The sequence below is a fragment of the Janthinobacterium sp. GW821-FHT03C10 genome, assembly GCF_059420865.1.
Genome location: NZ_JBWKUN010000005.1, coordinates 512,292 through 603,015, shown reverse-complemented (window position 1 = coordinate 603,015; position 90,724 = coordinate 512,292). Strand labels below are relative to the sequence as shown.

The following is a 90,724-nucleotide window of genomic DNA, read 5'->3' as shown; positions in this document are numbered from 1 at the left end:
TGGATCGCCAGCGGCGGCAGCGGATCGGCCTGGCCAGCGCTGAAGGCGGCGTACAGCGTGCTGATCTCGCGCACCAGCACGCCGATCGACCAGCCGTCGGAGACGATATGATGCTGCGTCAACAGCAATACATGTTCATCCTCGGCCAGGTGCAGCAACTGGCAGCGTATCAGCGGGCCGGCGGCCAAGTCGAAAGGCCGCACCGCTTCCTCGTCCGAGAAGCGCTGTACGGCGATCTCGCGTTCGCGCGGCGGCAGATGGCGCAGGTCACGCTGTTCCAGCGCCATGCCGGCACCGGCTGCGGCGATGCGCTGCACCGGCGCGCCATCGACATTCACAAAGGTCGTGCGCAGGCTTTCGTGGCGCGCCACGATGCGGTCGAGCGTATCCTTCAGCGCCGTCTGGTTCAAACTTCCCTTGAGCCGCAATTGCGCCGGGATATGGTAGGCGATGCTGGCGGCGCGATCGAGTTCGGTCAGGAACCACAGCCGCTGTTGGGCGTACGACAGCAGCAACGGCTGCTGCCGATCCGCGAATTCGATGCGCGTCTGCTCGCGCGTGGCGGATTGCTTGATGCGTTTTTGCAAACGCTGCATCAGGATAGCCTGCTGCAACTGCTGCAGATCGGTATGTGGCTTATTCATCTGTGGAGGTCTCTTTATTCAGAATTTCCAGCAATTGGCTTTCGGATAAATTGCCAAGGTCGTTTTTCATGCGTTCCATTTCCTCACCCAGGAAAAGCGAAAACTGCAGGGTGGTGATCACCTCGGCCAGCTGGCTCAGCACCGGGCTGCCGAACAAATCCGTCAGGGAAATCTCGATCTGGAAGACCGCGCGCACGCGCCCCATCAACTGCACCGCCATCAGCGAATGGCCGCCCAGCTCGAAGAAGTTGTCCTGGCGTCCCACGCGTTCCAGTCCCAGCAGCTCCTGCCAGATCAGTGCCAGCTCGCATTCGGCATCGGTGACCGGGGCTTCGTGATCGCGCAACGCACTGGCCGCGACATCCGGCAGCGGCAGCGCCTTGCGGTCAATCTTGCCGTTCGCATTGAGCGGAAAAACATCGAGCACGACAAAGCAGCTCGGCACCATGTATTCGGCCAGATGCACACTCAACGCGTGGCGCAGATCGCCTGGTGACGGCAGTGCGCCCGGCTGGGCAGTGAGATAGGCCACCAGCCGCTTCTCTCCCGGCAGGTCTTCACGCAGCATGACCAGCGCTTCGCGCACGCCATCGCAGGCCATCAGCCGCGCCTCGACCTCGCCCAGCTCGATGCGGAAGCCGCGGATCTTGACCTGGAAGTCGTTGCGGCCGATGAATTCGATAGTCCCGTCCGGCAACCAGCGGGCGACATCGCCGGTCTTGTACAGGCGCGCGCCTTCGCGGTCGCTGAACGGATCGGTGACGAAGCGCTCTGCCGTCAAGTCCGGGCGATTCAGGTAGCCCCGCGCGAGCCCGGCGCCGCCGATGTACATTTCGCCCGCCACGCCGACCGGCACGGGCTGCAGGTAGGAATCAACGATGTACACCTGGGCGTTGGCCAGCGGGCCGCCAATCGGCAGGGTGTGGGCGTCATCGGCGATGCCCGGGATATCGAAGGCGGTGGCGAAGGTCGTGGTTTCGGTTGGTCCGTAGCAGTGCACGAAATGCTCTGGCGGGCCGCTGCGCAGGGCACCCTTGATACGGCTCAGGTCAGTCCTCTCGCCGCCGAACAGTACGTATCGCATGCGCGGCAGCAGCTCGCTCATCGCCTCGGCGTACTGGTTGAACAGCGCGATGGTCATAAAGGCTGCGGTAGCACCTTCAGCCAGCAGCAGGTTCGTGAACCGCACCGGGTCGAGCAGCACGGTCTGCGGCACGATCAGCACCCGCGCACCGTTGAGCAGGCCGCCCCAGACTTCCCAGGTCGAGGCGTCGAAGGCGGGATTGGCGCAGTGAACAATCACATCATCGCGGCCGATCTCGGCAAATGAATTGTTTATTACCAGCTGCACTACATTGCGGTGCTCCACCATCACGCCCTTGGGCATGCCAGTCGAACCGGAGGTATAGATCACATAGGCAAGATGGTGCGCAGCCAGGCCAGCCGCCGCCGCGTCCGGATCGCCTTGGGCTTGGCTGGCGATGGCGTGGGCGTCTGCTTCGCCATCGACGATGATCGCGCGCACGCCAGTCGGCGGCATGCGTTCCGCCAGCGATGCCTGCGTCAGCAACGCCACCGGTCCGCTGTCGGCCAACATGGCCGACAGCCGGTCGGCCGGATAGTTCGATTCAAGCGGCACATAGGCGGCGCCAGCCTTGAGGATGCCGAGCCAGCCGATGACCATGGCGCTGCCGCGCTCCATGCAGATGGCGACCCGGTCATCCGGCTGCACACCCAGCGCAAGCAGATAATGCGCCAGCTGGTTGGCACGCCGATTGAGTTCATCGTAGCTCATGCTCGCGCCTTCGCAGACCAGCGCAATCGCCGCCGGATGCTCCTGTACCCGCTCCTCGAACAACTGGTGCATCAGCTTGTGCTGCGGATACTCGCGGGCGGTATCGTTGAACGACTCCAGCACCTGGATGCGCTGGGCGGCGGTGAGAATCGGCAGGCGGCGCACCGTCGCGCCGTCATTGACCGTCATGGCGAACAGCAGCGTTTCCAGATGCATGGCCAGGCGCTGGATCGTCGACACGTCGAACAGATCGCTGGCATATTCGATGGCACCGCTGATGGTATCGCCGTCATCCCTCAGCATCAGGCTGAGATCGAAGCGGCTGGTCACATGGGCTTGCGCCATATTGCTCACTGTCAGGCCGGGCAGCGCCAGCGTGCCCTCCTGGTCGCCACTGTCCAGATTGATCGCGACCTGGAACAGCGGGCTGTAGCCCATGCTGCGCGCCGGCTGCACTATTTCCACCACTTGCTCAAACGGCAGATCCTGATGATCGTAGGCAGCCATCGTGTGGGCCTTGACCTGAGCCAGCAGTTGCGCCACGCTCGGCTCGCCATCCAGCTTGACGCGCATTGCCAGCGTATTGACGAAGAAGCCGATCAAGTCCTCGACCTCGGTGCGCTGACGATTGGCGACCGGGGTGCCGATCACCACGTCGTCTTGTCCCGACAGGCGCGCCAACAGCGCGGCCCAGCCGGCCAGCAGCGTCATGAACAGCGTGGTCTGATGCTTCTGGCTCAGCGCTTTCAAAGCCGCCGTGACGTCGGCGTCAAGGCGCAGCGGCACGCTGCCGCCGGCATAGCTTTTCCGCGCCGGACGCGGATGATCGGTCGGCAGTTCCAGCAGCGCTGGCGCGTCGCTCAGTTGTTCCTTCCAGAACGCTGTCTGCGCCCGCAACGCCTCGCCACGCAGCCAGCCGCGTTGCCAGACTGCGTAGTCGGCATACTGTATCGCCAGCGGCGGCAGCGGATCGTCGCGGCCCTGGGTAAAAGCAGCGTACAGGGTGCTGATTTCGCGCACCAGCACACCCATCGACCAGCCATCGGAAACGATGTGGTGCTGGGTAATCAGTAGGGCGTGCTCATCTTCGGACAAGCGCAGCAACTGGCCGCGGATGAGCGGGCCAGCAGACAGGTCGAACGGCCGCGCCACTTCCATGCTGCTGATGTCGGCCAGCGCAGCATCACGGGCGCGGCCGGACAGGTGGCTCAGGTCATGCTCGCCCAAGGTGAAGCCCGCTGCCGGCGCGGCGATCACCTGCACCGTCTGGCCATCGATCTCGGCAAAGGTGGTACGCAGGCTTTCGTGGCGCGCCACGATGCGGTTCAGCGCGGCTTTCAGCGCGGCCTTATCCAGCGCACCGCGCAGGTGCAGCGCGCCCGGCATATGGTAGGCGGCGCCGGCAGCGTGATCGAGCTGGTCGAGGAACCACAGGCGCTGCTGGGCGAACGACAGCGGCGGAGGCTGGTGCCGGTCGACCGGTGCGATACTGGCGGCGGCGGCGCCGGCATTTTCAGCAGCGGCGGCGAAGTCGCACAAGGTCGGGTGCAGAAACAGCTCCCGCAGGCCCAGCTCGCGGCCAAGCTCCTGGCGCAGGCGCGCCATCATTTGCACGGCCAGCAGCGAGTGTCCGCCCAGTTCGAAGAAATGGTCCAGGCGGCCGATGCGTTCAAGCTTGAGCAGCGCCTGCCAGATGCGGGCCACGCTTTCCTCCATCGCGCCGCGCGGCGCTTCGTAGTCGCGCACCACCACGGCGGAACGGTCCGGCGCCGGTAGCGCCTTGCGGTCAACTTTGCCGTTCGGGGTGAGCGTGAAGGTATCGAGCACCACGAAGGCGGCCGGGAGCATGAAGTCGGCCAGGTGCCGCGCCAGCTCGGCGCGCAAGGCGGCCACATCCAGCGTCACGCCTTCCTGCGCGGTCAGGTAAGCGACCAGCCGCTTGTCGCCGGCAACGTCGTCGCGGGCCATGACCAGCGCCTGCCTGACGCCAGCGCAAGCCGCGAGCCGCGTCTCGATCTCGCCCAGCTCGATACGGAAGCCGCGCAGCTTAACCTGGAAGTCGTTGCGGCCGATGAACTCGATATTGCCGTCTGGCAACCAACGTGCCAGGTCGCCGGTCTTGTACAGGCGCGCGTCCGTCTGATCGGAAAACGGATCGGCGACAAAGCGTTCGGCCGTCAGTTCAACGCGGTTCAGGTAGCCGCGGGCAACGCCTGCACCGCCGATATACATCTCGCCCGCCACACCGACCGGCACCGGCTGCAGGTGACGGTCCAGGATGTAGACCCGCGTATTGGCGATCGGGCGGCCGATCGGCAGCACATGAGCATCGATCACCGATTCGTCGACTTCGAAGGTAACGGTGAAGGCGATCGTCTCGGTCGGACCGTAGGTGTGCACGAGATGGCGTGGCCGGCTGTTGCGAAACACTTGCGCCACCGTCGTCAGGTTGACCTTGTCGCCGCCGAACAGCAGGTAATTGAGACGCGAGAATGACGTCGCCAGCGCCTCCGCGTACTGGTGGAACAGGCCGGCGGTCAATTGCACGATGCTGGCCGCCTCCCTGTCGAGCAGCGCGCCGAAGGCGGCAGGATCGAGCAGATCCTGCTGGCACACCACCAGCAGTTTTGCGCCGTTGAGCAGGGCGCCCCAGACTTCCCAGGTCGATGCGTCGAAGGCGGGATTGGCGCAATAGGCCATGCAATCGGCCGGCGTGATCTCCACGCAAGGTTCGTTGATCACCAGTTGCACCACATTGCGGTGCTCGACCATGACGCCCTTCGGCATGCCGGTGGAACCGGAGGTGTACACCACGTAGGCGAGGTGGCTGGCGCGCAGGCCGATGGCGGCGGCATCGAGATCCGTGTCCGGCTGCGCGGCCAGCACCTGCGCGATGGCCGGTTCATCAGTTGCCAGGATCGGGATAGAGGTGGCTGGCAGCACCGGCGTCAGCGCGGCCTGAACAAGGATGGCCACGGGCGCGCAATCGTCAAGCATGAAGGACAGGCGCTCGGCCGGGTAGCCGGGATCCAGCGGCACATAGGCGGCGCCCGCCTTGAGGATGGCCAGCCAGCCGATCAGCATGGCGCTGCCGCGCTCCATGCAGATAGCGATGCGGTCATCCGGCTGGACACCCTGGGCGCGCAGGTAATGCGCCAACTGGTTGGCCTGGCGATTCAGCGCGCCGTAGCTCAGGGTGACACCCTGATCCACCAGCGCTGGCGCCTGGGGCCGGGCCAAGGCCTGCGCTTCGAACAATTCGTGGATCAGCTGGTGCTCGGGATAGGCCCGCGCCGTATCGTTGAACGCCAACAGCAACTGGTCGCGCTGGACCTCGGTGGTCAGCGTCAAGCGGCTGACAGGGCTGGCGTCGTCGGCCACCATGGCGCGCAGCAAGGTGTCCAGGTGCGCAGCCATGCGCTGAATCGTCGACGGGTCGAACAGGTCGCTGGCATATTCAAGGTAGCCGACGAGCGTGGCGCCAGCGGCGCTTTCCTCGTGCGCCAATGCCAGGCTCAGGTCGAAGTGCGTGGTGATGTGGGCCGGATCGAGCATCTCGATCGCCAGATCGGGCAGGTGCAGGGTGCGTTCGCCCGGTGCGTTGTCCAGATTGAGCAGCACCTGGAACAGCTGGCTATGGCTCATGCTGCGCACAGGCTGCACCACTTCCACCACTTGTTCGAACGGTATATCCTGATGGTCATAGGCAGCCAGCGTGTCGGCACTCACCCGGGCCAGCAGCTGCGCCACGCTCAGGTCATCGTCCACCTGGACGCGCAGCGCCAGCGTGTTGACGAAGAAACCGATCAGGCCTTCGACCTCGGCGCGCTGGCGATTGGCGATCGGCGTGCCCACCACCACATCGTGCTGACCCGACAGACGCGCCAGCAGGATCGACCAGCCCGTCAGCAGGGTCATGAACAGGGTGGCGCCATGTTTCTGGCTCAGCGCTTTCAGGCCGGACGTCAGTTCCGCATCCAGTCTCAGGGGCACTGCGCCGCCGGCGTAACTTTGCTGCGCCGGACGCGGACGGTCGGTCGGCAGCTCCAGCAGTGCCGGCGCGCCCGCCAGTTGTTCCTTCCAGAAGGCGCTTTGCGTCCGCAGAGGTCCATCGCGCAGCCAGTCGCGCTGCCAGGCCGCGTAGTCGGCGTACTGGATTGCCAGCGGCGGCAGCGGATCGGCCGCGCCCCGTTTGAAGGCCGTATAGAGGGCGCTGACTTCGCGCACCAGCACACCGAGCGACCAGCCGTCAGAGATGATGTGGTGCTGGGTGATCAGCAACACGTGTTCGTCCTCGGCCAGGCGCAACAGCTGCCCACGGATCAAGGGGCCGTTGACCAGGTCGAAGGCCCCGATCGCTTCGGCGTCGGAGCGACGCTGCACGGCGTACTCGCGCTCGTGGCCGGACATCTGGCTCAGATCGCACTCGTGCAGGGTGAAGCCGCTGTCCGCGGCGGCGATCGTCTGCACAGTCTGCCCTTCGAAGTCCGCAAAGGTGGTGCGCAGGCTCTCGTGGCGCGCCACGACGCGATCCAGCGCGGCTTTCAGGGCCGGCTTGTCCAGTTTGCCATGCAGGCGCAACGCGGCCGGCATGTGATAGGCCGCGCCGGCGGCCTGATCAAGCTGATCGAGGAACCACAGGCGTTGCTGTGCATAGGACAAGGCCAGCGGCTGGCTGCGGTCGACCGTGGTGATGAGGTCGGCTACGCTGCGTGGAGCATCGGCCACCACGGCGGCGAATGCCGCCAGCACGGGATGCTGGAACAGCGTGCGCAGGGTCACTTCGCGTCCCAATACCTGACGCACGCGCGCCGCCAGTTGCGCCGCCTGCAAGGAATGCCCGCCCAGTTCAAAGAACTGGTCGTGGCGGCCGATACGCTCAAGCTTGAGCAGTTCGCGCCAGATGCGGGCCACGGCCTCCTCGACGGCGCCTTGCGGCGCCTGATAGGCACGCGTCGCCACCGCCGACTGATCGGGAGCCGGCAGGGCTTTGCGGTCGATTTTGCCATTCGGGGTGAGCGGAAAGGCCTCCAGCACCACAAAGGCAGCCGGCAGCATGTGTTCGGCCAGATCCCGCGCCAGCGCGGCGCGCAGGTCCGCCGCTCCCGGCACGACGCCGGGTCTCGCCGTCAGGTAGGCAACCAGGCGCGGCTCGCCCGCCGCGTCCTCACGCGCCACGACGAGCGCTTCCTGTACCCCCGGGCAAGCGGCCAAGCGCGCTTCGATTTCGCCCGGCTCGATGCGAAAGCCGCGAATCTTGACCTGAAAGTCGTTGCGGCCAATGAAATCGATATTGCCGTCCGGTAGCCAGCGCGCCAGGTCGCCGGTCTGGTACATACGTGCCTCAGGAAGGCCGGAAAACTCATCCGCGACAAAGCGTTCCGCTGTCAGCTCCGGACGATTGAGGTAGCCGCGCGCGACACCGGCACCGCCGATGTAGATCTGACCCGCCACGCCCACCGGCACCGGCCGCAGATGACGGTCCAGGATATAAATGCGGGTGTTGGCCAGCGGACGGCCGATCGGAATCGCGTCGCAGTGGCGGCCGGCAACGTGGCGATAGGCTGTCGTGCACACGGTGGCTTCGGTAGGTCCATAGGCGTTGAACAGACGGTACTTGCCACCCCAGTGGTCAGCTAGCGCCGGCGGCAGGGCTTCGCCGCCGACGATCAGGGCCTGCAGGCTGCCCAGATCGGCGTCGCGCGGCAGGGCCGCCAGTGCGGCCATCGGCATGCTGACGTGGGTGATGTCGCTTTCCTGCAGGGTGCGCGCCAGCGCTTCTCCCGGCAGCAGCGCATCCGGCGAAGCCAGGCATAGCGTGGCGCCGCTGCCCAGCGCCATCACGATTTCGGAGACGCAGACGTCAAAGCTGAACGAGACAAACTGCAATACGCGGCTGTCCGGTCCCACGCCGAAGTCGGCAATGAGGGTGTGCGCCAGGTTGCACAGGCCGGCATGCTGGTTCATCACGCCTTTCGGCTTGCCGGTGGAACCGGAGGTGTAAATGACATACGCCAGGTGCTCGGCGCGCAGGCCGCTGGCGGCAGGATCGGGGTTGGTGTCCGGCAAGGCCGCCAACGTGTCGTCCAGCGCATCGAGCAGCACCACCTGCGCTGCGGGCGCCGGCACCAGCGCCCGCAGCGCCTGTTGCGTCAGCACCACCACGGGCGCGGCATCCTCGACCATGTAAGCCAGGCGCTCGCCTGGATAGGCGGGATCGAGCGGCACATAGGCGGCGCCCGCCTTCCAGGTCGCCAGCACGGCGACGATCATGTCGATGCCGCGTTCGACGCAAATGGCGACGCGGTCATCCGGCCGTACGCCGAGGCCACGCAACTGGTGCGCGAGGCGGTTGGCGCGGCGATTCAGCTGATCGTAGCTCACGCTGACGCCTTCCCATGCCAGGGCGGCCGCATGCGGACGGGCGAGGGCCTGCGCTTCGAACAGTTGCTGTATCAGTTCACCTTGCGGGCGGGCCGCCGCATTGGCGTTGAAATCGACCAGCAATTGCCGGCTCTCCCGCGCATCCAGCAGCGGCAGGCGGCTCACCGCCATGCCCTCATCGGCCAGTGCGGCCTCCATCAGCAGCGCAACGCGCGCCTGCATCCGCACCACTTCGTCGTGCGCGAACAGCTGCGAGTTGTAGTTGAAATCGATAATCACCTCCTCGCCGGGATGGTGGTCGCGGATGAGGATGGCCAGCGGCGCATGCTCGTAGCCGTTGTCCATCGGTACCAGCCGCGCCGGCGCGCCGCCGAGCTGGCCGACGGCGTCGAAACCCATATTGGACAAGGTGATGTCGAATAACTGCCGGCGCCCCTGCTGCCCTACTCGCAGGTGGCGGTTGATTTCGGCAATGGGAAAGCGCTGGTGGCGGTAGCAGCGCCGCAATTCGGCGGCCACCTCGTTCATCAGGTCCACGAACGAGCCATTTGGATCGACGCGGATGCCGACCGGGCTGGCTGACGAGAACATACCGACGGTCTTCTTCTGGCGCGCCGATCCCCGGTTGTGCACGGTAACACCGATCACCACCTCCTCGACCTCGTGGACGCGGGCGAAGTAGGCGCCGAGGGCGGCCAGTATCACGTGAGTAATCGCATGGCCATGGCCGGCGGCGAAGGCAGTGTAGCGGTCGAACTGCGCGCGCGGCAATGTCCAGCGCACCTGTTCGCTTGTGGCGAGATCGACCGTGATCTCGGTCTCGTGGCGCGCGAACAGCGGTTCCGGCAGGCGCGCATAACGTCCGCACCAGAACTGGCGGTCGCGGTCATAACGGGGCGAGTCCAGATAGGCGCAGTCGTCAGCGATAAATTCACTGTAGGACGGGGCCGGGCCGGCTGCCGCCAGCGGGTCCACCAGCAGGCGGTTGTAAACATCGGCTACGGCGTGCAGGAAATTGATCAAACCAGTACCGTCGGTAACCAGGTGATGGTAGCGCTTGAGCCAGTAACAGCAGTCGTCTGTGCGCACCAGTTCCACCTCCCACAGCGCGCCGCGCGCCAGGTCGAATGGGCGGCGGAATGCCTGCGCCAGATAGACGCGTGCCCGGGCATCGGCATCCGGCTGGCCGGAGAAATCGATGACCGGCAGCGCCACATCGACCGTGTCACGGAAGCGCTGTACCGGCAAGCCGTCTTCGTCGTCCAGCACCATGCGCAACGCGTCATTGGCATTGGCGACCTGATTGATCGCCTGGCGCAGCAATGCGGCATCCACCGCACCGCGGATTTGCCATGCCATACCGACGTTATAGATCGGCAAATCCGGATGCAGCGCCTGGTCCAGCCAGATCACCTTCTGCACCGACGAAAGAGGAAACGTTTGTTGGAAATCATTGGGCATGATGCAAACCTTTTCTAAGAGGACCTGTGCCCGGCATGGCCGGCGGCGCAATCCAAATACCTGTATCTGTTGAGATTGGAGGCGCCGCGACTAGCGCGCCAATGAGATGCATTAACGCAAAATAACGGGAAAATTTTTACTAGCAAGTTTGCTAGTGCCGCGCTCACTGAGGGGCGGTGGAAGGCAATGCATGGATTCGGGCTCTTGTCGCTAGAAGTTCTGCTAGGCCGTTGCGGCCGTTTCACTAGCTGGATCGCTAGTTATTTGATTTAGCCAATTTGCATAAAGTAGCTACATCAAACGCAGCAATTTGACAACCGCAGTCAACGTACTAGTGAAATTCAACCATACAGGGGAATGACCATGAGCTCGATGATTCAAATAGGACAGCGCGATAAATTCAGCCGCGTGGAACTGCGCGCCATCCATGTACTGCGCGCCAAAGTGTTCCGTGATCGCATGGGCTGGGCAGTGCCGATCCTGGGTGGCATGGAGATCGACGGCTATGATGCGCTGGAACCTCATTACATGGTCATCCGCGGCGGCGACCAGCGCATCTGCGGCTGCTGGCGCATGCTGCCCACCCTGGGCCCATACATGCTGAAGGACACCTTCCCCGAACTGGTGCAAGGCGCAGCCCTGCCGGAAGAAGAGAACATCTGGGAGCTGAGCCGCTTTGCGATCGAGACCGACGGCGACAACCGCTTTGGCTTTGCCGAGCGCGCCAAAGAAGCGATGCGCGGCATCGTCAACTTTGCCGATACGCAGGGCATCAGCAAATATGTGACAGTAACCACCACCGCCGTCGAGCGCCTGCTGCGTCACAGCGGAGTGGAAACCACGCGCATGGGTCCCCCCCTACAGATCGGTGTAGAAAAGGCAGTTGCTCTGGAGATTCATCTAGGCGCCAAGACACGCACCGCACTGTTTGGACCCGACCATTGATGACATCGACCCATGCGACGGCAACCTGCCACCGCTTAACCAGCAGAGTACGATTATGAGCAAGCTTTCCTCGGTGCGCCGCACGGCCGGCGCACCGATCCAGGCCAGACGCGTTGTCCTGTCGTCGCGCAGCGCCACGCCAGACGATGGTGGCGACGAGCTGCACTGGATCACCACGCGTGATAAATATCTGATCCGTGACTTTCGCCAGATCATGCGCGAAAATCAGACCGCCTTCTGGCGCCGCTTCGGCGTTTCCCAGACTCGCGGCAGTCGCTTCGAGCGCGGCAAGTCGATGCCGCTGCCGGTGCTCATACTGATGCGACTGTACTTGCTGCGCGTGATCGACGACGCCGACCTGCTGGCGGTGCGCTCGGGCGACGACGATGCCAGCGGTGGCCGACTCTAACCGGGAATATTGACGAGACCAAGGCGAATTGCCTTGATCACCACGTCATTGCGACGGGTAACGCCGAATTTGGTACGAAGATTTCCGATATGAAAATTTACTCCCGCCTCCGAAATGCTCAGAATGCGTCCGATTTCCCACGCCGTTTTGCCAGCCACCATCCATTGCAGACAATCGAGCTCGCGCGCGGTCAGTACCGGCGCCTCCTGCGCTACCGGCGCAGCATGCATGTAGCGACGCATGGAGTCGAAAGCGATGTCGCGCAACAGGGTCAGGTTAGCGAGTTGTTGGCTGAGGTCATTCGTGAAACCGGCCCCCGGTGCCTGATCCCGGACACAAGTCAGCATGCCGACTTCGCCGCCGATACCGTGAACCGGCAGGGTCACGCCGGCCTTGAGGCCGTGGCCAGCCGCCTCCTCGTACAACGCGCTTTCCTCGGTGGTCTTGAACGAGTCCGGCACCCAGACGAAGGGCGACATCGATTGAAAACAGTGTCCGACCGTGGGATCGGCGGCGCGCAGATTCTGGCGGTCGTACTCTTCCCGCCATTTGCCAGGGTAATTGCTACGCAGATAGACATTGCCCTGGCTGACCTTGGGCTGGGGGATAACCGCGAACAGGACCTTGTCGAAACCAAGGTTCTGGACCCCGGCCTGCAGCTTCAACACGGCATCGGCCTCACAAGAAGCTCCAGCCAGCCCCTCGTAGAAGCCGGCAAACCCGTTCAACATACCATCGCGCATGTGCGCCTCCCTGAGCAGACATTTATTATTAAAATAATTTTTACTCTCTTTTAACTTTACCATGATACAAATTTCTTAAGTTAAAAAATCAACATAAGTAGACTTACAAACTACACTCACCTTGCCCCCTCGCCGCCAGCATCCTGTACCTGAAGGCCGGCGAAGCGCGGCCGACACACGGAAATCGCTATTTCAGGAATAAAGCATGTCCTTGGCCGGCGTCCCGGACTTTGCCTGCCAATTCCAGCCAAAAGGGTCAACTTCAGGCTCCTACTTATCAGAACTACTAGTTACGCCCGGCTTGCCTGCGCTAGATAATGTGGCCATTGTTGTTGCCAATAAGTTGACGCCCCATGTCCCAATCCATTCTGTGGCCTGACACCGCCCTCATCGATATCCGTGCCAACCCGGTGCGGGACGCGATCGCAATCTACCTGCTCGAACTGGATATTCCGGCGCCAATAGCCTTGCTGCCGCGTTATTTGTCCTATCTGGGCGATGCTGAAGGCGAGTGCAAGCGCGCCATGCGCCCAACGCAAAGCCAATGGCAATATCTGCAAAGCCGCGTGCTGCGACGGGTGGTGCTGGGTGCGTATACCGGGCGGGAGCCCGGACAACTCCGTTTCGCGCGCGACAAATGGGGCCGAGCCCGCCTGACCGACCAAGACACGCTACATTTCAGCCTCGCCCAATGCGCCAGCCACGTGGCCCTGGCGGTGGGCAGCGGATCTGTGCTCGGCATCGACGTCGAAACCGTATTCCCGATGCATCCCAACTTCATGCACACGGCCCGTACCCATTTCAGCGCCACCGACCTCGAGCAGCTGGAGGCCTGTCCGGAAGCGCGGCGCTACCACCACTTCCTGGAGTTGTGGACGCTGAAGCAAGCGTATCTGAAGGCGGTCGGCCTGGGCATACACAGACCGATGGCGCCTTGCACTTTCTCACGCACCAGTTCGGGCCTGCTGGTATGCCAGGACCGCGAGCCTCTATCCGACCGCGAGCAGCCCAGCGCCTTTCTCAGCCAGCAATGGATGAGTATTTGTCAGCTGGGACTGGCATATAGCACCGGCCTGCCTGTCAGTTTCCGTTACCTCAACGGCAGCAACCTGGCACAAATCTGGCCACACATGCAGCATGGCAACGGTAACGCGTTCTCCCCTGGGAACAGCGCGCCCCCCTTGTCATCGTAATCCTTACATGAGGTATATATGAAACGCCTTTCTCAGATTGCCGGTCTGTTCGTGCCGTGCCTGCTGCTGTGTCCCGTATCCGGCGCAGCCGACCAGAGCGATGCCGGCATGGCTGCGGTAGTCGTCAGCAGCACCAAGGACCCGGACTGGAAAACCTACCGCGCATTCACGGCCGGACTGGACATCTTCGACGAACAACGCCAGCTGGCACCGGACGCCACGCTGCGTTTCGTGCTGCTGCCCAAGGCCGCCAACGCCTCGCTCAAGGACATCAAGCTGCGCATCGCCGGCGACGAGTTAAGCATTCCGGTGCCGGTCGCGGCCGACGGCACGTTCACCGTGCCGCGCAGCGAAGCGGCCACCAGGGAGGACGCCGAATTGCTACTCAACCGCAAACCGGGTACCTTCCGATGGCGGCCAGACGTGCGCACACCCGGCGTGGCGGACAACGCCCGCCGCCTCGGCGACCTGCGGCTCGAATGCGCGGTGCGCTGGGCAGTCGAACAGTACGAGACGCCCTATATGATCCGCAAGCTCATGTACGCTGCCGGCCAGCCCTGCCTGACTTCGCGCATCAAGGTCGACTACTTCGCCCCACGTCGTATCGCCGCCATGTATCTGACCGCGGACGGGCGCCGTACCCAACTACCGCAGAACCTGCTGGAAAACGACGGCAAAGTGTTCGTGCCGCCAGTGCATGACAAGAGCTGGCCTGACGACGCGCTGCTGGAGTTCGAGTACTCTCCGCCGGAGCAGGCGGCAAAGTAGGCCGGCGCCATACGACTGGGGAGATTTGTTGCATGAAGCAGCTTCCAATAATTCAGCAGGAGATCGTGCGCCGCGCGTGGGACAAGCTGGACGAAACGTCTTTCGGCTATGTCCCGCTCGGCGAGGCGCCGGATGGCTTCCACGCCTATGCGAAAATGGCGTGCGGCGACGAGTGGTCGCTGATCGCCGCGATGAGGGCACGCGGAACGCAGGAAGCCAAGCGCCAAACGGACCGTTGATGCCCGAGGCCGGAATCCTCGGCCTTGGGCGCGTTCTATCGACGTCTTGCCGCACGCATCGGCAACGCAAAGACCGTGACGGCGACGGCGCGCAAAATCGCCGTGCTGTTCTATAACGCTATGCACTTCGGGATGAACTACACCGATCCAGGGGCGGATCAATACGAGCAAGAATACAGAGCACGGGTTAGCAAGCAACTGCATCGCCGTGCTGCGCAATTTGGATATCCCTTGCAGGCCCAAGACACGCCGGATTCCGTTGGTGTTTCCTAGGAAGCAGCGGCGTACTGCGCGCGGGATGTGCTGTGAAATACGCCTGGCTTGACCATCATGCGTCAGCATATCGAGGCAAGAGTTAGGGCTTACTCATCATATACACTTTTTTACACCTGCCCAAAATCATAGACACCAGCGTATCCACTTTTCCTTTGTAATGCATTGCAATCTTTCGCAACATCCAGAAATGAAAATGCCCTCATAACAGAGGGCACATGTGGCATTTCCGGGCGAATCAGCAACGTCCTGAAATCGCCGGCAATCGCTGAAACAGCTTAGACGTTGAACAGGAAGTTCAGCACGTCGCCATCCTTGACCACGTATTCCTTGCCCTCGGCGCGCATCTTGCCCGCTTCCTTCGCGCCCGCCTCGCCCTTGTAAGCGATGAAGTCGTCATAGGCGATGGTTTGGGCACGGATGAAGCCGCGCTCGAAGTCGGTGTGGATCACGCCGGCCGCCTGTGGCGCCGTAGCGCCCACGGGGATGGTCCAGGCGCGCACTTCCTTCACGCCCGCCGTGAAGTAGGTTTGCAGGCCCAGCAGCTTGTAGCCGGCGCGGATCAGACGGTCCAGGCCCGGCTCTTCCATGCCCATGTCGGCCAGGAAGGCGCCCTTGTCGGCGTCGTCCAGGTCGGCGATTTCCGCTTCCAGCGCCGCGCAGATGGCGACGATGGGGGCGTTCTGCGATTGCGCATAGGCCGTCAGCTGGTCCAGCAGCGGGTTATTCGTGAAGCCCGAGTCGGAGACGTTGGCCACGAACATGGCCGGCTTGGCCGTGATCAGGCACAAAGGCTTGATCAGTTCCATTTCGTCGGCGTCCAGGCCCATGGCGCGCACCGGCTTGGCGTCGTTCAGGTACGGCATCATGCGTTCCATGATGGCCAGCAGCTTGGCCGCATCCTTGTCGCCCGAGCGGGCTTTCTTGTTTTCGCGGTGGATGGCTTTTTCCACGGTGCCCATGTCGGCCAGCGCCAGTTCGGTCTGGATGACTTCGATATCGTCGAGCGGGTTGATCTTGCCGGCCACGTGGATGACATTGTCATCTTCGAAGCAGCGCACGACGTTGACGATGGCGTCCGTTTCGCGGATGTGCGACAGGAACTGGTTGCCCAGGCCCTCGCCCTTCGATGCGCCAGCCACCAGGCCGGCGATGTCGACGAATTCCACGATGGCGTTGACCATGCGTTCCGGCTTGACGATGGCGGCCAGCGCATCCATGCGCGGATCCGGCACTTCGACGACGCCGACGTTCGGCTCGATGGTGCAGAACGGATAGTTTTCAGCCGGGATGCCGGCTTTCGTCAGTGCATTGAACAGGGTGGACTTGCCGACGTTCGGCAAGCCGACGATACCGCATTGGAGACTCATGGAAAACCTTTAAATAATCAATATTGCCGGCAAGCGGCTGGTGCAAAACGGCCGTTGCGGGCGTTTTCTGGATAATCTTGCTGTATTCATGCTCTAAGGGTCAATTGTACCTCTATGCACCCTACTCTTCAAAAAAACCGCCCCGGCGACGCTAACTGTCGCCATCCCCGTCGTCCGGCTGCGACGCATCGAATTCCAGGATGTCGCCAGGCTGGCATTCGAGCATCTCGCAAATTTTCGACAAGGTATCGAAGCGCACGCCGCGCACCTTGCCCGATTTTAAGAGGGACAGGTTCTGCTCCGTGATGCCGATAAAGGCGGCCAGTTCCTTGGATTTCACTTTTTTCCTGGCCAGTACCAGATCGAGGCGCACGACGATACCCATCAGATGAACCCGCTGTTTTCATCGGCCAATCTCTGGCCTTCATGCAGGATTTGCGCCAGCGCAAAGAATACCGAGCACAGCAGCAAGGTCCACAGGTCGCCGCCCGTGATGTCGATAACCAGGCGCAACTGGCGCGTTCCCTCTTCCAGCAAGCCAAACAGCATGCCGCGCACGGTCGGTTCCAGCAAAGTCAGCACCGTTCCCAGCAGCAAGCCGCCGGCGAAGCGGCGAAAGTGCCGCGCCACCTGCGGCGTGAAATATACGCCCTGTTCGAACTGGCGCAACACCAGGGCCAGCTGGCGCACGGCATCGCCCAGCACGCACAAGGCTGGCAAGGCCAGCGCCAGACCGAGTCCCCGCTGCCACAGGGGCATGGCGGCCAGGCGCTCGAATGGCTGGCTCTGCAATTGCAGCAACAGTTCATACATGCCGGCGCCGCCCAGGCTGCCTTGCGCGGCCGGCGCGGGCGCCAGCCAGCCCAGCACCGTCAGCAGCAGGTACAGCAGAAAGAATCCCGAAACGCCGTAGCGCACGCGCCGGCTCAGTAGGGCCGGTCCCGTCTGATTTTTTTTCATATTTAAAAGTATACGAAAGCGTCAAGTGTCGCTAGAATAAATTATCGTAAAACAATAATTAAATCATGTTTTGCGACCATTTTAACATGTTCACCCTACCCTATCGACTGGAGACACCATGAAAACCCTGCTTGCCGCACTCGTTTGCAGCACCGCCTTTTTGCTCAGCGGCGCCGCCCGCGCCCATGACTTGAACGCCATGCTGCAACAGGCGCTGGCCGACAAGAGCGTGCCGGCCATGGCCATACTCGTGATCCGCGACGGCAAGATCGAGGCGCAGGCGCAGGCGGGCGTACGGGCCAATGACGGCCACGACGCCGTGCGTGCCGACGACGTGTGGAATATCGGCTCCGACGGCAAGGCCATGACGGTGACCCTGATCGCGCGGCTGGTGGAACGGGGCCTGCTGTCGTGGGACGCGCCGCTGTCAAGCATGCTGCCCGCGCTGAGTGCCGGCATGCGCGCCGAGTACCGCGACGTCAACCTGATGGATCTGCTGTCGCACCGCGCCGGCCTGCCGCCCAATCCGGACGAGACATGGATCAATGCCACCTACACGGACGCGCGCCCCTTGCCGCTGCTGCGGCTGGAGTACGCGCAGCGCGCGCTGGCGGACGCGCCCGTGGCCGCGCCGCGCGGCGAATCGCATTACTCGAACAGCGGCGCCATGATCGCCGCCGCCATCGCGGAGCGTGTCACGGGCAAGACGTACGAGGAGTTGATGCAGGCGGAAGTGTTCGGCCCGCTGGGCATGCGGGCCGCCTTCGGCCCCACCGTGCGCGGACAGAACCTGGGCCACAAGAAAGGCAAGCCGATCGCCGGCTTGATGGCCAGCAATCCGCTGATGATGGCGCCCGATGGAGAAATTCACCTGAGCATGCAAGACTGGGCCAAGTTTGCGCTCGATCAACTGCATGGCGAGCAGGGCAAGGGCAGGCTGCTGAAACAGGAAACGTATGTCTTGCTGCACACGGCGCAGGGCGACACGCATGCGGCCTTGGGCTGGGGCGTGATGCACTTTCCACCGCAAGCGCCGCAGCGAGTGCTCACTCACCTTGGCTCGAACGGCTACTGGCACGCACTGATCGCGCTGGCGCCCGGCAGCGGCGACGGCCTGCTGATCGCCGCCAACGCGGGCGACGGCAGCAGCGCCCAGGCCAGCCAGCAGCAGATGGCGAAAACCATCATGGCCGGCTTCGGCAAGGCGGGGAAATAATTACGCGGTGTGCAGCTTCATCGTCGCCGCCTCGAACTTGCCGTCGACGATCAGCGGCATGACCTGCAAGGATTTGTCGATCGCCTGCTCGATCAGTTCCTGGTCTTCGCGGCGCGGGCGGTGCAGCACGAAATCGGCCACCTGCTGCTGCAGGCTCAGGGTGCGCGGGTGGCCGATGCCCAGGCGCAAGCGCCAGTAATCCTGCGTGCCCAGCGCGGCCGTGATGTCTTTCAAGCCATTGTGGCCGCCGGCCGAGCCGCCCTTTTTCAGGCGCGCGATGCCGGGCATCAAGTCGAGTTCGTCGTGCACGACGAGCACTTCATCGGCGGCGATCTTGAAAAAGCGCGCCAGCGCGCCCACGGACTGGCCCGAGCGGTTCATGAAGGTCAGCGGTTCGAGCAGCCAGACTTCGTTGCCGCCGATGGACGTTTTCGCCAGCATGGCGTTATAGCGCGAATCGCGCTGCAAACGCGTGCCGGGCAAGCTGTTGGCAAGGTTGTCCACCAGCCAGAAGCCGGCATTGTGGCGGGTTTGTTCGTATTCGGGTCCCGGGTTGCCGAGGCCGACGATCAGGCGTATGGGCATGGCTGTGTCTGCAATGTAAAAGAAAGCATTATCGGTGAAAACAGGCGGAAAAAAACCCGCGCGGCGAACCTGGCGGGTTTTTCCTTGCGACTACCGCATTGCTGCGGCGGCAGAATTACTTCTTGTCAGCAACAACTTCAGCAGCAGCGGCTTCAGCAGCAACGTGGCCAGCCGGTACCGAAGCGGTAGCGATGGTCAGGTTGGCGCCGTGGGTGACAGCGGTCACGCCAGCTGGCAGGACCAGGTCGCCAACGTGCAGCGAGTGGCCGACGTCGATGTTCGACAGGTCAACGTTGATGAATTCTGGCAGTTGGCCTGGCAGGCACGAAACTTCGATTTCGTTGGCTACGTGGCTGATGGTCGCGCCGTGCAGTTTGACTGCCGGGGAAACGTCAGCGTTGATGAAGTGCAGCGCCACTTTCACGTGGATAGCTTGCTTAGCGTCAACGCGCTGGAAGTCAGCGTGCAGAACCAGTTGTTTGTATGCGTGGACTTGGAAGTCGCGCAGCAGAACTTGCTGGGAAACGCCGTCGATTTCCAGATCCAGGATCGACGAGTGGAACACTTCTTTTTTCAACGCGTGGTACAGGGCGTTGTGATCCAGCGAGATCAGCACAGGGGCTTCAGCGCCGCCGTAGACGATACCAGGGGTTTGGCCGGAAATGCGCAGGCGGCGGCTCGCTCCGGAACCTTGCAATTCGCGTTTAAATGCGATAACTTTCATGTGAAACTCCAAGAAGAACAAGGCTTGCGCCTTGTGTTATGAGGACTCCCGCGACCAGGAACCCTCGAAAATGGGTGCAAAACACCCCGAAAACTAAAACACTGCGGCGCAACAGGCAAAAGCCGGTCGCGCCGCAGGCATTACGTCTGTTGCTGCTCTTGCCGAATTAATCGATGAACAGCGAGATGACCGAGTCACCCTTGATGATGCGCTTGAACGTCTCGGCCAGCAGCGGCGCGCACGTCAATTGACGGATCTTGCCGCAGGCCAGGGCCGCTTCGGACAGGGGGATCGTGTCGGTCACGACCAGCTCATCGAGCGGCGAGGCCGAAATACGGTCGATCGCCGGGCCCGACAGCACCGCGTGCGTGCAATACGCCACGACTTTTTTCGCGCCGCGTTCCTTGAGCACTTCGGCGGCCTTGGTCAGGGTGCCTGCCGTGTCGACCATGTCATCCATGATCACGCAGTTGCGGCCTTCGACTTCACCGATGATGTTCATCACTTCGGACACGTTCGCTTTTGGACGACGCTTGTCGATGATGGCCAGGTCGCAGCCCAGGCGTTTTGCCAGGGCGCGCGCACGTACCACACCGCCGACGTCCGGCGACACCACCAGCAGATCCTGGTAGTTTTTCTTTTGCAGGTCGCCCAGCAAAATTGGCGAAGCGTAGATATTGTCGACTGGGATATCGAAGAAACCTTGAATCTGGTCAGCGTGCAAGTCCATGATCAGGACGCGCTCGACACCGGCTTCTTCCAGCATGTTCGCCACCACCTTGGCCGAAATCGCCACACGCGCGGAGCGTGGACGACGGTCTTGGCGGGCGTAGCCGAAGTAAGGAATCGCGGCGGTGATGCGGCCAGCGGAAGCACGTTTCAAGGCATCAACCATCAGCATGATTTCCATCAGGCTGTCGTTGGTTGGAGCACAGGTGGATTGCAAAACAAAAACATCCTTGCCGCGTACGTTTTCGTTAATCTCGACCATTACTTCGCCGTCGGAGAATTTCGAAACGTTTGCTTTACCGAGAGGGATGCCGAGGTTTTTTGCGACCCCCTCTGCCAACGCTGGATTCGCGTTGCCGGTAAAAACCATCAGGTTTTCGTAAGCCATGGGAGTCCCAAGAGGTGATATAGAAGTCTTGAAAAGCACTAACCGGGCATAGGCCCGGTCAGTCATTGTTTAGAATATGCCGCGTGGCGGCACATCTGCTTTTTCCCGTACTGGACGCCAACTTCGCATCGACAGACTACGGTGAAATGGTGGCAGGGGAAGAAGGATTCGAACCTTCGCATGCTGGAATCAAAATCCAGTGCCTTAACCAGCTTGGCGATTCCCCTACGTTACTGACTGCTTGCCGTCATGTTGGCCAGTATTATACCGACTATTTGACGCTAAGCAAAATCTTTTTTTGCTCTCTACAACATGGTGAGCATCGGGTGGCGATTCAGCGCTTTTGCCTTCCAGGCGTTCCAGACTGGTGGCACATTGCTGAGCACCGCATCCGCTTCTTCCTGACTGCCAAACGCACTAAACACACAAGCACCGGAACCAGTCATCCTGGCTTCACCGTAAGCACCCAGCCATTCTACCGCATCTGCTACCGGCTTGAAAAGACTGCATGCCACTTGCTGTAAATCATTCTTTCCGAACCCGCCCGCATCGTTTCCTTCTGCGAGGTACCTGGAAAAGTCCGCTATTGTGACGGGTTCGGTATTTCTCGTCAAGCCTTCCGCGCAAAAAATTGCGGCGGTCGGCACTTGCACGCCCGGCTCGATCACCACATACCAGCATGCGGGCGTGGCGACGGGCTGCAAGGCTTCGCCCACGCCTTCGGCAAAGGCGTTTTCGCCAAAGATGAAAAACGGGATATCGGCGCCCAGCGGCAAGCCGAGCGCCATCAATTCCTCGCGCGTCAAACCGGCCTGCCACAGGCGGTTCAGCGCCATCAGCGCCGTGGCCGCGTCGGACGAGCCGCCGCCGAGGCCGCCGCCCATGGGCAGCACCTTGTCGATGGCGATATCGACGCCGCGCGGCAAGGCGCCCGTGCGGCGCAATACTTCCGCCTGCAGCAATGTCGCGGCGCGGATGATCAGGTCCTGCTCCTGCGGCACGCCGGCCAGCTCCGTCACGCGGACAATCGCCGTGTCGTCGCGCAGCGCGAAGTGCAGGGTGTCGCCATGGTCGAGCAACTGGAACACCGTCTGCAGCAGATGGTAGCCGTCGGCGCGGCGGCCGTTGACGTGCAAAAAAAGGTTCAGCTTGGCGGGAGCCGGGCAGTTATTCAGGGTCGTCAACGTCATTGTGCTTGAGCCGATGGGGCGGGATCGAGGACGATGCGCAGCGAGACGGCATCGGCCTGCGCGCTGGCATTGCGTTCGGCATCGATACGCCGCGGTTGGGGCAAGGCGCCCGGTGTGTTGCCGGCCGCATTTTGCCCTATTTCTTGCCACGACACATAGCGCAAGCGCCAGCCATCTTTGGTCGTCACGCTGTCGTTGGCCGGCGAAGCGATGAAACGCTTGCCGTCGGCGCCCACGGCATAGCCTTGCAGCCAGTCGCGCAAGCCCGACACGGGCAGGGACCAGCCCAGCAGCTGCGCGCTCAGGGTGTCGACGTCGGGCGCGCTGCGCGGCGCCTTGCCGCTTTGCGTCAACACGGCCTCTTGCGGCGTGACGGCGATCGTCGCCAGCGTGCTGCCGACGGGAGAATACAGGGTCACGTCCGTGCGCTGCGCCGTCTGCTGCCAGTTGAAATTGACGGTGGCCGATTCGGGCTTGTCATCCTTCTGGTACACGACGTTCAGGCGGCCCGTCAGCTCCACCTGTTCGCGGTAGGGCGCGACGGTGTTGGCGGATGGCGCGGCGCCGGACGAGAATGGGGAACTCAGGGTCGAGCAGGCCGAGAGGGACAGGCAGACGAGAGCGAGGGGAAGCAGTTTTTTTAACATGGGCACAAGGAAAAACCAGCGCCATGGCGCTGGTTTTTTATAGTTGAGTTAATCGATTCAATCACAGACTGACATTCAGGCGCGCCAAGGTGCTTTTCAGCGCATCGTTTTTCGGGTCCTTGCCTTGCGCCTCGCGCCACAGCTTTTGCGCTTCGGCCTTGTCGCCCTTCTGCCACAGCACTTCGCCCAGGTGGACGGCGATTTCCGGATCGCTGCGCACGGCATAGGCGCGGCGCAGCGCGTTTTCCGCGGCGGCCAGGTTGCCCATGCGGAATTGCACCCAGCCCATGCTGTCCATGATGAACGGGTCGCCCGGCGCCATCTGCAGGGCTTTGTCGATCAGCGCATGGGCTTCCTCGAGGCGCAGGCCCCGTTCGGCCAGAGAATAACCGAGCGCGTTGTACGCATGCTGGTTGTCGGGCGCCAGCGCCATCACGCGGCGCAGGCTCGCTTCCATCAGCTCGAATTTGTCCAGGCGCTCGGCCAGCAAGGCGTAGTCGTACAGCAGTTCCGGATTGTCGGGGAAGCGCAGCAAGGCGTTTTCCAGCACCGTGTAGGCGCTTTGCACATAGCCGGCGTCGCGCAGGAATTGCGCGTCGACCAGCAGCACCTGCGCCTGGCTTGCAGGATCGTCCGTTTCGATTTCCGTCAGCGCCTTGCGCGCCGCATCGAGATTGCCGCCGCGGGCGATCAGCTGGGCGCGGCGCAAGCGCGCCTCGACATAGCCGGCCGACGCACTGTTGTCGACCTTGTCCAGCCAGGCGATGGCGCCCGCCGTGTCGCCGCGCGTCTCGGCGATCTGCGACAGGATCATCAGGGCCTTGAACGGATCGCGCGTGTCGCCGGGGGATTTTTCGAGCACGCCCAGGAAGCGCTTGAAGTACTGCTCCGCACCCTTGGTGTCTTCCAGCTGCAGCGCCACGATGCCAAGCGCATACAGGGCGCCCACGTTATCGGGCGCGCTTTTCAGCAGCAGCAGGAACTGCTCGCGCGCCGGTTCCAGCTGCTTCTGTTCAACCAGCAGGCGCGCGTATGCGCCGCGCACTTCGACGGCGTCCGGGTTCTTTTGCAGGAACGCGGCCAGCACCTTGCCCGCCGCCTCCGGTTCGCCCGTCACCTGCGCCAGGGTCAGCACGGCCAGCTCGGAGTTCGGCTTGATGGCCAGCGCCTTGTTCGCTTCGCCGATGGCGCGCTCACGCTCGCCGATCGACAGGGCGCCCTGCGCCAGCACCAGGTGCGCTTCGAACATGTCCAGGTAGGGCTGCACCAGGCGCGTCACCATCGAATAGGCGTACAGCTTGTCATTCGAGCGCGACAAAATCTGCTGCATCTGGAACAGGGCCACGCCCCGTGCGCCTTGCGGCGCATTGGCCAGGCGTTCGGCGAAGATCGGTTCCGCTTCCTCGATCTTGTCCGTCAATACGACAAAGCCGAGGAAGAACTGCGTCGCCTCGTCCGAGTCGGGCGCCAGCTCGCGCCACAGCCGGATGGCCGCCAGCGCCTCGCTGCCCTGCTTGGCGGCCAGCGCCATTTCGGAAGCGCGGCGCGCCAGGCGCGGATCGCGCGTCTGCTGCGCCGCCACCATCATCGTCACGTACGGCCCCTGCCACTGGCCGCTCTTGAATTCCATTTCGGCCTTGGTCAGCTTGTACAGCAAATCGCTGCTCAACTCGACCTTGGGCAAACCGTCCGCCTTGGCGTCCGCGCCCTCTTCCTGCGGCGCGGGCGCGGACGCAGGGGGGCTGGCCGCGGCATCGGCGGGGACGGCAGGCGTCTGTGCCATGGCATGCGTGGCCATCAGGGCGGACAAGGTTACAATGGCGAAAGCGTTTTTCAAAGGCTGATCCTGGCTAAACGGCAAAGTTTGATTCTACGCCCAACGCGGCTATCGCGTACTTCACGTATGTAACGAAATATATACGTCGCGGCGGCGTGGCCTGCCAAAGCCAGCCCTCGGCCCGCAAGCCGCCTGTTTTTTACCCGGTTTTCAACCATTCGAGCCCTATGCCAGAATTGCCAGAAGTCGAAGTCACACGGCGCGGTGTCGCGCCCCACCTCGAAGGGCGCGCCGTGCGCTCCGTCGTGCTGCGCCGCGACGGCCTGCGCTGGCCCTTCCCCCCTGCCCTGGGCGAACAATTGTCGGGGCAAACCATCGGCCTGACGGGGCGGCGCGGCAAATACCTGCTGATCCACTTCCGCCACGGCACCCTGATCATCCACCTGGGCATGTCCGGCCATTTGCGCGTGCTGCCGACGGGGACGGAAGCGCAAAAGCACGACCATTTCGACCTCGTCGTGGAGGATGAGGACGGCGGCAGCCAGGTGCTGCGCATGACGGACCCGCGCCGCTTCGGCGCCGTGCTGTGGCACGACGAGGCCGACGGCCCGCTGGACGGCCACGCGCTGCTGCGCGGCCTGGGCACGGAGCCGCTCGAAGGCGGCTTCACGGGCCAGTTGCTGTTCGAGAAAACGCGCAACAAGGGCACCAATATCAAGCAGGTGCTGATGGCGGGCGACATCGTCGTCGGCGTGGGCAATATCTATTGTTCCGAAAGCCTGTTCCGCGCGGGGATCAACCCGAAGACGCCGGCCCGGCGCATCGGTCTGGCCCGCTATGAAAAACTGGCGCAGGCGATCCGCGACGTGCTGGCCGAAGCCATCGTGCAAGGCGGCAGCACCCTGCGCGACTTCATCGGAGTGAACGGCCAGTCCGGCTACTTCCAGCAGACGTATTTCACGTACAACCGCGCGGGCAAGCCCTGCCGCGTCTGCGGCGCGCCTATCCGGCAAATCGTGCAGGGACAGCGTTCCACGTTCTACTGCGTGCATTGTCAAAAGTAAGCACACTCACAGAGGGAGCCAGATGGTCAGAGACCTGGAACAATACAGCGCATGGCGCCAGGACGTGCAGGCCGCCTTGCAGGCATACCGGCAAGCCGCCGGCGCGGCGGGCCTGGTCGACGGCGCCTCCGCGCTGCGCCTGGCGCGCTGTGGCTCCCGTCTGCTCGATGACCGTCTATCCGTCGCCTTCGTGGCGGAATTCTCGCGCGGCAAATCCGAGCTGATCAACGCCATCTTCTTTGCCGGCTACGGCCAGCGCATCCTGCCCTCGGGCGCGGGCCGCACCACCATGTGCCCCACCGAACTGCTGTACGACGCGGCCTGGCCGCCATCGATCCGCCTGCTGCCCATCGAGACGCGCGCGCAGAACCTGTCGACCAGCGACTACCGCGAACTCCCCGCCGCCTGGACCGTCCTGCCCCTGAATATCGAGGCGGGCGGCGACATGCAGGAAGCCATCCGCCAGGTCAGCCTGACGAAAAAAGTCGGCGTGGAAGAGGCGGCGCGCTACGGCCTGTATGACGCCGGCGATGCGGACGCGCCGGCCATGCTCGACGAGCACGGCCAGGTGGAAATCTCGATGTGGCGCCACGCCATCATCAACTTCCCCCATCCGCTGCTGAAACAGGGTCTGGTCATCCTCGACACGCCGGGCTTGAACGCCATCGGCACGGAGCCGGAACTGACATTGAACCTGATCCCGAATGCGCACGCGGTGCTGTTCATCCTGGCGGCCGACACGGGCGTCACGCGCAGCGACATCGAGGTGTGGCGCAACCATATCGGCGCCGGCGCGGGACGCCTGGTGGTGCTCAACAAGATCGACAGCATGTGGGACGAATTGCGCGGCGATGCCGAGATCGCGCAGGCGATCGAACGCCAGCAGGCCAGCGTGGCCCACTTGCTGACGCTGGACGCGGGCCAGGTGTTTCCCGTCTCGGCGCAGAAGGCCCTGGTGGGCAAGATCAACCACGATGCGGCGCTGCTGGAAAAAAGCCGCCTGCAGGCGCTGGAGACGGCCCTGTTCGAGGAGCTGATCCCCGCGCGCAAGGACATCATCCGGCGCCAGCTGGCGTTCGACCTGGACGCCATCGAAGCGGCGCAGCAGGTGCAGGCGGCGGCCCGCGCGCGCGGCATCGCCGAACAGCTGCACGAGCTGCACAGCCTGCGCGGCAAGAACCAGAGCGTGATCGCCCACATGATGCGGCGCGTCGACATCGAGAAGAAGGAATTCGACAGCAGCCTGTTCAAGCTGCAAGCCACGCGCGCCGTGTTTACCCGCCTGTCGACGGAACTGTACACAAGCCTGGGCATGGACATCGTGCGCGACGATATCGACGGCGTGCGCGCCGCCATGCAGCGCAGCCGCTTTTTCACGGGCTTGCGCGAGGCCGTGCGCCAGTATTTCGAGCGCATCGGCCAGAACCTCGACCGCTCGGAAGGCAAGACGGCCGAGATCACGGAGATGATGAACGTGATGTACCGCAAATTCGCTTCCGAACATGGCCTGGCGCTGGCCTTGCCGATGCCGTTTTCGCTGGCCCGCTACCGCCAGGAGATCGCCGACATCGAGGCCGTCTACCATAAACAGTTCGGCACGGCGACCCTGCTGACCACCAGCCGGGTCGTGCTGATGGAAAAATTCTTCGACACCATCGCCTCGCGCGTGCGCCGCAGTTTCACCAACGCCAATGACGATGCCAGCGCCTGGCTGAAAGTCATCATGGCGCCCCTTGAGGCGCAGATCGTCGAGTACAAGGAACAGCTGAAACTGCGCTTTGCCTCGATCCAGCGCATCCACGACGCCACGGGCAGCCTGGAACAGAAAATCGCCGGCTTCGAGGCGAGCCTGGCGGCGCTCGAACGCGACAAGGCGCAACTGGCGCAATTGCTGGCGGCCTTGCGCGCAGCCAGCGCCGCATGAACCCTACGCACTGAATACAACACTGGAATCCTGCATGAAACGTCTGCTGCATCCGCTCTCGCCCGCCACGGGCGCGGCCCCCTTGGAAGACTATATCGACCCGACTTTTTCCGCCACCGTCATTGCCTGGCAAAAGCAGCATGGCCGCCACGCGCTGCCGTGGCAAAACACGCGCGACGCCTACCTGATCTGGCTGTCCGAAATCATGCTGCAGCAAACGCAGGTCACCGCCGTACTCGCTTACTACGCGCGCTTCCTCGAACGCTTTCCCACCCTGCGCGAACTCGCTAGCGCGCCCGTCGAAGACGTGATGGCGCAGTGGAGCGGCCTCGGTTACTACACGCGGGCGCGCAACCTGCACAAGTGCGCGCAGCGCGTGGTGGCCGAATACGACGGCGTTTTCCCCAGCGACCCGCTGCTACTGGCCGAGCTGCCCGGCATCGGCCGCTCGACGGCGGCCGCCATCTCCGCGTTTTCCAGCGGCACGCGCGCGGCCATCATGGACGGCAACGTCAAGCGCGTGTTTGCGCGCACCTTCGGCATCGACGCCTATCCCGGCGAAAAGCGGGTCGAGGAAGCCATGTGGCGCCGCGCCGAAGCGCTGCTGCCTGAAACAGGTATCGAAGCCTACACGCAGGGCCTGATGGACTTCGGCGCCACACTGTGCACGCGCAGCAGCCCCGATTGCGGCCGCTGCCCGCTGCAGCCGCGCTGCGTGGCCTACGCTACCCATCGGGTCAAAGACTTACCTGTACGCAAGCCGAAGAAAACCAGCCCGGAAAAACACGCCGTCATGCTGGCCATCATCGACGATGGCCAGGTGCTGCTGGAGCAGCGCCCCGGCTCGGGCATCTGGGGCGGCCTGCTGTCGCTGCCCGAACTCGATGGCCACGTGCTGGCCGATGCTGACGCACCGCGCGAGATAAGCCAGGAGGCGCTGGCGCGCGCCGTGGCGCCGTTCGGCGCCATCGAAACGCAGGAACGGCTGCTGCCCATCGTGCACGTGTTTACCCACTACAAGCTGCACATCGTCCCCTGCCGCATCACCCTGGCGCGCCGTTTGGCGCTGGCCGGGGAAGCGACGCACGTCTGGTACGACGGCGCGAGGATCGCCGACGCGCCGCTGCCCGCACCGATCAAGAAACTGCTGCTCGACCTGTTCGGCGATGCGCGCACGGCGCAGCGCAGCATGTTCTAGTGCGGCGTTTATTACTGTTCGCGCTGGCGGCGCTGTGTTTGCACGGCACTCAAGCGGCTGACGAGCTGCCGGAGGTACGCATCGGCGTGCTCGCCTACAAGGGCGGCGACGCCGTGCAGCAGGACTGGTCGTACGTGACGCGCCACCTGCAGGCGAACATTCCCGGCATCCGTTTTACATTGGCCGACTATGACCAGGCGGGATTGACGCGCGCCGTACAGGCGCAGGCCATCGCCTTTGCCATCACCAGCAGCGGCCACTACGTGGCGCTCGAACACAGCGACGGCGCCAGCCGCATCGCCACGCTCGAATCGCCGTGGACGGACTCGCCGCGCCAGGCCATCGGCTCGGCCATCGTCGTGCGCAGCGCGTCGCCGCTGCACGACCTGGCCGACCTGGCGGGCAAGAACGTGATGGCCGTGGCGCCCGACGCGTTTGGCGGCTACCAGATCGCCGCGCGCGAACTGCAGGAAGCGGGCATCGATCCCACGCACGATTTTGCCAGCCTGCGCTACAGCGGCTTTCCCTCGCAGCAGATCGTCGAGGCCGTGCGCGCGGGCCGCATGGATGCCGGCATCGTGCGCACCTGTCTGCTGGAACAGATGGTGGCAAGCGGCGAAGTACGGGCCGAGGAACTGCGCGTCATCACCACGCGTCCGATTCCCGGTTTTCGCTGCGCCAGCTCGTCGCGGCTGTATCCGGACTGGCCCTTCGTGGCCCTGCGCCAGACGCCGCCCGCGCTGGCGAAAAAAGTGGCGCAGGCCCTGCTGGCCATGCCGCGCACCGGCGAGGGCTACAGCTGGACGGTGCCCAGCGATTACCAGATCGTCGACGAACTGTTCCGCGAACTGCGCATCGGCCCCTACGCCTACCTGAACAAGCTGACGTTCGAGACGGCCCTGCGCCGCTACTGGGGCTGGATGCTGCTGGTGCTGGCCTTGCTGGTGGCGTGGGCAGTGCACACGGTGCGCGTGGAATACCTGGTCAGCCGGCGCACGGAACAATTGCGCGCGGCCCAGCACCAGCAGCGCGCGCTGGAAGAACAGGCGCGCCAGCGCCAGGCCACGCTCGACCACACGGCGCGCCTGGCCATCCTGGGCGAGATGGCCAGCGCCATCGCGCACGAATTGAACCAGCCGCTGGCGGCCATCGGCAATTTCGCGCGCGGCATGGCGCGCCGCATCACGGCGGGACGGCTGGACGCGGCGCCCTTGCTCGACGGCGCGCAGGAAATCGCCACGCAAAGCGAGCGCGCGGGCGCCATCATCCGGCACATCCGCGCGATGGCGCAAAAGCGTCCCGCGCACAGCACGGCCTTCGCCCTGGCCGACGCTGTGGAGCAAGCGGTATCGCTGTTCCGCGCGGCCCATCCGCAAGCGAGCATCAGCTGGCGTCACGAGGCGGTCAGCGCTGCACCGCGCGTGCTGGCCGACCCGCAGCAGGTGCAGCAGGTGCTGCTCAATTTATTGAAAAATGCGCTCGACGCGCAGGTGGAAAACGACCATCCGCAGCATCCGATCGGCGTGCTGCTGCACCGGGAAAACGGCGCCTGCACGGTGGCCGTGCGCGACGCCGGCTGCGGCCTCGATGCGGCGCAGATGGCGCGCCTGTTCGAACCCTTCTTTACCACCAAGGCCGAAGGCCTGGGACTGGGCATGTCGCTCAGCAAAAGCATCATCGAGTCGTTCGGCGGCAGCCTGTCGGCCCATGCCAACGCCGATGCGCCAGGCTTGACGGTCTGGTTCCGCCTGCCCGAAGATACGCATATGGAAGCAGATAAGGAAACACCATGAATGAAAGCGATGCGATCATCTTTGTCGTCGACGACGACGCCGCCATGCGCCGCTCGCTGGCCTATCTGTTCGATTCGGCCGGCTGGCAAGTGCAGACGTTCGAATCGGCGCGCGACTTCCTGCAGCGCTACGAGGGCCATGTGCCCGGCTGCCTGCTGCTCGACGTGCGCATGCCGCTGATGAGCGGGCTGGAACTGCAGCAGGAGTTGAATAACAGGACCGGACACGCCATATCGCTGCCCGTGATTTTCCTCAGCGGCCACGGCGACCTGGCCATGGCCGTGCAGACGATGAAGGCGGGCGCCTGCGATTTTCTGGAAAAGCCGTGCAAGGACCAGGTGCTGCTCGATGCCGTCAGCCGGGCCGTGGCCCGCAGCGTGGAAGAAAGCCGCAGCGCCGCCAGCGCGACTACGGCGCAAACGGCGCTGGCCAGGCTCACCGCGCGCGAGCGCGAAGTGGCGCTGCTGATGGCCGAAGGCAAGGCTTCGAAAGTCATCGCCCGCGAACTCGGCATCAGCGACAAGACGGTGCAGGTGCACCGCCATAACGCGATGGAAAAACTGGGCCTGCATTCAGCAGCCGAGGTGGCCCGGCTGCTGATGGCCGGCGGCGCAATTTAAGCCCGCACGATGCGCGCCGGCAGCCCCTGCCGCACCGACGTGCCCGAGACGGGATCGACGAACACGTTCTTGTCGCCGCGGCTCGGGTCCGTCAATCCCAGGTCGTTCAGGTTGATGCCCGCGCCGATGGCCGGTTCGTCGGGCTGGCGCAGCTTGCCGATGCGGTGGGCGCGCGCGCCGTGCTCCTTGTGGCCGAAACCGTGTTCGACGGCGATCACGCCGCGCTGCACGCCATGGCGCAGCATCACCGTGGCCCTGGCCCTGCCGCCCGGCGTCTCCAGATAAATCTGGTCGCCATTCTCCAGCTTCAGGCGCGCCGCATCGTCGGGATGCACGGCGACGGGGTTGTCCGGATGGATGCCGCGCAAGCGCCGCGCGCCGATGCTGTACGAGTTCTGCAGCGCCGATTTAAAACTGATCAATTCGAACGGCCATTCGCTGGCAGGGTAGGTTTTGCGCACGGGCGTGCCGTCGGCAAACGCCGCCACCCTCCACGCGGGCGTGCCGGGGAAACGCTTGCCGCTCAGGCTATTCTTGCTCACGCCCAGCCCCTCGTTGTACAGCATCATCGGTTTCAGGTAGCGGTGCGTGGACCAGTCCTGCGGATACGGCGCCTCGTCGGCCACCGGGACAGGCGCCGCGGGCGCCTTGGCATTCGCTGGCGGCGGCAGGCGCAGGCCGAACATCTCGCCATAGCTCTGGTAGCGCCCTCCCCGCGCCAGCATGAAGGCCACCTTGCGCCACTCTTCCGGCTTCAGGGTGCGTTCCAGTTCGGGGCGGATGCGCGCCACGCCGGACAGCGCGATGTCGTCGTCGCTCGCCTCCGGCACGGCCGTCTTGCCCTGCCAGGCGATGTTGGCGCCGCCGCGCAGATACCAGTCTTCCGCGCGCTGCAGGGGGAAGCGCTGGCCCTCCATGTCCTGCAGGGCTTCCGGGCCGAAGCCGGGCAAGGCCATCGTTTTTGCCAGCGCGATGAAGAACGATTCCATGCAGATGGTCTGGCCGTCCGGCGTCTTTTGCACGCGCGGTTCGACCACGGGCCAGCGCGCCGTGCTCATTTTGACGGGCATGCCGCCCCAGGCGCCAGCCCAGCCCCAGCTTTCATACAGCAAGGTATCGGGCAGCAGGTAGTCGGCAAACGCGGAGCTTTCATTGATGAAGGGGTCGATGGCGACGATCAGGGGAATCTTCTTCGGATCGGCCAGCTCCTTGCCGATCTGCGCGCGCAGCCCCGTGATGCCGTACACGGGATTGCAGCTCCACAGGATCAGCGCCTTCAAGGTGTACGGATAGCCGTTCATGGCGCTGGTGAGCCACTCGGTCGCCAGCGCGGGCGCGTTCGGATACCACGGCGCCTTGGCCGGATACGCCTTGCCCGCTTCCTTCTTCAGCTTGAATTCCGAGGTTTTTTCATACGGTACGTTGCGCCCGATGGGCATGCCGGCAGCCTTGATCTCGCCGTCGAAACTCTCGAGGTTGTAGCGCGGGCCAGGGCCCGCATCCTTGAAGCTGCCGCCGTTGACGAGGGTGCCGCCCTTGCGGTTCAAGTTGCCGATCAGGGTATTGAGCATGACCAGCGCATACGCGTTATAAAAGCCGGCGCCCGACATCATGCCGCCGTGCGCATTGACGGCCGCGCGCTTGCCATGGCTGGTCAGTTCCCGCGCCAGGCCTTCGATGATGTCAAGCGGGATGCCGCAGGCGCTGGAATAGTCCTCCATGCTGTGGCGCTGCGCTTCTTCGTTGAGCATCGTCATGGCCGTCTTCAGGTGCAGCGGCGCGCCAGCCACGTCCAGCGGGCCGTCGAAGAACAGGCGCGCTTCGCCCTTGGCGCCGTTGTGCGGCACGATCGCTTGCGTGGCCGCGTCGATCACGCAGAATGCGTCGCCATCCTTGTAGCGCTCCTCTTCCGCCAGTTCCACCGCGCCGATGTCGGACGCGCGCAGGTAACGGCCGTCGCGCGGATGGCCCTTTTCGCTGATGATCAGATGCGTGGCGTTGCACCAGGCGGCCTCGCCCGCCGCTTCCGCCACCTTCAGGTTCGGCTGCACGAGGAAGTTGCGGTCATAGCGTTCCTGCTCGATGATCCAGCGGATCATGGCCATGGCCAGCGCGCCATCCGTGCCCGGCTTGATCGGCACCCAGCGGCTGCGGTCGCCCGCGGCCAGGCTGTCCGCGTTCGTCAGCACGGGGTCGACGACGACGTAGCTGAATGCGCGCTTGCCCGAGCGGGCCTTCGCGATCAGCGTGCCCTGGCGCTTGAACGGGTTGCCCGCATTGCCCGGCGCCGTGCCGACGAAGATGCAGAACTCCGTGTTTTCCAGGTCCACTTTTGCGTGCGGCATTTTCTTCATGTCGCCGAACATGGCGCCCGAGCCGCTGCGGTAGGCGCCGCCGCAATACGAGCCGTGGTTGACCAGGTTCAAACTGCCGTACGACTGCTTGAAGAAGCGCGTGCCGAACGCCAGGCGGCCATCGTCGGTGCTGCACATCAGGCCCACCTGGTTGACTTGCGGCCCCAGTTCCGGCTGCGCCGGATCGATCGGTTTTTCCAGCTCGCGCAAGGCGCGCAAGCCCTGCACGTGGCCTTCGCCGAACAGGTCGCCGCCTTCCGTCACTTCCTTCACCAATTGGTCGAAGGCGATCGGCTCCCACTGGCCGCCGCCGCGCGGTCCCACGCGCTTCATGGGCGCCAGCACGCGGAACGGCGACTCCATCTGTTCCAGCACGCCGTTGCCGCGGCCGCAAGCGGTGGAGCGCCCCTTCAAGCCCTTTTCCTCGAAACGCGACAGGGAAATGAAGCTGTCGCGTATCGGGGTCTGGTACGGCAGCGCCGGATCGGCCGACAGGGGGCTGTAGGGATTGCCCGCCACGCGCAGCACCTTGCCGCTTTTTTTATCCAGGCGCACGCGCACGCCGCAAAACGTGGTGCAGCCCATGCACATGGTGTAGCTGACCTGCTGGTCGGGATTGACCGTCAGTTTGCCCGTGGCCGTGTCGACGGAAAACTCGGGCGCCAGCGAATTGCCGTGCAAGCGCTGTACAGGTTTGTCCTTGCCCAGCGCGTGGTCGACCATGCGGCCGGCCGTGGTGGAAAAGCTGGCGGCAAACGCGGCCAGCCCGCCGCCGATGGCGCCGTAGCGCAGCAGCTTGCGGCGTTTTTCTTTTTCGTCTTCAGGGACGTCATTGCGGTCGTCGTTGTGTATTTGATCGTTCATTGTTGACTCCTCAGTGCGTGGCCATGGCGGGACGGCTGCGTGCAGCGACGACGCGTCTGGCCCATGGCAAAAATTCCAGCATCAGCAACAGCAGCGCGATCCACAGGCCCGCCGTGCCGATAATCCCCATCAAGCCGTCGTTCCCCATCGGCAGGTGGTAGTCGTACAGGCCCGCGCCCGTTTTCGGGATGTTCTGGCCGCCGATGAAGATCGTCCAGCGCATCATCCAGGCGCTGTGCAGCGCGATCAGGCCATTGACCAGGCCACTCGTGGCGGGACGCCAGATGGCCAGCGCCATCGGCACGATGGACGACAGCACGGCCCAGACGGCCGTGAACTGCCATTGCGGCATGCCCGCCACCTGGGTAAAGGCCATGCTGTGGCTGGCGCTCACACCGGACAGGCTGACGAACAGCCAGCCGCCGCCCAGGGCCAGCACCAGCGCCAGCGACAGGGCCAGCGCGCGGTTCAAGGACACTTCCAGCGCCTGGTCGCGGCCCGGCAGGAAGCGGTTGAACAGCAGCGCCAGGCCCACCGCCCCGACAAAGGCCGTGGCGGCAAATTGCGCCGGCAGGAAGGGCGTAAACCACAGGGGACGGGCACGCACCACCATCACTTCCATGCCCGTGTACAAGCCCACGACAAAGGCGGCGAGCAGGGTGAAGGCGGCGGCGGTGACGATGGCCTTGCGCGATGCGGCGCCGCCACGTCCCAGCAGGCGATAGGCAAAGGCCAGGCGGTCCTGACCCTGCCCCCGCGTGGCGAAGTCCACGCGCAGCGCCAGCCACGCGTACAGCATCAAGCAGCCCAGATACAGGGGAATGAAGAACGAGCCCCACGACATCCACGACTGCGGCTGGAAGTAAATATAGAAATGGTAGAAGCGGCCCGGCCCGTGCAAGTCGGCCAGCAGCGCCACGGGCGCCGTCATGCCGCAGACGAGGGACGCCAGCAGCGCGATGCGTCCCAGGCGTTCATACGCCTTGCGGCCGAAGACGAAGTACGGCAGGGTCAGCATGAAGCTGCCGTAACTGAGGCCGATGAGGAAAAAATACTGCACCGCCCACGGCAGCCATGCCGCTTCGCGCGTGACGTTGACAATTTCGGTGATGTGGCTGTCCATGGTTTATTTCCCGTGTTTGCTCGGTTGCCAAAGTGTCGCTTCGCCCTCGACGTGGCCTGCGAAGCGCGTGTCCAGTCCCAGGTAAAACACGTGGGGCTGGGTGCCCTGCTCGGGTTTGAGCACCTTCACCTTGTTCTCGGTCAGCAGCTGGTGCACCATGCTGTCCGGATCATTCAGGTCGCCGAAGATGCGCGCGCCGCCCACGCAGGTTTCCACGCAGGCCGGCAGCAAGCCTTCGTCGACCCTGTGCGCGCAGAACGTGCACTTGTCGGCCTTGCCCGTCTCGTGGTTGATGAAGCGCGCGTCGTAGGGACAAGCCTGCACGCAGTAGGCGCAGCCCACGCAGCGGTCGCCGTCGACGACGACGACGCCATCCTTGCGCTGGAAGGTGGCGCCCACGGGACAGACGGGAATGCAGGGAGGATTGGCGCAGTGGTTGCACAGGCGCGGCAGCATGTAGGTGCCGCAGCGGTTCTCTTCCTTGACTTCATAGGTCGAGACGACGGTGCGGAAGCTGTTTTCCGGCACGGCGTTTTCCATGATGCAGGAGACCGTGCACGCCTGGCAGCCGATGCATTTCTGCACGTCGACCACCATCGCCCAACGCTGCCCGCCCTCGCCCCTGGTGGCGGCCTTGCCGGGCAGCGGCGCGATAGCTGCCCCGACGGTAATGGCGGGCAAGGCGCGCAAGAAACTGCGGCGCGATTCGATCATGACACTCTCCTTGACTATGGGCGGCAAGCCCTTGTTGACTTGCTGCCATGATAGAAAAGAAGGGGCTACAGGGGTATTGGGGTGATCGTGCGGGAACCTAGATGATCATGCCGATTGACAGGATCGACAATGCGGAGTAGGCCGGATTAGCGGGGCCGCCGAGGCGCGCCAGCGCGTAATCCGACAACCTTGCTGGCATGAAGTGTCGTGGCATCGCGCAGACATGTCGGATTACGCTGCGCTAATCCGACCTACGTCAGATTCCCCATGACCGCTTGCATTGGTAGGTCGGGTTAGCCGGCACGGCGTAACCCGACATGAAGGCGGGGATGCAGTCCACGCAGTGACCGTTACAGCTCGTCGAGCGAATACAGACGACGGTGCTCGCGGATCGCGTAGCGGTCCGTCATGCCGGCGATGTAGTCGGCGATCTTGCGCGCCTGCTTTGTCACATCATCGCCGCTGACCTGATAATCGGGCGGCAGCAGCGCCGGTTCGGCCATGAAGCTGTCGTACAGTTCGCGCACGATGCGGCTCGCTTTGACGCGCATGCGGTTGACCTGGTAGTGGCGGTACAGGTTCGCGCGCAGGAAGCGCTTCAGCTCCGTCGCATCGCGGCGCATGGCGTCCGAAAAACGGATCAGCGGCGGGCTGGCGCGCACTTCGCTGACATCGCGGGGAGCGGCGTCCGCAATCAGGGCCGTCGACGTGACGATCAGATCGTCGGCCAGGGCCGTGATCAGGCGGCGCAGGGTTTCGTAGATGGCGCGCCGGCCCGACAGGCCGGGAAACGCCTGCTGCACGTCGCGCCACAGGCGGCCGAAGAACTCCACCTCTTCCAGCTGGGCGATGGTGATCAGGCCCGAACGCAGGCCGTCGTCGATATCGTGGCTGTTGTAGGCGATTTCATCGGCCAGGTTGGTCAGCTGCGCTTCCAGCGTCGGTTGCGTGCGGTCGATGAAGCGCTGGGCCACGGGACCGAGTTCGCGCGCATGCGCGAGCGAGCAGTGCTTCAAGATGCCTTCGCGCGTCTCGAACATCAGGTTCAAGCCGTCGAAGGCGCCGTAGTGCTCTTCCAGGGTGTCGACCACGCGCAGGCTTTGCAGGTTGTGCTCGAAACCGCCGTGCGCCTGCATGCACTCATTGAGCACGTCCTGGCCCACGTGGCCGAACGGCGTGTGGCCCAGGTCATGCGCGAGCGCGATGGCTTCGACCAGGTCTTCGTTCAGGCGCAGGTTGCGCGCGATGGAGCGGCCCACCTGTGCCACTTCCAGGCTGTGCGTGAGGCGCGTGCGGAACAGGTCTCCCTCGTGATTGAGGAAAACCTGGGTCTTGTATTCGAGGCGGCGGAAGGCCGAGGAATGGATGATGCGGTCGCGGTCGCGCTGGAACTGGCTGCGCGAGGCGTGCGCCGCCTCGGAAAAGCGACGTCCCTGCCCCTGTGCCGAATGGGCCGCATAGGGAGCAAGGAAGTCTTCGGGCAGCATGTTATTGCACTCCGGCGGCCAGGGTGGCCAGCACAAGTTCGTGCGGCGCGGACGTGATGCACGGGCTGCCCAAGGGTTTCAACAGGATGAACTTGATGGCGCCGCCCTCGTTCTTCTTGTCCACTTCCATCAATTCCAGCCAACGGTCGACACCGAGGTCGGGCGCCTTGACCGGCAGACCGGCGGCGGCGACGAGCTTGCGCACGCGCTCGACGGCCGCCTGGTCGATATAGCCCATGCGGCACGACAGGTCGGCCGCCATCACCATGCCGCAGCCGACGGCTTCGCCGTGCAGCCAGTGGCCGTAGCCCAGGCCCGCCTCGATGGCGTGGCCGAAGGTGTGGCCGAAGTTCAGGATGGCGCGCAAGCCGCCTTCGCGCTCGTCCTGGCGCACCACGTCGGCCTTGATTTCGCACGAGCGGGCGATCGCATACGCGAGCGCGCCCTTGTCGCGCGCCATCAGCTTGGCCATGTTCGCTTCGATCCAGTCGAAGAACGCGGCATCGATGATGGCGCCATGCTTGATCACTTCGGCCAGGCCGGCCGACAGCTCGCGCGCGGGCAGGGTTTCCAGGGTCGAGGTGTCGGCGATCACGGCGCGCGGCTGGTAGAAGGCGCCGATCATGTTCTTGCCCAGCGGGTGGTTGATGCCCGTCTTGCCGCCGACGGAGGAATCGACCTGCGCCAGCAGGGTGGTCGGTACCTGCACGAAGCCGATGCCGCGCATGTAGCTCGCGGCCGCGTAGCCGGTCAGGTCGCCGATCACGCCGCCGCCCAGCGCCACCAGGGTGGTCTTGCGGTCGCATTTATTGGCCAGCAGCGCGTCGAAGATCTGCATCAGGCTGGCCCAGTTTTTGTATTCTTCGCCGTCCGGCAGGACGATGCTGATCACTTCGCGGCCATCGCTGGCCAGCGCCGCCTGCAGGCGGCCCAGGTACAGCGGCGCGACGGTGGTATTGGTGACGATGGCCACCTTGTGGCCGCTGATATGGCGCAGCAGCGCATCGGCGTCGGCCAGCAGGCCGGGACCGATGGCGATCGGATAACTGCGTTCGTCGAGGTCTACGCTCAACAACATTTTGGATTGCTCGTTCATCGAAGGCTCTGCATGAATGACGCAGTTGGGCGAGGCCTCGCATTCGAGGCTGGCCAGCTGCATCAGGATGGTCTGAACCATCGATTGTACGTTAGGACGGCCCGTGTCGATGACAATGTCGGCCACTTCCATGTAATGGGGCTCGCGCTGCGCCGTCAATTCTTCCAGCTTGCCGCGCGGGTCGGCCGTCTGCAGCAGGGGGCGGTTCTTGTCGTGGCTGGTGCGCGCGAGGATGTTGCTGACGCTGGCGCGCAGGTAGACGACCGTGCCCCGCTCCTTCAGGTAGGCGCGGCTGTCGGCGTTGAGGATGGCGCCGCCGCCCGTGGCCATGACGATGCCTTCCTGGGCGCTCAGGTCGCGGATGACCTCGGCCTCGCGCCGGCGAAAGCTGGCCTCACCCTCGATTTCGAAGATCCACGGGATGGTCGCTCCCGTGCGTGCCTCGATTTCGTGGTCGGAATCGACAAAGCGCAAGCCCAGCTTGCGGGCCAGGATGCGCCCGATCGTGGTTTTGCCTGCGCCCATGAGGCCTACTAAAAACAGATTTTGCATGTGCTGCGACAGTTAATTTGGATTACGACAATCAGTGGCTTGTCCATACGGACTAATGACGCCTGGAGGTGAAACATCCACGCGGTTAAAGTCCGTAGCCAGCCCCGGAAGCAAAGTGTAACCGACATAAGTTGCCTCCGTCCCGGAACTATTGCCGCGAATCGTCAATTCGACGTCCAGCCAGTTGGCTCTGTCGCGCGGATAAGTCAGGGTAACCATCGCCGTTCCCGAGCTGTCCGTCTTGCCGCCGGTCGACAGATTGAGCGGAATGCCCGGGTCGAGACGGCCATTCAGGTTAAGGTCGTTATTCGGATCGAAGGCGCCAGTGCGGTTTCGGTCTTCATTGTCACATGCGTTCGCTGTCCTGACGACTATCCACGACTGGGCAAGCAGGGAATATTGCAAATAACCCTTGTAATAATAGCGGGGCCAGGCAGCGGCCGTGATGATCACGTCCGGCACGGGATTACCGGCGGCATCCGTCACAAACACGCTATACGTCTTGCGGTAGGTGCTGCTGTCGGAGGCGTCGAGCGCGTTGCCGCTGCCGGCGCTGATGAACAGCGATTTTTTCGTCACCGTCAGCTTGACCGTGGCGGCATTGCTCGACACGCCCTGCAGTTGTGCCTTGATAACGACGCCATCGACGCCGGTGGTGCCCTGTCCCGCGATATAGCTGACCGTGGCCACGCCATCGCTGTCAGTGGCAACCAGCGAAGGGGAACTCAGGGAGCCATTGCTGGCATCGGCCTGGATCGAGAAGCTCACCTGCGCATTCTTGACCAGGTTGTTTTCCGCCGTGCCATCGCGCACGATGGCACGCAAGGCGCTGCGCTGCGCCGTGCTGCCGGCCGTGTTGGCGCCGATGACCGCGGGGTCAGCTTGCAGGCTGATCGTGGCCTGGGCCGTCAGTGGCGCAACGAACTCCACTTCCGACTGCACCAAGACGCCGCTGTCTTCGTACTTCGCCGTCAGGGCGGTCAAGCCGGCGCCGCTGGCTTTCACGTAGGCGATGGCATTGCCGCCCACCAGCGCCAGCGGCGCCTGCAATGGTGTGCCGCAGGCGGCATCCTGGTAGATGGCGCCGCGCGACGTGCTGAAACGCACATTGCCCGTTTGTGGCACGCCAGCCACATCGCTATGCACCGTCACCGCATAACAGGTATTCGTGTTCAGGGTCGCTAACACAACATTGCTGCCCGATACGGCATTGATCGTGAAGTTCGATGCATTAATTGCAATTGGCAACACGACGCTGTCACCCTGCGCCTTGACGCTGATGCTGTCGCTGCTGCCCGTCTGGGCGTTATAGCTCAACACCAGCTGGCCGTTGTTGTCGGTCAGCGCTGGACTGGCGCCGCCGCCCTTGACCGTGATGGCATTGCTGCGGGCGCTGAATGTCACCGGCTTGCCAACGAGGGGATTGCCGCTCGAATCGACCAGCTTGACCACCATGTCGGTGCTCGTCTTCAGGTTGACCGTCGAAAAGGCACTGATGACCAGCCGGGTGCCGCTGACGCCGATGTCCGTGCTGGCCGTCTGTGCGCCGGCGCTGGCCGTGACCTTGATCGTGCGCAAGCTGGCGTCGCCACCCGTATTCAGGCTGACCAGCGCCTGTCCCTGGGCATTGGTATTGACCTTTGTCGCACCCAGCGCGCCCGAATCGGCGCTGAACGTCACGCTGGCATTGGGCACGACGGCATTGTTGGCGTCTTTGACAAAAGCGATCATGTTGACGGCGGTACCGCCCGAGGAAGCGAGAGTGCCGCCGGAAGACGTCAGCAGCAAGCTGGCAATGCCGGAGGTGACGGGCACGACTTTGACCACCACGGGGGCCGATTCGATGCCGCCGCTGCTGGCCTTGATGGTGATGTCGCGCAAGCTCGCATCGCCTTTCACGCTGAGTTTTTCCGTCACCGTGCCATTCGCGTCCGTCACGCGGTTGGTGTTGCTGATGGTACCGGAACTGGCCGTGAAGGTCACCGTCTGGCCTGCCATGGCATTATTGCCGGGATTTTTCACCACTGCCGTCAGCACGACTTCCGTGCCGTCCGCGCCCGAAGCCACAATCGTCGTTGCGCCAGCCACCAGTACCACACTGCCGACACCGGCATTCGCGCCATCCTTGACGCCCAGGGTCGGATCGCCGCCACCGCCGCCACACGCGGCCAGTACAGTGCCAATGACCAGCAAAGCCAGCCAATTCGATACCCTACTCCAAGAAATATTGCCAAAAGAAAAATTCCGCATAGTCGCCATCAGTCCGCTTTCGTTTGCATTGTTACTTAAACGTAAAGATGTGACATTAACGTGTTGCTGGCCGATCTGCCACTATTTTCGGCGTAATAAACACCATCAGTTCCGTTTTTTCTTGACTGCGGCCCCTGCTGCGGAAAAAAACACCGAGCACGGGGATGTCGCCCAGCAGCGGCACCTTGCTGTCCGTGCCCCGTTCCGACTGCTGGTAGATGCCGCCCAGCACCACCGTGCCGCCGTCTTCCACCATCACCTGCGTGCGCACGTGCTTGGTGTCGATGGCGAAGCCGGAACGGGTTTCCTGGCCCACGCTATCCTTGTTGACGTCCACTTCCAGCACCACGTTGCCGTCCGGCGTGATCTGCGGCGTCACTTCCAGGCGCAAATTCGCCTTGCGAAACGTGATCGACGTGGCGCCGCTGCTGGTGGCCACTTGGTAAGGCAGTTCGATGCCCTGCTCGATCAGCGCCAGCACCTTGTCCGCCGTTACCACGCGGGGGCTGGAAATGATCTTGCCCCTGCCGTCCGCTTCCAGCGCGGACAGTTCCAGGTTCAAAAAACGGTTGGCCGCCGCCGAAAACAGGCTCAGGGCGAAGCTGGCCGGCTGCAAGCCATTAATGCTGGCGGCCGGCAAGTTGACGAACTGCGTGTTCGGCACGAAAGCGCCGGCGCCCGCCACCGTTTGCCCCGTCGCCTCGCCCACGCCCTGATACGTGCCGCCGATGGCCGCCCGTCGCCCGCTGCCGCCCAATGAAAAACCGGGTACCTGCCCCGCCGCCAGGCGCTGGTCCGTAAAACCCAGACGGGCGCCCAGGTTGCGGCTGAAACTGTCGTTCGCCTCGACGATGCGCGCCTCGATCATCACTTGTCGCGTGGCGATATCCGTCTTGTCGATCAGCTGGCGGATCTGTTCCAGGCGCGCCGGCACGTCGGTGACGAACAGCTGATTCGTGCGCGGCTCGATCAGCACGCTGCCACGGCGCGACAGCAGGCGGCTGCGCCCTTCCCCCGCGTCCAGGCCGAACACGGTGCGGAACGCTTCGGCCTTCTGGTAATTGAGCTGAAAGATGGCCGACTGCAAGGGTTCCAGTTCGGCGATCTGCGCGCGCGTTTCGAGCTCCAGTTTTTCGCGCGCGAGGATTTCCTCGCGCGGCGCGATCCACAGCACGTTGCCATTGCGCCGCATGTCCAGGCCCTTGGCCTGCAGCAGCACGTCGAGCGCCTGGTCCCACGGCAAATCGCGCAGGCGCAGGGTCACATTGCCCGCCACGCTGTCGCTGGCGATGATGTTTTGCCCGGACGCGTCGGCCAGGATGTGCAGGGCCGCGCGCACGCCCACGTTCTGGAAATCGACGGATATCTTCTCGCCCGCGTAAGGGCGCGGGGCCGACACGTGCACCACCGCCTCCTGGGCAAGGCCGCAGGCATGCAGACACAGCATGGCGGCCAGGAGCATGCGGCGCGGCCTCATGGCGCCGCCTCCGGCAGGCCGGCCTTCGCCCCCGCCACCTGCAAGGTCAGGCTGCCGCGCCGCTCGCGCCAGGGGCCGTCCGCCTCGCGCAGCAATTCACGGTACTGCACGGCCTGTTCACTGATGTCCGTCACCACGCCGTGGTCTTGCCCCAGATGCTGGCCCACCGCCACCCGGTACACGCGCTGGCCCGCCAGCAGCAGCGCGTTCAGGCGCCCGTCCTGCTGCACGCTGCCGACCATGCTGATGGCCGGCAAGGCGACGCTTTCCAGCGGTTCGCGCACACGGCGCGGGTCGGGTCCCGCCACACCGCCCCGCTGCCCCGGCGCGGGCGCGGGCGTCAAGGCATCAAATGGATCGGCCTGGGCGGCAGCATCGTAGGGCTGCGGCGCGACAGCGGCAAGCGGACGCCATGCCGGCACAGCCACGGACGCGTCCGCCTTGAGCGGCAATGCCGCTTGCGCCGCCCGCTCCCCCGCTTCCGGCAGGCGATACGCCTGCAGCACGGCATCGAGGGTCAGCAAGCGATCCTTGCCGAGGGTTAAGGCCAGTTCATGCACCGTGACGATGCGCGGCAGGCGCGCCAGGTCCGCCAGCAGCGCGCCCATGGCGTGATAGCCGCCGCGCAACTGGATGGCGATCGGCAAGGCGACATACGGCGCTTGCGGCCGCGCCACGCCCGGCTTGAACAGTGAAAATTGCAGACCGCGCGACTGGCCGGCGGCGTTAATGTCCGTCAACAGCACCGCCATCGCTTGCTGGTCGGGCAATTGCTGTTCCAGCAGCGCCAGCTCGGCGCCCGCCTGGCGCTGCTGCGCGCGCCACTGCGGCAACTGGCTGGCCCTGGTCTGCGCCGCCAGATAAGTGGCGCGCAGGCGGCCCTCCTCTCCGTGCGCCAGACGCACGGCAGCCATCAGTCCATCGAGCCACGCAAGGTGCAGCAGGGCGGCCACCAGCGTACAGGCCAGGGCAGCGCAAGCGAGGCGCGCCGGTAATGGCCACAGCGACGCGATCTTCAAGCTCAGCATGATCAACCTCCACGACTAAGAGCCTATCCCAGTAGATGAATACATCTCTTGCAAGCGCCCCTCAGAAGCGGGGACTGCGTTGTTCGTCGTCGCGTGGCTCGCCACGCGTCCTCCTCGCGCCTTGTCCGCGCTCCTGATGTGCTGCCTGCAAAAGACGCGCCCTACTGGGATAGGCTCTAAGATTGTCCAGCGGGTGACAAAGCCAGCCGTATCGTCCAGTCCACGGCGCCATCGGCCGCGCCGCGCACTTCCATCACTTCCGGCCTGGACCAGGGCGCGGCCTGCGCCAGCGCCAGCAGCAATGCCGCGACCTTTTCCTGTGAAGCGGCCTGCCCTTGCAGGCGCACCATCGCCGTTTCCTGGCGCACGCTATGCAAGGCCACGCCGGCCGGCATCGCCTGGGCCAAGGCTTGCAGCATGCGCACCCAGGCATTGCGCTGTTCTTGCAAACGGGCAATAGCCTGCTGGCGCAGCAGCAGGGCCGCCGTTTCACCCTGCACCCGCTTGCCGGTGGCGAGAACGGTATTGACTTGCTGCATGGCATTGCGCCAGCCCTCCTGGCGGTGCAGCTGCGCGTCGAGCTGATGCTGCAGCCAGGCGCCTGCCGCCAAGGCCAGCAGCAATCCCAGCAGCGCCCCGCCGGCCAGTTGCCACAGCAGCAGCTGAATACGCCTGCGGCGTGCCGCCTGGCGATACGGCAAAAGGTTGATGCATGGCACTTCCACCACGGCCTTCATCGGGCGTACCGGTGCATGGCCAGGCCCCAGGCCAACTGATAGCTGAGGCCGCCATCGGGCAGCGCTTGCCATCCCCCTTGTGCAACGGCCGCCTGGCACGCCAGCGCCTCGCTATCCATGATGACTGGCGTCAACCCGGCCGCCTTGGCCGCATCCAGACGGCGCTGCACGCTGGCACGCCGCGCCGCCACCAGCAGCACGTCGATCTCGCTGCCTGTCTGGCCGGCAAGCGGCGGCGCGGGGCCGAGAATGAAAAAATCCAGGCTGGCGTCTTCCAGCGCAAACGGCATGTATTGTCCCGCTTCCAGTTCCACGAGGATTTCCAGCTGTTCCTCCGGCAGCCCGGCGGGCAGGCGGATCGCGTGCGTGATCAGTGCCGTGGCCGGCATGGCCAGCGCCACGCGCGTGCAGCCACTGCCGCTGTCGCGGCATGCCAGGCGCAGGCCGGCAGCCAGACCTGGCAAATCTTCGACATTGCCGTCAAGCATCATTCCGGCAGCCAGCGCGGCGCTGCCGTAATGCCGGCACGACAGTGTTCCCCGCCGGCGTCTCAGCTCGACCACGCGCACGGCATCGTCCGCGATGTCGACGCCCAGCAAGCCGACGCCAAGAAAACTGCTGATGGACATGTTTTTCATAGAGAAATGTCAGCGTGGAAGGAGGTCCTGCCATCCGCAAGCCTAGTCCCGGCGGCGCTGGCTTGTAAATGGATTTCACGCCGGTGTCTGCGGCGCGCGGCGCCTATCTGGCGGGGCCGTGATCTGGCGCAGGATAATTGTTACCAAATCCTGGTTGCCAGCGGGCCGATACACGCTTATATAGAGTATCGGCAAGTTTCGACACTCCCCCGGCAAGCGCCACGGCGCGCTGCCACCCCGGCAAGCTCGCTTATAATTGGCCGGCATAATTAACCGAAAGACATACGACGCATGACATCTTCAAAATCCGCTGGCCCCGCTGGCTCGAAGCCGCCCACCAAGGGCAGCAAACCCAAACGTTTTCTGCTGATGGCCCTGGCATCGCTGCTGGGCCTGGGCATCGTCGGCGTCTTGCTGGTGGTCTTCGGCCTGGCCATGGCCTATCCGAACCTGCCGGCGCTCGATACCTTGACCGATTACAAGCCCAAGATGCCGCTGCGCGTGTTCACGTCCGACAGTGTGCTGATCGGCGAGTTCGGCGAGGAACGGCGCAACATGGTGCACATCAAGGATATTCCCGATGTCATGAAGAAAGCCGTGCTGGCCATCGAAGATGACCGCTTCTATGAACACGGCGGCGTCGATTACCTGGGCATCACGCGCGCGGCCCTGCACAACCTGACCGGCGGCGCCAAGCAAGGCGCCTCGACCATCACGCAGCAGGTGGCGCGCAATTTCTTCCTGTCCAGCGAACAGACCTTGAAACGCAAGGCGTATGAAGTCTTGCTGGCCTGGAAGATCGAGAAAAACCTCAGCAAGGACCAGATCCTCGAAGTGTATATGAACCAGATCTATCTGGGACAGCGCGCCTACGGCTTCGCCTCGGCCGCGCAAATCTATTTCGGCAAGACTATCCAGGACCTCACCGTGGCCGAAGCGGCCATGCTGGCCGGCTTGCCGAAGGCGCCGTCCGCCTACAACCCCGTCGTCAATCCGAAACGCGCGCGCATGCGCCAGCAATACATCCTGCAACGCATGGCGCAGCTGGGCTATATCACGCCAGAGCAATACACGGAAGCCAAGAATGAAGAGCTGAAAGTGAAGACCGACAGCAGCGCCTTCGGCGTGCACGCGGAATACGTGTCGGAAATGGCGCGCCAGCTGGTCTACGAGCAATTCAAGGAAGACACCTACACGCGCGGCCTGAACGTCTACACCACCATCACCAAGGCCGACCAGGACGCCGCCTACATCGCCTTGCGCAAGGGCGTGATGGATTACGAAAAACGCCACGGCTACCGCGGCCCGGAAGCGTATATCGAGATTCCGAAAACCAAGGCCGAGGCCGATGACGCGATCGAGACGGAACTGGCCGACCACCCGGACAGCGACGACATCATCGCCGCCATGGTGCTGCAAGCCTCGCCCAAATCGCTGCAGGCAGTCACCTCGGCCGGCGAGGAAATCACCATCACCGGCCCCGGCCTGACCTTCGGCGCGGCCTGGCTATCGGAAAAAGCGGCGCCGAACCGCCGCATCAAGCGCGGCGCCGTGATCCGCGTCATGCAGGAAAACAACGCCTGGGTCCTGACGCAGATGCCGGAAGTGCAATCGGCGTTCGTCTCGGCCAGCACCACGGACGGCGCCATCCGCGCCATGGTGGGCGGCTTCGATTACAACCGCAACAAGTTCAACCACGTCACGCAGGCGTGGCGCCAGCCCGGTTCGGCATTCAAGCCCTTCATCTATTCCGCTTCGCTGGAACGGGGCCTGTCGCCGGCCACCATCATCAACGATGCGCCGATCTCGTTCGACGCGGGCCAGACGGGCGGCCAGGCGTGGGAACCGAAGAACTACGACAGCAAATACGACGGCCCGATGACCATGCGCAAGGGCTTGATGAAATCGAAGAACATGATTTCCATCCGCATCCTGCACAAGATCGGCGCCAAGTATGGTCAGGAATACGCGACGCGCTTCGGCTTTGACGCGGACAAGAACCCGCCGTACCTGACCCTGGCCCTGGGCGCCGGCAACGTCACGCCGCTGCAGATGGCCGGCGCGTATGCCGTCTTCGCCAACGGCGGCTACAAGATCAACCCGTACCTGATCGCCAAGGTGACCGATAGCGACGGCAATATCCTGTCGCAAGCCAAGCCGGACCTGGCCGGCGAGGAAGCCAACCGCGTCATCGACGAGCGCAATGCCTTCATGATGAACAGCATGCTCAACGACGTCGTACGCTTCGGCACGGCAAATAAGGCCATGGCCCTGAAGCGCCCTGACCTGGCAGGCAAGACGGGTACCACCAACGATTCCATCGACGCGTGGTTCGCCGGCTATCAGGCCAAGCTGGTGGGCATCGCCTGGATCGGCTACGACCAGCCGCGCAACCTGGGCAACCGGGAAACGGGCGGCGGCCTGGCCTTGCCGATCTGGATCAGCTACATGGCGAAAGCCCTGAAAAGTATTCCCGTCGAGGAACGCGCCGTGCCGGAAGGCCTGATCCACGTGGGCGACGAGTACTACTATGCGGAAAATCCGCCGGGCACGGGCGTGGGCAGCCTGGAAGGCGCGGCGCGCGGCACGCCGGAGGAAGAAAAAGCCAAGGAAGCCGTCAAGAACGAGTTATTCTGACGGCAGCGCATGGAGTAGGTCGGGTTAGGCCGCAGGCCGCAACCCGACACCACGCCGGCGCCACATGTTGTCGGATTACGCGTGGCATTGCCCCGCTCATCCGACCTACGCAAGCAAAAAGGGCAGCCCATGCAGGCTGCCCTTTTTTATTGCCGCGGTGAAAGTTACTTCAGCACCACGGGCGCGCCGGCCTGCTCACTGGCCATGCTGGACAAGGCCGCAAACAGTTCCGAGCCGTCGCGCGTGTTGATCCACTCGTCGCCCACGCGCTTGTAGTGGAAACCGCCGGAACGGGCGGCCACCCACATTTCACGCATGGGAGCCTGGCTGTTGACGATGATTTTCGTGCCGTTATCGATGAACTCGATTTCCAGCACATTGCCGCTGCGGCTGCATTCGACGTCGAGCACATCTTCATCGTTCAGCCGGTCCAGCGCCGCCTCGATCTGGGTCAGGGTGGCTTCGGCCAGGGCCAGGAATTCCGATTCGCTCATGCTACACTCCAAAGATCTTAATCAAACCGTGATTCTAATCGTGAAGTCATCCTCAGCGTTTTATATCGGCATCGCCATTGTGGTTTCTAGCGTCCTGGCCGGCTGCGGCCAGCCCGGTCCACTGTACCTGCCCAAGCCGCCAGCGGCCAAGGGCGCACCGGCGAAAGGCCCCGTCGAACCGGCCCCCGTGCCGCCGCCGCCCGTCATCGTGCCAGCGACCTAAACGGAACGCACCGGGGTGGCGGCATGCGCCGCCCTGGCAGTTTTGACGCGCTTATTCCAGGCAAAATATACGCGAATTAACAGCAGTAGCGCGACGATACACCCGAACAGGATCGGTTGCGCGAAATTGTGCTTGCCCGCCTTCATCCACCAGAAGTGCAAAATGCCGAGCGGCGCGATCACATAGATCAGCCGGTGCAGCCACTGCCAGCGCTTGCCGCCCAGGCGCTTGACCATGCCGTTCGTGCTCGTCACGGCCAGCGGAATCAGCAACACAAAGGCAATGAAGCCCACCGTGATGAACGGCCGCTTGAGCACATCCTTCCACATTTCCTGCAGATCGAAAAAGTGATCGAACCATAAAAACGTGGTGAAGTGCAGCGCCGCGTAGAAAAACGCGAACAGGCCCAGCATGCGCCGCAGCTTGATCAGCCAATTCCATTGGGTGAAGCGCCGCAAGGGCGTCACCGCCAGGCTGATGCACAGGAAATACAGGGTCCAGTCGCCCGTGCCGCGCGTGATGAATTCCAGCGGCTCCACCAGTTGGCCCGTGTACGTCAGCCAGACCATGCGCGCGAATGGCAGCAGCGCCAGCAAAAAGATCAGGCTTTTCAACAGCGACAACTGCCTGGTCGAGGGATTGATGGCCATGGTCTTTCCTTAAAAGAACTTCTTCAGATCCATGCCCGCGTACAAGGAAGCGACATCGTTGTAGCCGTTGAACATCAGGGTCTTGCGCTTGCGCGCGAGAAAACCGTCTTCGCCGATGCGCCGTTCGGACGCCTGCGACCAGCGCGGATGATCGACGTTCGGGTTCACGTTCGAATAAAAACCGTATTCGGACGGCGCTGACAAGTTCCAGGACGTGCGCGGCTGTTCCTTGACGAAACGGATCTTGACGATGGATTTGGCCGATTTGAAACCATATTTCCATGGCAAGACCATGCGCACGGGCGCGCCGTTCTGGTTCGGCAAGGTTTCCCCATACATGCCCAGGGTCAGCAGCGCCAGCGGATGGTTCGCTTCGTCGATGCGCAAGCCTTCCGTATAGGGCCACTGCAGCACGCGGCTGCCCACGCCCGGCATCTGCTTCTTGTCGGCCAGGGTGATGAATTCCACGTACTTGGCATTGCCCGTCGGCTCGACCTTCTTGATGATTTCCGAAAAGGAGTAACCGACCCACGGGATGACCATCGACCAGCCTTCCACGCAGCGCAGCCGGTAGACGCGCTCTTCCAGCGGCGCCAGCTTCAGCAGCGCGTCGAGGTCCAGGGTCATCGGTTTCTTGACTTCGCCTTCGATGCTGACCGTCCACGGCCGTGTGCGCAGGGTGCCCGCGTTTTGCGCCGGGTCGCTCTTGTCCGTGCCGAATTCGTAGAAATTGTTGTAGCTGGTAGCGTCTTTATAGGCCGTCTGCTTGTCCAGCGCCGAATAGGCGGAATTGAGCTTGGCTACCAGTTTGGGATTCGTGCCTTGCGCGAACGCTTCGCGGCTGGCCATTTCCAGCAAGGCCGCGCTGGAGATCGAGCCCAGCGCCACTTGCTTGATGAAGCTGCGGCGCGATTCAAACACGGCGCGCGGCGTGATTTCGGAAGAATACGGCAACTCGATGCCGTTGGGACTGCGCTGGATCAACATGGCGGCTCCGGAAAAAGGTGATTGGATATACCTTACACCAGTTTTTCCGGGCCGTTCATGACGCTTCTGTCATGCAGAAAACCGTTACAGCTTGCCGTAAGAGTGCAAACCTGAAAGGAACATATTCACGCCCAGGAAGGCAAACGTCGTCACCAGCAAGCCCACCAGCGCCCACCACGAGGCGACGCGGCCGCGCAAGCCCGTCATCAAGCGCATGTGCAGCCAGGCTGCATAGTTGAGCCAGACGATCAGCGCCCACGTTTCCTTCGGGTCCCACGACCAGTAGCCGCCCCACGCTTCGGCCGCCCACAGGGCGCCCAGGATGGTCGCCACCGTGAAGAAAGCGAAGCCCACGGAAATAGCCTTGTACATGACGTCGTCGAGCACTTCCAGCGACGGCAGGCGGTCGACCAGATAACCGCTCGATTTGAGCAGGTAGGCCGCCGCCACCATGGCCGACAGGGCGAACGTGCCGTAGCCGATGAAGTTGGCAGGCACGTGGATCTTCATCCACCAGCTTTGCAGTGCCGGCACCAGCGGCTGGATTTCGGCCGCGTCGCGCGTGACCGTGTACCACATCAGGAACACGACGGCCGCCGAAATGACCAGCATGACGAAGGCGCCCAGCTGGCGCGTCGCATAGTGCTGCTCGTAATACAGGTAGAACATGGCCGTGATCAGGGAAAACAGGATGAACACTTCATACAGGTTCGACACGGGGATGTGGCCCACGTCGGCACCGATCAGGTAAGACTCGTACCAGCGCACCAGCATGCCCGTCAGGCCCAGCACCACGCCGGCCCAGCACAGCAGGGAGCCGACGGAGGAGCCGAATTCCGAACGCGCCACCAGGCCGATCCAGTAGAACAAGGTCGACAGCACGAACAGGGTGCCCATCCACAGGATGGCGGACTGGCTCGACAAGATGTACTTCAGGAAGAATTTCTGGTTCGCCATGTCCAGGTGGCCCGCGTACAGCTCGATGGCGAACAGCGACAGCACGGCCGCCAGCGGGATCAGCCAGCGCACGGGCTTCCAGTACCAGCCCAGCCACGCGAACGTGGGCGCCGCGGCCAGCAGGATGACCTTTTCATAGATATCCATGAAGGCGCCAAAACGCATCAGGCCGAACAGCGAGGCGGCCAGCAAGCCGGCGCCATACAGCCAATCGATCAGGCTCAGGCGCTTGAAAAATCCTGGTTCCTGCGTATATATTTGCTTGTTTGCCAATTCCATCATTTTCTCCATTCCCGCGGCAACGCTGCAGCGTCCCGGACACAGCGCAGCTTACGCCGATTGCGGCAGCTTTGCCTTCAAAGTCTCAAATTCTTTTTCAAAATCCAGCGTCTTGCGCTGCGTGCTCATGGCCATCAGGGCCTCGCTGCCGCCCTCACCATCCTTGATCCACACCCACAGGCGGCGCTCGCGGATATAAAACATGGAAAATACGCCGATCACGAGGAACAGGCAACCGAGGTAGACCACGCTCTTGCCCGGCGAACGCGTCACCTGCAGCACGGACGCCTTGATTTCCGTAAAGTCGTCGAGTTGCAGGTACACGGGCGCGCCATAGAAGAAGCTGTCGGACAGCGCATTCGTGGCCAGCTGCAGGAAGCGGCCGTGCTTGTCATCGGCCTCGATGGCTTTCAAGCCATCCTGGGCGCGCGCCGCCTGCCACAAGTCCCACAGGCTGCCATTGAGGATTTTCATGAAGATATCGGCCGCCTTTTCTTGCTCGGCGGCAGGAATTTTCTCCAGGAAACGCGAAATGGCGAGGAAACCGCCCTCTTGTCCATTGCCGGCAAAGATGCCCAGGCTTTTCGCCGCCGATTCCTGCAACTGGCCGCGCAAGGCTTCCGCGTTCGCCTGCGGCATCGCGCGCGCCGCATAGCGGGCGGCCGCCTGCTGGCGCAGCGCGGGATCTTGCAGCGCGGCACGCAAGCGCATCCACTCATTCACGCTGACATTGTCATCGGCGGGAATGCGCAGATAGCTGAACGGGTCGCTGGGGTTGACGCGCATGCCGGCCAGGAACACCGTCGTGCCATCGACCGTAACGGGCTGCATATAGTTCTGGTACTCGCGCGCCTGGCCCGTCTTGTCGCGCAATTTGTATTGCACCGACGGCCCCACGTTCTTGAGATCCTTGTTGTTGGCGTTTTTCGCCGCCGATCCCAGGCGTTTATCGAGGCCCACGGAGAATTTCTCGTTGAAACTTTCCGTCTTGTTGACGGCGCGCACGTCCTGGCCCGCGCTGAGGTTTTCCACGTTGAAGGGACGGAAACCCGACCATTCCACCGTGTAGGAATTGCCGTCGCTGCGCTCGAGCGGCGTGCTACCGCCCACTTCGCCGCCGATATCGAAGCGTTTCGTCGTCTTGCCCGTCATGGGATAGCCCGTCAACTTGAGCTTGCTGCCGCCATCCTCAAAGCTGGACTGGTACAGGGCCAGGCCCTTGTACAGCAGCGGCTGGTTGACCTTGATGGTTGCAGGGAACGTCTCGCCCGTTGCATGGTCGGTGATGACGACATCGCTGGCGAACAGCTTGGGCATGCCCGTGCTGTAGAAATCGATGTGGAATTTCTTCAGCAGGATGGTGATGGGCAGATCCTGGATCAGCACGCCATCGGCCTGGGGAATGATGGCCGTGTTGCTCGACGAGCCTTCCGGAATCATGGTATTGCCGCGGAAAGTAGGGTTCGACAGGCTCAAGCGGTGCTGGGCGGGAATATCGGCGATCACGCCGCTGCCGGAAAACGGCGTCTTGCCAAAGAACCATTGCTGTACGCGGATCGGCATTTCCGAATCGAGCAAGCCGCCCACGCAAATGATGACGATGGCGCCATGGGCAAAGATATAGCCCCATTTATTCGCCGCGCCCCGCTTGGCCGCCACCAGGGTGGCGTTGTCCTTCTCGACCACCTTGGCCCCGTAGCCGGCGTCTTTCAGGCGCATCACCATCTGCTGCGCCAGCACGGCGCGCGGCAGCGGTGCCTGCCATTCCAGCTTGTGGTGGAAATTGCGCAGCGATTGCTCGCGCACGGTTTCGCGCCAGCTGCGCATGTCCTTGAGCATCTTCGGCGCATTGCGCACGATGCACAGCGAGGTCGAGGCGACGAGGAAGCCCATGATGACGAGGAACCACCAGGCCGAATACACGGAATACAGGCTCAGCTTGTCGAACACGGCGAACCAGAACGGGCCGAACTGGTTGACATAATTGGGCATGGGCTCGTTTTGCTTGAGCACGGTGCCGATGATGGACGCGACGGCGATCAGGGTCAGCAGGCTGATGGCAAAGCGCATCGACGAGACCAGCTCGACGAATTCAGCCAGGCTGCGGCGTTGGGTCTTTAACTCGATTCCGGTCGTGCCAGTGCTCATACGTGGATACTCATACGGGATATGCAATCTTCAAGAAAATGTAGGCATGGAGCAGAGTGTTTCTCCGCGCAAGGCGGCAGCATACTCCTGTTTGGCCCCTGCCATGAAAAAGGGCAGCCTGTGGAAACGGCCGCCCTTGTTCACGCGCGCTGCTGCGCCTGGCAATGTCTTGCCACTATGAAAACTTACTTCAGGCCGGCAATATAGTCGGCCACGGCGGCGATCTCGTCATCCGACATGCGGGCGGCGATGGTGTGCATTTGCGCGCTGTTCTTGCGGGCGTCCGCCTTGGTGCTGCGGAACATCGTCAGCTGGGCCACCGTGTAATCCTGGTGCTGGCCGGCGATGCGCGGATACTGGACGGGAATGCCATTGCCCGTCGCGCCATGACAGCTGGCGCAGGCGGCAACTTGCTTGGAAGCAATGCCACCACGGTAGATTTTCTTGCCCAGGTCGATCGTATCCTTGTTTTTCGCGGCGCCCGGCTTGGACAGCTGCGCGCCCAGGTAGGCGGCGATATTCTTCTTGTCGGCGTCGCTGAGCATCTTCGCGTACGTCGTCATGACGGGCTGGTTGCGCTCCGGCGTGGTGAAGTCGACCAGTTGCTTGTAGATATAGCTTTCGTGCTGACCGGCCAGCTTCGGATTGACCGTGATGGTCGAATTGCCGGCCGCGCCATGGCAGGAGACGCAGGCAGGCAGGCCGCGCGCCGCATCGCCATCGGCGTACAGGGTAGCGCCCTTGGCAGCGTCAGCCTTGACGGCCGGTTTCGGTGCTTCGACCGCGGAGGCAGTTGCCGATACAGCCAGCAAAGCGAGCAGCATGGATTTGATAAACGGTGAAAACGCACGATTCATTCAGGCACCCTGAGACAGTGAGAAATTAGTGGTGGACATTGCCGCGCCCTGGGGATTTTTGCTTTATTTTCAGGGCCGCAAGCCGCATCGCTGCTACGCCGGCAACAATAAACAACCCCTTATTGTACAATAGCTTCTTGGCGTTATCGCTCCCTTATCGCTCCCTTTTGTTGCTTTACTACTCCCATGTCAAAACTCTGGCAAGCCCGCTTCTTTACGACCGTCAACCAATTGCGTGACCTGCCCGATACCACGGTGCCGGAAATCGCCTTTGCCGGCCGCTCCAATGCCGGTAAATCGACCGCCATCAATATCTTGTGTAATCAGAAAGGCTTGGCGTTCGCCTCCAAGACACCTGGCCGTACCCAGCACATCAACTACTTCTCCATCGGCGGCGCCCACGTGGCGCAGCACCGCAAGGATGCCACCATCGTCGAAGAGATCGAATGCCTGCTGGTCGACTTGCCGGGCTACGGCTACGCGGAAGTATCGGGCTCGGCGAAATTGCACTGGCAGCGCCTGCTGGGCGACTACGTGCAGCGCCGCGAGCAATTGGCCGGCTTGATCCTGATCATGGATTCGCGCCGTCCCTTCACCGACCTGGACATCCAGATGCTGGAATGGTTCGCCCCGACGGGCAAACCGATCCACTGCATCCTGACGAAAGTCGATAAGCTGAACCGCAATGAATCGGTCAACGCACTGCGCCAGGCGAAAGCCAAGCTCGACAGCTATGTGGATGAAGACGGCGTCGGCTTCCCGTTCACCGTGCAACTGTTCTCGGCCTTGAAAAGAGTCGGCATCGACGAAGCCAACGACAAGATCATGGAACTGGCCGGCATCAGCGAAGACGGCGCGGCCCAGATGGTCGACCTGATCGACATGGAAGACGACGTCGAGCCGGAGTCGGACAAGCCGGCTTGATCGAGATCAACGCTGCGTAAAAAAAGGCTGCCCGTTCACACGGTGCAGCCTTTTTTATTGCGCGGGTGCCGAACGCCTAGCGCCGTCCCGGGCCTGGCCGCTTCTCGGAAAAGAATTCCTGGCGCAGGAAGGCAGTCAACTCGGCCGTGTCTTCCACCCTGGCGCTGAGGTTGACGTTGCGTCCCAGGCGCCGCGATTCCCAGACGAAATCGCCGGGCTTTTCGGCACGGATCAGCTGGATCATCTTCTTGATGATGGCCGTCTCGATATCGGGTTCATTGCCCAGTTCCACTTTTTCCTGCTTCAGCCAGTTGCGCTTGAAATTGCCGTTCCAGCCCTTGAACTTGACTTCCGCGCTGAACGAGGTCTGGTTGACGATGGAAAACACGCCGCCCGAATCCTCGCGGTCGCTGCCGGAATTGCGTCCCTGCGCGCCGGCGATATTCGCCTTGGCCACGCGCATGGCGCGGTCGTTTTCGCTTTCCTCGGCCGGCGGCGCGGGGTTCTGCGCCTCGCGCTGCTTGCGGCGCTGCTCGATCATCGAGCTCATGTCTTCAGCGGGCGGCGGCGGCAGCGGCACTTTCGATACCAGCGGCGGCGTGAATGTTTCCAGTTTCGGCTTGTCGCGCGGCACATCTTTTGTGACCACGCGCTTGCTCGGGGCCGGCGGCGGTTTCACCTTGGCCACTTTCGTGTCCTTCGGCTTGGGCGTGGGTTTCGGCTGCGGCTTCGGTTGCGGCTTGTCTTTCAGCGGCGCGATGTAGACCATCGCGCTTTCCTTCTTCGACGGCGGAATCTTTTCGATGGTGTCGCTGCGCAGCAGCACATACGCCGCCAGCAGCACGTGCAGCAAGACGGACACGCCGAGCGCAACCTTGCGCGTGGTGCTGGTCCTGGACCCGTAGGCCGGTGGCGGCTGGATTACTTGCCCGCAGGTGGGGCAAACATCGGAATCGGCAGCCATCAAATGGGTCGTGTCATGCAAAATGAATCGTGCTTTCTGTGTAGCGAAGAAATAACATTACAGGGCAGCCATAGTGCCAGAGTCCCTTGCTTTTGGGAACACTTCCTCGGCCTTTCCAACCCGAAGCGTACAGGATAGCGACATTCCTTGCAGCGCTGACCAGAGTACCCGAGCCGTCCCTTGACGGTTGTTACCGTATGTATCACCGCCCATACAAAACCGGCGCCGCATTCACTGAGGAACGGGGCGCCGGTAGGGGCCGTGTGGCGGCTCAGGCCTGGTTGTCGAGCGCCACCAGTTGCTCGTCCGTCATCGGCCCCGTGCCGCTGTACTTGTCCAGGAACAAATAGATGACGGGGGTGATGAACAGGGTAATCACTTGCGAAAACAGCAATCCACCGACCACGGCCAGGCCCAGCGGCTGGCGCAGCTCGGCGCCGGCGCCCAGGCCCAGGGCGATCGGCAAGGCGCCCATCAGGGCCGCCGCCGTCGTCATCATGATGGGACGAAAACGCAGGATGCAGGCCTGGCGGATGGCTTCAGGCGGGCTCATGCCTTCATTGCGCTGCGCATGCAGGGCGAAGTCGATCATCATGATGGCGTTTTTCTTGACGATGCCGATCAGCATCAAAATGCCGATGATGGCGATCATGGTCAGGTCCATGCCGAACAGGCGCAGGGTCAGCAGCGCCCCCACGGCCGCCGACGGCAATCCGGCCAGGATGGTCAGCGGGTGGATATAGCTTTCATACAGCACGCCGAGCAGCACGTAGATCACGCCCAGCGCGGCAATGATGAGGATGATCTGGCTCGATTGCGAGCTCTGGAACACGGCCGCGTCGCCGCCATAGCGCGTGATGATGGAGGCCGGCAAGCTCATGTCCTTGGCCATCGCGTCGATCTTGCCTGTGGCGATGCCCAGCGGCACGTCCGGCGCCAGGTTGAAGGCGATGGTCACGGCTTGCAGTTGCCCCTGGTGATTGACGGAGGTGGGACCGATCGTGCGTTCCACATAAGCAATACTCGACAGTTTCACCAGCTCGCCCGACTTGCTGCGCACGGAGACGCGCGTGAGCGCATCGTCATACTGGCGGTCCGCCGTGGCCGCTTCCAGGATCACGTAATAGCTGGCCGCCGATGAATAGATGGTCGATACTTGCCGCTCGCCAAAGGCGCTGTACAGGGCCGTGCGGATGTCGGACATCTGCACACCCAGCAGATTGGCCTTGTCGCGGTCGATCCGGAGCGACGCCTGCAAGCCCTTGATCTGCGAATCGCTGGTGACGTCGCGGAAGGCCGGGTCGGCGCGCATGCCTGCAATAAACTTTTCCGCCCAGTCATTCAAGGCGTCGGGACTGACGCTTTGCAAGGTGTACTGGTAGCGGCTCTTGCTCTGGCGTCCGCCCAGCTGCAAGTTTTGCACGGGACGGAAATACACGGCCATCCCGGGCACGGCGCTCGTCGCGCGGCGCAGGTTTTCCAGCACCACGGGCATTTTCGGCCGTTCGTTGCGCGGTTTCAGCACCATGAACATGCGGCCCGTGTTGCCGCCGCCGACGAACGACGTGACGTCCTGCACGCTCGGGTCCGCCTTGAGCACGGCCGCCACGCGCGCTTGCAAGTCCTGCAATGCCGCAGATGAGATGTCTTCAGACGCTTCCGTATTCACCTGGATCTGGCCCAGGTCTTCCTCGGGGAAGAAACCTTTGGGAATGGTCGCGTACAGCAGCACCGTCAGCGCAAAGGTGCATACGGCAACGAACAGCACCACGTTGCGGTGCGCCAGGGCCTTGTCGAGCAGATGCACATAGCCGTTGCGCAATTTCGTGAAACCCGCTTCGAAATGGCGGCCGATGAAGGTTTTCTCGCCATGGCTGGGGTCGCTGTCATTGTGCTCGCGCGAATCGGCCGGCAGGAAGCGGCTGGCCAGCATCGGCACCAGGGTCAGCGACACGACGGCGGACACCAGCACGGCCAGCGAGACGACGACGGCAAACTCGTGGAACAGCAAGCCGATCACGCCCGGCATGAAGAAGATGGGAATGAACACGGCCACCAGCGAAACGGAAATCGAGATGATGGTAAAGCCCATCTCTTTCGCCCCTTCGAGGGCTGCGCGTATCGGTTTCTTGCCCATCTCGATATGGCGCACGATGTTTTCCAGCACCACGATGGCATCGTCGACGACGAGACCGACGGCCAGGGTGATGCCCAGCAGGGACACGTTGTCGAGGCTGTAGCCGAGCCAGTACAGCAGAGCCAGCGCGCCGAGCAGCGAGATCGGCATGGTGACGGCCGGAATGAAGGTCGCTGCCGCGCGGTGCAGGAACAAAAAGATCACCAGCACCACCAGCACCACCGTCAGGGCCAGGGTCAGATTGACGTCGTGGATGGCTTCGCGGATCGACAGCGAACGGTCGTTGACCAGGCTGATTTGTATCGACTGCGGCAATTGCTCCTTGAAGCCCGGCAGCAAACGGCGCACGCCATCGACCACTTGCACGGTGTTGGCGTCCGGCTGGCGCTGCACCATCAGGCTGATCGAGCGCTCGCCGTTGAAACTGCCGACGGACTTGATCGATTGAAAGCTGTCTTCCACCTCGGCCACGTCTTTCAGGCGCACGGGCTGGCCGTTGCGGCTGGCGATGATCAATTCGGCAAAATCAGCCGCTTTCATCATTTGCGGATTACCCTGGATGGTCAGGGTCTGGCTGGGGCCGTCAAGGATGCCCAGCGGGGAATTCGTGTTCGAGGTGCGCAAGGCAACAGCCAGCTCGTCCATCGTCAGGTTGCGCGCATTCATCAGGTCGGCACGGGCGCGCACGCGCACGGCGAAGCGTTTCTGGCCATTGACGATGACCTGGGCTACGCCAGGCAAGGTCGACAGGCTGGGCGCGATCAGGTTTTCCGCATAATCGTTGAGGTCCGACAAGTTCAGCGAGGGCGACGTCATCTGGATGAACAGCACCGGCGCATCGGCCGGATTGACCTTGCGGTAAGACGGCAAGTCCGTCATTTCCGTCGGCAACTGGCGCTGCGCGCGCAGCAGGGCCGCCTGCACGTCGACGGCCGCCTCGTTGACATTGATGCTGGCGTCAAACTCCAGGGTCAGCGAGGTATTGCCCAGGGTACTCGTGGAGGTAATCAGGCTCAAGCCTGAAATGGTGGAAAACTGCTTTTCCAGCGGCAAGGCCACCGAGGACGCCATGGTTTCCGGGCTGGCACCAGCCAGGTCGGCGCTGACGTTGATGACGGGCGTGTTGTAGCTCGGCAACGCCGCCACGGGAATTTGCAGGTAGGCCAGCACGCCGGCCAGGATGATGGAGAGGGATAGCAGCACCACCATGACGGGGCGGCGGATGCTCAGTTCGGACAGGTTCATGCTGGCTTGCCCTGCGGTACGGCGGCGCCGTCAGCGGCCTTGTGTTTTTCCGCCAGGCGCACCTTGCTACCCGGGCGCAAGTTCTGCTTGCCGTCGACGATGACTTTTTCATCGCCCGCCAAGCCGGTGACGACGGCGCTCGGTCCGAATGCATACACGCGGGCAATCTTGCGCATCCTGGCTGTGTTGTCCGCCTCCATCGCGTACACAAAGGTGCCGGTGGTACTCGTGATGATGGCGTTTTGCGGAATGACGAGCGCATCCTTGAGGGTGCGCACGGTCAGCTGCGTATTCACGTACTGGCCTGGCCACAGGTCGGTGCCGCCATTGTTGAAGCGGGCCTTGACCTTGATCACGCCGGTGGCGGGATCGACGGCATTGTCGATAAAGTTCAGTCTACCTTCCAACTGCTTGCCGCCCGCGTCCGACAGCAGCGCCTTGACAGGCACCTCGCCCGCCTTCTGCGCCGCCAGCAAGCCCGACAGACTGCTTTCCGGCAAGGTAAAGACCACGTCGATCGGGTCGAGCTGGGTGATGCTGGTCAGCGACGTGGCCGGCTGCACCAGGCTGCCCGGATACACATTGATGGCGCCCACGCGGCCGCTCTGCGGCGCGCGCAAGACGGTGTAGCTGGAGTCGACCTGGGCGGCGCGCAAGGCGGCCTGGTCAGCGGCCAGCAAAGCGCGTGCCGCGTCGAGCTGGCTTTGCAGGGTGTCCACGGCGCCCTGGGCGATGAAATTCTTGCTCAGCAAATCCTGGTTGCGCTTAAGCTGGCGTTCGAGATCGGCTACCGAGGCGCGGTCACGCAGCACCTGCGCCTGCGCCTTATCGACATTCGCGTGCTCGCTGCGGGCGTCCAGCGTGAACATCAGCTCGCCCTGCTTGACGAACTGGCCTTCGCGGATGTGCACCTTGGTAATCGTGCTGGTCGTCTGCGGATGCAGGTCGACGCTGCTGATCGGCGTCACGCTGCCATTGGCTTGCAGCAGCATCGGCACGTCCTGGCGCACGGGCGCGACCACGCTCACCGTCGTCGGCGCCTGCCCGCCCTTGCCCCCTTTGCCATCCTGCCCAGCGGCTGCTTTGCCTGGCTGATGATTGAAATACCAGATGCCGCCACCGATACACAGGGCAGCACCCACGAGGATTGCCAGACTAGTCTTTTTCATTGTTCTGTCACGCTGTCGCAGCGCAGGGCTGCAGGTTGAATGTAGTTGCCAGGGAGGCCTAACGCGCAATATTGTCGCATGGAAATGCTCACTTTCCTGCGTAATACTCTGGCACGATGAGGGTGACTTCCAGTCCACCGTCGACATGATTGGCCAGCAAGACCGTGGCGCCATGCTGCTCGGCGATATTGCGCGCGATGGTCAGGCCCAGGCCCGTGCCGCCCGATTCGCGCGAGCGCGAGGTTTCTATCCGGTAAAACGGTTCGAACACCTTGGCCAGTTGATCGGGCGCAATACCCGGCCCGCCATCGCGGATGCGGATGCGTGCGGCACCGGCGATGCGCTCGACGGTCACTTGCGCGTACTGGCCGTATTTGACGGCATTGTCGATCAAGTTCACCAGGCAGCGCCGCATGGCGATCGGGCGCGCCATCAAGGCCATGCCTGCCTGTCCACTGAGGGTGACTTTCTGGCCGGCATCGGCCGCGTCGGAGCAGACGCTATCCAACAGGGAATCGAGATCGAGCGCCTGCATCGCTTCCGTGCTATCCATCGAGCGGGCCAGGTCCAGCCCTTCCTTGACCATGCTCTGCATGGCCGACAGGTCGCCCACCAGGCGGTCATGCAGTTCCGTATCCGCCACTTTCTCCAGACGCAGACGCAGGCGCGTCAGCGGCGTCTGCAAATCGTGCGTGATGGCGGCCAGCATTTGCGTGCGCTGGGAAATGTGCTGGCGGATGCGCGCCTGCATGGCATTGAAGGCGGCGCTGGCCTGGCGGATCTCGCTGGCCCCGGACAGGGTCAGCGGCGGGTGGTTGATGTCATTGCCCAGGTCTTTCGCCGCCTGCGCCAGCTGCTTGAGCGGGCGCATGGTCATGCGCGTGACGAGGTAGGCCAGGATGGCGATGCTGATCAGGAAAGGCAGCAGGGTCATCCAGTCGTTGTGTTCATTGAACGGCGGCTGCTGGCGCGGCGGCAAGACCATCAGGCGCAGCACGTGGCCATCCTGCATGCGCACGTCGAGGTTTTCGCAGGTACCGCCCCATGGCTTGGCGCCGAACTTGCCCGGCGACTGGCGCGGCTTGACGCAGGCGTCCGGGCGTTCGGCCAGCGCGCTGACCTTGAAACCCTCGCCCAGCTTGGCTTGCAGGGCGGTGGAAAATTCCGTCGGCGCGCCGGGCGTATGTTCCGTGTCGGGACGCAACTCCAGACGTACGCTGCCCTTGTTGGCCACCTTCAGGTAGGCGGCGCGCGAGGCCAGCGGCACCACATCGGCCGCCATCACCAGCTGCTCGGCCCGCTCGACGGCGTGGTAATCGCGGTATTGTTCGATGGCGCGCTGGCGTTCGCCCACGGCCAGCCACTGCGTCAGCGCGGCCGAAGCGACGATGCCGATCAGCAAAAACATGAAGACACGGCCCGTCATCGATCCCAGGAAGGCCTTCACGCGTGCGGCTCCACATTGACCTGGCCGGCCAGCACGTAGCCGCCGTTGCGCACGGTCTTGATGATCTGCGGCAAACGGGCATCTTCACCGAGCTTTTGCCGCAGGCGGCTGATCTGGATATCGATCGAGCGGTCGAACGGGTCGGCGTCGCGGCCCTGCGTCAGGTTCAGCAGCTGATCGCGGTTCAGCACGCGGTTCGGGTGTTCCAGGAAGACGCGCAGCAAACGGAATTCCGCGCCCGACAGCATGATCACCAGGCCGCTGGGATTGAGCAGGTGGCGCGCCGTGAGGTCCAGCGTCCAGCCGGAAAAACGGATTTGCTGGGCCTTGTCCGACGGCACGTTCGACGGCATGGCGTGGCTGCGGCGCAGCACGCTGCGTATGCGCGCCAACAATTCACGGGGCTCGAACGGTTTCGGCAGATAATCGTCGGCGCCCATTTCCAGGCCCAGGATGCGGTCCAGCGGCTCATTGCGCGCCGTCAACATGATCACCGGCACGGTCGATTGGGCGCGCAGCTTGCGGCACAAGGTCAGGCCGTCGTCGCCTGGCAGGTTCAAATCGAGCACGATCAGGTCGGGCCGCGTTTCATCGAGGATTTTCCACATGGCCGTGCCATCTGCCGCGCCCAGGGTGCGGTAGGCATTCGTTTCCAGGTAGTCCGCCAGCAAGCTGCGGATATCGCGGTCGTCGTCGACGATGAGAATTGTAGAAGTGGGTTCCATGGTACGAATTATCCCCACTTCCCCTGCCCTTGCACAACGCATTTGTATCGTCTTGTATATAGAAGACCCGAAGAAACATATAGATACAAACTGTCTGGCAGCGGACACTTCGGGGAAACATGGCGCGTCCAACATGGCTTCATGTGCAGCAGCATGCACATCCCTCACTTTTACAAAGGAATCCAGATGAACGCCTCAATGACAACCTTGCGCAAGAATTTGATCATCGCCATGAGCGTACTCGGCATGGGTGCGGCATCGCTGACCGTCCACGCCCAGGAAGCGGCCGCCAGCGCGCCTGCCGCCGGCACCAAGATGCAACATGAAGGCCAGCGCGGCCAGCACCGCGCAAGCAACCCGGCCGAACGCATGGCCAAGTACCAGGCCCGCCTGCACGACAAGCTGAAGCTGACGGCCGCGCAGGAACCGGCCTGGGCCACGTTCACGGCCGCCAGCGCGCCGAAAAAACCGATGGGCGACTGGAAAGCCAAGCGCGAAGCGATGGCCAAGCTGTCGGCGCCGGAGCGCATGGAGCAATGGATCGCCATGTCGAAGGAACGCATCGCCAGCCAGGAAAGCCGCCTGGCCTCGCTGAAAACCTTCTATGCCGTGCTGACGCCGGAGCAAAAGAAAGTGTTTGATGACAGCGTGCCGGGCGGCAAGCATGGTGGCCATCGCGGTGGTCATCATAAAGCAGGCTGAACGTAGGTCGAATTAGGTCCGCAGGACCGTAATCCGACAACGTTGACGTGTGCGGTGGTGTCGGGTTACGCCCTGGCGGGCTAACCCGACCTACCCCGACCTACCCGACCTGCCCGTCCTACTCGTCGAGCTTGCGCAAGGAAGTCAGGAAGGTGGCAGCGTTCTGGAAGCCGATCACGCGCGACTGGACGATCTCCTGCCCCTGCGGGTTGAACATGATGATGCCCGGCGGGCCGAACAGCTGAAAACGTTTCAGCATGGCTTTGTCATCCGCATCATTGGCCGTCACGTCCACCTGCAGCAGCACGGCTTGTCCCATCTTCGCGCGCACGGCGGGATCGACGAAGGTCAGTTTTTCCATCTCGATGCACGACACGCACCAGTCCGCATAAAAGTCCAGCAAGGCCGGCTTGCCGTTCAACTGGGCCAGCGCCGCATCGAGCTGCGCCACGGTCTTCACGCGCGTAAACGGTTGCGCGTGGGCCTGGCCGCCACCGAGGTGCGCCAGCGGCGCCAGCGGGTCGCGGCCGCCGCTGGCCACGCCCACCAGCTGCATCGCGCCCAGCACGGCAAACACAAGGCCGAAGGCCTTGGCCACCCAGGCGTGTTGCGCGCCGCTCTTACCCACCAGCAAATACATGCCATAGCCGACGAACAAGACCGTCCAGCCCAGCATCTGCACGGCGCCTGGCAGCACGGGCGAGACCAGCCACCAGGCCACGCCCAGCTGCAGTACGCCAAAGAAGCGCTTGACGGCGTCCATCCACGCGCCGGCGCGGGGCAGCAAGGTACCGGCCGACACGCCGACCAGCAGCAGAGGCACGCTCATGCCCACCGCCATGGCAAACAAGGCGCCGCCGCCGATGACGACGTCGCGCGTCTGGCTGATGTACAGCAAGGCGCCGGCCAGCGGCGCGGCCACGCAGGGTCCCACGATCAGGGCGGAAATGGCGCCCATCACGAACACGCCCGCCAGGCGGCCCGACGATTGCTGGTTCGATACGCTCGTCAGCTTGCCTTGCAGGAAAGCCGGCACTTGCAGCTCATACAAACCGAACATCGACAGCGCCAGGCCCGCCATCAACAGGGCAAAGAAGCCCAGTACCCACGGGTTTTGCAGTTGCGCCGCCAGGCCTTCGCCCGCCAGGCCGGCCGCCACGCCCAGTGCCGTGTAGACGATGGCCATGCCCAGCGCGTACGTCAGCGACAGCAGCAAGCCGCGCGAGCGGCTGACCTTGGCGCCATCGCCGATGATGATCGACGACAAAATCGGCACCATCGGAAGCACGCACGGCGTAAACGCCAGGCCCAGGCCCAGCAGCATGAACAGGGGCACGATGACGAGCAACTTGCCACCCTTTAAAGCCGCTTCGATCTTGCCCATCTCGCTTTGCGCGGGCGCGGCGCTTGCCGCCACGGGGGCCGCCGCGGCCGGCTCGGGCGTGCTGGTGATATCGGCCTGGGGAATGCTCAGCACGGACACGCCGGGCGACGCCTGCGCCTGCGGGCCGTTGACGGCCGCCGTGTCGACTGCCGGCGCGGCCGGCAGGGCGAATTTCGACGGCAGGCCCGTGCCGGGCGCCACGCTCTGGCCGCCGCCACCGCCCACCAGCTGGGCTGTCGCATCCTGCGGCGCATAGCACAAGCCCTTGTCGGAGCAGCCCTGTCCCGTCGCCTTCAGGGTGAACGCGCCGGCCGCCTCGACGGGAATGGTGATCGTCAGGATCTTGCGGAAGGTTTCCACGTTCTTTTGGAAGGTGTCGTCGAACTTGACCTTGCCGGCGGGATACACGGGTGCGCCCAGTTTGGCGCCCACGACCTCGAACTTGAAGCGCTCGTGGTACATATAGTAGCCATCGGCGATCACGTAGGTGACGGCGATGGTGGACGGATCCTGCATGCGGGCGGAAAACTTGAAAGCCAGTTCCGGATCGAGGAATTCATCGTCGGCGCGGGCATGACTGGCGCCGAAGACGGCCATGGCCAGCAGCAAACAGGCGGCAAGCCAGATCAGCAGTTGATGTAGTGGAGCGGCGCGCGCGGAGGCGCTGGAGGGGAAACGGGACATGAACTACCTTTTCGACCATTCGACGGAGGACGCGCGGAGCAGGCAGCGCTTGTGCCGGGCCGGCGCGAAAGAAGAATAGTACACCGCAGCAAGGATAGCTGCAGCAGAAAACAAAAAAGCCAGGCTAGGCCTGGCTTTCTCAGATGCAATTACCGGGATTACTCGCCAGCAACTTCAACTGCTTCGGTCGTATCTGGACGATCCATCAGTTCAACGAACGCCATAGGAGCGTTATCGCCGACGCGGAAACCCATTTTCAGGATACGCACATAACCACCGTTACGGTTGGCAAAACGTGGGCCCAGTTCAGCGAACAGTTTGACGACCATTTCGCGGTCGCGCAGGCGGTTGAAGGCCAGACGCTTGTTTGCCAGGGAGTCGGTTTTGCCCAGGGTCAGAATTGGCTCGACAACGCGGCGCAGTTCTTTTGCTTTTGGCAGGGTGGTCTTGATCGCTTCGTGACGCAGCAGCGATACTGTCATGTTGCGCAGCATTGCCAGACGGTGGGACGAGGTACGATTCAGTTTACGGAGGCCGTGACCGTGACGCATGATAAATCCTTTCGGTGAGTGTTTAAATCCAGTTCTTCGATCAATGAAACCTGGGCTTCATCGCGGACCGGTTTGGTACTTCAAAAATAAAAGCCTGGGACACCTGTCCCAGGCAGTTTGCTACGACTACGAATTACTTTTCCAGGCCGGCAGGCGGCCAGTTTTCCAGCTTCATGCCCAAGGTCAAGCCGCGCGATGCCAGCACTTCCTTGATTTCGTTCAGGGACTTGCGGCCCAAGTTTGGCGTTTTCAGCAGTTCGTTTTCCGAACGTTGGATCAGGTCGCCGATGTAGTAGATGTTTTCCGCTTTCAGGCAGTTCGCCGAACGCACGGTCAACTCCAGGTCGTCGACTGGACGCAACAGGATAGGATCGACCAGCGGAGCGCGCGATGGCGCTTCGGCGGCAGCTTCCGTGCCTTCCAGGGCAGCGAACACATTCAACTGGTCCACCAGGACGCGGGCCGACTGGCGGATCGCTTCTTCCGGCGAGATGACGCCGTTGGTTTCGATGTTGATGATCAGCTTGTCCAGGTCGGTACGCTGTTCAACGCGGGCCGATTCAACGAAGTACGATACGCGGCGCACTGGCGAGAACGATGCATCGAGGATGATGCGGCCGATGGTCTTGTTCGTGTCTTCCGACAGGCGACGCACGTTACCAGGAACGTAGCCGCGGCCTTTTTCAACCTTGATCTGCATGTCCAGCTTGCCACCAGCGGTCAGGTGGGCGATCACGTGGTCAGGGTTGATCAGTTCGACGTCATGCGGCAGATCGATGTCGGAGGCCAGGATCGCGCCTTCGCCTTCTTTTTTCAGGGTCAGGGTTACCGAATCGCGGTTGTGGACTTTGAAAACCACACCCTTCAAGTTCAGCAACAGATCGACGACGTCTTCTTGCACGCCATCGAGGGAGGAATATTCGTGGACGACGCCGGCGATCGTCACTTCGGTCGGCGCGTAGCCCACCATCGACGACAGCAGAACGCGGCGCAACGCGTTACCCAATGTGTGGCCATAGCCGCGCTCGAACGGTTCCATCACGACCTTGGCGTGACCTGCACCGAGAGCTTCAACATCGATAATACGTGGCTTCAACAAACTGTTTTGCATGAAATGTCCTTTTCAATACCCTCGGCTCATTACACCGATAAGGCTGATGGCATTAGTGAAACGCCCACTTTACAAAAGCAAAGTGGGCGGAGATCTTGCTACTGACTACTATTAACGCGAGTACAGCTCGACGATCAGCGATTCGTTGACGTCGTTAGCGATTTCGTTACGCTCTGGCAGGGACTTGAAGGTACCTTCCATTTTCTTGGCATCAACCGAAACCCAGCTAGGCATGCCAACTTGTTCAGCCAGCGACAGTGCTTCAACGATACGCACTTGCTTTTTCGATTTTTCACGAACAGCGATGATGTCGCCAACTTTGACCGAGTACGAAGCGATGTTCACAACGATACCGTTCACGGTGAACGCTTTGTGGCTGACCAATTGACGCGCTTCAGCGCGGGTCGAGCCAAAGCCCATGCGGTAGCAAACGTTGTCCAGACGCGTTTCCAGCAACTTCAACAGCGTTTCGCCGGTGTTGCCTTTACGACGGTCTGCTTCAGCGAAGTAGCGGCGGAATTGACGTTCCAGCACGCCGTACATGCGCTTGACTTTTTGCTTTTCGCGCAGTTGGTTACCGTAGTCCGAGGTGCGGGCGCCGGATTTGACACCGTGCTGGCCTGGCTTGACGTCCAGTTTGCACTTGCTGTCCAGCGAGCGACGGGCGCTCTTCAGGAACAGGTCTGTACCTTCACGGCGGGAAAGTTTTGCTTTAGGTCCGATATAACGTGCCACGATACTTCCTTTTTTTAAATGATAACGCCCCAGCCACATGCATGATCAAACACACTGATGCGGTTAGGCGCTAGTCTGATTTGGTTTCAATCAGACGGTGGCTGAAAACGAAAAACCCGTCAAACAGGATTTGACAGGCAAGAACAGCCGGGCAGTATAACCGTTTCCGGCTCCCTGCTCCAGCGTTTTCACACAACTGTACTGAGTTACAACAGACAGCAAAGCAGCTGGCGCCGAAGCGCCCTCTGCAACACTATCTTAGATACGACGACGTTTCGGTGGACGGCAACCGTTGTGCGGTACCGGCGTCACGTCCTGGATCTCGGTGATCTTGATGCCCAGGTTGTTCAGCGCGCGAACGGCGGATTCACGACCAGGACCTGGGCCCTTGATACGCACTTCCAGGTTCTTCACGCCACACTCAACAGCCACTTTACCAGCGGCTTCCGCGGCGACCTGCGCTGCGAACGGGGTCGATTTACGCGAACCCTTGAAGCCTGCACCGCCGGAGGTAGCCCACGACAAGGCATTGCCTTGACGATCGGTGATGGTAATGATGGTGTTATTGAACGAAGCGTGGACATGCGCGATGCCTTCAGCGACGTTCTTTTTAACTTTTTTACGCACGCGTGCTGATGCGGCGTTATTTTGCGACTTAGCCATAATTATTCCCTAGCGGATTATTTTTTCAGCGATTGAGCGGCTTTACGCGGTCCCTTGCGGGTACGTGCGTTCGTACGCGTACGCTGGCCACGGCAAGGCAGACCCTTACGATGACGCATGCCGCGGTAGCAACCCAGATCCATCAAACGCTTGATGTTCATGGACAGTTCACGACGCAGATCGCCTTCGACGATGAATTTACCTACTTCATCGCGCAGTTTTTCCAGTTCGCTGTCATCCAGATCTTTGATCTTTTTGTTGGTTGCTACACCGGTCGATGCACAGATTTTCTCTGCGCGTGGACGGCCCACACCGTAGATGGCCGTCAGGCCGATAACGGTATGCTGATGATTTGGGATATTAACCCCTGCAATACGTGCCATTTGTTATTCCTCGATTAACCTTGACGCTGCTTGTGACGTGGTTCCACGCAGATAACGCGGACTACGCCTTTGCGCTTGATGATCTTGCAGTTGCGGCAGATCCGCTTGACTGATGCGAGAACTTTCATTTTTGGGCTCTTTCTTTCGCTTCTTTGGTTTGATTCAGTGTGTTACTTGGTACGGAACACAATGCGGGCTCGGCTCAGGTCGTACGGCGTTAACTCCACCGTCACCTTGTCTCCAGGGAGAATGCGAATATAATTCATCCGCATTTTACCTGAAATATGCCCGAGCACCACGTGTCCGTTCTCCAGCTTCACTCGAAATGTTGCATTTGGGAGATTCTCAAGAATCTCGCCCTGCATCTGTATGACGTCGTCTTTTGCCATTCGGTATGTTTACCGCGCTTAACGCGTCGGAATTCCGCCCTTGAAATTTGCTTTGCGCAGCAGCGAATCATATTGCTGCGACATCACGTAGTTCTGTACTTGCGCCATGAAATCCATGGTGACAACTACAATAATCAATAAAGAAGTACCGCCGAAATAGAATGGTACTTTCCACTGGGCTTGCATAAATTCCGGCAATAAACACACCAGGGTGATGTAGACTGCGCCGGCAAGTGTCAAGCGTGTCAGGATCTTGTCGATGTAACGGGCTGTCTGCTCGCCTGGACGGATCCCGGGAATGAACGCACCGCTTTTCTTCAAGTTATCCGCTGTTTCCTTGCTGTTAAATACCAGCGCTGTATAGAAGAAACAGAAAAACACGATCGCCACTGCGTACAACAGCGCATGGATAGGCTCACCAGGCCCCATCGATGCTGCCAAATCTTTCAAGAACCGCACCGCAGGGTTAGCGTTGTCGGCGCCCTTTGAAAACCAGTCCACGATAGTGGCCGGGAACAAGATGATCGAAGAAGCAAAGATCGGCGGGATCACGCCGGCCATGTTCAGCTTCAACGGCAAATGGCTGGTTTGACCGCCATAAATCTTGTTGCCTACCTGGCGCTTCGCGTAATTGACCAATATTTTGCGCTGACCACGTTCGACGAATACGACGAAGTACGTTACCAGTGCTACCAGGATCACGATGAAAATCGCGCTGAAGCTGCCGATCGAACCATTCGACACCTGGGTGAACAAACCACCCAACGCCGACGGCAGACCTGCTGCAATCCCGGCAAAAATGATGATCGAGATGCCATTCCCCAAGCCACGCTCGGTAATTTGCTCACCCAACCACATCAAAAACATTGTTCCGGTCAACAAAGTGACGACCGTCACGAAGCGGAATGCAAGACCAGGTTCCAACACCAGACCAGCTTGCGACTCCAGTGCGACTGCAATGCCTAACGCTTGGAACAGTGCCAGGGCAACCGTGAAATACCGGGTGTACTGGGTGATCTTGCGACGACCTGCTTCGCCTTCTTTTTTCAACGCTTCCATCTGCGGTGACACGATCGACAGCAATTGCATGATGATCGAGGCCGAGATATAAGGCATGATACCCAGCGCAAACACTGTAAAACGAGACAAGGCACCGCCCGAGAACATGTTGAACATGCCCAGGACGCCGCCTTCGTGCTCCTTGAACAGCGAGGCTAATTGTGTCGGGTCAATCCCGGGAACCGGGACGTGAGCACCGATACGATAAACCACCAATGCGCCAAGCAAAAACCAGAGCCGTCCCCAAGGGAAACCGGCCGCTGCACTTTTAGCAAGTTGTGGATTAGTCGCCAATTTTCGCTCCGATCAAGCTGTTAGCGGTCAACTCAGGCTACCGAGCCGCCGGCTGCTTCGATGGCGGCTTTCGCGCCAGCGGACACTTTCAAGCCCTTCAAATTCACCGCTTTGGTGATTTCGCCGGACAAGATCACGCGCACGTCACGGGCCAACACGCCCAGAACGCCAGCTTGCTTCAAGACCAGAATGTCGACATCGCCAACAGCCAGGTTGTTCAGATCGGACAGACGCACTTCAGCTTTGAAGGTGGCGTGCATCGATTTGAAACCGCGCTTAGGCAGACGGCGTTGCAGAGGCATCTGACCGCCTTCGAAACCGACTTTATGAAAGCCGCCCGAACGCGATTTCTGACCTTTGTGACCACGACCCGAGGTTTTACCCAGGCCGGAGCCGATACCGCGACCGACGCGACGCTTGTAGTGCTTAGCGCCTTCGGCTGGTGCAATAGTATTCAATTCCATGATTTGCTCCGTTCGTGTAAGCCCGAAGGCTTACCCGACAACTTTAACGAGATACGATACTTTATTGATCATGCCGCGTACGGATGGGGTGTCTTGCAATTCGGAAACCGAATTTACACGACGCAGACCCAGACCGCGCACGGTAGCGCGATGCGATTCGCGCGTACCGATCAAGCCCTTGACCAATTGCACTTTGACTGTGTTTGTCATTTTGTCCACCTTAAGCCAGAATGTCTTCGACCGACTTGCCGCGCTTGGCAGCGATATCGGAAGCAGTGCTCATTTTCGACAGGCCGTCCAGCGTAGCGCGTACCAGGTTGTATGGGTTGTTCGAACCGGTGGATTTCGCCACCACGTCCGTCACGCCCATCACTTCGAAGATAGCGCGCATTGCGCCACCAGCGATAACGCCAGTACCCGGCTTGGCTGGGTTCATCAGGACCTTGGAGGCGCCGTGACGACCAACAACCGTGTGATGCAAGGTACCGTTTTTGAGCGGTACTTTGATCAGGTTGCGACGGGCTTCTTCCATTGCCTTCTGCACGCCCACTGGCACTTCTTTCGATTTGCCCTTGCCCATGCCGACGCGGCCATCGCCATCACCAACTACGGTCAGCGCGGCGAAACCCATGATACGACCACCCTTGACCACTTTGGTCACGCGGTTGATCGCGATCATTTTTTCGCGCATGCCATCATCCGGCTTGTCGCTTTGCATTTTTGCTTGCATTTTTGCCATGATTGATCCTTAGAACTTCAGACCGGCTTCGCGTGCGGCTTCTGCCAACGCTTTCACACGGCCGTGGTAACGGAAACCGGAGCGGTCGAACGCAACTTCGGTAATTCCTGCTTTCAACGCTTTTTCAGCGACGCGCTTGCCGATCAAGGCTGCAGCAGCGGCATTGCCGCCTTTGCCGGATTGGCCTGCCAGTTCAGCGCGAACTTCCGCTTCAGCCGTCGAGGCCGAAACCAGGACTTTAGCGTCCGGGCTGATCAGGTTGGCGTAAATGTGCAGGTTGGTGCGATGCACCGACAAGCGATTTACTTTCAATTCCGCAATCTTGATGCGGGTTTGGCGTCCGCGGCGAAGCCGTGATTCTTTCTTATCCATCGTCAGCCCCTAATTACTTCTTCTTGGTTTCTTTAAGCTTAACCACTTCGTCCGCATAGCGAACGCCCTTGCCTTTATAAGGCTCAGGAGCGCGGTAAGCACGAACTTCAGCGGCTACCTGGCCAACCTGTTGACGGTCGATACCTTTAATCAGGATCTCGGTCGGGGTTGGTGTTGCGCAGGTAACGCCGGTTGGCATGTCATGCACTACAGGGTGCGAAAAACCCAGGGACAGATTCAGCTTGTCGCCTTGAGCTTGCGCCTTGTAACCCACGCCTACCAGGTTCAGCTTTTTCTCGAAACCCTTGGTGACGCCAACAACCATGTTGTTGACCAGTGCGCGCAGCGTGCCGGACATGGCATTGGCTTCGCGGCTGTCGTTCGCCACGTCGAAACTCAGGGTTCCTGCATTGTTTTCCACTTTGACCAGACCGTTGAGGGCCTGGGAAAGTACGCCCAGCGGGCCTTTTACGGTGATCGCTTGTGCGGAGATGGCGACTTCGGCGCCAGCTGGCACTACGATAGGCATTTTAGCTACTCGAGACATGTGTAACTCCTTAAGCCACGTAGCAAATAACTTCGCCGCCGACACCGGTAGCGCGTGCTTTGCGGTCAGTCATGACGCCTTGCGGAGTCGACACGATCGCCACACCCAAGCCATTCATCACAACAGGGATCTCGTCTTTACCCTTGTAGACGCGCAGACCCGGACGGGACACGCGCTCCAAGCGCTCAATAACGGGACGGCCAACATAATACTTCAAACCGATCTTCAGTTCCGCCTTGCCACCAGCTTCGGCAACAGCGAAATCTTCAATGTAACCCTCGTCCTTCAGGACGTTGGCAATCGCAATTTTGACTTTCGACGATGGCATGGCCACGGTCGTTTTTTGCACGCCTTGTGCGTTGCGAATGCGGGTCAGCATATCGGCGATAGGATCGCTCATACTCATTGCATATTCTCCTATTACCAGCTTGCTTTTGTCATACCCGGAATTTCACCACGCATGGCGAATTCACGGAGCTTGATACGACCCAGACCGAATTTACGGAATGTGCCGCGCGGACGACCGGTGATGGCGCAACGGTTACGTTGACGCGTCGGGTTCGAGTTACGTGGCAGCGCCTGCAGTTTCAGGCGAGCTTCGTAGCGCTCTTCTTCCGATTTCGATTGGTCATCGACGATGGCCTTGAGAGCTTCGCGCTTAGGGGCGAATTTCGCCACCAGGTCAGCACGCTTGATCTCACGATTAATCAGTGACAGTTTGGCCATGATCAGTTCCTGAAAGGGAATTTAAAGGCGGCGAGCAAAGCTTTGGCTTCGTCATCGGTCTTAGCGGTTGTCGTGATGCTGATATTCATACCGCGCAACGCGTCAATCTTGTCGTATTCGATTTCAGGGAAAATGATCTGTTCCTTGACACCGATGTTGTAGTTGCCACGACCATCAAATGCACGGCCGTTCACACCACGGAAATCGCGTACGCGCGGCAGAGCCACGGTAATGAAGCGATCCAGGAACTCGTACATGCGAGCGCCGCGCAGGGTGACCATCGTACCGATCGGGTAACCTTCACGGATTTTGAAGCCTGCGATCGCTTTGCGGGACTTGGTGGTCACTGGCTTCTGGCCGGCGATCTTGGTCAAGTCAGCAACTGCGTGCTCGAGAACTTTTTTATCCGCGATAGCCTCACCAACACCCATGTTCAGGGTGATCTTGGTCAGGCGTGGAACTTCCATTACCGACTTGTAACCAAACTTGCTGGTCAGGTCGGCAACGACTTTTTCTTTATAGAATTCTTGGAGACGTGCCATGATTTCTTAAGCCTTCACTACTTCGCCGGAGGATTTAAAGACGCGGACTTTTTTGCCATCCACTTCTTTGAAACCCACGCGATCTGCCTTGCCAGTCGCTGCATTGAACAATGCAACGTTGGACACGTGAATTGGCATGGTCTTATCGACGATACCACCAGTTACGCCAGTCATCGGGTTTGGCTTAGTCGCTTTTTTAGCGATGTTAATGCCGTCAACCACGATATGTTCAGCATCGATACGCTGCTGTACCACACCACGTTTGCCCTTGTCTTTCCCGGTCAGAACGATGACTTCGTCGTTTTTACGAATCTTATCCATTACGACTCCTTACAGGACTTCCGGTGCCAGGGACACGATTTTCATGAACTTCTCAGTGCGCAGTTCGCGCGTGACAGGTCCAAAAATACGGGTACCGATCGGTTCCAGCTTGGCGTTCAACAGAACGGCGGCATTGCCGTCGAACTTCACCAGGGAACCGTCTTGGCGGCGAACACCTTTAGCGGTGCGCACAACCACGGCGTTATAAATTTCACCTTTTTTGACACGGCCACGTGGCGCAGCAACCTTGACGGTTACCTTGATCACATCGCCAATGCCAGCATAACGGCGCTTGGAGCCGCCCAATACCTTGATGCACATTACTTCTTTGGCACCGGTATTGTCAGCCACTTCGAGCCGGCTTTCAGTTTGAATCATAGTATTCTCTTTCCCAACTTAAGCCGAAGAATCCACACAATGTAGACCCACGGTCAGTCTTGGTCCCGCCAGAGCCGCCCTGCTGGGCTTCACTGTTTGGGTGCATGACCTTCATACATCAACTGACCGCGAATGCTACTGTCTGTGGCCAGACACTTTGCGGCGTTACATGAACGAAGCCCGCAAGTATTACATACAATTTGCGGGCCTGCAAGTACTAATTAAAACCCACCGCCGAAACGGTGGTTTTTATTTAAACGGTTGGTGCGGCTTGAACCACACGTGTCACCGTCCATGCCTTCGTTTTGGAGATCGGGCGACCTTCCTGGATCTCGACCGTATCACCGGCCTTGACTTGGTTGGTCTCGTCATGCGCGTGATACTTGTTCGAGCGCATGATGATCTTGCCATACAAAGGATGTTTTACGTGGCGCTCGATCAGAACGGTAACGGTCTTGTCCATCTTGTCCGAAACCACTTTACCGATCAGCGTGCGCTTGAGCGACTGTTTCACTGGTTCGTTCATTTGGCTTCCTTCAGATTCATTACCGTCTTCACACGCGCGATATCGCGGCGTACCTTCTTGAGCTGCGAAGTGTTGCTCAGCTGCTGCGTAGCGATTTGCATGCGCAGGCCGAACTGTGCCTTCAACAGGTCATTCAGCTCTTTTTGCAGAGCTGGCTGGTCCTTGCCGCGGAGTTCAGATGCTTTCATATACAACTCCAATTATTGGCCGACTTGGCGGATGACAAACGTCGTCGCCAGTGGCAGTTTAGCGGCGGCAAGACGGAATGCTTCCCGTGCCAGCGCTTCATCAACGCCATCCATTTCGTACAGTACTTTGCCTGGCTGAATTTCAGCGACGTAGTACTCAGGATTACCCTTACCGTTACCCATACGGACTTCAGCCGGTTTGTTCGAAATCGGTTTGTCCGGGAAAATACGGATCCAGATACGGCCACCGCGCTTGATGTGACGCGTCATTGCACGACGCGCCGCTTCAATTTGACGCGCAGTGATACGACCGCGCGCAACTGCCTTCAGACCGAATTCGCCAAACGACACGGCGGTGCCGCGGCTGTGCGAAATACCGGTATTACGGCCTTTCTGCTCTTTACGATACTTTCTGCGTGCTGGTTGCAGCATGATTATTCTCCTGCTTTCTCAGCTGGTGCTGCTGCGGCGGCCGGTTTAGCGGCGGTACGCACACGTGCACCTGGTGCTGTGGATGGTTTCGCACCGGCACCGGCTGGACGTGGACGGCCAGCTGGCTTGCCATCGTCACGGCGTGGGCCGCGGCTTTTCTTCTCGTCAGCTGGGGTATCGATGACTGGTGCATCGCCGTTCGGCGCGCGGTCACCCTTGTATACCCACACCTTGACACCGATGATGCCGTAGGTGGTCGACGCTTCGCTGGTACCGTAGTCGATATCGGCGCGCAGGGTATGCAGAGGCACGCGGCCTTCGCGGTACCACTCTTTACGCGCGATTTCGATACCGTTCAGACGGCCGGACGACATGATCTTGATACCGAGAGCACCCAGGCGCATTGCATTTTGCATTGCACGCTTCATGGCGCGGCGGAACATGATCCGTTTTTCCAGCTGCTGCGAGATCGAATCGGCGATCAGTTGCGAGTCGATTTCAGGCTTGCGAATTTCTTCGATGTTCACGTGAACAGGTACGCCCATGATCTTGGTCAGCGCCGACTTCAGTACTTCGATGTCTTCGCCTTTTTTACCAATGACCACGCCTGGACGCGAGCTGTAGATCGTGAAGCGCGCGTTCTTGGCTGGGCGCTCGATAACGATGCGGCCAACGGAAGCGTTCTTCAGTTTCTTTTTCAGGTAAGCACGTGCTTTCAAGTCTTCGTTCAGCATGGCAGCGAAATTACCGTTGCCTGCATACCAGCGCGAAGCCCAGTTACGGGTGACCGCCAGACGGAAACCGGTTGGATGAATTTTCTGACCCATCGTGGCTCCTTAGTTACCGACAGTCACGTAAACGTGACAGGATTGTTTCGAAATACGGTCGCCACGGCCTTTTGCACGCGCGGTGAAGCGCTTCAGGACCGGGCCCTTTTCGACGTAGATCGTTTTCACGAACAATTCGTCGATGTCCGCGCCATCATTGTGCTCGGCATTCGCAATAGCGGATTCCAGAACGCGTTTGATGATCGCAGCACCTTTTTTCGGGCTGAATTGCAAGATGTTGAGTGCAGCGTCAACTTTCTTGCCACGGATCAGGTCAGCAACCAGGCGGCCCTTTTGGTCCGACAGGCGCACACCTTTGAGGATAGCTTTAGTTTCCATTATTTCTTAGCCTTTTTGTCAGCTGCATGGCCCTTGAACGTACGGGTCAGTGCGAATTCGCCGAGCTTGTGACCAACCATGTTTTCGGAAACATAAACCGGCACGTGCAGCTTGCCGTTATGCACCGCGATCGTCAGGCCGATAAAGTCAGGCATGATTGTCGAACGACGCGACCAGGTTTTGATTGGCTTTTTGTCTTTGGCTGCTTGCGCGGCTTCAACTTTTTTCACCAGGTGGGCGTCACAGAACGGCCCTTTTTTCAATGAACGTGTCATGTGCTACCCCTTATTTCTTGCCGCGGCGCGAGACGATCATGGAAGTAGTACGCTTGTTGCTGCGTGTCTTCTTACCCTTAGTCTGTTGGCCCCAAGGCGAAACTGGATGACGACCAGCTGCTGTTTTACCTTCACCACCACCGTGCGGGTGATCGACCGGGTTCATGACCACACCGCGAACGGTAGGACGAACACCGCGCCAGCGCATCGCGCCAGCTTTACCGATCTTACGCAGGCTGTGCTCGGCATTGCCGACTTCACCAACCGTTGCACGGCACTCGATGTGCACGCGACGTACTTCACCCGAGCGCAGACGCACTTGAGCGTAGGTACCTTCACGCGCCATCAGCACGACGCCAGCGCCGGCGGTACGTGCCATTTGGGCACCTTTACCTGGCAGCATTTCAACGCAATGCATCACGGTACCGACTGGGATGTTACGGATTGGCAAGCAGTTACCCGATTTGATCGGCGCTTCCGAACCGTTCATCACGCTGTCGCCAACGGCCATGCCTTTGGTTGCGATGATGTAGTGACGTTCGCCGTCGGCGTAGCACAACAGAGCGATATTCGCGGTGCGGTTTGGATCGTATTCGATACGTTCCACTTTCGCTGGAATACCATCTTTGGTGCGCTTGAAGTCGATCAAGCGGTAGTGTTGCTTATGACCACCACCGATATGACGGGTGGTGATGTGACCGTTGTTGTTACGACCAGCGGTCTTGGATTTCTTTTCAACCAGGGCAGCGAACGGACGACCTTTGTACAGGTCGGCATTCACCACCTTCACCATGCCGCGACGGCCTGGCGAGGTTGGTTTCATCTTAACGAGTGCCATTATGCAGCCTCCTCGGAGAAGTTGATTTCCTGGCCAGGCTTCAGGCACACGAAAGCACGCTTGGTATGGTTACGACGACCGTTGAACTTGCCGGTGCGTTTTTGCTTACCTTCGCGGTTTGCAGTTTGCACGGACAGAACTTCAACCTTGAACAGCAGTTCGACCGCTGCCTTGATTTCAGGCTTGGTTGCATCCGGCAGTACGCGGAATACAATTTGCTCGTTCTTTTCCGCGACCATGGTGGCCTTTTCGGAAATCACGGGCGCCAACAGCACCTTCATCAAGCGTTCTTCGCTATGTTTCAAAATCGCGCTCATGCCAGCATCTCCTCAATCTTGGCCAATGCAGCTTTGGTGACCAGGATCTTCTTGTAGAACACCAGGGACATCGGATCTGCGTGACGTGGCTCAACGACGAGTACGTTAGGCAGGTTGCGCGATGCCAGTTCCAGGTTTTCGTTCAGAACGTCGGTGATGATCAGAACCGAATCAAAGCCCAGGCCGTTCAATTTTTGCGACAGCAGCTTGGTTTTTGGCGCGTCGATCGTCAGATCGTCGATGACGATCAGGCGCTCTTCGCGAGCCAGCTGCGACAGGATCGAGCAGATACCTGCGCGATACATTTTTTTGTTCACTTTGTGGGTGAAGTTTTCGTCAGGCGAGTTCGGGAAAATCCGACCACCGCCGCGCCACAGTGGCGACGACGACATACCAGCACGCGCGCGGCCGGTACCTTTTTGGCGCCATGGCTTTTTCGTCGTGTGGTGAACTTCTTCACGGTCTTTTTGCTTGCGGTTACCACTACGTGCATTCGCTTGATAAGCGATGACGACTTGGTGGATCAGCGCTTCATTGTAGTCACGGCCGAAAATCGTATCGGCTGCAGCAACGTTCGAGGCGGCTTGACCTTGCGCATTCAGAAGCTTGAGTTCCATCGTTTAAGCTCCCTTCTTGGCTTTGGTTTTGATGGCTGGCGAGACAACTACCTGGCCATTTTTCGCACCTGGAATCGCGCCTTTGACCAGCAACAGCTGACGGTCGGCATCGATACGGGCGATCACGAGGTTCTGGATCGTACGGTTAACGTCACCCAGATGACCGGTCATGCGCTTACCAGGGAAAACGCGACCTGGATCTTGTGCCATACCGATGGAACCTGGAACGTTATGCGAACGCGAGTTACCGTGCGTTTGACGGCCGGAAGCGAAGTGGTAACGTTTGATAACGCCTGCATAGCCTTTACCGATGGTAACGCCTTGCACGTCGATCTTTTGACCGACTTCGAACAGGGAAGCAGCGACAACATCGCCAGCTTTCAGTTCAGCGGCTTTGGCAGCGTCGACACGGAACTCTTTCAACAGAGTACCGGCTTCAACACCAGCTTTAGCGTGATGACCAGCAACAGCTTTGGTCACGCGGGAAGCGCGACGTTGACCGAATGCGACCTGAACAGCGGAGTAGCCATCTGTTTCAGGGGTTTTGATTTGCGCAACACGGTTGTTCGATACGTCCAACACGGTGACAGGAATCGAATCCCCTTCATCCGTGAAAATGCGCATCATACCAACCTTGCGACCGAGAAGGCCTAGGCTCATTTTTTCTCCATTCCCACCTGCGATTGGGCGGGGCTTGTTTAACTACAAAGTAACGTAGGACTCAAAAAAGACGAATCCATACCGAAGCCGGCTAGTATATAGCACAAAAACCCTTGACGCAACAAGTTAACACGAGGTATGTCAAAGTGTTGCGCGACGCCCCTGCGGGAGTTGCCGGCGCGCCTGAAAAACGCTGCCGCAAGGCAAGCTCACGGGCGCAAAGCACGGCGGCATGCGGCCTCGCGGGCGATGCCAGAAACACGCAGGGCGCGCCATGGCATGCGCGCCCTGCTCCACACATCCTGGGCGTGGCGCCCGGAAAACTTATTGCTGGCAGTTGATCAGGCAATGCTGGTACAGATCCTCGCAGATCGGGCTGCCGCCGAGGTGCGCCCGGCAATTCGCCACTTTTTGCCCGCACTCGCTATAGCACTGCGTCACATCGCCGGCAGCAAACGCATACGAGGCGCTCAGGCCCAGCGCAAACAGAAAAACCATCGTCTTTTTGATCATATTGCATCTCCGTTTATCAGATGGACAAACAACCAGCGCGGCATGCCATCCTCACGCCGCCCCGGACGGATGCCGCGGCGCCCGCCATTACTTAAAAAACAATGCCAATAGAATACCGTAAACAATACCAACCAACTACCAATTTATGATGCCGCACCCTGCCTGCCCAAAATACAAAAGCCAGCCCGGGCATTTCGCTGTCCGGGCCGGCTGGAAGGTGGCGCATGGCACCCGGTTAGGCCTTACTCTTGCGGTGCTCCTTTGCCAATCTGATACCAGTCCACCTTGCGCGTCGCCACCATGATGACTGCCAGCACGGCGAACAACAGGATGCTGCCCATCACCAGCGCATTGTTTTCCGAGCTCAGCAAGCCATACAGGGCGCCATACAGCATGGTCAGCCCCACGCCGAAGCCAATGCCGCGCCAGGCGTTGTGCAGCACGTGCGCCAGATAAAAGCTGGTCAGCACGATACAGGCGGCGCTGGCGATCAGGTAGGCGGCCAGGAAGGCGATGTGTTCCGCCAGGCCCACCAGCAGCAGGAAGAAGATCACCAGCGACAGCCCGACCAGCAGATACTGCACCGGGTGGATCGGCAGGCTTTTCAGGATTTCAAAGATGAAGAAGGCGGCAAAGGTCAGCGCCACGAACAGCAAGCCATATTTGGTGGCCCGGTCCGATTGCGAATACACGTTCACCGGCTCGATGAAGCCCACGCTGAAGCGGTCGATCTGACCCAGCGGCGCGCTGTCGGGCACCTTGAATTCACCCTCGATCGTGCTCAGTTGCGTTTGCGCATTGGTGGCCAGCGAGGAGATGCTCCACTCGACCTGAAAACCATCGGCGTTGATTTGGCGGAATTTCGGCGACGGCAGGAAGCGTCCGCCAAACTGCGGATGGGGCCAGTTCGACTTGATGCTGATCTGACTGTTTTTCGCCACCGGCACGAAGTGCTGGCGTTCGATGCCATCGAGGCCCAGGTCAAAGCTGAAATGCACCTGCTGCGGCGCCGCCAGCGGCATGGCGCCCAGCGGCGCATGCAGGCCGCTGCGGAAGGCAAACAGGTCGCTGCCCTGCTCGAACTCGATCTTCTGGCCGCCCCAGTCGATTTTCGGGATGTTGCGGATACCGCGCACGTCCTCGATGGACAGGGCCACGAACGGCGCCCCCAGGGTCACGCGCGAATCCGGCGACTTGCGCGGCAGCTGGCTGCCGGCCGGCACCGTGAAGTCGCCCTTGAACGCGTGCTGGCCGCTGTAGACCAGCACCTGGTGGATGCCGCGGTAGCGGCGGTCCGTGTCGATGTTACCGTTGAGCAGTAAATTGTTCGGGTAGACAAGCAGGCGGCGCTGCACCGTGCGGTGCAACAACTCCGTGCGTACGGGCGCTTTCACTTCCTTGTCATCACCCTTGGCCACCTCCACGCGCTCTTCATACTGCTCCGTGTAGGGGACCACCAGAATGGGGCCGATGATGGTTTGTTCGCGCACCGAATCGGCGGCGATGCTGTTGACTGCTTCCTGGCGGAATTCCATCCGCTCCTTGATCGTTTCCTGAATCATCAGCAAAGGCAGGCCGATCAGCAGCATCAGGCCGAACACGATCAACGCTTTGACTAACAGAGTTTTTTGCATGGCGCATCCTTGAAGTAAGGGGGCCAGTGTAAAAAAGCTGTATGCGCTGACGATGCAGTCTGTGTGAAGCCGGCAAATAAAATGTGCTACACCAACGGCAGGCACAGGCGCGCGCAGGCGCCGCCGTCCGGATGATTGAGCACCTCGACCGTGCCGCCATGCAAGGAAGCGACCTCGCGCACGAAGGGCAGGCCCAGGCCCGTGCTCTTGCCGGCGGCCGGGCGCGGCAGGGAATAGAAGCGTTCGAAGACGCGTTCCAGCGCATACGCGGGAATGCCTGCACCGCGGTCGCGCACGGCAATTTCCACCTGGCTGCCCTGGCGATGCGCCGTCAGGTCGATGCCGCTGCCAGGCGGCGCAAAGCCGGCCGCGTTGTCGAGCAGGTTGCCCAGCGCCTGGCGCAGCAGCAAGGCATCGCCGGCCACGCTCAACTCGTCGCACTGCAGCCGCAGGCGCACGCCGCGCGCCGCCAGCGTGGCGGCCGCATCCTGCGCCACTTGCGCCAGCAGGGGCGCCAGCGCGATGCGCTCGGGGTGTTCCAGGCGCTGCTGCTTTTCCACGCGCACCAGGGCCAGCAGCTTGTCGATCAGCTGCCGCTGGCGCGCATTCTGTTCCAGGATACTAACCAGAAACTGACGGCGTTCGGCCGGCGGCATGTCTTCCTGCAGCAGCTCGGCCGAGGCCTGGATGGCGGCGATCGGGCTTTTCAATTCATGCGCCAGCGTGTGCATCAGCTGCTCCACGTATTCCTTGCCTTCCAGGCGCGTGCGCATCGCTTCCAGCGCCCGCCCCAGGGTGCCGATCTCATTCTTGCCCAGCGCCGGCAGCGCCACCTTGCGCCCCGCTTCCACGTCGCCGATGTAGTGCATCAGCTTGCCCAGCGCTTGGTGCAGCCACCAGGCGAACGCCAGGCCGATCAGCAGCGACAGCAGCAACAGCACGGCGCCGCGCTGCAGGATCTTGCGCTGGCTGCGCTCGACAAACGCTTGCACGCTGGCGTTCGGCTTGGCCACCGTCAGCACGCCGATCACCTCATTGCCGTCGCGAATCGGCGCGGCCACGTGCATCACCGTCGACATCTCGTCGTCAGGCCGGCTGCGCGTGCTGCGCGCGCCGTACTTGCCCTGCAAGGTCAGATACACGTCATTCCAGCGCGAATAGTCGCGCCCCACATCGCGCCCGCTGGAATCGAACAGCACGATGCCGTGCCGGTCCGTGATGGTGATGCGGTAGTCGAGCGTGCGCTTGCGCACACCATTGATATTGACGTCCACACCATGGCGCGCGTAATCCTGCATGCGCCCGGCCACGGGCGACTGCGCCAGCGTGCCCGCCTTCACGTCGGGCGCCACCAGGCTGGCCAGCAGCTGCGAGGTATCGACCAGGGTGTCTTCCAGGGTCGAGCGCACGCCCGGCTTGACCTGTTCCATGAAGACATTCAGCAGGAACCATGCGGCCAGGCCCACGACCAGGAAGTAGCCGAGCAGGATGCGCAGGCCGATCTTCATGCGCCGGCCAGGCTGTAGCCGAGGCCACGGTGGGTGTGGATGGGGTCGACCTGCGCATCGACGGCACGCAGCTTGGCGCGCAGCGATTTGACGTGCGCATCGACGGTGCGCTCGAGCGTGTCGGGCGCCCCGCTCCACACGCGCTGCATCAGCTGCGCGCGCGACAGCACGTGGCCCGGATGCTCGAGCAGGGTCTTCAGCAACAGGTATTCATAGCGGGTCAGGTCCAGCGGCTGGCCGTGAAACAGCACGCGCGCCTCCAGCGCACGCAGCTCGAAGCGCGCCGGCGCGGCCGCGGCGACAGGCGCGGCTATCGTCATGCCAGTCTCGCGCGGGACTGGCGCGACGCCTGCGCGGCGCAGGATGACGCGGATGCGGGCCACCAGTTCGCGCGGCGAAAACGGTTTAGTGACGTAATCATCGGCGCCGATTTCCAGGCCGACGATACGGTCGATCTCATCGCTGCGGGCCGTCAGGAAGATCACCGGCACCTCGGAAAACTGGCGCAGCCGGCGGCACACTTCCAGCCCGCTCATGTCGGGCAAGCCCACGTCGAGCACCACCAGAACGGGCAAGGGCGCGGCTGCGCCGGGCGTCGGGCGCAACGCGGCCAGGGCGTGCTCGCCCAGCATCACATGGCGCGGCGTAAAGCCGTCCGTGCGCAAGGCATAGGCGATGCTGTCGGCAATCGCCTGTTCATCTTCCACGATCAGGACAGTCTTGGACATGGCGGCGGCACGCATTAATGGACAAGCCCGGAGTATCCCTGAAGCACGCAAGCGGCGTCAATCCGGCGTCAATCGCGTGCGCCGGCGAAAAGCCGCCCATGCCCAAAAAACTTAGAGTATATTTATCACGGCATGACTCCACCGATACACCGTGTTTGACACCCGTCCGAGGAGACTATGAAGAACCATACCATCAGCCTGCTATGCGCTGTCAGCCTGCTGGCCGCCTGCGCGGCGCCAGCGACACTCACCACCTCCAATGAACAGCGCGACGCCTGCAACGCGGCCGAACTCAAAGGCCAGTTTGGCGAAGCGGAACTGGCTTGCGTACAGGCGCTGCGCAGCGCCGAGCAGGCCGGGGCCAGCGCGGACATCCTCTCGCAGCGCCAGTACAACCTGGGCCGCATCAAGCGCTTGCAGGGCAAGAATGCGGAAGCGGAACAACTGTACCGGCAAGCGCTGGCCACGGAAGAAGCAGCGCAGCCGCGCAGCGATGCGCGCATCGGCCGCCGCATGGTGGAACTGGCGTCGGCGCTGGCCGCGCAAGGCAAGTGGCAGGAAGGCACGGGCTATCTGGAACGCGTGCTGCCGCTGCTGCCGAAGTTGTCGCCCGCCTCGCGCACGTATTCGGCGGAAGTGCTGCGCCAGTATGCCAAACAGCTGCAAGGCGGCCCGCAGGCGGCACTGGGCGCGCGCTTCGACGTGGTGGCGGCCACCTTGCAATAAGCGACTCCCGGGGCCCGGCCTAAGGCTGGGCGACGTGGATACGGGCCTTGATGTGCTTGAGGTGGGCCACGATGGTGAACGTCATCACCACCAGCAGCGACCATGAACTCCATTTGCTGACATGCACGACCGACCATGCGCCAAGCTGGTTCGGATAGCGCCACACGCCCCAGAAGGTGCTGATGTTTTCGGCCAGCCAGATGAAGAAGCCGACCAGCACGAAACCGAGCAGCAAGGGCATGCTGCGGTCGCGGTCGAGCGGCCGGAACACCACGGTGGTGCGCGCATACAAGCCCAGCGCGCAGGCAGCCAGATACCAGCGGTAGTCGCCGATGTAATGATGGGTGAAGAAGTTGGCGTAGATCAGCAGCGCGATCAGCACCGCCATCCAGTACGGCGGATGGTGGCGGATCCGCATGTCGAGCAGGCGCCAGGTCTGGATGATGTAGCTGCCGACGGCGGCGTACATGAAGCCGGAAAACAGGGGCACGCCAAACACCTTGGTGTAGGCAAAGTCGGGATAGCTCCACGACTGTATCGTGCCCGACACCTTGAACACCTCCAGCGCGAAGCCGACCGCATGAAACAGGCAGATGGCTTTCAATTCATCCCACGTTTCCAGCCCGCTCCAGACCATCGCGCCCTGGATCGCCAGCGCCGCCAGCAGCAGCACGTCATAGCGCGGCAGGCCGAACAGGCCGGCGCGCGGCACCAGGAAGACTGCGGCAAAAAACAGCCCCACGAACAGACAGGACCTCGCCTCCTTGATGCCGAAATACAGGAACTCGGTCAGCAAGCGCGGCCAGCCGCGCAAGCGGTGACGGGGGGCGGCATTTAACAGGTGGGTATCGAGGGCGTTAAGCATGCGGCAACTTTATCGTCCAGCCGCAGCACTGTAAAGCGATATCCCCCTGTGCCTCGATGGCAAGGCAAAAAAAACCAGGCACGAGGCCTGGTCTTTGACACGCCCGGCATCGCTGCCGGACGGTGGAGGTATCAGCTGACGCCGATCAGAGGAAGGTGTAGCTGGCCGTTACGCCGATACGACGCATCTGGAACGATTCAGCGTAGCCTTTGCGCCATTGAATCGGTGCAGCCTTGTCGAACAGATTGTCGATGTACAGGCTCAGACGCGTGTTCTTGATGCCGCCGTACGACAGGTTGTAGTCGACCGTGGTGTTGCTGCCTACGCGCGAGCAAACACCCATGTTCTCAGCCGAAACCTTGTTGGTAACACAGTAGGTTGGCGAAGTCTGGTTGTCGTTGCTAAAGCCGCTGGCGTAGTTCAGGGTCATGCCGTGGTCGAACTCGCCGGTCTTCAGGCTGGCGCGCAGCTTGGTTTTCAGACGCGAACCCAGGTCATAGTTACCGGCCAGGTTGGTGTCATAGGCATTGTCGGTCACGCTGAATTCCTGGTATTTCCACAGGTAGCTACCTTCCAGTTTCAAACGAACCTGGCCGATACCGGTGTTGAAACGGCCACCCGCGTCGAAGTCGAAGCCCGAAGCACGGGTCTTGCCACTGTTGACGTATGGGTTGTACAGCAAGCCGATCGCGCCAACGCCGCCGAAGTTGGTGGTATTGCCCGGTGCGTATTTTTTCACCAGTGCCAGGAATTGTGCATCGGAAGCCGAGTTATCGACACGCACCAGCTGTCCGGCTGGCAGGCCAGCTTCGCCGCGCAGGATGTCGGCCACGGCACGGGTACCGATTTCGTCCTTGCGTTCGATATGGTAGTAGTCCAGTGCCACGGTCCAGTTCTTGACCGGTTCGAAAACGAAACCAGCGGTGATCGAACGCGAGGTTTCCGGTTTCAGGTCCTTGTTCGCCGACACGAAGCTAGGCACACCGCCCGAGCAATCGCTGTTGCGGAAGGTATTCGCCTGCGCCTTGTCGACGGTGGTGGCTGCTGGATTGTTCTGCACCAGGTTGTTCAGGGTGCTGGCAGTCGAGCAACGACGTGGATCGCTGACGCTGGTCGCGAACGAGCTGCGGCCCAGGCCATTACCGGTTTCAACGATGTTAGGCGCGCGGAAGCCGCCAGCGGCCGTAGCGCGCAGCAACAGCGTGTCGGTGGCGTTGACGCGCAAGCCCAGCTTCGGCGAGAAGTGCACGTCGCTGTTGGTGGACTTGTCGGCACGTACCGCTGCGCTCACTTCCACACGCTTGACCACCGGAATGGTCGCTTCGGCGAACAGCGCGTAGTGATCCATGGTGTCTTTGACTTGCAGGCCGGCGATGCCGACCAGGTCGCCACGCAGCACGTTGTCCGAGCTGGCCATTTCATACTTTTCGCGACGGATATCGGTACCGAATGCCACATTCAAAGGACCGGCAGGCAGTTGCGCCACTTCACCGGACACGGTCGCGTCGATGAAGGTGATCTTCGACTCGCCCTTGGTGGTACGCACCGGGAACATCGATTCCAGCAGCGCGGCATCGTTTTGCTGGCCGAACTTGTAGGTGCCGTTGACGATGGCATTGGTGTAGCCGGTTGCGCTCACGGCACGGGTGGCCTTGTTGGCTTTCGAGTTCATGTAGCCGACCGCGGATTTCCAGTCGAAATTGCCGATGTCGCCGTTCAGGCTCAGCATGACGCGCGTCTGATCGGACTCGGTGCGGTTGAAGTTGAAGCCTTCACCGGTATCCATCATGCGGGCACGGTATTCCACCGGTACGCCGTAAGGGTTGTTGGCGTGGCCAACCGGCAATTTTGGATAGAAGTATGGACCGACCATCTTGCCGTTGATCGCGTCGTACCAGGTGCTCGGCGACGTGGTGGCGCTACCGTTGCTGACGTTGAACGGGGCGACGATGTAGTCGTTGCTGGCGCCGGCGTTGGTGATCTCGAAGTTGGCGTCGATGTTCTTGCCGATGCGGAAATGCGTGTTGCTGGCCAGCGCATAGCGCTTGGCATTGGTGGTCAGGCCTGTGTATGGCAGGACATCCATCTTGCACAGCTTGTCTTTCGGGTCGATCTTGTCGGCCGGGCAACCTGGCGCGGCGACGATGTTCGTGCTGTTCAGGAAGTAGTTACCGGTTGGCGAGAACGCGCTCAGGGCGTCCCAGGTCGAGCGGCCCGGGGTCTGGCGGTGCCATTCCGGATAGTGGCCGCGCAGGTCGTCAGCGGTGTAACCGTCGTTCTTGTAAGCTTCGTACGTCAGGTAGGTGTTGAAACCATCCTTGTCGATATCGCCGTAACCGACGATGCCGGACACGTTGCGGCTGCGCTGGTCTTTGAAGCCTTCGGTTTCCTTGTAGTTGCCGGTGATCTTGGCGCCTTCGAAGTTCTTCAGCAGGATGATGTTGATCACGCCAGCGATGGCGTCGGAACCGTAGATTGCCGACGCGCCGTCTTTCAGGATCTCGATGCGCTCGATGGCGGCAGCCGGGATCGCGTCCAGGTTGGTGAAGTTCTGTTGTGCGCCATCGGCCAGGCCGTATTGCGCAATGCGGCGGCCGTTAACCAACACCAGGGTCGCGACCTTGCCCAGGCCACGCATGCCCACGCCCGAGGAGCCCGTGGCAAAGCTGCCCGAACTGTTGTTCGACGAGTCGATCGAGGTGCTGATGGCAGCGGAGGAATTCAGGATGCCCAGCGCCGTGGTCTGGCCGGTGCGCTCGATGTCGTCGCGGGTCAGAACCTGCAGCGAGCCGGCTGTTTCAGCTTCGGTACGCTTGATGCTGCTGCCGGTGACTTCGACGCGTTGCAGTTTTTCTGCGGGTGCGGCAGCTTCTTGCGCCACAGCGTATGGGGAGAAGGCCAGTGTCAATGCTATTGCCAGTGTGCTTTTCTTCAAACGGGGTGTACTGCTCATCACTAAACTTTTCAAGACTACTCCTCAAATATTGTTTTCGTTTTATAAATCGATGCGTTGCATTGACCATTTTTGTAAAAGGATCACACATTCTCACGCATGTTACAAATTTCTCACATTTGACGCAGCCGGGAAAGAGAACAATTAACAATTGTTGTTTTAACCCCACTTTATAGGCCGGGTGAGGGAAAGCGAAAAGAAGAAAGAGGGATGAAATGGGATGAGGGAAAGACGGACGCACCGCAAAAGGCGCGACACCAAAGCAATGGGGCCGGGCGCGCTCACGATCGTGAACAGGCCCGGCCCCATCATCAGGCAGCGGGACACCCCGCCGGCCTGGAACAGCTGTCAACACCTGGTGCTACGGCGTTGTCAGCTGCCCTTGAAACTCTTATTGCAGTTTGATTTCAACATCAACACCAGCTGGCAGATCCAGCTTCATCAGCGCGTCAACGGTTTTGTCCGTTGGGTCAACGATGTCCATCAGGCGTTGGTGCGTACGGATCTCGAACTGATCGCGCGAAGTTTTGTTGACGTGCGGGGAACGCAGCACGTCAAAACGTTGAATACGGGTAGGCAGTGGTACTGGGCCTTTGACGACAGCGCCGGTGCGCTTCGCGGTTTCAACGATTTCCAGAGCGGACTGGTCGATCAGTTTGTAATCGAAAGCCTTCAGGCGGATACGGATTTTTTGGTTTGGTGCCGACATGATATTTCCTTAAAAGAACGAACCGCGCGGTCTGCACGGCAATGAGGTCATACGGGAATTTCTGACGCAACAACCGTCAGGGTCGACATGATAGCACCAAAATGCTTGCCAACCCCGGCAGTTGAATAAAAAGAAGGGCGCCGGGCGACGACGCGTCTTCTTTTATGCAGGCTTAAGAATTAAGCCAGGATTTTTGCAACAACACCAGCGCCGACGGTACGACCGCCTTCGCGGATAGCGAAGCGCAGACCTTCTTCCATCGCGATCGGGTTGATCAGCTTGACGGTGATCGACACGTTATCGCCTGGCATGACCATTTCTTTGTCTGCTGGCAACTCGATCGAACCGGTCACGTCCGTCGTGCGGAAGTAGAACTGTGGACGATAGTTGTTGAAGAATGGCGTATGACGGCCGCCTTCGTCTTTCGACAGAACATAGATCTCGCCGGTGAAGTGGGCGTGCGGCTTGATCGAGCCTGGCTTGGCCAGCACTTGACCACGTTGCACGTCTTCACGCTTGGTGCCGCGCAGCAGCAGACCAACGTTGTCGCCTGCTTGACCTTGGTCCAGCAGCTTGCGGAACATTTCCACGCCGGTGCAAGTCGTCTTGACGGTATCGGTGATGCCGACGATTTCGATCTCTTCGCCGACCTTGATGATGCCGCGCTCGATACGACCGGTCACCACGGTACCGCGGCCCGAGATCGAGAACACGTCTTCCACTGGCATCAGGAAGGCGCCGTCAACAGCGCGCTCTGGCGTTGGGATGTAGGCATCCAGCGCATCGGCCAGACGCAGCACTGCGTCCACGCCCATTTCGCCTT

86 protein-coding genes, 1 tRNA gene and 1 pseudogene (1 of these 88 running past the window's edge) are annotated in these 90,724 nt (G+C 61.6%); 17 read left to right on the top strand and 71 right to left on the bottom strand.

What is annotated here, in order from left to right:
• Together AC07VH_RS19785 and AC07VH_RS19780 are read right to left on the bottom strand one after the other, a co-directional pair.
• The coding region (locus AC07VH_RS19785; protein ID WP_494803997.1) for a condensation domain-containing protein at positions 1-644 on the bottom strand (644 nt) is incomplete at its 3' end.
• On the bottom strand, positions 637-10,284 hold the full coding sequence (locus AC07VH_RS19780; protein ID WP_494787433.1) for a non-ribosomal peptide synthetase: 9,648 nt from the start codon (positions 10,282-10,284) through the stop codon (positions 637-639). The genes AC07VH_RS19780 and AC07VH_RS19785, both read right to left, overlap by 8 nt.
• 363 nt (positions 10,285-10,647) lie before the next feature.
• On the opposite strand from AC07VH_RS19780, the gene AC07VH_RS19775 reads away from it, so the two are divergent.
• A complete protein-coding gene (locus AC07VH_RS19775; RefSeq protein WP_475417986.1) occupies positions 10,648-11,229 on the top strand; it encodes an acyl-homoserine-lactone synthase in 582 nt (193 codons plus the stop codon).
• A gap of 55 nt (positions 11,230-11,284) precedes the next feature.
• On the top strand, positions 11,285-11,638 hold the full coding sequence (locus AC07VH_RS19770) for a helix-turn-helix domain-containing protein (RefSeq protein WP_494787434.1): 354 nt from the start codon (positions 11,285-11,287) through the stop codon (positions 11,636-11,638).
• On the opposite strand, the gene AC07VH_RS19765 is transcribed toward AC07VH_RS19770, so the two are convergent.
• Positions 11,635-12,444, bottom strand: a complete 810-nt coding sequence (locus AC07VH_RS19765) for a helix-turn-helix transcriptional regulator (protein ID WP_494787435.1) — start codon at positions 12,442-12,444, stop codon at positions 11,635-11,637. The genes AC07VH_RS19770 and AC07VH_RS19765 overlap by 4 nt on opposite strands.
• 290 nt (positions 12,445-12,734) lie before the next feature.
• Here AC07VH_RS19765 and AC07VH_RS19760 point away from each other — a divergent pair, with 290 nt between their 5' ends.
• Genes AC07VH_RS19760 through AC07VH_RS19745 form a run of 4 tightly spaced genes read left to right on the top strand, consistent with a single transcriptional unit; the run spans position 12,735 to position 14,854 of the window.
• Entirely contained in the window at positions 12,735-13,574 is an 840-nt protein-coding gene (locus tag AC07VH_RS19760; RefSeq protein WP_494787436.1) for a 4'-phosphopantetheinyl transferase family protein, read from the top strand.
• Between the two features lie 18 nt (positions 13,575-13,592).
• Complete coding sequence (locus tag AC07VH_RS19755; protein WP_494787437.1) at positions 13,593-14,342, top strand: hypothetical protein; 750 nt, start codon at positions 13,593-13,595, stop codon at positions 14,340-14,342.
• Positions 14,343-14,374: 32 nt separating this feature from the next.
• On the top strand, positions 14,375-14,581 hold the full coding sequence (locus tag AC07VH_RS19750) for a hypothetical protein (RefSeq protein ID WP_489629117.1): 207 nt from the start codon (positions 14,375-14,377) through the stop codon (positions 14,579-14,581).
• Positions 14,582-14,605: 24 nt separating this feature from the next.
• The gene (locus AC07VH_RS19745; RefSeq protein WP_489629118.1) at positions 14,606-14,854 is read left to right on the top strand and encodes a hypothetical protein; all 249 of its coding nucleotides are present in this window, start codon (positions 14,606-14,608) and stop codon (positions 14,852-14,854) included.
• A gap of 278 nt (positions 14,855-15,132) precedes the next feature.
• On the opposite strand, the gene ychF is transcribed toward AC07VH_RS19745, so the two are convergent.
• The 3 genes from ychF to AC07VH_RS19730 all read right to left on the bottom strand — a co-directional run bounded on the left by ychF (position 15,133) and on the right by AC07VH_RS19730 (position 17,184).
• Positions 15,133-16,224, bottom strand: coding sequence for a redox-regulated ATPase YchF (ychF, locus tag AC07VH_RS19740; RefSeq protein ID WP_086145737.1), 1,092 nt, complete (start codon positions 16,222-16,224; stop codon positions 15,133-15,135).
• 151 nt (positions 16,225-16,375) lie between these two features.
• Positions 16,376-16,609, bottom strand: a complete 234-nt coding sequence (locus AC07VH_RS19735; protein WP_034778346.1) for a helix-turn-helix domain-containing protein — start codon at positions 16,607-16,609, stop codon at positions 16,376-16,378.
• Positions 16,609-17,184 carry a hypothetical protein gene (locus tag AC07VH_RS19730; protein ID WP_494787438.1) on the bottom strand — a complete coding sequence of 192 codons (576 nt, stop codon included), beginning with the start codon at positions 17,182-17,184 and terminating at the stop codon, positions 16,609-16,611. The genes AC07VH_RS19735 and AC07VH_RS19730 overlap by 1 nt, the downstream gene beginning before the upstream one ends.
• Before the next feature lie 118 nt (positions 17,185-17,302).
• Between AC07VH_RS19730 and AC07VH_RS19725 the strand changes: the two genes are divergently transcribed.
• The gene (locus tag AC07VH_RS19725) at positions 17,303-18,400 is read left to right on the top strand and encodes a serine hydrolase domain-containing protein (protein WP_494787439.1); all 1,098 of its coding nucleotides are present in this window, start codon (positions 17,303-17,305) and stop codon (positions 18,398-18,400) included.
• On the opposite strand, the gene pth is transcribed toward AC07VH_RS19725, so the two are convergent.
• The 7 genes from pth to AC07VH_RS19690 all read right to left on the bottom strand — a co-directional run bounded on the left by pth (position 18,401) and on the right by AC07VH_RS19690 (position 24,500).
• Positions 18,401-18,985, bottom strand: a complete 585-nt coding sequence (pth, locus tag AC07VH_RS19720) for an aminoacyl-tRNA hydrolase (protein WP_475413768.1) — start codon at positions 18,983-18,985, stop codon at positions 18,401-18,403.
• A gap of 115 nt (positions 18,986-19,100) precedes the next feature.
• Positions 19,101-19,709 carry a 50S ribosomal protein L25/general stress protein Ctc gene (locus tag AC07VH_RS19715; protein ID WP_034753273.1) on the bottom strand — a complete coding sequence of 203 codons (609 nt, stop codon included), beginning with the start codon at positions 19,707-19,709 and terminating at the stop codon, positions 19,101-19,103.
• Positions 19,710-19,875: 166 nt separating this feature from the next.
• On the bottom strand, positions 19,876-20,826 hold the full coding sequence (locus AC07VH_RS19710; protein WP_034753270.1) for a ribose-phosphate pyrophosphokinase: 951 nt from the start codon (positions 20,824-20,826) through the stop codon (positions 19,876-19,878).
• A 150-nt stretch (positions 20,827-20,976) separates the two neighbouring features.
• Positions 20,977-21,053 (bottom strand) — tRNA-Gln (locus tag AC07VH_RS19705).
• A gap of 78 nt (positions 21,054-21,131) precedes the next feature.
• The gene (ispE, locus tag AC07VH_RS19700) at positions 21,132-22,016 is read right to left on the bottom strand and encodes a 4-(cytidine 5'-diphospho)-2-C-methyl-D-erythritol kinase (RefSeq protein WP_494787440.1); all 885 of its coding nucleotides are present in this window, start codon (positions 22,014-22,016) and stop codon (positions 21,132-21,134) included.
• Entirely contained in the window at positions 22,013-22,663 is a 651-nt protein-coding gene (locus AC07VH_RS19695; RefSeq protein ID WP_489629122.1) for an outer membrane lipoprotein LolB, read from the bottom strand. Before AC07VH_RS19695 ends, ispE begins: the two co-directional genes overlap by 4 nt.
• Before the next feature lie 61 nt (positions 22,664-22,724).
• Entirely contained in the window at positions 22,725-24,500 is a 1,776-nt protein-coding gene (locus AC07VH_RS19690; RefSeq protein ID WP_494787441.1) for a tetratricopeptide repeat protein, read from the bottom strand.
• A 167-nt stretch (positions 24,501-24,667) separates the two neighbouring features.
• Between AC07VH_RS19690 and mutM the strand changes: the two genes are divergently transcribed.
• Genes mutM through AC07VH_RS19665 form a run of 5 tightly spaced genes read left to right on the top strand, consistent with a single transcriptional unit; the run spans position 24,668 to position 31,039 of the window.
• Complete coding sequence (gene mutM / locus AC07VH_RS19685) at positions 24,668-25,504, top strand: bifunctional DNA-formamidopyrimidine glycosylase/DNA-(apurinic or apyrimidinic site) lyase (RefSeq protein WP_475413764.1); 837 nt, start codon at positions 24,668-24,670, stop codon at positions 25,502-25,504.
• Between the two features lie 22 nt (positions 25,505-25,526).
• The gene (locus AC07VH_RS19680) at positions 25,527-27,428 is read left to right on the top strand and encodes a dynamin family protein (protein ID WP_494787442.1); all 1,902 of its coding nucleotides are present in this window, start codon (positions 25,527-25,529) and stop codon (positions 27,426-27,428) included.
• Positions 27,429-27,462: 34 nt separating this feature from the next.
• Positions 27,463-28,626: an A/G-specific adenine glycosylase gene (gene mutY / locus AC07VH_RS19675; protein ID WP_494787443.1), complete on the top strand. Its 1,164-nt coding sequence runs from the start codon at positions 27,463-27,465 to the stop codon at positions 28,624-28,626.
• A complete protein-coding gene (locus tag AC07VH_RS19670) occupies positions 28,626-30,419 on the top strand; it encodes a sensor histidine kinase (RefSeq protein WP_494787444.1) in 1,794 nt (597 codons plus the stop codon). Before mutY ends, AC07VH_RS19670 begins: the two co-directional genes overlap by 1 nt.
• Positions 30,416-31,039: a response regulator transcription factor gene (locus AC07VH_RS19665; RefSeq protein ID WP_494787445.1), complete on the top strand. Its 624-nt coding sequence runs from the start codon at positions 30,416-30,418 to the stop codon at positions 31,037-31,039. Before AC07VH_RS19670 ends, AC07VH_RS19665 begins: the two co-directional genes overlap by 4 nt.
• Here the strand turns inward: AC07VH_RS19665 and AC07VH_RS19660 are convergent.
• The 10 genes and pseudogenes from AC07VH_RS19660 to pilM form a co-directional block, all read right to left on the bottom strand.
• Complete coding sequence (locus AC07VH_RS19660; RefSeq protein ID WP_494787446.1) at positions 31,036-34,257, bottom strand: molybdopterin dinucleotide binding domain-containing protein; 3,222 nt, start codon at positions 34,255-34,257, stop codon at positions 31,036-31,038. The genes AC07VH_RS19665 and AC07VH_RS19660 overlap by 4 nt on opposite strands.
• A gap of 10 nt (positions 34,258-34,267) precedes the next feature.
• Positions 34,268-35,380 carry an NrfD/PsrC family molybdoenzyme membrane anchor subunit gene (gene nrfD, locus AC07VH_RS19655; protein WP_494787447.1) on the bottom strand — a complete coding sequence of 371 codons (1,113 nt, stop codon included), beginning with the start codon at positions 35,378-35,380 and terminating at the stop codon, positions 34,268-34,270.
• Between the two features lie 3 nt (positions 35,381-35,383).
• Complete coding sequence (gene dsrO, locus AC07VH_RS19650) at positions 35,384-36,094, bottom strand: sulfate reduction electron transfer complex DsrMKJOP subunit DsrO (RefSeq protein ID WP_475413757.1); 711 nt, start codon at positions 36,092-36,094, stop codon at positions 35,384-35,386.
• A gap of 350 nt (positions 36,095-36,444) precedes the next feature.
• Entirely contained in the window at positions 36,445-37,581 is a 1,137-nt protein-coding gene (locus AC07VH_RS19645; protein ID WP_494787448.1) for a deoxyguanosinetriphosphate triphosphohydrolase, read from the bottom strand.
• A gap of 1 nt (position 37,582) precedes the next feature.
• Entirely contained in the window at positions 37,583-39,202 is a 1,620-nt protein-coding gene (gene aroKB, locus AC07VH_RS19640; RefSeq protein WP_475413755.1) for a bifunctional shikimate kinase/3-dehydroquinate synthase AroKB, read from the bottom strand.
• A 39-nt stretch (positions 39,203-39,241) separates the two neighbouring features.
• Positions 39,242-41,422 carry an Ig-like domain-containing protein gene (locus AC07VH_RS19635; protein ID WP_494787449.1) on the bottom strand — a complete coding sequence of 727 codons (2,181 nt, stop codon included), beginning with the start codon at positions 41,420-41,422 and terminating at the stop codon, positions 39,242-39,244.
• Positions 41,423-41,534: 112 nt separating this feature from the next.
• Positions 41,535-42,860, bottom strand: a pseudogene (locus AC07VH_RS19630) (type IV pilus secretin PilQ); the annotation flags it as partial.
• A 92-nt stretch (positions 42,861-42,952) separates the two neighbouring features.
• Entirely contained in the window at positions 42,953-43,984 is a 1,032-nt protein-coding gene (locus AC07VH_RS19625; RefSeq protein WP_494787450.1) for a pilus assembly protein PilP, read from the bottom strand.
• A 176-nt stretch (positions 43,985-44,160) separates the two neighbouring features.
• Positions 44,161-44,721 carry a PilN domain-containing protein gene (locus AC07VH_RS19620; protein ID WP_494787451.1) on the bottom strand — a complete coding sequence of 187 codons (561 nt, stop codon included), beginning with the start codon at positions 44,719-44,721 and terminating at the stop codon, positions 44,161-44,163.
• Complete coding sequence (gene pilM, locus AC07VH_RS19615; RefSeq protein ID WP_475413751.1) at positions 44,718-45,350, bottom strand: pilus assembly protein PilM; 633 nt, start codon at positions 45,348-45,350, stop codon at positions 44,718-44,720. Before pilM ends, AC07VH_RS19620 begins: the two co-directional genes overlap by 4 nt.
• A 300-nt stretch (positions 45,351-45,650) precedes the next feature.
• Between pilM and AC07VH_RS19610 the strand changes: the two genes are divergently transcribed.
• Complete coding sequence (locus AC07VH_RS19610) at positions 45,651-47,996, top strand: penicillin-binding protein 1A (protein ID WP_494787452.1); 2,346 nt, start codon at positions 45,651-45,653, stop codon at positions 47,994-47,996.
• 164 nt (positions 47,997-48,160) lie between these two features.
• On the opposite strand, the gene cyaY is transcribed toward AC07VH_RS19610, so the two are convergent.
• Entirely contained in the window at positions 48,161-48,490 is a 330-nt protein-coding gene (cyaY, locus tag AC07VH_RS19605) for an iron donor protein CyaY (RefSeq protein ID WP_092802037.1), read from the bottom strand.
• 40 nt (positions 48,491-48,530) lie between these two features.
• Here cyaY and lptM point away from each other — a divergent pair, with 40 nt between their 5' ends.
• On the top strand, positions 48,531-48,713 hold the full coding sequence (gene lptM / locus AC07VH_RS19600) for an LPS translocon maturation chaperone LptM (protein WP_070221692.1): 183 nt from the start codon (positions 48,531-48,533) through the stop codon (positions 48,711-48,713).
• On the opposite strand, the gene msrQ is transcribed toward lptM, so the two are convergent.
• The 5 genes from msrQ to AC07VH_RS19575 form a co-directional block, all read right to left on the bottom strand.
• Positions 48,710-49,363: a protein-methionine-sulfoxide reductase heme-binding subunit MsrQ gene (gene msrQ, locus AC07VH_RS19595; RefSeq protein WP_475413749.1), complete on the bottom strand. Its 654-nt coding sequence runs from the start codon at positions 49,361-49,363 to the stop codon at positions 48,710-48,712. The genes lptM and msrQ overlap by 4 nt on opposite strands.
• 9 nt (positions 49,364-49,372) lie before the next feature.
• A complete protein-coding gene (gene msrP, locus AC07VH_RS19590; protein WP_494787453.1) occupies positions 49,373-50,350 on the bottom strand; it encodes a protein-methionine-sulfoxide reductase catalytic subunit MsrP in 978 nt (325 codons plus the stop codon).
• A gap of 84 nt (positions 50,351-50,434) precedes the next feature.
• Positions 50,435-51,586, bottom strand: a complete 1,152-nt coding sequence (gene ccsB, locus AC07VH_RS19585) for a c-type cytochrome biogenesis protein CcsB (protein ID WP_475413771.1) — start codon at positions 51,584-51,586, stop codon at positions 50,435-50,437.
• Between the two features lie 51 nt (positions 51,587-51,637).
• Positions 51,638-53,734: a cytochrome c biogenesis protein ResB gene (locus AC07VH_RS19580; RefSeq protein WP_494787454.1), complete on the bottom strand. Its 2,097-nt coding sequence runs from the start codon at positions 53,732-53,734 to the stop codon at positions 51,638-51,640.
• Between the two features lie 185 nt (positions 53,735-53,919).
• Positions 53,920-54,591, bottom strand: a complete 672-nt coding sequence (locus AC07VH_RS19575) for a c-type cytochrome (protein WP_152252303.1) — start codon at positions 54,589-54,591, stop codon at positions 53,920-53,922.
• Positions 54,592-54,777: 186 nt separating this feature from the next.
• Between AC07VH_RS19575 and yihA the strand changes: the two genes are divergently transcribed.
• Positions 54,778-55,515: a ribosome biogenesis GTP-binding protein YihA/YsxC gene (gene yihA / locus AC07VH_RS19570; protein ID WP_070221698.1), complete on the top strand. Its 738-nt coding sequence runs from the start codon at positions 54,778-54,780 to the stop codon at positions 55,513-55,515.
• A gap of 76 nt (positions 55,516-55,591) precedes the next feature.
• On the opposite strand, the gene AC07VH_RS19565 is transcribed toward yihA, so the two are convergent.
• The 5 genes from AC07VH_RS19565 to AC07VH_RS19545 form a co-directional block, all read right to left on the bottom strand.
• Positions 55,592-56,479 (bottom strand): hypothetical protein, encoded by an 888-nt coding sequence (locus AC07VH_RS19565; protein ID WP_494787455.1) that lies wholly within the window; start codon positions 56,477-56,479, stop codon positions 55,592-55,594.
• A 271-nt stretch (positions 56,480-56,750) separates the two neighbouring features.
• Complete coding sequence (locus AC07VH_RS19560) at positions 56,751-59,861, bottom strand: efflux RND transporter permease subunit (protein ID WP_494787456.1); 3,111 nt, start codon at positions 59,859-59,861, stop codon at positions 56,751-56,753.
• Entirely contained in the window at positions 59,858-61,030 is a 1,173-nt protein-coding gene (locus AC07VH_RS19555) for an efflux RND transporter periplasmic adaptor subunit (RefSeq protein WP_494787457.1), read from the bottom strand. The genes AC07VH_RS19560 and AC07VH_RS19555 overlap by 4 nt, the downstream gene beginning before the upstream one ends.
• Before the next feature lie 88 nt (positions 61,031-61,118).
• A complete protein-coding gene (locus AC07VH_RS19550) occupies positions 61,119-62,477 on the bottom strand; it encodes an ATP-binding protein (RefSeq protein ID WP_475413743.1) in 1,359 nt (452 codons plus the stop codon).
• Positions 62,474-63,202 (bottom strand): response regulator, encoded by a 729-nt coding sequence (locus AC07VH_RS19545; RefSeq protein WP_034753223.1) that lies wholly within the window; start codon positions 63,200-63,202, stop codon positions 62,474-62,476. Before AC07VH_RS19545 ends, AC07VH_RS19550 begins: the two co-directional genes overlap by 4 nt.
• 186 nt (positions 63,203-63,388) lie before the next feature.
• Between AC07VH_RS19545 and AC07VH_RS19540 the strand changes: the two genes are divergently transcribed.
• Positions 63,389-63,904, top strand: a complete 516-nt coding sequence (locus tag AC07VH_RS19540) for a Spy/CpxP family protein refolding chaperone (protein ID WP_489629141.1) — start codon at positions 63,389-63,391, stop codon at positions 63,902-63,904.
• A gap of 118 nt (positions 63,905-64,022) precedes the next feature.
• Here the strand turns inward: AC07VH_RS19540 and dsbD are convergent, their stop codons facing one another.
• The 33 genes from dsbD to creB form a co-directional block, all read right to left on the bottom strand.
• Positions 64,023-65,972 carry a protein-disulfide reductase DsbD gene (gene dsbD / locus AC07VH_RS19535; RefSeq protein ID WP_494787458.1) on the bottom strand — a complete coding sequence of 650 codons (1,950 nt, stop codon included), beginning with the start codon at positions 65,970-65,972 and terminating at the stop codon, positions 64,023-64,025.
• Between the two features lie 158 nt (positions 65,973-66,130).
• A complete protein-coding gene (rplQ, locus tag AC07VH_RS19530; RefSeq protein WP_034753219.1) occupies positions 66,131-66,523 on the bottom strand; it encodes a 50S ribosomal protein L17 in 393 nt (130 codons plus the stop codon).
• A gap of 133 nt (positions 66,524-66,656) precedes the next feature.
• Positions 66,657-67,634 (bottom strand): DNA-directed RNA polymerase subunit alpha, encoded by a 978-nt coding sequence (locus AC07VH_RS19525; RefSeq protein WP_008444343.1) that lies wholly within the window; start codon positions 67,632-67,634, stop codon positions 66,657-66,659.
• 111 nt (positions 67,635-67,745) lie between these two features.
• Positions 67,746-68,369, bottom strand: coding sequence for a 30S ribosomal protein S4 (rpsD, locus tag AC07VH_RS19520; RefSeq protein WP_038496998.1), 624 nt, complete (start codon positions 68,367-68,369; stop codon positions 67,746-67,748).
• 258 nt (positions 68,370-68,627) lie between these two features.
• Complete coding sequence (gene rpsK / locus AC07VH_RS19515) at positions 68,628-69,032, bottom strand: 30S ribosomal protein S11 (RefSeq protein WP_010394475.1); 405 nt, start codon at positions 69,030-69,032, stop codon at positions 68,628-68,630.
• Positions 69,033-69,049: 17 nt separating this feature from the next.
• Positions 69,050-69,415: a 30S ribosomal protein S13 gene (rpsM, locus tag AC07VH_RS19510; protein WP_046681666.1), complete on the bottom strand. Its 366-nt coding sequence runs from the start codon at positions 69,413-69,415 to the stop codon at positions 69,050-69,052.
• A gap of 14 nt (positions 69,416-69,429) precedes the next feature.
• The gene (rpmJ, locus tag AC07VH_RS19505) at positions 69,430-69,543 is read right to left on the bottom strand and encodes a 50S ribosomal protein L36 (RefSeq protein ID WP_010394471.1); all 114 of its coding nucleotides are present in this window, start codon (positions 69,541-69,543) and stop codon (positions 69,430-69,432) included.
• Between the two features lie 42 nt (positions 69,544-69,585).
• Entirely contained in the window at positions 69,586-69,804 is a 219-nt protein-coding gene (gene infA, locus AC07VH_RS19500) for a translation initiation factor IF-1 (RefSeq protein WP_005663428.1), read from the bottom strand.
• An 18-nt stretch (positions 69,805-69,822) separates the two neighbouring features.
• A complete protein-coding gene (gene secY, locus AC07VH_RS19495) occupies positions 69,823-71,157 on the bottom strand; it encodes a preprotein translocase subunit SecY (protein WP_010394438.1) in 1,335 nt (444 codons plus the stop codon).
• Positions 71,158-71,189: 32 nt separating this feature from the next.
• Entirely contained in the window at positions 71,190-71,621 is a 432-nt protein-coding gene (gene rplO / locus AC07VH_RS19490) for a 50S ribosomal protein L15 (protein WP_034753211.1), read from the bottom strand.
• 30 nt (positions 71,622-71,651) lie between these two features.
• Complete coding sequence (rpmD, locus tag AC07VH_RS19485; RefSeq protein ID WP_010394435.1) at positions 71,652-71,831, bottom strand: 50S ribosomal protein L30; 180 nt, start codon at positions 71,829-71,831, stop codon at positions 71,652-71,654.
• Between the two features lie 10 nt (positions 71,832-71,841).
• On the bottom strand, positions 71,842-72,360 hold the full coding sequence (rpsE, locus tag AC07VH_RS19480) for a 30S ribosomal protein S5 (protein ID WP_010394433.1): 519 nt from the start codon (positions 72,358-72,360) through the stop codon (positions 71,842-71,844).
• 9 nt (positions 72,361-72,369) lie between these two features.
• Complete coding sequence (gene rplR, locus AC07VH_RS19475; RefSeq protein WP_010394431.1) at positions 72,370-72,732, bottom strand: 50S ribosomal protein L18; 363 nt, start codon at positions 72,730-72,732, stop codon at positions 72,370-72,372.
• A 13-nt stretch (positions 72,733-72,745) separates the two neighbouring features.
• Positions 72,746-73,279: a 50S ribosomal protein L6 gene (gene rplF, locus AC07VH_RS19470; RefSeq protein WP_475413740.1), complete on the bottom strand. Its 534-nt coding sequence runs from the start codon at positions 73,277-73,279 to the stop codon at positions 72,746-72,748.
• 10 nt (positions 73,280-73,289) lie between these two features.
• Complete coding sequence (rpsH, locus tag AC07VH_RS19465; RefSeq protein ID WP_071325662.1) at positions 73,290-73,685, bottom strand: 30S ribosomal protein S8; 396 nt, start codon at positions 73,683-73,685, stop codon at positions 73,290-73,292.
• A gap of 14 nt (positions 73,686-73,699) precedes the next feature.
• Positions 73,700-74,005: a 30S ribosomal protein S14 gene (gene rpsN, locus AC07VH_RS19460; protein WP_010394423.1), complete on the bottom strand. Its 306-nt coding sequence runs from the start codon at positions 74,003-74,005 to the stop codon at positions 73,700-73,702.
• A gap of 2 nt (positions 74,006-74,007) precedes the next feature.
• Positions 74,008-74,547 (bottom strand): 50S ribosomal protein L5, encoded by a 540-nt coding sequence (gene rplE / locus AC07VH_RS19455; RefSeq protein ID WP_010394421.1) that lies wholly within the window; start codon positions 74,545-74,547, stop codon positions 74,008-74,010.
• Positions 74,548-74,553: 6 nt separating this feature from the next.
• Positions 74,554-74,868 carry a 50S ribosomal protein L24 gene (gene rplX, locus AC07VH_RS19450; RefSeq protein ID WP_010394419.1) on the bottom strand — a complete coding sequence of 105 codons (315 nt, stop codon included), beginning with the start codon at positions 74,866-74,868 and terminating at the stop codon, positions 74,554-74,556.
• A 9-nt stretch (positions 74,869-74,877) separates the two neighbouring features.
• Positions 74,878-75,246: a 50S ribosomal protein L14 gene (rplN, locus tag AC07VH_RS19445; RefSeq protein ID WP_008444317.1), complete on the bottom strand. Its 369-nt coding sequence runs from the start codon at positions 75,244-75,246 to the stop codon at positions 74,878-74,880.
• Between the two features lie 253 nt (positions 75,247-75,499).
• Positions 75,500-75,772 (bottom strand): 30S ribosomal protein S17, encoded by a 273-nt coding sequence (gene rpsQ / locus AC07VH_RS19440; protein WP_010394415.1) that lies wholly within the window; start codon positions 75,770-75,772, stop codon positions 75,500-75,502.
• A complete protein-coding gene (gene rpmC, locus AC07VH_RS19435) occupies positions 75,769-75,960 on the bottom strand; it encodes a 50S ribosomal protein L29 (RefSeq protein WP_010394412.1) in 192 nt (63 codons plus the stop codon). The genes rpsQ and rpmC overlap by 4 nt, the downstream gene beginning before the upstream one ends.
• 12 nt (positions 75,961-75,972) lie before the next feature.
• Positions 75,973-76,392, bottom strand: a complete 420-nt coding sequence (gene rplP, locus AC07VH_RS19430; protein WP_034753201.1) for a 50S ribosomal protein L16 — start codon at positions 76,390-76,392, stop codon at positions 75,973-75,975.
• 2 nt (positions 76,393-76,394) lie between these two features.
• A complete protein-coding gene (rpsC, locus tag AC07VH_RS19425) occupies positions 76,395-77,219 on the bottom strand; it encodes a 30S ribosomal protein S3 (RefSeq protein ID WP_092718261.1) in 825 nt (274 codons plus the stop codon).
• Between the two features lie 9 nt (positions 77,220-77,228).
• Complete coding sequence (gene rplV / locus AC07VH_RS19420) at positions 77,229-77,561, bottom strand: 50S ribosomal protein L22 (protein ID WP_170840583.1); 333 nt, start codon at positions 77,559-77,561, stop codon at positions 77,229-77,231.
• On the bottom strand, positions 77,558-77,833 hold the full coding sequence (gene rpsS / locus AC07VH_RS19415) for a 30S ribosomal protein S19 (RefSeq protein WP_008444295.1): 276 nt from the start codon (positions 77,831-77,833) through the stop codon (positions 77,558-77,560). Before rpsS ends, rplV begins: the two co-directional genes overlap by 4 nt.
• Before the next feature lie 10 nt (positions 77,834-77,843).
• Positions 77,844-78,671 (bottom strand): 50S ribosomal protein L2, encoded by an 828-nt coding sequence (gene rplB, locus AC07VH_RS19410; protein WP_034753198.1) that lies wholly within the window; start codon positions 78,669-78,671, stop codon positions 77,844-77,846.
• Positions 78,671-78,988 carry a 50S ribosomal protein L23 gene (rplW, locus tag AC07VH_RS19405; RefSeq protein ID WP_010394398.1) on the bottom strand — a complete coding sequence of 106 codons (318 nt, stop codon included), beginning with the start codon at positions 78,986-78,988 and terminating at the stop codon, positions 78,671-78,673. Before rplW ends, rplB begins: the two co-directional genes overlap by 1 nt.
• Entirely contained in the window at positions 78,985-79,605 is a 621-nt protein-coding gene (rplD, locus tag AC07VH_RS19400; RefSeq protein WP_034753197.1) for a 50S ribosomal protein L4, read from the bottom strand. Before rplD ends, rplW begins: the two co-directional genes overlap by 4 nt.
• A 3-nt stretch (positions 79,606-79,608) precedes the next feature.
• Entirely contained in the window at positions 79,609-80,265 is a 657-nt protein-coding gene (rplC, locus tag AC07VH_RS19395) for a 50S ribosomal protein L3 (protein ID WP_076565200.1), read from the bottom strand.
• A 324-nt stretch (positions 80,266-80,589) separates the two neighbouring features.
• On the bottom strand, positions 80,590-80,778 hold the full coding sequence (locus tag AC07VH_RS19390; protein ID WP_475413739.1) for a hypothetical protein: 189 nt from the start codon (positions 80,776-80,778) through the stop codon (positions 80,590-80,592).
• 242 nt (positions 80,779-81,020) lie between these two features.
• Entirely contained in the window at positions 81,021-82,412 is a 1,392-nt protein-coding gene (gene creD / locus AC07VH_RS19385) for a cell envelope integrity protein CreD (RefSeq protein ID WP_494787459.1), read from the bottom strand.
• Positions 82,413-82,498: 86 nt separating this feature from the next.
• A complete protein-coding gene (gene creC, locus AC07VH_RS19380; RefSeq protein WP_494787460.1) occupies positions 82,499-83,920 on the bottom strand; it encodes a two-component system sensor histidine kinase CreC in 1,422 nt (473 codons plus the stop codon).
• On the bottom strand, positions 83,917-84,648 hold the full coding sequence (gene creB / locus AC07VH_RS19375; RefSeq protein ID WP_489629145.1) for a two-component system response regulator CreB: 732 nt from the start codon (positions 84,646-84,648) through the stop codon (positions 83,917-83,919). Before creB ends, creC begins: the two co-directional genes overlap by 4 nt.
• Positions 84,649-84,825: 177 nt before the next feature.
• Here creB and AC07VH_RS19370 point away from each other — a divergent pair, with 177 nt between their 5' ends.
• Positions 84,826-85,374, top strand: a complete 549-nt coding sequence (locus AC07VH_RS19370; protein ID WP_494787461.1) for a tetratricopeptide repeat protein — start codon at positions 84,826-84,828, stop codon at positions 85,372-85,374.
• A gap of 19 nt (positions 85,375-85,393) precedes the next feature.
• Here the strand turns inward: AC07VH_RS19370 and AC07VH_RS19365 are convergent, their stop codons facing one another.
• The 4 genes from AC07VH_RS19365 to tuf all read right to left on the bottom strand — a co-directional run.
• A complete protein-coding gene (locus AC07VH_RS19365) occupies positions 85,394-86,239 on the bottom strand; it encodes a DUF817 domain-containing protein (RefSeq protein WP_494787462.1) in 846 nt (281 codons plus the stop codon).
• A 145-nt stretch (positions 86,240-86,384) separates the two neighbouring features.
• Positions 86,385-89,192, bottom strand: a complete 2,808-nt coding sequence (locus AC07VH_RS19360) for a TonB-dependent receptor plug domain-containing protein (RefSeq protein WP_494787463.1) — start codon at positions 89,190-89,192, stop codon at positions 86,385-86,387.
• Between the two features lie 391 nt (positions 89,193-89,583).
• Entirely contained in the window at positions 89,584-89,901 is a 318-nt protein-coding gene (gene rpsJ / locus AC07VH_RS19355) for a 30S ribosomal protein S10 (protein ID WP_010394389.1), read from the bottom strand.
• 179 nt (positions 89,902-90,080) lie between these two features.
• A protein-coding gene (gene tuf, locus AC07VH_RS19350; RefSeq protein WP_100428800.1) for an elongation factor Tu crosses the window boundary here: on the bottom strand, positions 90,081-90,724 show its 3' portion. It continues 547 nt past the right edge of the window; the window shows 644 of its 1,191 coding nt (coding positions 548-1,191); its start codon lies off the right edge, out of view — the gene reads right to left on this strand; the stop codon is at positions 90,081-90,083.

Coding starts and splice junctions, on each gene's coding strand:
- AC07VH_RS19620 (WP_494787451.1), bottom strand. CDS start 44,721: ATGAAGGCCGTGGTGGAAGTGCCATGCATCAACCTTTTGCCGTATCGC.
- AC07VH_RS19660 (WP_494787446.1), bottom strand. CDS start 34,257: ATGAACGATCAAATACACAACGACGACCGCAATGACGTCCCTGAAGAC.
- AC07VH_RS19365 (WP_494787462.1), bottom strand. CDS start 86,239: ATGCTTAACGCCCTCGATACCCACCTGTTAAATGCCGCCCCCCGTCAC.
- AC07VH_RS19760 (WP_494787436.1), top strand. CDS start 12,735: ATGTCCCAATCCATTCTGTGGCCTGACACCGCCCTCATCGATATCCGT.
- cyaY (WP_092802037.1), bottom strand. CDS start 48,490: ATGAGCGAATCGGAATTCCTGGCCCTGGCCGAAGCCACCCTGACCCAG.
- rplC (WP_076565200.1), bottom strand. CDS start 80,265: ATGAGCCTAGGCCTTCTCGGTCGCAAGGTTGGTATGATGCGCATTTTC.
- AC07VH_RS19580 (WP_494787454.1), bottom strand. CDS start 53,734: ATGAGCACTGGCACGACCGGAATCGAGTTAAAGACCCAACGCCGCAGC.
- rplN (WP_008444317.1), bottom strand. CDS start 75,246: ATGATTCAAACTGAAAGCCGGCTCGAAGTGGCTGACAATACCGGTGCC.
- AC07VH_RS19575 (WP_152252303.1), bottom strand. CDS start 54,591: ATGAATCGTGCGTTTTCACCGTTTATCAAATCCATGCTGCTCGCTTTG.
- infA (WP_005663428.1), bottom strand. CDS start 69,804: ATGGCAAAAGACGACGTCATACAGATGCAGGGCGAGATTCTTGAGAAT.
- AC07VH_RS19725 (WP_494787439.1), top strand. CDS start 17,303: ATGAAAACCCTGCTTGCCGCACTCGTTTGCAGCACCGCCTTTTTGCTC.
- mutY (WP_494787443.1), top strand. CDS start 27,463: ATGAAACGTCTGCTGCATCCGCTCTCGCCCGCCACGGGCGCGGCCCCC.
- pilM (WP_475413751.1), bottom strand. CDS start 45,350: ATGTCCATCAGCAGTTTTCTTGGCGTCGGCTTGCTGGGCGTCGACATC.
- rpsN (WP_010394423.1), bottom strand. CDS start 74,005: ATGGCCAAACTGTCACTGATTAATCGTGAGATCAAGCGTGCTGACCTG.
- rpsS (WP_008444295.1), bottom strand. CDS start 77,833: ATGACACGTTCATTGAAAAAAGGGCCGTTCTGTGACGCCCACCTGGTG.
- AC07VH_RS19540 (WP_489629141.1), top strand. CDS start 63,389: ATGAACGCCTCAATGACAACCTTGCGCAAGAATTTGATCATCGCCATG.
- AC07VH_RS19770 (WP_494787434.1), top strand. CDS start 11,285: ATGAGCAAGCTTTCCTCGGTGCGCCGCACGGCCGGCGCACCGATCCAG.
- rpsK (WP_010394475.1), bottom strand. CDS start 69,032: ATGGCTAAGTCGCAAAATAACGCCGCATCAGCACGCGTGCGTAAAAAA.
- AC07VH_RS19750 (WP_489629117.1), top strand. CDS start 14,375: ATGAAGCAGCTTCCAATAATTCAGCAGGAGATCGTGCGCCGCGCGTGG.
- AC07VH_RS19545 (WP_034753223.1), bottom strand. CDS start 63,202: ATGGAACCCACTTCTACAATTCTCATCGTCGACGACGACCGCGATATC.
- rpsM (WP_046681666.1), bottom strand. CDS start 69,415: ATGGCACGTATTGCAGGGGTTAATATCCCAAATCATCAGCATACCGTT.
- mutM (WP_475413764.1), top strand. CDS start 24,668: ATGCCAGAATTGCCAGAAGTCGAAGTCACACGGCGCGGTGTCGCGCCC.
- AC07VH_RS19730 (WP_494787438.1), bottom strand. CDS start 17,184: ATGAAAAAAAATCAGACGGGACCGGCCCTACTGAGCCGGCGCGTGCGC.
- AC07VH_RS19680 (WP_494787442.1), top strand. CDS start 25,527: ATGGTCAGAGACCTGGAACAATACAGCGCATGGCGCCAGGACGTGCAG.
- rpsJ (WP_010394389.1), bottom strand. CDS start 89,901: ATGTCGGCACCAAACCAAAAAATCCGTATCCGCCTGAAGGCTTTCGAT.
- AC07VH_RS19390 (WP_475413739.1), bottom strand. CDS start 80,778: ATGATCAAAAAGACGATGGTTTTTCTGTTTGCGCTGGGCCTGAGCGCC.
- nrfD (WP_494787447.1), bottom strand. CDS start 35,380: ATGGACAGCCACATCACCGAAATTGTCAACGTCACGCGCGAAGCGGCA.
- rplO (WP_034753211.1), bottom strand. CDS start 71,621: ATGGAATTGAATACTATTGCACCAGCCGAAGGCGCTAAGCACTACAAG.
- AC07VH_RS19665 (WP_494787445.1), top strand. CDS start 30,416: ATGAATGAAAGCGATGCGATCATCTTTGTCGTCGACGACGACGCCGCC.
- AC07VH_RS19715 (WP_034753273.1), bottom strand. CDS start 19,709: ATGAAAGTTATCGCATTTAAACGCGAATTGCAAGGTTCCGGAGCGAGC.
- rpsQ (WP_010394415.1), bottom strand. CDS start 75,772: ATGAACGAACCAGTGAAACAGTCGCTCAAGCGCACGCTGATCGGTAAA.
- ispE (WP_494787440.1), bottom strand. CDS start 22,016: ATGACGTTGACGACCCTGAATAACTGCCCGGCTCCCGCCAAGCTGAAC.
- rpsC (WP_092718261.1), bottom strand. CDS start 77,219: ATGGGTCAGAAAATTCATCCAACCGGTTTCCGTCTGGCGGTCACCCGT.
- AC07VH_RS19755 (WP_494787437.1), top strand. CDS start 13,593: ATGAAACGCCTTTCTCAGATTGCCGGTCTGTTCGTGCCGTGCCTGCTG.
- dsrO (WP_475413757.1), bottom strand. CDS start 36,094: ATGATCGAATCGCGCCGCAGTTTCTTGCGCGCCTTGCCCGCCATTACC.
- rpsE (WP_010394433.1), bottom strand. CDS start 72,360: ATGGCAAAAATGCAAGCAAAAATGCAAAGCGACAAGCCGGATGATGGC.
- rplF (WP_475413740.1), bottom strand. CDS start 73,279: ATGTCTCGAGTAGCTAAAATGCCTATCGTAGTGCCAGCTGGCGCCGAA.
- rplW (WP_010394398.1), bottom strand. CDS start 78,988: ATGAGCGCGATTTTGAAACATAGCGAAGAACGCTTGATGAAGGTGCTG.
- creD (WP_494787459.1), bottom strand. CDS start 82,412: ATGCAAAAAACTCTGTTAGTCAAAGCGTTGATCGTGTTCGGCCTGATG.
- AC07VH_RS19695 (WP_489629122.1), bottom strand. CDS start 22,663: ATGTTAAAAAAACTGCTTCCCCTCGCTCTCGTCTGCCTGTCCCTCTCG.
- rpmJ (WP_010394471.1), bottom strand. CDS start 69,543: ATGAAAGTTCTCGCATCAGTCAAGCGGATCTGCCGCAACTGCAAGATC.
- ychF (WP_086145737.1), bottom strand. CDS start 16,224: ATGAGTCTCCAATGCGGTATCGTCGGCTTGCCGAACGTCGGCAAGTCC.
- AC07VH_RS19775 (WP_475417986.1), top strand. CDS start 10,648: ATGAGCTCGATGATTCAAATAGGACAGCGCGATAAATTCAGCCGCGTG.
- rplD (WP_034753197.1), bottom strand. CDS start 79,605: ATGGAACTCAAGCTTCTGAATGCGCAAGGTCAAGCCGCCTCGAACGTT.
- AC07VH_RS19710 (WP_034753270.1), bottom strand. CDS start 20,826: ATGGCTTACGAAAACCTGATGGTTTTTACCGGCAACGCGAATCCAGCG.
- rpsH (WP_071325662.1), bottom strand. CDS start 73,685: ATGAGTATGAGCGATCCTATCGCCGATATGCTGACCCGCATTCGCAAC.
- AC07VH_RS19360 (WP_494787463.1), bottom strand. CDS start 89,192: ATGAGCAGTACACCCCGTTTGAAGAAAAGCACACTGGCAATAGCATTG.
- AC07VH_RS19645 (WP_494787448.1), bottom strand. CDS start 37,581: ATGCTGCCCGAAGACTTCCTTGCTCCCTATGCGGCCCATTCGGCACAG.
- rplX (WP_010394419.1), bottom strand. CDS start 74,868: ATGGATAAGATTCGTAAAAACGACGAAGTCATCGTTCTGACCGGGAAA.
- AC07VH_RS19780 (WP_494787433.1), bottom strand. CDS start 10,284: ATGCCCAATGATTTCCAACAAACGTTTCCTCTTTCGTCGGTGCAGAAG.
- AC07VH_RS19560 (WP_494787456.1), bottom strand. CDS start 59,861: ATGAACCTGTCCGAACTGAGCATCCGCCGCCCCGTCATGGTGGTGCTG.
- rplQ (WP_034753219.1), bottom strand. CDS start 66,523: ATGCGTCACGGTCACGGCCTCCGTAAACTGAATCGTACCTCGTCCCAC.
- msrQ (WP_475413749.1), bottom strand. CDS start 49,363: ATGGCCATCAATCCCTCGACCAGGCAGTTGTCGCTGTTGAAAAGCCTG.
- rplP (WP_034753201.1), bottom strand. CDS start 76,392: ATGCTGCAACCAGCACGCAGAAAGTATCGTAAAGAGCAGAAAGGCCGT.
- ccsB (WP_475413771.1), bottom strand. CDS start 51,586: ATGGAATTGGCAAACAAGCAAATATATACGCAGGAACCAGGATTTTTC.
- rplB (WP_034753198.1), bottom strand. CDS start 78,671: ATGGCACTCGTTAAGATGAAACCAACCTCGCCAGGCCGTCGCGGCATG.
- AC07VH_RS19525 (WP_008444343.1), bottom strand. CDS start 67,634: ATGCAAAACAGTTTGTTGAAGCCACGTATTATCGATGTTGAAGCTCTC.
- yihA (WP_070221698.1), top strand. CDS start 54,778: ATGTCAAAACTCTGGCAAGCCCGCTTCTTTACGACCGTCAACCAATTG.
- AC07VH_RS19765 (WP_494787435.1), bottom strand. CDS start 12,444: ATGGTAAAGTTAAAAGAGAGTAAAAATTATTTTAATAATAAATGTCTG.
- pth (WP_475413768.1), bottom strand. CDS start 18,985: ATGCCCATACGCCTGATCGTCGGCCTCGGCAACCCGGGACCCGAATAC.
- creB (WP_489629145.1), bottom strand. CDS start 84,648: ATGTCCAAGACTGTCCTGATCGTGGAAGATGAACAGGCGATTGCCGAC.
- dsbD (WP_494787458.1), bottom strand. CDS start 65,972: ATGTCCCGTTTCCCCTCCAGCGCCTCCGCGCGCGCCGCTCCACTACAT.
- rpmD (WP_010394435.1), bottom strand. CDS start 71,831: ATGACAAACACAGTCAAAGTGCAATTGGTCAAGGGCTTGATCGGTACG.
- rpmC (WP_010394412.1), bottom strand. CDS start 75,960: ATGAAAGCATCTGAACTCCGCGGCAAGGACCAGCCAGCTCTGCAAAAA.
- aroKB (WP_475413755.1), bottom strand. CDS start 39,202: ATGGGCGCAGGCAAAACCACGATCGGGCGCATCCTGGCCCGCAAGCTG.
- AC07VH_RS19555 (WP_494787457.1), bottom strand. CDS start 61,030: ATGAAAAAGACTAGTCTGGCAATCCTCGTGGGTGCTGCCCTGTGTATC.
- AC07VH_RS19370 (WP_494787461.1), top strand. CDS start 84,826: ATGAAGAACCATACCATCAGCCTGCTATGCGCTGTCAGCCTGCTGGCC.
- AC07VH_RS19735 (WP_034778346.1), bottom strand. CDS start 16,609: ATGGGTATCGTCGTGCGCCTCGATCTGGTACTGGCCAGGAAAAAAGTG.
- rplR (WP_010394431.1), bottom strand. CDS start 72,732: ATGGATAAGAAAGAATCACGGCTTCGCCGCGGACGCCAAACCCGCATC.
- AC07VH_RS19565 (WP_494787455.1), bottom strand. CDS start 56,479: ATGGCTGCCGATTCCGATGTTTGCCCCACCTGCGGGCAAGTAATCCAG.
- creC (WP_494787460.1), bottom strand. CDS start 83,920: ATGAAGATCGGCCTGCGCATCCTGCTCGGCTACTTCCTGGTCGTGGGC.
- AC07VH_RS19625 (WP_494787450.1), bottom strand. CDS start 43,984: ATGCTGAGCTTGAAGATCGCGTCGCTGTGGCCATTACCGGCGCGCCTC.
- AC07VH_RS19610 (WP_494787452.1), top strand. CDS start 45,651: ATGACATCTTCAAAATCCGCTGGCCCCGCTGGCTCGAAGCCGCCCACC.
- rplE (WP_010394421.1), bottom strand. CDS start 74,547: ATGGCACGTCTCCAAGAATTCTATAAAGAAAAAGTCGTTGCCGACCTG.
- msrP (WP_494787453.1), bottom strand. CDS start 50,350: ATGTTGATCCAGCGCAGTCCCAACGGCATCGAGTTGCCGTATTCTTCC.